Consider the following 115,343-nt stretch of genomic DNA (forward strand, 5'->3'; position numbering starts at 1 on the left):
ACATCGTCCTCCCTTTTGTATTTTATTACTTCATTTGTTCGCGAACTTCTTCAGCAAAGTCTTCTTGTTTCTTTTCGATACCTTCGCCGACTTCGTAACGAGTAAAGGCAACTAACTTAGCACCCTTATCCTTCAAGAATTCGCCAACAGTCTTGCTGTCGTCCATGATGTAATCTTGTGACAAAACTGCGAATTGCTTATCAACTTGAGTATTGTCATCAATAAAGCGTTGCATCTTACCAGGAATGATTCTGTCCCAAATCTTTTCTGGCTTGCCTTCTTCTTTAAGTTCAGCCTTGATGTCTTCCTTAGCCTTAGCTAAAACATCATCAGTTAATTGCTTTTCTGAACCATAAACAAGATGTGGCAATGGCTTCTTATGAACTAAAGCATGACTTTCATTGTCTTGATCAATCTTGTGGTTCATCAAGGCTAATTGTTCAGTAATGAAATCATCATCTAATTCATCTGGTGAAATAACCTTAGGATTCATAGCAGCGATGTGCATAGCCAAGTGCTTAGCAGTAGCAGCATCTGCGCCCTCCAAAACAGTGATAACACCGATTTGGCCACCGTTGTGTTGGTAAGTACCAAATTCTTGGTCATCATTCTTTTTTTCTAAGGCAAAACGACGTAAAACAATCTTTTCACCAATAGTAGCAGTAGCATCTACAAATGCTTGTGACAAAGTGTTGCCATCAGCCATCTTTAGGTTATAAGCTTCTTCAACATTTGCAGGATCACCTTCTGCAATTGTCTTAGTAACATCTTTTACCAAGTTAACAAACTTAGCGTTTTGAGAAACGAAGTCAGTTTCTGAGTTAATTTCGGTCAAAGCTGCTACATTGCCAGCAACATAAATACCAGTCAACCCTTCAGCAGCAACACGGTCAGCCTTCTTTTCAGCCTTAGCCATGCCCTTGTCGTGAAGGTATTCAATTGCCTTGTCCATGTCACCGTCAACTTCTACCAATGCTTTCTTGGCGTCCATAACGCCGGCACCGGTACGTTCGCGTAATTCTTTAACTTGCTTTGCAGTAATTTGTGCCATTGAAAAGTCCTCCTAAATAGAACTAATAACAGTAAAAACTAGTCTTCTTTGTGTTCTTCAGCACCAACGACTTTGTCTTTACCGTCAGCGTCTTCCTTGAAGCCTACTTCAACGGAGTTCTTGTCGTCGTCTTGGCCTTGTTGACCTTCAACAATAGCATCTGCCATTGCACCGACGATCAAACGGATAGCACGAATAGCGTCGTCATTTGATGGAATGATTACATCAATTGGAGTTGGGTCAGTGTTGGTGTCAACCATAGCTACAACTGGGATACCCAAAATGTTAGCTTCGTGAACAGCGATCTTTTCCTTCTTAGGATCTACTACGAACAATACATCTGGGATTCTTGGCATATCTTCGATACCACCTAAGAATCTTTCAAGCTTGTTCATTTCCTTAGTCAAAAGTGCAGCTTCCTTCTTTGGAAGTACATCAAAGGTACCGTCTTGTGACATTTCCTTCAATTGCTTTAATCTCTTAACACGGCTTTGAATAGTAGTCCAGTTAGTTAAAGTACCACCTAACCAACGTTGGTTAACGTAGTATTGACCACAACGGGTTGCTTCTTCAGCAATCGAATCTTGAGCTTGCTTCTTAGTACCTACGAATAAGAATACGCCGCCTTCTTGAGCTACGCTCTTAACAAAGTTGTAGGCATCGTCTAACATCTTGATAGTCTTTTGCAAGTCAATGATATAGATACCATTTCTTTGAGTGAAAATGTAAGGAGCCATCTTTGGGTTCCAACGACGAGTTTGGTGACCGAAGTGGACACCAGCTTCAAGCAATTGCTTCATTGTAACAACTGACATATTATAATTCCTCCTGTGGTTTTAATCCTCTCAAGCGTTCAATTCGATATTCGACCACTACCTCTGGGCACCATAATATCGATCGCTCTTGATGTGTTTTATGCATGCCAACACAGCATACTTGAACATCATACTAAAGTTTTAGCGTCAATGCAAGGTTAATATTTAACATTATGCTCTTTTAAAAACTGTTCTTTCCAGTTTCTCGTATGATGCTTAAACCAATGCTCTCTTTTCAAAGCTAAACGCTTATCATCAAATTGCTCATGATAAATAATTTTAACTGGCCGGCGTGACTTTGTATACTTTGCGCCTTTGCCACTATTATGCATTTTTAGACGATGAGCTAAGTCATTGGTAAAACCACCATAAAAACTGCCATCATTGCATTTTAAAACATAAAAGAAATATTTGCCCGCATTATCATGCTTTTCGCGATTTTCTTTTGTTTCTAGCAATATTCTCTGCAAGGCTGGCTTATACTCTCCATTTTGATCATGAACTTCAATCGCATCTTTAATCACAGTTCCGTCTGTTGCCGTGTGCTTAACTGCTTCAACGATGATCAGGTTTGCATCTTCTCCGCGATGAGAGACAAAAGGCTGTACCATTTTAACACTCATATCATGCTTCATGCAGTAATAGCAGATTTCACCCAGACGCTCTGGTCTGTGCACCATGAACATCTTGCCCTTCATTTTCAGAAGACCGCTTGCAACTTCAATAATTTGTTCCAGATTGATCAAAATCTCATGGCGGGCAATTGCCTTTTTGCGATCAGGATTAACTTCATGTCCTTTTGGCACCTTAAAATATGGCGGATTGACGGTGACAACATCATAAGAATCTTTGCGTAAAAATTTAGGCGCATTCAATACATTATCTTGGTGAACGGTAATTCTGTTTTCCATTTTATTCAGTTCAATCGAGCGAACAGCCTGTGAATATGCTTCATCCTGAATCTCGATTGCATCATATTTTGCCCGATTAAAATAGGCCATATACATCGTTGCCGCGCAATTGCCAGAACATAAGTCTGCGACTTTATATCTATCATATATTGCATTTTTAGCCCAATAAGCTAGAAAAAGCGTATCCGATGAAAAGCTAAAAGCCGTTTTATCCTGAACAATTCTTAAATTTTCACTGTACATATAGTCGATGCGTTCGTTTTTGCCAAGTTTTACCATAAAAATTTTAACCTCTCGCTTTTTCTTGCTATAATATCTTACAACAAATTGGAGGAAATTTATGTTTTATCGTTTCGTTAGACCCATTGTTCGTTTCATCGTTTGGGTATTGAATGGTCACCTGCATGTTCATCATAAAGAACGGATTCCAAGTGGCAACTACATTTTGGTTGCGCCGCACCGCACTTGGTGGGAGCCAATCATGTTCGCACTAGCAGCCAGTCCTATGGAATTTATGTTTATGGCCAAAATTGAACTGTTTAAAAACCCAGTCCTGCGTTTTATCTTAAATCACGCACATGCTTTTCCTGTAGACCGTAAACATCCCGGACCATCAGTCCTCAAAATTCCGGTTAAGGGATTAAAAGCAGGCAAACTTTCATTAATCATTTTTCCATCAGGAACAAGACATTCTTCAGAACTTAAGAGCGGTGCATTAGTAATTGCCAAGCTTTCTAAAAAGCCATTGGTACCTGTCGTCTATCAAGGTCCGCTTACTTTTAAGGGTGTGCTTAAGAGAAAACCGATGGAAATCTGCTTTGGCGATCCAATCTACATCGATCGCAGAACTAAGATGACTCATGAAAATGAAGCCAAATATGATCAGATCATGCAGGATGCTTGGAATAAGCTAGACAAAGAACAAAATCCTGATTTCCATTATGTTGCTAAATAATTCCGTGGCCAGATTTTCGGCAAATTAACGATCGGATACATGCTGATGTGGTCATTGCCAATCCATGAACCAACAATTGTCATTAAAAATGAAATGATCAAAACGTCAAAAATAACCTTAACCATGATTTGAGAACTAAAACTGTCATCTTTATAAACCAGCTGATTCTTCAAGAAGGCAGCAGGCTTTTCAGCAATCAAAACAGAAGCAATAACTGCCAGCCAAATAAATGGCAAAATATGCAAAATTAAGATGTAGTTTTTGAAGTTAAAGCCGATTTCCATCATTGAAATAACCGACCCGAGAATGTTCACTGAAATGAGCGAAACGATCGCCATAAAAATTGCTTTCTCAGTTAAATTTCTTGGTAACTTCATGTAAAACTACATTAAAAAATTCCTCCTTAGATGCAAAAACAGCACGTCCAAATTAATGGACGTGCTGATTCACTTATACGCGCTTTTATTAAAATGTTACTAAACTGTTCTATCAAAAATTTAAAGCTAATGCCAGTCTTTTATTTTTCTGCAATCATCGCTAGGACTCTGGAACCAATTTCTAGGCCTAAATTATGCGATTGATCGCCCCAATTGCGTTCGTCATAATCATCAATCTTAGCTAAAAAGTCAGCTGTAAAAAGCAATTGGGCAAAGTCCACCTTTCTAAACTCCGCACATGCTGCTAGAGCTGAACATTCCATTTCGACTGTAGCCGCACCTAACTGCTTAAACTGAGCTACTTTCTTAGGCGTTTCTCTGAAAACAGTAGTCCAAGTAGTAATCTCATCAAATTTAAAATTCAGCTTGTGCACGCCTTTTTCAATCTTTTTAATAAAATCCAGTTGCAGATTAATTATATTGCCAGTCGCAGCATAATGGAAAGACGTGCCTTCGTCGCGAATTGCGCGAGTTGGAATAAGCAAAGTGTTTTCAGGCAAATCAACTAGTGCACCGGCATTGCCAAAAGCAAGAGCTTGCTTAACACCATATGAAATCAGCCAATCAAGCAGCTGCGTAGCAGCGGGCGCTCCTAAAGGAGCTTGACACAGGGTCAGCAGTTGACCATCAAGATTGATTTCATAAATTGACGGTTGAAAAGAAATGGTGTCAAAAGTTCCAAGTACTTTATGAGGCACTTCATCAAGAAAACGATCAATATTTTCTTTAGGAACAAAAGCATACAGCAGTCTTGAATGAAAGTGATATGGCAGTTGATCATGATCCGGTTCAAGTACCGCATGCTGATTAGCATCAAAGTCTAAAATAAAAGGTTCCTCTGACATAAGCTCACTCCTTTTTTAAAAACTATCTGCTTTTTTGACAAGCGTAATCGATCAAGACAGTTACTGCTAACAAAAGAATAGCGATAATCCATGATACTAGGCTGAAATTCCACCAGGTCAAAATAACGCCGGCAATGATAAGCATGATCAGGATGTCAAAGGCTATTTTTATTCCAAAATATTTTGCTCCTAAAAGCTGTTTTAGTTCAAAAAGGCAACTATTAAACATCCCTAACGCAATGATAGCAGTAACAAAAATTGCAGTTGTCAGGCTTGTCCTGCCTTTGCAGTAAATTATCCAAATTAAAACGACAATCGCTAGGAAAAGCACTGCTTGAACCAGCATTATTATTTTTCTTAAGGACGTTAATTCTTTTTTGGCAGCATACTGATTCAAAAAATAGTCAAAAAATTAAAATCAGAACCGGTAAAAACCAGTGCCCTCCTTGAATAGAAACCAAAGTTAACATTAAATAATTCTTTCTAGCTTTAGTTTTTATTCTACCGTATTATCACCTGAGACTGTCGCCATTTTTAGCAAACTGGCATTGCCGCTAATCTCAGCTTCTTTAGACTTTTTGCCGAAAATACGGTTATTGCCTGAAACAGTGGACAGATGACAGCGTCCTACTTGAATGTTTTTAACTAAGTTATCGCCGGAAACCGTTGACACTTCCAACTTGTCAGATACTCGGCTGTTTTCTAGTCTAAAATCGCCACTGGTTAGGCTAATTTCACCAGCTTTTGCTCTGACCTCATCAAGGTTGATATTGCCGGAAGTAACAGAAATATCGATTGTTCCCAGTTTCAAAGTTTTTCCATCCAAATTGCCGCTCATCGACTCCACTTGCAGATCATTGATTGCAAATTGTTTCATGCGCACATTTCCACTCATCATGTGCAGGTCAAACTGCTCCAATTCAGTTTCCTGGGGCAAAGTAATGGTTACCTCCCCATCATGACTGCTGTGAACTTCAATTTTGAAAAAGCCCTTCTCCCAACGCTTAATTTCTTTGTCACGGACGTCAGGTTCCTTAACGTTCATTACGCCGTCATCTTCGTCAATTTCCGGCTTTTTATATTCTGATCCATGATATTTAATTTCAAATTTATTACCTGCTTTTACTTCCAAATTTAAGCTTTTAAAATCGACTCTTAAGGCGTCAAAACTATCATTAGACAGCACTTGGTCGATAGTTTTGATATCGTCGTCATCCTTTTTAGCTTTTGTGAAAAACATAAGGCTTCACTCCTACATTCTTAAACAAATAATAGGTTACTTTTATTTTATTTTAATTTTACTCCCATTATTTTAATTTTCAACACATTTTCCTTTATAATTTAAAGACAAAAAATAAACATATTTGCTACAAAATTTATTTTAAATTTCGTATTTTATCATAAGTTTTATTCTATAATGCTAAGTAAATAAAAAAAGAGAGTAAAAAATGGCAAATTATTACGAAAAACCATATCAAGAATCAGAGAGCAGCATCCTACTCCCGCAGTATCACAAATCCTTAAAAATCTGTTTTTAAATCCTTTTAATTGGAGCGCACGCAGCACACGTAAAGAATTTTGGGTCAGCTATGCGGCAACTGCAATTCTAGACATTATCTTAACGATCATCGCGATCTTTACTGTCGCTCCTTTCAGCAGCTTTAACAATGGCTATTCATTCAGTTCGTCAAGTGCTTTGCTTTTCCTGATTTTGATTATTCTTTTTTTATTGGAATTTGGGTAAATTTAGGTTTGCTTGGATCTGCAGTAAGAAGATTGCATGAAACTAATCATTCAGGCTGGTGGCTTTGGCTTGATCTTATTCCGCTTGGTTGGCTGTTCATTTTATACTTTTTAATCTTGCCAACAGTTGAAGAACCAGTAAGATGGGGATCATATTTATATACTGAATAAAAAACGAAAGAGCATATTTAAGCTCTTTCGTTTTTTATTTATCTTCTTTATCAGTTAAAGTAAGACCGCTCTTGTCTGAAATCCAACTATAAATTGGCAAATCAATATGACCATTATCATCAATCTTGTCCATTACTTTTTCCATAAACAATTCCTGCCAATTTTGACTTAGTTTAACTCCAGAATGATTCAACTGAGGGATCAACCAGCCATTTGCCAATGACTGAACTGGATTCAAGCCAATTACCATTCCAATCATGTAATTAGAGAAGTCGAAGCTGCCTTCCACAACGATCCAGTTAGGATTTTTAACTAATTCTGGTTGAAGCTTAGTCAACATTTCTGGTGGAATCTTGCCCTCCGTAACCATCATTCTTCCTTTGATTGGACCGTGTTTTTGTTCAAAATCTTGCAAGACACCCTTCATAAATAATTTTTGTCCTAGTTCATCAAATTTACGTTGGTCTTTTAACATTAGATCTCCTTTATTTTTTCAAAACTCGTTTATCGCTCTTTGCCTAATTATCTTCCAATTATACAACCAACATAGAAAAATAATAAGCAAGCAACAAAAAACGTTGAATATTGCATTCAACGTTTTTTCATTTTAATCAAAATACTATTTTTCAAGCATGTAATTTCTAGTCATTGGCAAGTTCTTACCAGATGGGCCCTTAGTCAACAAATACTGAATAACATCAATATTGCCTGATTCAAATGAAGCAGCACAAGCATTCAAATACATGTCCCACATCCGAGTAAATCTTTCGCCCATCTTATCTTGAATTTGTTCACGAGCATTATTGAAGTTCTTGTCCCAAATTTCCAAAGTTCTTTGGTAGTGACGACGAAGAGTTTCCATATCAGCAATTTGCAAACCACTGCCAACAATGTCGCCGACAATCTCTTGCAAACCTGGAATATAACCACCTGGGAAGATGTACTTGTTAATCCAAGCGTTGGTGGCACCACCTTGTTGACGGGTGATTCCGTGAATCAGCGCAACACCATCTCGGTTCAAGTGCTTGTATACGTCGGCAAAGTATTCAGGTAAGTTTTCTGAACCTACGTGTTCGAACATCCCTACTGAAGTGATATAATCCCACTTTTGATCACCTAATTCACGGTAGTCTTCGAGTTTGACTTCAGCAACATCTTCTAAGCCATCATCATAAATACGTTTTTGAACCAGCTTGTATTGTTCTTCACTCAAAGTAACGCCGGTTACCTTCAAGCCATATTCTTTAGCTGCTGTGAGCATCAAAGTACCCCAGCCACAGCCAATATCAAGCAAGGTCTTGCCCTTTTCCGGATGAAGCTTGTTCAAAATATGGTGAACTTTTGCAATTTGTGCTTTTTCAAGATCGTCAGTATTGCCATCTTCAAAGTAAGCACATGAATAAGTCATGGTTGGATCAAGCCATAACTTGTAGAAGTCATTACCAATGTCATAGTGACTTTGAACATCCTCTTCACTTTGCTTTTCCGTATGCTTTGTTTTTGGAATAAACTTGCGGAATTTTGAAGAACGCATGAATGAATCAGCACTTTCATAAGCACCCATGATCAACTTTTGGATGTCACCATGAATTTCGATCTTCTTGTCCATGTAGCCTTCACCTAACGTAAGTGAAGCGTTTTTGGTAATTGCTGAAATTGGAATTTTTTCATTAAAGACAATCTCAATTTCTGGTGTGCCATTGCCGTATACTTCACTCTTACCATCCCAATAAGTGACTTTAACTGGGAACGGGAAGGATTTACTGAGCATCATCTTGTAAAAAGTTTTTTCTAACAATTAAGTTCCCTCCATAAATAAACCTTAGGGTTATTTTAACACTAAATAAAAAGAAACTCATGATTGACATGAGTTTCTTAGTATGGCTTACCAAATCGTTACGCGTTTATCCGGATCAAGCCACATTCCATCAGTTTTCTTAACATCGAAAGCTTCATAAAATTCATCCTGACATTGTGAAGGAATATTCACTCTGGTAGGTTGCGGTGCATGAACGTCGGTCGCAATTTCGGTCTTGATTGCTTCAGGACGCTGCTTTTGTGCCCAAGAACGAGCGTAATTCTCAAATAGTTCCTTCATGTTGCCGCCTTCTGCCTTATTAGCTTGGATTGCGCAAGTAAGGCCACCTAAATCAGCAATATTTTCTGAAACGATTTGCTTTCCGTTTAGCTTAGCAGGGCCATATTGCAAGCCGTCATAAATGTCAATTGCTGCCTGAGTCCGTTTATTGAATTCCCTGAAATCTGCGTCAGTCCACCAATTCTTCATATTGCCGAACTCATCGAATTTTGCCCCATTGTTGTCAAAAGCATGAGAAATTTCATGAGCAATCGTTGCACCGATCCCACCATAATTTTGACTACGGGACTGGTGCAAGTCATAAAACGGCTTCTGCAAAATTGCGGCTGGGAATGTAATATCGTTTCTCTGTGGGTCGTAACAAGCGTTGTTCAAGTTACCTGGCATTAGCCATACGGAACGATCAACCGGTTCAGTTAATTTGCTTAAACTGTACTTTTCAAGCGTTTTTCCCATTGCCTTTTCATTTTCATAAAGGCTCTTTTGGGGATCAACTTGCAGCAAATCATAAATTTTTTCAATCTTATCCGGATAGCCAATCTTAAAAACCAATGCACGAAGCTTGACGATAGCTTTCTTCTTAGTTTCATCAGACAGCCAATCGTTATCTTGAATTCGCTCTTCATAAACTTTGATCATCCGGTGAATCATATCGGTAACATCAGCCTTGGCTTTTTCACCAAAATACTTCTTGCCGTAGTAAATACCGATAACTTCATCGAAGCTTCCATTAGCCGTGTAATAAGCATGACGATCTTGCGGTGTCAATTCTCCTTGTCCACTCAAGGCTTGACTAAACGGAAATGCCGCTTCACGAAATTCTTGTGAAAGTGAACCAGCCGCACCATTGATAAACTTGGTGATCATCCAGCCTTTAATCTCTTCAAAATTATCAGCATTGATCAATTCTTCTACATGATCTAAAAATCTTGGCTCTAAAACAATTACACGATCTGGCAGCTGAGGGATAAGTTCTTCCAAAAATCCCTTCATATCAAATGATTTTAACTTAGCCAAAAAGTCGGACATTGAATATGGATTATATGCAGCTGGATAATCCGCCCACTCTTCAGTAGATTTAACAACTTTGGCAAGTTTAGCATCGAATTTTGAAGCCTGATCGACATAATTTTCAGCTTTTTCCTCATCAACTCCGGCCATTGTCAACAGTTTGATGGTTTGCTTCTTCAAAATTTCCAAAAGCTTTTTGGCATCATCTTGTTGATAGCTTGTTGTGTCTGGTAAAAAAGTGCCTGGACCACCAAATTCCAAAACATGAACCTTGGTGTTTTTCATATCGGCTTCCACGTCAAAGCCAAATGGCAATCCAGCAAATTCGTCAATTTTGACTGCTTCTTTGTTAAACTCAGCAAAATCTTTAAGTGCAATTAGTTTGTTTAAATCAGTCTTAATTGGTTCTGCCCCGTCTTGATCGCGTTTCTTAAAGTTCTTGGCAATCTGATACAGCTTAATTGCTTTGTCAAAATACTTAACGTCTGGCATTTTTTCTTTTCCAGAGGCAATTTGATCAAAATCATGCATCAATTTCTTTTCGATCTTCATATCGATATCAGTGTTAACACCAATTTCAGTTCGGTCGGCTGGAATCTTGGCATCTTTTTGCCACTTAGAATTTACCGCCAAATATAGATTGTCTTGCGGACGAGCTGAAATGTCGGGCTTAGTCAAATCACCGACACCGCCACGTATTTTTGCAATAGTTTTCATTCAAAACCTCCTATTTTTCCCTATGCGCACCATTTTGCAAATTGTACAAATTGTAGTAGTAGCCCTTTTTGGCTAACAGTTCTTCATGCGTACCTTTTTCAATGATACGACCTTTATCCAAAACAATAATTTGATCGGCATCTGCAATCGTCGACAAACGGTGAGCAATAGCCAAAGTAGTTCTGCCTTTACGCAGACGCTTAAGTCCTTCCTGAATCATTGTTTCCGTTTCAGTATCAACGTTAGCTGTCGCTTCGTCTAAAACCAAAACCTTTGGATCGGTGACCAAAGTACGAGCAAATGAAATCAGTTGCCGCTCGCCTTGACTTAATTCAGAGCCGCCTTCAATAACCTTAGCATGATACTTGCCCGGCATTTTTTCAATAAAACGGTCGGCTTGAACAGCCTTAGCAGCCTCTTTGATTTGTTCATCTGTGATCTTTTGATTGTACAAGCGAATATTAGAATTGATATCGCCATAGAACATAAATGGTTCTTGCAAAACAAGTCCAAGCTTTTTGCGCAGCTCTTCTTTAGGATATTTTTTAATATCCACGCCGTCGATTAAAATTTGTCCCTTATAAAATTCATAAAAGCGCATCATAACATTGATGATGGAACTTTTGCCTGAACCCGTATGACCGACGATTCCAAGCGTTTCTCCGGGATTGACGGTAAAGGTAATATCATGCAAAATCTCGTTTTTGCCATCATAAGAGAATGAAACGTGCTTGAATTCAATTTTTCCTTTTGCAATTGTTAAACCTTCCTGAGTCTGCTGCTGTGGTTCATATTGCGTATCATCAAGGATTCTGAAAATTCTTTTACCCGCAACAATCCCATCCTGGAACAGCGTCATTTGATCCATCATGGTTGAAATAGGGTTAAAGAATTGTGAAATATATTGTGAAAAAGCGTAAACAACACCGGCTGGCACGAAGGTATCGTGAAGCGGAAAGCCAAAGTACATTAATGATACAGCCAAAGCTAATGAATAAAGCATAGAAGTCAGAGGTGACAAAAGCAGTGAATTCATCCGGATCATGTTGAAACGGGTATTCATCAAGCCGCCATTTTCATCCTCGAACTCATTTGTCATTCTTTTTTCTTGCTTAAACTGCTGAATCAAAGATACGCCTTCAAGCGATTCATTCAGGTTCGTGTTGATGCGGCTCAATCGTTCACGATAATTGCGGTAGAGTTTGGAACTTTGATAAGCATAAAGCCAAATAATCAACAGCAAAATCGGCAAGAACACCAACATTAGGAAGCCAGCGGTTTTATTAGTTAAAAACATGGCCACTAAAGCTGAAACAACTGAGAAGAAGGAAATCACGACGCTTGACAGCACCGTCAAGAAGTTGCTCAAAGTCATCGTATCATTGGTAACCCGCGAAACAATTGAGCCTGCTGGCGTTTGATCAAAGTAACGCATCCCCAAACTATGAAGCTTGCGATAAAGTACCTTCCGAATTTGTTCCAGCGACTTTTCAGAACCTAAAGAAAAACAAAATTCATAAGCAAACTGCAAAAACGCTTTTAATAATGAACCTAAAGCATACAAGAATCCCGCAAATAAAATAATTTGCACGGTTTCAGTTTGTTTTAACAAAAAGTGATCCAAAAAGTATTGCAGACCAAATGGTAACGCCATATTGATGACACTAACCAAAAACGCACCGATAACAGCTACCAGCATTTCCCGTTTGAAAATCATAACGAATTTCATTAAACGTTTAAAAATAACGATCTGTTCTTTGACTGGGATGGCTTCTGACCAGACTGATTTGAACTCATCTTCATTATTCATGCTTTTCAACCACTTTTTCTTCTAATTCCTGTCTGCGCCACATCTCAGCATACCAGCCGTTATTAGCCAACAACTGGTCATGGGTTCCGCGTTCAACAATCTTTCCATCTTTTAAGACCAAAATCAGATCCGCGTTCATGACTGAAGTCAAACGGTGAGCTGCAATTAAAGTTGTCTTGCCGTTACGCTCCTTGCGCAATGCATGCAAAATCTCTGTTTCAGTTTTGGCATCAACCGCTGACAAGGCGTCATCCATGATCAAAATCTGGCTCTGTTTTAAAAGTGCCCGCGCGATCGACATTCTCTGTTTTTGTCCACCAGAGAGCGACACGCCGTTTTCACCAACTAAAGTGTTGTAAGAACGCGGCATTTGCAAAATGTCGTTATGCAGGTCGCTCTTTTTTGCTGCTTCAATAATTTGATTGTCTTCGGCATTCTTTTCTGCAAAAGCAATATTGTTTTGAATACTGGTAGAAAAGAGATAGTTATTTTGCGGTACGTAAGAAATCTGTCTGAGCAGAACGTTGAGCGGAATCTCACGAATATCGTGACCATTAAGCGTAATTTTGCCATCATAATTATCGAATTCACGCAACAGCAATTGAATAATCGTCGTCTTGCCGGAACCAACGCGGCCAACCAGTCCCAAAGTTTGACCGGTTTTCAGCGTAAACTTGATATTATGTAAAACTTCGACATCTTTTTCATCAGGATAAGCAAAAGATTTAACGTCATATTGCAAATCACCATGGATATCTTCTGCCGTCAATGAATCATCGGCCTTTTGGTCGGTAATGAGCGGCTTTTCTTTTAGCAATTTTTCAACACGATCATAGCTTGCGCTTCCCCGTTCAAGAATGTTGAACAAGTAGCCGATCGCAAACATCGGCCAGACCATATTGCTGATGTAGGCAATAAATGAAACTAGTTGCCCTACTGACAAAATTTTGTTTTTAACAAGCAACCCGCCATAAATGATCGTGATTGTATATGTTAAACCGATAATTATCGTACCTAATGGATCAAACAGCGAATCCCAAATAAAGACTCTGCGATTGATTTTAATAGTTTGATCGACCATTTTATCAAAAGCAGCCGTATCCTCTTTACCTTGATTGAACGTTTTCAAAACCTTAATCCCGGTGACTGACTCCTGAGTTTTATTATTTAATTTTGAAAAGGCAGCCTGAGACTGATCGAAAGCCGCATGCAAATGCTGACCTAATTTTTGCGCACCCCAGGCCAAGAACGGCAGTGGCAGCATAGCTACAATCGTCAAACGAAAGTCAACGAAAATAATCATGGCAATCATCGTCGACAAGCCCATCATCAGTGAATCGACCAAAGTCAAAACGCCATCGCCGGCAACGTTTTGGATCGCAGATACGTCGTTGGTCGCGTGGGCCATCAAATCACCAATTCGGTGACGCTGGTAAAATGTTCTGTCCATGATCATAAAATGGCGAAACAGTCTTGAGCGCATTTGCCGTTCCAGTTCTGCGGCACCACCCCAAATTTGCTTGCGCCAGAAATACCGCAGCAAGTACAAGACAACGGCCCCGGCCAAAACTGCTAAAACCAGGACGCCATATTGTTTCCAAGTAATATGACCTTTATCCAGCTGATCGGCCATCAAACCTAAAACTCTTGGCGGAACCAAGTTGGCAAAAGAAGTCAAGGCTAGAAAAATGATCCCTAAAATGTATCGTTTCTTCTCCTTTTTGAAGAACCAGCCCAATTTCTTAAAAACTCCCATTATTTCACCCTTTCTTAAACAAAAAGAAAAAGACAAAGGTAATCCTTCGTCCTTTGTAAACTTATTCTATAAAGATATATATTATTTACGTTGTTGATGCTTCATCATACTCATCACTTTTTTAACCTTTTTAGTAGAAGGCTTTTGTCCCATTTGTGACATCATTGCAACGATCATATCTTCATTGATTGGAGGATTATCTTGGAAATACTTCTTCATATAAGTTCTAGCACCGTAAAAACCACCAATTAATCCGATACCAAGAGCAACAATAATTAAAACAATTGCTAAACCTAAATTCATAATTTAAAAACCCTCCAATTAACTAACAGAATATATCTTACAAAAAAATAAGACTTTTTTAAAGCCTAATTTAATCTTTTCTCAAGCCCTTTTTTCTTTGGGCACGTTTTGCACGTTCAGAAGTTACTTCATTACCATCTTTATCTATAATAACCGTATCTTCCAATTGTTGTTTGAAACCAGCTCTAAAATTGGCTAAAAACTTTTTGTGAAGTTCTTTTCTTTCAGCTTCTTCTTCAGGTGTCAGACCTTCATTTTCTTTCTTGTGATAAAGCTCGTTGATTCGGTCTGTTACCTTTTTAATTTCATCTTTGTCCATGATTTAACACCTCTATATATAATGATAGTTTACCGTATTTGTGCAGATAAAAAAAGTAATAAATTTAAGAACATTCGTTTGTATATCGTTTTGTTTTTTGCTAAACTAATACTTAAAGAATATTAGACACAAATGGGGTTACATTATGACTAACAACCACGAATCAAAACAACTCGAAATTTTGCAATACATCTACGATACCGTTGAGGATCGCGGTTTTCCGCCAACTGTTCGTGAAATCTGCTCAGCAGTTAATTTATCTTCAACTTCAACGGTTCACGGCCATTTATCACGGCTTGAACGCAAAGGACTTTTAATTAAAGATGCAACTAAGCCCCGTGCAATCGAAATTACGAAAAAAGGACGCGAAGAACTAGGCATTAAGCCTAAAGAAATACCGGTTGTCGGTGTTGTTACTGCAGGGCAGCCAATTTTAGCAGTTGAAGATATTGATGATTATTTCCCACTTCCACCTGATTTAAAGGCAGACGCCGGCGATCTGTTCATGCTTAAGGTTCATGGTGAGAGTATGATCAACGCGGGAATTTTAAATGGTGATAATGTAATTGTCAGAAAGCAATCTTCTGCTTCTAATGGTGAAATTGTAGTCGCCATGACAGAAGATAACGAAGCAACGGTTAAGCGCTTTTACAAAGAAAAAGGCCATTACCGTTTGCAACCGGAAAATGATACAATGGCACCGATTATCTTATCTAAGGTCAGCATTTTAGGCAAGGTTGTTGGCCTTTACCGTAGCAATATTGATTAAATAAAGCAAGAGACTAGGAAGTTAGTTCCTAGTCTTTTTTATGCCAACATTTTGGTAAGTCTTTCTTCAAATTTTGGCAGCCATTTTAGTTGATAACCTGCCCGCGTAGGGTGAATCGGATCAGCCTTATAAAGCGCATCTTGTTTTTGAAAAGCAGGATCATGATACAAATCTAACAGTTCAAAATGATATTTCTTCTGCAGAGTTAAAGCACGATCGACCATTTTTTGATAAAGCGGATTATCAAAGGGAGGATTGGTATAAAGCAGTAACGGACAATGCCATTTTTTCTGTGCATTAGCAATGATAAATTCTAGTGCGCCAGTAATAGTCTTAGTATCAAAATTCTCATTCTCGACAATTTGTCCTAAAGGCTTATCCTTTGTCGCATCATTGGTCGACAATTGCAAAACGAACGCGTCTGGTCTATTAGCCGCTAAGAAGTTAGCGTAGAAGCGATTAATATATGAATCTGGATCATAATCGCTGCTGTTAGGATCTGTATTGCCACATAAAGTCGTACCATTTTCGGCATCTTTCACTGCCTGAATCCCATCCCTTTTCCAAAGATAATCAACAAATGATTCTCCTAATGCTCCATAGCCTAACGTCACAGATGAACCCAAAAACAGAACTTGTTTATCAAAAAGAGGTCCTTTAATGGTCTTCACATTGTTAACGCTGTATTTGCGGCTGTTGCCAGGCAGAGCAGCCAACTCGATATATTTGCGCTGACTCAAGGGATGCTTTTCAATGCTCTCTCTTAATTCCCAGACAGCAGGAGTAGATAAATCATTGTTTTGCTTAATCGAAATTAAAAAGGTTTCGTTGCTCATTTAATCTCCTTTCCTTAAAAACGGCATAACTGCCAGCCAGTCTCTAGCTATTTGCTCAGTCAACTTACGATTATAAAAAACACTGCGGAAAAATTGTATACCGCTTTTTTGACCAAACATAAGCATCTTTAGCATCATTTAGCTGCAATATCGGCGTATTTTTTATTATTTTGCCATGTTCTTCAGAGATCCTATGACCAGGGCCAAGCAGGCGCTCTAAAGCTGTATTGCCTACCGCTACAATCAAAGTTGGTTCAATTTCTTTGATCTCATAGTCTGAAAAAGGAGCATGAGCCAAAACTTCTTTTTTAGTAGGTTTGCGGTTGGGATATTTCACTACTTCCTTGTTTTCTCGTTTGCTAAAAACTTTTTTAACCGCATAAGGGCGGCTTCGAACGGCACTCGTAATATAAACATCCTCGCGCTTTAATCCGATTGAGGCAATAGATTTCATCAATTCCTTGCGGGAATCCCCATGAAACGGAATTTGTGAAGCGAGTTCTTCATGGCCTGGTGCTTCACCTACAATCATCAAAGCCGGATGTTTAGAACCTGCACCCGCATTAAGTCCTTCTAGTCGCAGGTCTTTTGAACGCTACTTAACCAGCTGTTTTAAACTTTCAGGATAATTCATCTTTCAGATAAGAGACAGCCTTTCTCAAAACGCCCATTTTGCCATGCTCAACCAGATATTTTTCTGCATCTGTTAAATTGACCCACAGGTAATTTTTAATTTCTTCTGTTTGAATTTTGACCGTTTGATCTTGCAAGTATTTTGCTAAATAGAAGGTAACCTCTTTCCAATGCTTATTGAACATTTGGTATTGAATTTTTTGCACAAAATTAAAATCAAACTTTGGCTTCAAATTAACTTCTTCATGAACTTCGCGTTTTGCTGCTTGCTTCGGCGTTTCATCGCCTTCCAAATGTCCTTTAGGAAAGCCCCAATTATCATTTTTAATACTTTGAACAATTAAAAATTGCAATTCGCCCTCATGCTTGCGGTAAATTACCGCTCCAGCAGAATGTTCCTTCAGCATTGATTATCAGTACTCCTTGTTTAATATGAACTCATTATAAAACAAAAGTGATTCCAGCATGCGTCAGAACCACTTAATAATTTCATTTATTTTTTAGATAAGAAATTGCTTCAACCAATATTTCGTATAAATGACGTTCAGCAGGTAAATATTTTTTTGATTCAGATAAGCTTACCCACTTTGAATTGAGAATCTCTTCTTTTTGATCAACTACTTTTTGTGCGGAAACAAACTCACTCAGAAAGAAGCCAACTTTTTTAATCGTATTTTCTTCGGTTTCATATTCGATTTCATGTCGAAAATCAAAATCAAACTTCGGATGCAAGCCAACTTCTTCAGCAACTTCACGTTTTGCCGCATCTTCTTCTGTTTCCCCAGGTTCCAAATGGCCCTTAGGAAATCCCCAAGTATGATGCAAGACGCTTTCAACGATTAAAAACTTTGGTTCTTGCTCTTCCAGGCGGTATATAACGCTGCCAGCTGAGTGCTCATGAATCATAAATTATTCCCCCTCATTGCGATGGGCCTATTATACCAATAAATATAAAAAAATCACTATCTTGCAAAGCAAAATAGTGATTATCGCGTTGTCAACTAGTCTACCTCTACCTAGTTTGACACGATCAAAAACAAGATCTAAAAGATCTCATTTTTCTTTTTAGTAATTTTAATATATCAATTGATTGCCTTGGTGTCAAACAATTTTCGAAATAAAAAAGCAGTTCCAATTGGAACTGCTTCTTTGATTGTAATTAACGACGAGCTTCAGCAATTCTTGCTGCCTTACCTTTACGGTCACGTAAGTAGTAAAGCTTAGCACGACGTACACGACCATGACGAACAACTTCGAGTTTTGCAACACGTGGGTCGTTCACTGGGAAGGTACGTTCAACACCAACACCTGAAGCAATCTTACGAACAGTGTAAGTTGCACCGATGCCAGTACCCTTCTTCTTAATTACAACACCTTCAAATAACTGAATACGTTCGTGAGTACCTTCAACAACACGTACGTGAACACGAACAGTGTCACCTGCACGGAATTCAGGAATATCGTCACGAATTTGTTCTTTAGTTAATTCTGCAATTAATGGATCCATAATATATTTTCTCCTTCTTCGGCATTCATATCACGCCTCGCGCCCAGCGGAATACCCATAACTTATTTAGTGACATTTGTCACGATCATTAGTTTAACAGATTAGGCCAGCTTAATCAAGTTCCGCCTTAATTTGAGCAAGCATTTTCTTTTCTTCGCTTGTAAATTTTCTTCCTTCAAGCATGTCAGGCCGATGAAGATATGTCGCCTTTAAAGCTTGATAATGACGCCACTCATCAATTTTTTGATGATTTCCGCTCATTAATACATCTGGCACCTTTTGCCCCTCATAATCAGCGGGACGCGTATACTGCGGATACTCTAACAAGCCATGAGAAAAACTCTCCTCAACCGGAGAAGCAGCATTGCCCAAAATTCCGGGAATAAGACGCACGGTGGCATCAATCATGCTCATCGTCGGCAATTCGCCACCAGTTAAAACATAGTCACCAATTGAGACTGTCTCATCAGCTAAATCATACACTCTTTGATCAAAGCCTTCATAGTGCCCGCAAATAAAGGTTAATTCATCTTCTTTGGCCCATTCTTGGGCCATTTTTTCATTAAAAGTTTTCCCTTGCGGCGCCGTGATAATAATTTTACCCGTCGAAGACAAAGAATTGAGTGCCTTTTTAATTGGCATGATTTGTAAAACCATCCCTGCTCCACCGCCATATGGCGTATCGTCTACATGGTGGTGAACGTCAGTCGTAAAATCGCGAAAGTTAACTAAATTTAGGTTCCACTTTTTGTCCTCTAATCCTCTGCCCAGCATTGAAGTTTGCAAAGGAGTAAACATATCAGGAAACAGCGTTAATACATTAATCTTCATCGTGTAAACCTTCCATCAGCTCTACATAAACCTTCTTTTGGTCAACATCTACCTTTTTCACAACGTCTTTAATATAAGGAATCCAGTATTCGTTGCCACTATCTTCCTGTACCAGCCAAACATCGTTAGCCCCAGGTGATTGAATATCTACGATCTTGCCTAAGAATTCGCCGTTTTGATTATCAATCACATCGCAATTTAAAATATCGCGGTAATAATAGACTCCTTCAGGAAGTTCCTGCTGATTTTCTTCACTAACAACCAGTATTTTTCCGCGTAATCTTTCCGCCTGATCAATGTCAGTTATTTCATTAAATTTTACCAGCCAAAATTGTTTGAATGGACGACCACTTTTCACGGTCAATTCCCGCTCATGATCATCCTTTAGGGCTAATTTTGAGCCCGAACTAAAACGTTGCTCAGGAAAATCTGTAATTAGTGCTACTTTGACTTCACCATCTAAGCCATGAGTCGTTAAAATTTTTGCTACGTTATAAAATTGCATACTTTTTCTCCAAAAACCAAGTATAAAAAAAGTTTGAAGCACGCAGCTCCAAACTTTCTTTTAAGTAATTATTTAATTACTTGTTGTACTTTGCATCGTGCAACTTTTGCATAAGACCTGCACCTGAAAGAAGTGATCTTACAGTATCTGAAGGTTGAGCACCTTTTTGAAGCCAAGCAAAAATCTTGTCTTCGTCAAGCTTCAATTCCTTTGGAGTTGAAACTGGGTTGTAGTAACCTACTTCTTCGATGAAACGACCATCACGTGGCATACGTGAGTCGGCAACAACGATTCTGTAAAATGGCTTTCTCTTGGCACCCATGCGGTGCATACGAATTTTAACTGACATAAATTAATTTCCTCCTAAAACTTAACGATTAATAATATACCATTAAAAAGAAGTGGTGTAAAGGGTTTTTACTTAACAGTTAATTTTTTAAGAATGAAATCTCTTCATCTTCTTCATCCGCTTGCGTTTGTTCTTCTTAAAGCTCTTATTCATCTTTCTCATAGCCATCTTGGCCATCGGTGAATTCATGCCTGGCAAGTTGCTTAAGCCCTTCATGTTGCCTTTAGTAATCTTAGACATCATGTCCCGTGCTTGTTTAAATTGTTTGATCATTCGGTTGACTTCAACTACTGGTCGACCTGATCCGGCAGCAATTCTGCGGCGACGACTTGGATTTAAAATGTCTGGGTCTTCCCGTTCCTCTTCTGTCATTGAATAAACAATTGCTTTGGTATGGGCAATTTGCTTATCATCAATGCTTAAATTCTTTAGTTGCGGATTGTTGGCCATACCCGGAATCATCTTCATGATTTGGTCAAGAGGTCCCATTTTTTGCACCTGTTCCAGTTGATCAATGAAGTCATTAAAGTCGAAGGTGTTTTCCTTCATCTTCATGGCTACTTTTTCGGCCTCTTTTTGGTCATAATCCTGCTGTGCTTTTTCAATCAGCGTCAGCATATCGCCCATGCCCAAAATTCTTGAAGCCATCCGGTCCGGGTGGAAGTCTTCCAAATCAGTTAACTTTTCACCTTGTCCAGTGTAAATAATTGGCTTGCCTGTTACGGCACGAATTGAAAGTGCAGCACCACCACGGGTATCACCATCAAGTTTAGTCAAGATAACGCCGGTCACATCAAGACGTTCATCGAAGCCTTTAGCAACATCAGTTGCGGCCTGACCGGTCATTGCATCTACAACCAGCAAAATATTGTCAGGCTGTGCGACTTTCTTAATTCGTTCAAGCTCTTCCATTAATGGCTCATCAATTTCAAGACGACCGGCCGTATCGATGATGACATAGTCGTTCTTGTTTTTATCAGCCTCTGCCAAACCATCTTGAACAATCTTAGCGACATCTTTTTCATCAGCCTCGCTATATACTGGCACCTTCAATTGGTCACCGATTTGCTTCAACTGGTCGACTGCGGCTGGACGATAAATATCGCCAGCAATTAACAATGGACGTGCCTTTTCTGTTTTTTGCAAATGATAGGCTAACTTGCCGACGGTAGTAGTCTTACCAGTACCTTGCAGGCCAACCATCATAATAATTGTTGGGATATGCTTTGACTTATTGAGGCCAACAGCTGTTTCCCCCATCATTTTGGTTAATTCTTCATTAACGATTTTGATTACTTGTTGGCCAGGGTTAAGACTTTCTTGAACTTCTTTGCCAAGGGCTTCTTTCTTAATTTTCTTGATAAAGTCTTTGACAACTTTGAAGTTTACATCGGCTTCAAGCAAAGCAAGTCGAATTTCACGGCTGGCTTTGTTAATGTCTTCTTCTGAAATTTTGCCTTTGCCCGTCAGGTTCTTTAATGCTTTTTGAATTCTTTCGCTTAAATTTTCAAAAGCCATTGGGTTATTCTCCCCTCATTTGATTTAATAATTTAGTTAATTCTTTCTTAGCGGTCGAATTATGATCATTATCGATTGCAAATAAAGCATCAGCAATGACGTCTTCAATTTGATTGTAGTCTTTTTGCATATGAAGTTTTGCCTCATAATTTTCAAGAGCTTTGCTTGAGCGACGCAAATTATCATATACAGCTTGTCTTGAAACACCGTGATTATCTGCAATTTCACCTAGAGATAGGTCATTATAGTAATAATCTTCAAAATAACTTTGCTGCCCGGCTGTTAATAACGAGCCGTAATAGGCATATAAATCGCCTAATTTTTCATTCTTTGTGAGTTCATCCATATAATTCACCGTCTAATAGTATAGCAAAAAAGCAGCCCTTTTAGAATTAAAAGAGAACCGGTTAAATCCGGTTCTCTTTATAGATAAAAGCAATTAATGCTTATAAGTTTTCATCCATGTGGAAAGTAAGCTTAGACATGTTGATTGATTGAATCATCATTTGACCCCAAAGCTTTTCGCTGTCCTTCTTAGTGTGAGCAACAGTAGCTTGGTTAGCTTTAGTAAGGTATTCAGTCAATTCTTCACCAGACTTGCCTTCAGCACCCTTGATAATTTCTTCAACGCGACCTCTGTAGTAACGGTTAAGTTCAGTTAAGTAATCAGTGTCAAGTTGAACAAATTGTGGGTAATGACTTTCAACAAGTGCAGCCAATGACTTGTAGTACCACCATGCATCGTTCATGTTGTAATCCATAGAAGTGTTGTTGTATGAAGGATCAGTATCACTCATGTTGGCAAAGAATGGAACAAATGGAGTGAATGTTGGTCCACCAATACATAACCACATAATTGCGGCACGATCTTCTGGAACATCGCTTCTAATTTGCAAAATATGAGCGTTTTGAGTTCTGTTCAAACCAATTGGACGGTAACGGTGCTTTTCTTCATCAGTACCCTTGCCAAATGGATCATAAGGTGTGTCTTGGTAGTGTGAACCAAGTGCGAATTGAATATCTTCACGAGTAATCTTCTTTTCTGCCTTACGGATAAATGGCAGATCTGGATCTTGCGGATCTTGTTCAATTGATGGGTTGAACAATTTTTGAATGTACCATTGACGGCTGGTGTTGTAGTGACGGTCTTGTTCAGTATATGTACCGAAGATATGGCGGAAATTCCAACCTTCATGATCAACATTTAAATGATGCTCTTCAACAAATTCTTGAATGCCTTCACTCCACATGAAATTGTCTGGATCGTCGAAGTTAACTTGTTCAATTGCAACTCTGTTGCCAGTAGCAGCATAGCAGTCATCAGGAATTCTTTGAGCTACCCAGTGGTGACCAGTAACAATTTCCATGTACCAGATTTCATCTTTATCACTGAATAAAACAGAGTTGCCGGCAGGTGAGCCATATTTTGCAATTAAGCTGCCTAAATATTTAACACCATCTCTAGCTGAATGAATGTATGGCAATACTGAAGTTTGCATACAATCTTCATCCAAACCATCCTTAACAAGTGGATCAAATGCTAAAGTTCTTTCATTGCCATAAGTTGATTCAGTACATGACATACATACGTTTTCTTGGTTAATACCAGATTCATCGTAATAGCCACGGTGCTTGTAATCAACGTTGGGTACAGCTGGCACACGTTGAGCATCTTCTGGCAAATCCATTTCAAATTTATTAAGCCATGACTTAATGTGACGGCCCTTTTCTCCATGAGCTGCAGGTTCAATGATAAATTTTTGTGGCGTAATTGGTCTAAAAGTATCATCGTTACGAGCAATCATGGTAGTGCAATCAACAGAGGCTTTTTTACCAACAAGAATGGTAGTACATGCACTAGGTTCTCTCATAATCAATTCTCCTTAATATAATAGTTTATTCTTTAACTTTAACACTATACAAGGCCATGGAAAAGACCAATTGCATAATTAGCCGCATCAAAATCAGCTAAATCTTCTGGCTTTTCACCCAAGCCTACTAACTTAACCGGCAGCTTCATTTCGTTTCTGATTGCCAAAACGACACCGCCTTTTGATGAACCATCTAGTTTAGTCAAAACAAGGCCTGTAAGCTTGGTTGTTTTATCAAAATCCTTTGCTTGAAGCAATGCATTTTGTCCCGTTGAGCCATCTAAGACAAGCAAAGTTTCAGTAGGTTGTTCTGGAGCCAGTTTCTTAATCGTTCGTTGAATCTTTTCTAGCTCGCTCATCAAGTTTTTCTTGTTTTGCAAACGACCAGCAGTATCAACCAACAAATAATCTGCTTGCCCATCGATTGCCTGCTTAGTTGCATCGTAGACTACAGAGGCCGGATCAGCTTTTTCTGCACCAGTCACTACTGGCACATCAACGCGTCTGCCCCATTCTTCGAGCTGTTCAACTGCACCAGCTCTAAAAGTATCAGCAGCAGCCAAAATAACCTTCTTGCCTTGATCCTTGAATCTTTTAGCCAATTTACCGATCGTTGTAGTTTTACCAGCACCGTTTACGCCCACAAATAGATAAATATTTGGCTTATGATCTGGATTATAGTTGAGCTTTTCATCATCAGCATTGCCGTTTTGATCATAAAGTTCTACTAATTTTTGAACAATAACCTCTTTCAGCTGGTCACGCGTCTTTGCCTTTTGCAGCTTGGCCTCATCACGCAATTCATCAGTCAGTTCTTCAGCTGTCTCGTAGCCAACATCTGATTCGATGAGCAGGTCTTCCAAATCATCGAAGAAATCTTCATCAACCGTTCTAAATTTTGCAAAAAAGGCATTCAGTTTTGCGCCAAAACCTTGATTGGTCTTCGCTAACCCTTTTTCATACAATTCCTGCTGCGTCTTTTCCGGTTCATCGTTTTCTTCCTCAACTTCTGGTTCAGTCTCAGACTCAGCTTGTTTCGGTTCAGTTGCAGCTTCTTCTTGTTCTAGTTCTTTTGGATGCTCAAATTTTTCTTCAGCTTCTTCAACTGACTTTACTTCAGGGTTAGTATCAGAAGGTTCAGTTGCTTGTTCGGCTTCTTGAGTTTCATCCTTTTTTTCTGGTTTTTGCTCTTGCTTTTCTCCTTCATCCTCTTTTTTGCCAAAAAGAGATTTCTTTATCTTATCAAATAAGCCCACTATTCTTTCACCTCATCTTTGATATCTTTTAATGATACAGAAACGACTTTGGAAACGCCAAGTTCTTGCATCACTACTCCGAATAATTGATCTGCCTGCTGCATTGTACCACGACGGTGGGTGATGACAATAAACTGCGTATGCATATCATATTTTTGCAAAAATTGAGCAAAACGAGCGACATTGGCATCGTCTAAAGCAGCTTCAACTTCATCCAGGACACAGAACGGTACTGGATTTACCTGCAGCATGGAAAAGAGCAAGGTAATAGCCGTCAATGCCCGTTCACCACCAGAAAGCAGACTTAAGCGTTGCAGCTTTTTACCAGGTGGCTGAGCAATAATTTCAATACCTGTTTCAAGCAAATTATCAGGTTCAGTTAATACTAAGCGTGCATTTCCTCCACCAAAGACAATTGGGAAAATCTTGGTAAAACTCGTTGAAATCTTGTTGAAGGTATCATTGAATCGTGATTGAACTTCTTGATCCAGTTCTGTCATTGATTGTTCCAAATCTGAACGAGCTGACAATAGGTCCTCTTGCTGTTCATTCAAAAAATCATACCGCTTCTTAACGTTCTCATATTCTTCGATCGAATCCAAATTAACCGGTCCAATATCGTCAAGCGCCATTTGGTGCAATTTAACATCATGCTTAAGTTGCGCACGGTTTTGCTCAGTATTTTCACCTTTTGCCTGAGCAATTGCCGCCTCATAAGTCAGTGAGTATTCTTCATTCAACGTGTCCAATTTTTGATTCATCAAAGAATTCAGCTTAGCAATTTTGACAGAAAAATCTTTTTGTTCAGTTGCCGCATCTTTACGCAAATCATAGTTTCGACTAGCCACTTGATCAAGCTGGTCAATCTGAGCATCAAATTGATCCAATTTGGCAGCCAAGTCGTTTAATTCCGCCTGCAAGTGATCACGTTTAGCAGCAATTTCTTCTTGTTCTTTTTGAAGCTGAGTTTTCTTTTGACTAGAAAGCTTTCGATTTTCAATTAGTGAATGCAATTTTTCGCTAATCGACGTTAACTGCTCTTGCTTTTGTTTTAAATCGAGGCTCTTTTCTTTATACTGACTTTGCAAATTTTCCAATTTATTTGAATAAACCGCAATTTGTGGATCCAGTTGACTTAACTGACTTTGAACTTTTTCATTTAATGCCGTAAAGTTTTTGATTCGATCCTGAATTTCGGCCATTTTTGCTTTTTCATCTTTGGCCTCTTTTGCTAAATCAGCCTGCTTCTGTTTAGCGATTGCGATTTTATCTTTAATTTCTTTAATTCGTGCATCCCGTTCGCGCACTCTTGAAACAAAAAGCTCATTAGCATCATTTAAACGTTTAACTTCTTTTTCCTGATTTTGAAAACTTAAAGCGACTTCGTTTAACTCTTGGTTTATCTGTTGGTATTCACTCTGAATCGTCTTCAATTCATCATTAGTTTGCTCTGTTTGTTCTAGCAATTTATTTAAATCTGCCTGATCAGAGTCAAAATTTTTCTGCAACTGCTGCAATTTCTTAGTTAAAGCATTAATCTCGGCAGTTGTCTGCAATGGTGAATTATTGCGCTGGTTTTTAACCCCACCTGTCATTGAACCACCTGGAGAAATAACATCCCCATCAAGAGTGACTACTCTATAACGTCCAATTCGATTGGAAATTGCTAATGCCGATTCGATCGTATCAACAATAATTACGCTGCCTAATAAGTAATTGATTGCCGGTGAAAGATCAACTTTACTATTACTAGTAACTAAATCGCTGGCAATCCCCTTAAAGCCAGAGAATGATTTTAGAGTTGTAACAGTGGAAGCAGGAATATGATACTGTCTTAAGCCATCCAAAGGAAGAAAGGTTGCCCGGCCAGCATGATTTTTCTTTAAAGTATTAATTGCATCTTTGGCCCGGCTGCGAGATTCAGTAACCAAGTCCTGGACTCCACCACCCAGAGCGGTGGTCATTGCTGCTTCAAGTTCTGTTGGAAACGAAATTAATTCTCCAATTGCACCCACTACGCCAGGATATTGGGACAAATGATTCAGCACATTACGCACGCCATAGTAATAGCCTTCATGCCGTTTTTGAATATTGCTTAAGGCTTCTTTGCGGGCATTTACTTTCTGCAGTTCATTGCGTTCACTAGCCACAATCTGTCGTAAAGCATCTTGCCGATTCTCTAAATCGTGAGCGTTAGTCGTTAGCTGCTCCAGACGATTCTTAGTCTGTTGGCGCTTTTTAGTCAGTTTTTGCCCTTCAATTCTTAAACGCTCAAGCTCATCTTGTGCCTTTTTCAATTGACCTTCGATGTTGTTATTATTGTAACTGCTGTCGTCATTGTCACGCTGAAGCTCGGTCTTTAAATAAACAAGTTGATTGTTAACTGAAGTTTGTTCTTGCAGCAGATCAATATAGTTATTACGCTGATCTTCCAGTTGCTTATTTAACTGATTAGGATCTTCTTTTAGTCTCTTAACTAATTGATCTCTTTGCTGCTGAAGTTTTTCCCGCTCAAGATGAATCTTTTTGGATTCTTGTCCTAAATTAGTCAAATCCATTTGTAAAGCAGCAATTGACTTTTTTAGATCTGCAATCTGATTTTGATATTCATTTTTAGTAGCTTCATTGAATTGCTTTGATTGCTCTGCAACCTGCAAATTAGTATTTAAATCAGACGCTTGTTGGGTAAAGTCGAGCAGCTTTTTTTGAATTTGATCGCGCTTATCTTGCAATTGCTTATATTCATTGCGCTTTTGCGTTACTGCTGCTTGAGATTCTTTTACTTCAGTATCAAGCTTGGTTAAAAGCACCTGATTCTTGTCGGCCGCCTGCTTGATTTTTTGCTTCTGCTGATTCAAATCTTGAACTTCAAAAGCAAGCAATGTCTTTAATTTTGAATCCAAGCCTGCCTTTTGAAACTTGTATTCTTTTGCAAGTGAGCTCTGTTCATGCAAAGGTTCAATTCTCTGTTCAAGTTCTTTTACCAAATCATTGATTCTAACCAAGTTTTGATTAGTCTTATCTAGCTGTGCATTAGCGATCTCTTTTTGCTTCTTAAAATGAAGCACGCCGGCAGCTTCTTCAAAAATATCTCGCCGATCTTCAGGACGCGAATTTAAGATTTGATCTACTCGTCCCTGAGAAATAATTGCCAAACTATTTTGTGAAATACCTGAATCCAGGAACAGTTCACGCACATCTTTTAAACGAACGCTTTGATTATTAATTAAATATTCGCTATCGCCAGAACGCAAAATCCTTCTTGTTACTGAAACTTTGTCGCTCTCAAAGTTTAACTGTCTATTCTTGTTGTCAAAAACAAGTGTTACTTCTGCACTGTTTAATGGTTTGCGAAACTCGCTTCCTGCAAAGATAACATCCTTCATGTTGTCCCCACGAAGTGTCTTTGCGCGAGATTCTCCCATCGCCCATCTAATTGCTTCAGTAATATTGCTCTTACCGGAACCGTTTGGACCTACAATTCCTGTAATTCCACTACCGAAATGAATAGTTGTTTTTTCTGCAAAGGATTTAAAACCATCAATAACTAATTCTGTTAATGGCACGCCCTCTACCTCCTATTCAAGTTCATCCAAAGCTTTTTTGGCAGCCTGCTGTTCAGCTGCCTTCTTATTATGTCCTTCACCTTGAGATTGAACATGATCATTGATTTTTAATTCAACAACAAAATGCGATGGCAATTGACTTTCACTCAAAGTAACGTATTCGATATTTACTGGACCATCTTTTTGCAATAATTCCTGCAAATCAGTCTTGTAGTCACGTGATGCATCGAATTCACCTTTATCGATTAAAGGATAAACCGTCAAATGAAGGAAATGCGTAACAGCCTTCATCCCTTGGTCAAGATAAAGTGCACCGTTGAAAGCCTCAAAGACATCTTCAAGCAAGGTTTTACGATGACGGGCTCCTGCCTTTTCTTCACCTTTGCCCAAGTTGATTTCATCTTGAAAACCACATTCGATCGCAAATTCTGAGAATCCTTCCGTTCGCACGATATTGGATCTCATTCTGGTTAATTCACCTTCATTTAAATTTGGATAATGACGGTAAAGATAATCTGAAACGGCTAATTCAAGAACCGCATCCCCTAAAAACTCTAGCTTTTCATAATCCCGAACGCCTTCTGGATGTTCATTAGCGTAAGAAGAATGGGTGAATGCTTCTTCTAATAACTTTTCATTGTGAAATTTAATACCATATTTTTCATTTAATTGTTTAAGAAATTTTGTGCTAACCATGATGTTTCTGCCCTTTCATACTAATTGATTATACCAGTTTTAAGAAGAGACAAAAATAGCCTGGATCAAAGTCCAGGCTATAAAAAAAGTATTTTGCAAAGTATTGCAAAATACTTTTTTAAAAACTTGCTTATTTAACGAAGGCAACATCGTTCCAGCCAAGAGTAGTACCATTCTTTTCTGAGTAACCAGTAAGTTTACTATTAACAGCAGTAATTGAGTAGGAGTTAGTAGTTGGTACAACGTAAGCTTCATTGAACATGTACTTTTGCCATTCGTACAATACCTTACGACGGTAGTTATCATTCATAGCTTTAGAGCTATCAATTTCGTTAATAAGTTGAGTATTACGCTTAGTTACGAAACGACTGTAGTTAAATGGAGCAGTCTCACCGTAGAGGTCAGCTTGAGATGGTTCAGCAGCTAATGACCAGCTACCTAAGAACATATCAACATCTGGGCTATCGTTTTCAATCTTGTCGTAGAATGAGTTAAATTCAATCAAACGACCAGTAGTAAGCTTTACATTCAAACCAATCTTCTTCCATTGTTGAATGTAGTTTTGAATGATAGCTTCTTGTTCTGAAGAACCACTCATAGCTGCTAAGTGAATAGTCAATGGCTTGCCGTTAGGTTGTACACGGTAAGTGCCCTTCTTCTTGTAACCAGCCTTGTTAAGAAGTTGGTTAGCTTTCTTCAAGTTGTAGTTGTAACCTTTTATACTGCTGTCGTAGTATTTACCAAATGATTTAGGAATCAAAGTATCAACTCTGAAGGTCAAGCCATCGGTGTACTTCTTTTCAACTTGGTCAATGTTCATTGCATAAGCAATAGCTTGACGCAAAGCCTTGTTATTCATCTTGGAGTTCTTGTTCATGACATTCTTGCCAGTCTTCTTGTCGTATTTACCAACCTTGAAGGCAAGGTAGTTGTATGACAAAGGAATAGTAGCAACAAAGTGGTAACCCTTGGTATTCTTAACTTGTGACCATTGAGTATTTGGAACATCGATGATATCAAACTTGTGTGATTTAATAGCTTGAGCAGCAGAGTCAGTTGAAATAACTGATTCGACAATCTTGCTGATGTGTGGCTTACCCTTCCAGTAGTACTTGTTTGGAACCCAAGTTACAGATTGACCACTAACAATCTTAGAAATCTTGTATGGGCCAAAGAACAAAGGACTCTTACGTACTTGATCTGAAGATTCAAGCTTGCTCATTGGAACATTCTTTAAGTAGTGATATGGAGCAGCTGACTTCCAGAAGTAACCGGAACCAATCATGTTCATACCTGGGTGCATTTGGTTAAAGTGAAGAATTACAGTATTACCATTTGCACCATTAGGCATTTCAATACCAGAAATAGTCTTAGCCTTGCCAGCACGGAAAGCTGCAATACCTTTAATGTCAGCAATTGAAGAAGTGTAACGAGCTGAACCACTCTTTGGTGAAGCCATGATTTCGTATGGATATTCAATATCCTTAGCTACAACATTCTTACCATCGGACCATTTAACACCCTTTTTAATTTTAATGGTGATAGTCTTAGCTTTATAGTTAAGCTTGAAAGTACATGCACCTTTATTATCGATGTTATAGTTCTTGTCTGAGTGGAACAAAGATTCATCACCGTACTGAGCAACTGTTGAGTCAATTGCATCATTTGATAAAGTGTCTTCAAAGATACCCTTAAATGGAGTATCAGTTTCAATAGCTACTTTTAATGTACCACCGTTCTTCTTTGGTTTAGTTGGTACAGCTTCTGGGAACTTTTCTTTAGCAGCATTTTGGTTACTTGCATTATTGCTCTTGTTGCCACAAGCAGATAATGCTAAAGCAGCACTGGCTACCAAACCGATTGAGCCTAAAAGTTTCATAATTTTCATTTGATATAACCTCCATATTTGGATCAAGTTGATAATTAAATAGTAGCATGGAATGAACGAAATGTTAAGCTAAAATTAAAATATTTTTTTATTTTTAATTAATTCTTAGGTTAGTTTTCTCTTTGACGAGCATCAGCAGCTTTACGTAAAGCAAGACCAACATAGTTAATACTCAATGAGATTACTAGCAAGAAGATAGCGGCTGGCAGCCAAAGCCATGGACGCGTAGTTACGTTAACTGGGTCGTTAGCATAACCAATCAGAGTACCAAGTGATGGTGTTGTTGTCGGCAAACCGTAACCGATGAAGGAAAGTCCGGTTTCAATACCAATGTTACCAGCAACCCCTAAAACAGCATCAATGATCACCATAGAACTAATATTGGGCAAGATTTCACGATACATAATTTTCCAATCGCTTGATCCCGATGTCTTGGAAGCCAAAACGTAATCTCTCTCTCTTTGAGCCAAGACAAAGCTTCTGTAATATCTAGCTTCTCCGGTCCAACCAAAGATTGAAATCATGGCTACTAAAGTAAAGGCGTTGTAGTTAGGAATAACACTAGCCAAAACAATTAAAATTGGGAATTGTGGCATGATCTGAATGAAATCAACAATTCTCATGACAATATTATCAATCACACCTCCATAATAACCTGACAGTAAACCGATAAACAAACCAACAATCAAAGAAATGATGGTAACTGATACACCAATCATGATTGAGTTACGACCACCCATGATAAGCAGTTTGAAAATATTACGTCCACCTTGGTCAGCACCGAAGATGTGACCATCAACGCCCCAGCTATCGTAAGAAGACATAATGTCAGTTGCAGTAATTTGACTCTTGTTTAAGAATAATGAACCAACAAAAGTGAACAACAAACAAGCAACAACAATAAAGAATGCGATTCTGGCAGAAGGAGTCCGCCAAATTTCCTGCCAAATGATCTTAAAACCAGATGGAGGAGTCTCTTTTTGAGCCTTTTTTTGCTTTTTATCTTTTAAAGATTTATTTTTAGCCATTTTTCTCCTCCTCTACTGAATTCTAATTCTAGGGTCAACAATACTCATGATGATATCGGACAACAAGTTACCAATCAAAGTTAAAATACCATAAATCAAAATTAAGGCAGTTAACGTCGTATAGTCACGTTGTTGGACTGAGTTCATAAACAGTTGTCCCATACCAGGATAACTGAAGATCGTTTCAATAATAACAGATCCACTCAGAAGTCCAGTAATGGTGTTACCAAAGAAGGCAGCGATCGGCAATAATGAGTTTCTTAAAATGTGCTTGTTGAAGACGACTTTTTCAGGAACACCTTTAGAACGGGCAGTTTTAACATAATCTTCAACTTTGTTGTCACTAATTCCGATCTTCAAATACTGAACAATACCAGTCGTTGAAATAATGGCAACCAAAACCGCTGGTAAAATCATGTGATAAATTCGACTTCCTAAAACACCCCAGAAACCCGAGGCACTCCCGGAAACTGAGCCTGAAATTGGGAACCAGCCAAGAACATAACCAAACAGCCATAAACCTAAAATATAAATTACGAAGCCTGGGATGGCAAAAGTAATGTAATTAAAGGCTGAAATAACTATATCTTTCCATTTACCTTCGTAACGACCAGCGGCAATACCCATTGGTACGGCAATAAGGTAAGTCAGGATAACTGTTAATAATGAAAGCCAGAAAGTATTAACGGCACGGTCAGCAATTAAAGAAGCTACAGGAACTTTCTGAATGTAACTCGTCCCAAGGTTACCGTGGAACAAATTGTTAACCCATCTGCCGTATTGAACCCATAATGGATCATACAAACCGGCTTCACGCTTTAAACGAATAATTTCCTTTGGGTCAGTGTTTGGATTAACCAAACCAGTGAAAGGATCCCCAGGCATCATCTTAGCCAATGCGAAAACGATAATACTCAAAACGATCAGTTGGGGGATCATGATTAATAAACGTCTTAAAACTGTCTTCCACATTTTTTAATTACTCTCCTTCAAATTAGCAACTTCTGAGGCAGGTTCAGCAACGTAGTGCGTTGGGGAAACCTTTTGTAATGGGAATACCCGTCCATCTTTGTCATACCATTTCTTCTGGTCGTTTTGATATTCAGCTTCAACGGCCAAACGGTGTTTCTTGTGTTCTTCACGGTGTTCAACATCTACTCTAGGAATAGCTGCTAATAACCGCTTGGTGTAAATGTGAACTGGATTATTATAAATGTCTTGTTTAGTACCGACTTCAACCAAACGACCACGGTTCATGATCGCAATGTTTTCGGACATATGGCGAATAACACCTAAGTCGTGAGAAATAAACAAATAAGCAATGTCATATTGTTGTTGAATGTGCTTCATGAAGTTCAAAACCTGAGCTTGAACTGACAAGTCAAGCGCAGAGGTTGGCTCGTCGGCAACAATCAACTTCGGATTCGTAGCAACGGCACGGGCAACGCCGATTCTTTGCCGCTGACCACCTGAGAATTCGTGTGGGAACTTATAAATTGCATCACCAGGCATTCCTACGATATCAAGCAGTTCCTGAACACGGTCACGTTCTTGATCAGTTGTTAAGTTTTCAAAGTTTCTGATCGGCTCAGCGATGATGTCTTCAATTCTCTTTCTTGGGTTCAAACTTGACATTGAATCCTGGAAGATCATTTGGACATCCTTGTTATAGTTAAGCCGGCGACGGTTGGAAGCTTTGGTAATGTCTTTACCTTTGTAAATAATTGAACCAGCCGTAACTTTTTCAACCCCAACAATTGCTTTACCAGTCGTCGATTTGCCTGAACCTGATTCACCAATCAAGCCGTAAGTTTCACCTTCATTAATGGTTAAGTTAATGCCATCAACGGCTCTTACATAATCGGTAATCCGATTCCAGAACCCCGACCGAACTGGGTAGTGAACTTTTAAATCCCTAATTTGAATAATTTCTTTTGACATAGATTACTCCCCACTTACTGTCTTTTCTTGATCTTTAGCATCTTCATCTTCGAAGTGGAATGTCTTCCAGCAGGTACATCTTACCCAGTGCCCTGGTTCTACTTCATGAACTTGTGGATTCTTTTCATGAGCACTTGCAGGAATCCAAGGAATTCTTGAAGCAAACCGGTCACCAGTTCTTGGCATGTTCTTTAATGAAGGAACAGTACCATGAATAACATGTAAATCAGCACGATCATCATCTGATTGCGGAATTGAGTTCAAGAGTGAACGCGTATATGGATGAAGTGGATGTTCAAAAATTGTTTTAACATCGGATTTTTCAACGATTTGACCAGCGTACATAACTGCAACTTCATCAGCAGTTTCTGCAACAACACCCAAGTCGTGCGTAATCAAAATAATTCCAGATTCAGATTGCTTTTGAATATCTTCAAGCAAGTCCAAAATTTGAGCCTGAATAGTAACATCCAAAGCAGTAGTTGGTTCATCTGCAATAATGATTTCTGGCTTACATGCAATTGCCATCGCAATAACTACACGCTGACGCAAACCACCTGATAATTCATGTGGGTACATTGTGTACATTTCTTCAGGTTTTGGCATTCCTACTTGATTAAACAATTCAATAACCCGTGCATGACGAGCTTTTTGATCCATATCAGTATGGTAGTAAAGTGTTTCAGCAACTTGGTCACCAACACGCATTAACGGATTCAAACTGGCTAATGGGTCCTGGAAGATAATACCGATCTTGTCACCACGAATTTTATTAAAAAGCTGCTCGTTCAAGCCAACCAAGTTTAATTCATTATAAAGAATGTCCCCGGTTACTCGTGTATTCTTATGGTCATACAAGCCAATAATACTTGAAGCAATTGTGCTTTTACCGCAGCCTGATTCACCAACAATGGCCAAAATTTCATTACGTTTTAAAGTTAAGTTGATATCGTCAGCCGCATCATAAAACTTACCTTGCAGACGGTATGCCGTGTGCAGGTGCTGAATATCTAATAAGAGATCGCTCTGCTTCTCCAAAGGTCATTCCTCCATCTCAATCGGTACTTTTATTAAAAGGTACTTAAATTCTTTGATTTATTCTTTAATTATAAACGCAAAGCCATTCTGATGCAAATCCAGAACGGCCTTTTTTTCAAAAAATATTTTCAAAATATTAAGCTTGATGCGCTTTTATGTAGGCTACAGCGTCACCCACAGTTTTAATTTTTTCTGCATCTTCATCAGGAATTTCAGAGCCAAATTCATCTTCAAGCTGCAAGATAAATTCAACCAAATCAATTGAGTCGGCGTCTAAATCTTCAGTAAAACTAGTATTTTTCGTGATCTTAGCCGGATCAATTTCAAAATTGTCGGTAATTAAGTCTTTAATCTTATTAAAAATTTCTTCTTCTGTCACTTTTAACACGCTTTCTAATTTTTTGCTTATTTTTTACAATTATTTTTGACTAAACTTTTCTTTAATTTCGCCAATTAAATTTTCATCTAATATCTTACCAATTTGCTTCAAAGTATAATAGATGGGACGCTCATTTGACCGACCATGCGTTTTGACTACTGGAGCGTTTACGCCCATCAAAACTGCTCCACCGTAGCGCGCCGTATCATATTTATTCTTTAAATCATAAACGGCATTTTTAATCATTAAAGCACCGAGCTTAGTGACTAAGCCATTATTTAGCAAACTATCCTTTAATGAATGAAGCAGAACGCTTGCCATGCCTTCAATACTCTTTAAAGCAATATTGCCGGAAAAGCCATCCATCGCGGCAACGTCCGTCTTGCCGGTCATTAATTCGTTGCCTTCAATATTGCCAATGAAGTTCAAATCACTATCCTGCAGCAACTTATAGGCCTCTTGGTGGACGCTATCGCCCTTATCGCTTTCAGCACCATTATTGAGCAAAGCAACGCGAGGATGTACAATGCCGCGAATTTTTTCAGCATAAAAAGCTGCCATTTCAGCCCATTGCAAAATATATTCAGGCTTAGTTTGGGCATTGGCACCAACATCGATTAAGTTATAGCCCTTATCAGAATTTTGTACTGGCAAGGTTGGCATAAGACCTGGACGAGCAATACCTTTAATTCGGCCAATGATAAAGATGCCGCAAGCTAAAAGCGCACCAGTGTTGCCCATTGAGAACAATGCATCAGCTTTTCCTTCTTTAACATATCTAGCAGCAACAACCATTGAAGAGTCTTTTTTGGTACGGATGGCCTTAACTGGTTCATCTTCATCGTTAATCATTTGACTAGTCGGCACAACTTCTAATTGATCATTAATTTGATCAGCTGGCAGAGTCTGCCGAATCTTTTCCTTATCACCAAATAAAATAAATTTAGTATCAGGCATTTCAGGTATAACTTTAATAATGGCATCAATAATCGCCTTAGGCGCATTCTCGCCGCCCATAGCATCGATTGCGATTCTCTTCATTAATTAATCACGTCTTTCCTAAACTCGATTTTGTTCTAAGTCTTTATAATGCAAAATTTCTTTTAATGTTTGATGATCCGCGGCCGTCAATTTTGGATCTGCTTGAACTAGCGCTTTAGCTTCTTTTTGCGCGACGACTAAAGTTTGGTAGTTATTAACAACATTGCCGACTCTAAATTCCGGCAAACCAGATTGAGCCTTGCCAAACAGATCTCCTTCGCCGCGCATTTTAAGGTCTTCTTCAGCTAGTTTAAAGCCATCATTAGTTGAAGCAATGATTTTCATTCTAGCTTTGCCAGAATCAGTCTTTGGATCTGCCACAAAAACGCAATAGCTCTGCGTCTGACCACGGCCAATTCGGCCTCTTAATTGGTGAAGCTGACTTAAGCCGAAACGATCGGCATTATAAATTACCATCATATTGGCATTAGCCACATCGACACCAACTTCAATGACACTAGTTGTAACAAGAATATCAATTTCACCCGCAGCAAAGTCAGCCATAATTTCATCTTTTTTCGGTCCTGGCATCTGGCCATGCAGTAAGACGACGTTTTGATCTGGAAAATCATGACTGAGCTTTTGGTGCAATTCTTCAGCATTTTTTAAATCCAAGGTCTCAGATTCAGAGATCAGCGGCGTTACTGCATAAATTTGAAAACCGGCCGCTAATTGCTCGCGCATCAAGCGATAAACGCTATCCATTTGACTGCTTGTTTGCCAACTAGAGATTATTGGTTTCCGCCCAGCTGGCAAGTGACGTATTTCGGAAACGGACATTTCCCCATAAACAGTTAGAGCAAGCGTGCGCGGAATTGGCGTTGCCGTCATTGCCAAAATATCAGGACATTCGCCTTTGTTAATCAAAGCTTGCCGCTGCCCAACGCCAAAGCGGTGCTGTTCATCGATAATGACTAACCCTAAATTCTTAAAAATGACGTTTTTCTGAATTAAGGCGTGAGTACCAATGACAACGTTAATTGTGCCATCAGTCAGTTCACGGTAAATTTCACGTCGCTCCAATGTTTTAGTGTTGCCCGTTAAAAGTGCAACTCTTACGCCTAATGGTCTGAGCAGCTGATCGATTTTATTAAAGTGCTGCGTTGCTAAAATTTCAGTCGGTACCATCAATGCTGCCTGATAACCAGCCGTAATTGCGGCAAAAATAGCATAAACAGCGACGACCGTTTTGCCTGAGCCAACATCCCCTTGCAAAAGACGCCGCATCTGACGTTTTTGAAACAGATCAGCATAGATTTCATTCACTGCCTGCTTTTGATCAGCCGACAACTCAAATGGTAAGGAAGCCGTTAACTTGGCAATTGCCTTTAAATCATACTTCTTGGCTTCACCGGTATTATGTTCGTTGCTTTGGCTGGTCAAAAGTGCCAGCTGCATCTGAAAAATAAAGAATTCACGGAAAATTGCACTACGTTTAGCAAGTTGTGCCTCATTACCATTCTTAGGATGGTGCATTTTACTGATAATTTCTTGATCGGTTAGCAAGCGATATTTTTCTCTTACTTTTGCAGGTATGATATCTTTAACCTGATCAAGATAATTATCAATTGCAAAATTAATCAGTCCTACCAATTTTTTCTGCTTAACATGCTTGTTAACAGGATAAATCGGCGCCATTCCACTATCATTTTCCTTTTCAGCAACAAACTTGAAAGCTGATAAAGACTGCCGAGCAACATTATATTTGCCATATACAGCAACTTCTTTGCCAATCTCGACCTTGTTTTTAAGCCATGGCTGGTTAAAAAAATTGACCATGACAATATCATGGTCAATCCTTAATTTGAAGCTTAGACGGCTCTTTTTGTAGCCAAAGCGGGTCAAAAAAGGCTCAGTTGCTACAATTCCCTTTAACAATACCTTCTGACCATCCATGATTTGATCAAGCGGTAAAGTCTGCAATTCGTCATAGCGAAAAGGAAAGTAAAATAGCAAATCATAAATGCTATAGATACCTAAGCTCCCTAAATTTGCTGCAGTCTTTGTTCCAACACCCTTTATATCTGTTACTGGAGCAAATAATGCATTTTCATTCATATTAATTATTCAGCTGAAATCAAGAAATTATAAACTGGTTGACCACCATCGTGAATTTCAAATTCAAGATCATCATGTTCGGCCTTCAAAGCTGATACTACTTTTTCAGCTTGTTCCTTGTTAGCATCACGACCGTACATAATTGTGATAATTTCAGTGTCGTCATCAAGCATCTTTTCGACCATTTCAGTAGTTGCCTTGATTAAATCGGCATTATCGATCTTAATGTCGCCATCAACGATACCTAAGTAATCATTCTTATGAATTTCTACACCATTAATAGTAGTATCACGGTTTGCTTGGGTTACTTCACCGGAAACAACTGTATCCAAATCTTCAGTCATTGCTTCAACATTATCATCAACTGAAGCATCAGGATCAAATGAAAGCATGGCAGTTAAACCTTGTGAAATCGTTTTAGTTGGAACAATGCCAACTGGAATATCGCTAACTTCTGCAGCTTGCTTAGCAGCCATAATAATATTGCCGTTGTTTGGCAGAACGATTGCTTTCTTAGCGCCGGATTTCTTAATGGCATCGATAATATCAGCTGTTGATGGATTCATTGTTTGTCCACCAGAGATAATTCGGTTAACGCCTTCACTTTCAAAGAGTTTGCGAATACCATTACCAGAAGCTACGGCAATAACAGCAAAGTCTACGCTTTCTTGCTTATCTTCATCGCCTTCAACAATGGTTTCATGTTGAATTCTCATGTTGTCAATCTTGATTTTGCCGAGTTGGCCGAATTGACTTCCATATTGGAAAACTTCACCTGGATGTTCAGTATGAACGTGAACCTTGGCAACGTCACCATCAGAAACAGCCAGCAAGGAATCACCAATACCTGATAAATGCTTTCTGAATTCGTCTAAGTCAAATGGCTTCTTATTAGGAACATCAGCAGTTAAATCAACCATGATTTCTGTACAATAGCCATTCTTGATATCTTGCGTAGCCAATTGACTTTGAACAGATTGATGGTGCATGGCGTTAATCATTTCGTCCATTTCACCTGCATCTGGTTGATATTGGTCGGCAAAGTTTTCGCCCAAAATTCCTTCAAGGAATCCTTCATAAATAAAGAGCAACCCTTGACCACCTGAATCGACAACGCCAACTTGTTTCAAAATTGGAAGCAAATCTGGTGTAGTCTTTAGTGCCTTTTTAGCACCTTCTACAACTGCCTTCATTACTTCTTCAACATCATCGGTATCGTTAGCCTTAGTGGCACCCTCTTCTGCTGCTACGCGAGCAACTGTCAAAATAGTACCTTCTACTGGCTTCATAACTGCTTTATAAGCGGTTGTAACACCATTGGTGAAAGCATTGGACAATTCTTGCGCATTAAGAGTTTTCATGCCTTGAGTAGCTTTATAGAAGCCTCTAAATAGTTGTGAAGTAATAACCCCACTGTTGCCACGAGCTCCCATCAGCATCCCTTTGGCTAAGCTTTCGGTTAAATCACTAACATTGGTACTTGGATTTTCGCTGACAGCTTTTGCTCCACTTGCAATAGTCAAATTCATGTTGGTACCCGTGTCACCATCTGGAACTGGGAATACGTTCAATGAGTTAACAAATTCCGCATTTTTACCCATTCGATGAGTGGCCACGCGAACCATATCTCTAAATTGTGTACTATCTATTTCTTTTAAAACCAAAATTCATAACCTCCGCTTGCGTTACTCGTCAAGTACCTTAACGCTTTGCACGATGACATTAACTGCTTTAGTGTCAAAACCAAGTTGATTCTTCAAATTATATTTAACACTATCTTGAACATTGCGACTAACTTCTGAAATCTTCAAGCCATAGCCAACAATAATGTAAACATCAACGGTGATTTCATTATCTTCTGACTTGACAACAACACCGCGTTTATAGTTAGCCCGATTAAGAATACCGTCAAAGCCGTCACGAATGGCGTTCTTTGAAGCCATTCCTACAACGCCGTAATTAGAGGTAGCTGCACCACCAACAACAGTTGCAATCACTCCGTTTGAAATATCAATCAAACCATCTTTTGTTTTGATCTTAACAGCCATTTTCTTCCTCCATCTTTATTATTGTCTTAATATACGTATTTATTTTATCATAGTAAAACGTTAAACGCTTAGTAAATCAATTTATTAAAAAATACTTTTGGAGTTGAATTGACGCTCACAATATGCTATCTTATTTAAGTATGAAAACACAGCTAAAGGAGGTTTAGCAAATGGCAAAAGATTTTGTAACAGGTAAGAAGACTACTTTTGGTAACAAACGTTCCCACTCAAAGAGATCAGCTCGTCGTGCATGGAAGCCAAACCTTCAAAGAGTTCGTATTCTTGTTGACGGTAAACCAAAGCGCGTTTGGGTTTCAACTAAGACTTTGAAGTCTGGTAAAGTAACTCGTGCCTAATAACCATTCAAGCCTATTGGATCAGTGATCTGATAAGCTTATTTTTTATTTTGAAGCAAATTAAAAAGAGATGCATTTTTATGCATCTCTTTTTTCATTAACGAGCAATATTGTGATGCTTGTCATCATCAGGAATTTCATTAGCCATTCTTTCATCAAGTGGAGTGTAAGCATAGGCATTGATCATTTCACTTAATTTGATTGGCAATCCCAAATCCTGGAAAACAACCCCCTCTTGCACTACCGTGCACTGCTGCAACATCCTTCTTTTTCTTTTTATCGAAAATGTGAACACGATTCTTGTGCATGTAATCTTCAACATTTCTCTTTGCACGGTCAAGACGAGCTTCGTAACGGTCATTTTCAAAACTTGCTACTTGCTTTTCAAAATCATTGTATTTCATAACCTAATAATACTTTCTTGAATTAGAAAATAGTAGTTAGCTATATTTTACACGTTCTCGTCATAAATGTTATGAAATCGATTAATATCTTTTGAAAAAATTACTGCAGCCATTCCAGAAGATAAATTTAGGTGAAACCGATTGTTTCCTTTTTTAAATTCGTTTGAGGCAAAAATGCGGGGATATGCTGTCGAAAATCCATGCAATTCATAGCGGGCATCCAAAATATTCAAATTTTCTGTTTTTTCTAAACAAGCGACGCCAAAATATGGGTACTCACCTTGCTGCTGAACAAGATGCTGACCATGATCCAGAAAGATAATTTTGTTCTGACAATCAACTAGAGAAATTTTTTCAGCATAACACCTGACTGCTGGGTTGAGCAGCATAAATAAATTGACCAAGAAATGATCAATGCGGCCTCCCGTTGCTCCTAAAATTGTCAACTGATCGACGTGATAATCAATAAAAGCCGCCCTGATCATCAATTCCGAATCTGTCCAATCTTTTATAGGATTTGAATAGCGAATATCATGTACGTTTGCTTCAATTTTTGATAATTCTTCGGGTTTTAAAGAGTCAAAATCACCGATTGCCAAATCTGGAACCAATCCCATCTCTTCCAGCAGTAAACTGCCCCGATCAACACCGATGAGCAAAGAGCCTACCTTTTTTTCTTTATTTAATCGCTTTTGAATATCAGCAGGCCATACATTTTCAGGGCCACCTAAAAGTGCGTATGCTCTCATGATAGACTTTGCGTTAATTTGGCAATCTGACTGGCAATATCGCCTTTTTCAAAAAGATAAGAGCCCGCTACAAAGACATTGGCACCAGCGTCCTTGGCAATTCTAGCAGTTTGCTGATTAATGCCACCATCGACTTCAATTGCAATATCCTTGCCCACCAATTCTCTTGCCTCTTTAATACGGGAAGCTGAATTTTCCAAAAACTTCTGTCCGCCAAAGCCAGGATGAACCGTCATTAACAAAAGCTGATCAATTTGATTCTTAAATTGTTCTACAACTGGAATTGGCGTATCAGGATTCAAAACTAAACCAGCCTTAACCCCATTTGATTTGAGATAATCCAGCCAATACTTCACTTCATTTGGCTGCATTGCTTCATAATGAAACTCAAGCAGATCTGCACCGGCCTTTACGAAAGCTGGAATCAAGACCTTTGGGTTATTACTCATCAAGTGAATTTCAGCTTCAGTAATCGGAAATTCAGTTTTAAAATCACTAACTAATTGCGGGCCAAAAGACAGATTCGGGACAAAATGACCATCCATGATATCAATATGAAAACGGGTAATCCCTGCATTCGTCGCTCTTTTGATTTCATCTTTTAGCGTTAAATTATTTGCATTCAGAATTGACGGTGCAATCAACATCTTATCTCCCATTACTTCAAATACTCTGGTATTCTTCCTTCTTCAATTTCATTTCTCATTGCCAAATAATCGTCATAACGGCTTTGAATGATCTCACTTTCGGCCAACAGACGTTTAACTTCGCATTTTGGCTCTTTTAAGTGCAGACAACCTCTGAATTTGCAATGAGCACTAGCCTTTTTAAATTCCAAAAAATAGTTTTTTAGTTGATCCAACTTAATAGGCGTTAAATCAATTGACGAAAAGCCAGGCGTATCAGCTAAAAAGCCTTTGCCCAGCTTAAACAATTGTACTTTTCTTGTCGTATGTTTTCCGCGATTTAAAACCATCGAAATTTGGCCTGTCTCTTGATTGGCATCCTTTTTTAATTTGTTAAGCAGCGTCGACTTACCTGCACCGGACTGACCGGCCAAAGTCCAAATTTGATCTTTGCCAATTTTTTGATTTAATTCTTTCGCCAAAGTTTCCGCATCAAAATAGACAGGATAGCCTATCTTTTGATAATAAGCTAAATCCTGTTTAATTTGCTCTAATTTTGCACTATTTTTTAATAAATCGGCCTTTGACAAATAGAGCGTAACCGCAACTTTTTGCCATGCAAAAAATGTCAGAAAACGATCTAAAAGCTGCAAGGAAAAATCTGGTTGAACAGCAGAAATAACCAGCAAGACGTGACTAACATTGGCAACTGCAGGGCGACCAATTCGATTCATTCTTGGAAAAATTTTCACCAAATAGCTGGTACCTTGATCATCTATTTGAATTTCAACGTGATCGCCTACTGCGGGCTTTTGCTTTTTTTGACGAAAAACGCCACGAGCACGTGTTCTAATAAGGCCCTCATCTGTTTCAACGTCGTAATAACCGGCAATTAGCCCAATTACAGTTCCTTTAGCTAATCGTGTCATTTAGTTACCTTTTCGTTCAAAATTGTTTTACCATCCCGAATTACTTTTAATTGGCCTGAACCATCTTTAAGTGAGAATGGTATTGAAAAGCTCATATCATGTTTAATGTAAAGATCACGATAAATATTGCCTAGCGAATGATCATCATCTTTAATATAAATCTGGACATGGTTGCCTTCGCTTTCTTGACTTTTGCTATCGCTTGGTTGCGGAGCAACATAGTCAACCGTGAAGTTCTTAGTAATATTTACGGTCTTTTCTTCACTTTCTTTGGCACCCTTTGATACTTTGATTGTGACTGTTGAACCACGTTCCACCTTAGTTCCAGCAGCAGGTTGCGTAGAAATAACCATGCCCTTATCAATAGTATCGGAGTATTCTTCATTTATTTGCAAGGTAAGACCATTATCCTTTGCATAATCCTGAGCACTTGTTAATGAATAGTTCTTTAAATTCTTAAGCGTAATCATCGTGCTCTTCGGCTTTTGCAGTTTTCCTTGAGAAACAAATAAAGTAATTGTTGTTTGTTTTGGCTTTACTTGAACTCCTGCAGCAACACTCTGTGAAATCACATTGCCACTGTCTACGTCAGAAGAGTATTGATTTTCTCGAATCACATCAAAGCCCAATTTTTCTAGTTTTTGTGCAGCCTTGTCGTAATCCATATTTACAACATTAGGTACTTTGACCATCCCTGCACCACTAGAAACAATTAAGTCGATGCTCTTGCCTTTAGCAACTGAATCACCTGCTGATGGAGTTGTTTCAATCACTTTACCAGCATCAATGCTGTCAGAATGTTGTCTCTTCACTGTTCCAACGCGTAGGCCAGCATTTTCAATTTTGATTTTTGCTTTGCCTTCAGCGACATTTGTCACATCAGGCACATAAATTTTTTGTTGAGCATTCTTGCCACTAAGTGCAAAAATCATGATAAAAATAATTAAAAAGGAGGCGATTCCAATAAAAATAAACCACCATTTGTGTTTTTTGACCGTTTGCAAAAAGCCAGGTTTTGTTTCTGCCTTTTGCTTTTGGTCATCGGTCTTTTTATCCTCATCCTGCTGTTTATCAATTTGAGGCTTAAAGCCAGGAAGGATAATCGTTTCATCATCGCTCATCCCATGATTAGGGACAAAGATTGGTTCGTCTTTACGACTGAAGTCTAAACTTGTATCAAGATCAGCTTTCATTTCTTGAGCAGATGCATAACGGTCGCGTGGATCTTTTGCAGTTGCTTTCAAGACAACATTTTCTAAGGCTTGCGGCACAGCGGGATTCTTTTTTCTGATTGATGGAATCGGTTCTTGTGCATGCTTTAACGCCACCGCAACCAGCGCATCACCATTAAACGGCACATGTCCGGTAATTAATTCATATAAAATAATTCCTAAGGAATAAATATCTGACTGCTTGGTAACCCATCCACCGCGCGTTTGCTCTGGAGACGTGTAATGAACTGATCCCATCACCGAATTGGTTTGAGTAACTGAACTTTGATTCAAAGCTACAGCAATTCCGAAGTCTGCGATTTTCACGTTGCCGCGTTTATCCATCAAGATATTTTGCGGCTTTAAATCACGGTGAATGATATTATGCTTGTGAGCCAAAGCAACTGCACTCAAAATCTGATCCATGATTCTAATAACTTCATGCAGATCCAGCGGGGAATTTTTTTGAATGTATTCTTTTAAATCAGGGCCGTCGACATATTCCATGACCATGTATGGCAAACCCTGATCATTGCCAACATCGAGAACAGATACAATATTTGGATGGCTTAATTCACTAGTGGCTAAAGCTTCACGTTGAAAACGTGCTTCAGTTTGTGGTTCTTTTTGCAAATCCAAACGCAAAACTTTAACGGCGACCTTGCGTTGCAAAATAATATCTTTGGCTAAATATACATTAGCCATTCCGCCTTCGCCAAGAGTATCGATGATCCGGTAACGTTCACCTAGCAAATAACCTTTATCGATCATTTGCTATCATCCTCCTTGTTGCAAACCAGACAGACAGTGATATTGTCACCACCGCCTAATCGATTTGCTTCATTGACTAATTTATTGCAGCGATCTTTAAGAGAAAGATCCCTAGTAGCCAAAATTTGCTGAATTTGAGGGTCACTCAACGAATTGGTCAAGCCATCCGTGCAAAGCAAAATTGTGTCGTTTTCATTCAGCTCAATCGTGTCAAATTCTGGATCAATCGTGCTGGATACGCCTAAAGCCTGAGTAATAATATTCTTTTGCGGATGATGCTTAGCTTGTTCCTTCGTAATTTGACCCATTTTAACGAGTTCGTTGACCAAGGAATGATCTTCGGTCAATTGAATAAACTTGCCATCAGCATAGCTGTATGCCCGTGAATCACCCAAGTGAGCGATTAAAGCACTATCAGCAAACGCAAAAGCCAAAACAATAGTAGTACCCATCCCATTTAAATCTGGAAAACGCTCAGCGGTCTTTAAAATCGTTTCATTTTCTGAATTTAATTGAACTTCAAGCCATTTATGGGCGATTGCGGGCGTAGTAAAATCAGTCATCTGAAAATTATGTCCCAAATGACTAACGGCCATCGTCGAGGCTACATCCCCACCTTGATGACCACCCATGCCATCGCAAACGATCGCTAAAGTAATATCACTTTTATTCTTAAAAACTCGTACAAAATCTTGATTGCTTTTTCGTATTCTACCAATACTTGAAGCATAAGCTGTCTGAATCAAAATCTAACCTCGTAATTTTAACTTAGCAATAAAGAAACCATCACTGCCATATTCATCAGGCAGAATTTTCAGCATTCCTGTTTTACTGCTAATTTTTTCTAACTTAAAAGGCTGTAACGCAAAATCAGGATGGGCTGCCAAGAACTTGCGTATTACATCCTCATCTTCTTCTTTAGAAATCGTGCAGGTTGAATAAATCAGCTCTCCGTCATTCTCAAGAAGACAACTTACATGATTAAGAATCGCCAACTGAATTTTGGCTAAACTAAATAAATCATTTTTACTCTTAGTGTACCTAATCTCAGGTTTGCGGCGCAATAACCCTAAACCTGAACAGGGTGCATCTACTAATATTTTAGCAAATTGCTGCTTAGAAAAGTAATCATCAGCCTTTCGTGCGTCAATTGCCACAGTTTTTACTTTATCGGCAACATTCATTCTTTTAGTATTCTGCTGCACTAAGCGCAATTTTTTATCATGGATATCTAAGGCAGTCACTTCGCCCGTTTGAAGGTGTTCCGCAATCTGTACTGTTTTTCCTCCTGGAGCGCTGCAAGCATCCAAAACTTTCTCATTGCCCTTAAAATCAAATGCGTCTACTACAAGACTAGCTGCTTCATCCTGGATGGTCAACTTTCCTTGTTTGAACAAAGAAGAAGATGCAATTCCACCATGAACCAGAATTGCAACATTAGCTGCTAATTTAGAAGGCGTTGGTTCATAGCCTGCCTGTTTTAAAGCAGCTACAGTTTTTTCTTCATCTTGCAGAATAGATAAGCGAACGCTATTTTTAGCCGTTTCATTATAGCTTGCTAGAATTTTCTCTGTTCGTGCTTCTCCCCAGAGTGAAATAAAATATTCAACAAGCCAGCGAGGGAAACTCTCCTTAACGCTCAAATAATTAACCAGGTCGTTTTTATCAGGAAGAATCGGTCCGCGACGTGTCAGAGAACGCAAAATTCCGTTGACTAGACGAAAACCGGATGAATGCTTTTTGCCAAATTGCTTCGCCAACTTATTAGCTTCATCCAGAACTGCACGATTTGGCACTTTATCCAAAAAAAGAATTTGGTATGCCGACATTAAAAGCAAAGGTTTTAAATATTTTTCTGTAATTTTGCTTTTAATCAAATCATGAAGCTGATATTCAAGATAGATTTTATATTGAATTGTTCCATAAACTATCTTAGTTGCAAGATTCTGATCAGCCACAGACAGATTGCTGTGTTTTAAATTATTGTTCAAACTAATATTTGAATACGAACCATTCTCTAAAACTCGAATTAAAGTTTCTAATGCGATAGCACGTGCACTCTTAGTCGTCGACAATTTTTTCTCCCGGAGCATACTTCTTTCCTTGACCGTTCAAGAAATTCTTAACTTCCATTTTCTTCTTGCCAGCTGGCTGCAATTCCAATAAATTCAAAACGGAATTATCAGCAAAACTAAGTGCAAACCGCTTTTTATTGTCAACAACGCAGCCTGCTTCTAAACTGCTGGAATCTTCTGCTACTTCAGCCTTCCAGACCTTTAATCTTTTTCCTTCGACCATCAAATAAGCACCAGGATCTGGATTAAGGGCACGAATAAGGTTGTTGGCCTCTGAAGCTGTCATTTCGGTAGTAATTTTTTCTTGCTCTTTCTTAATATTCGGTGAAAAAACTACTTTTTCAGGATCTTGTGGCGTCTTTACTACCGTACCATCAGCAATTTTTGGCAAAGTTTCCAGCAATAAATCGCGTCCTAAATAGGATAATTTTTCAAAAACAGTACCCGCATTATCATCAGGTTCAATCTTAAGAGCCTTTTGCGCATATATATCGCCGGCATCCATCTTTTTAACCATTTCCATGATTGTAATGCCTGTTTCTTTATCGCCATTTAATAGCGCATATTGAATTGGTGCACCACCGCGATATTTTGGCAATAAAGAGCCATGAACGTTAACAGCCGCAATCTTTACAGAATTCAAAAATTTCGTTGGTAAAAACTGACCATAAGCAGCCGTTACGATGAAGTCAGCATGCATGTCAATTAATTCTGCCATCTCTGGTGAGCCGGAGAGCTTAATTGGTTGATAAACAGGAATATCGTGAGCTTCAGCGGCAATTTTGGCTGGTGTCTTAGTAATCTTTTGCTTACGTCCTACCTTCTTATCAGGTTGAGTCACTACCGCTTTAATCTCATAGCCTTTATTAATTAACCCTTCTAACACAGGAACTGAAAATTGGGGTGTGCCCATGAAAATAATTGACTGCATTTGCATCCTCCTTAAATAATTCGTTCTGGTTCGTTATCAATATATACATTCAAACCATACTTTTTAACTTCTTGTGCGGAATCCTGAATATGGTGCAATATCGCATTAAGTTCTGTTTCTTTTTTATATTTTACCAGTATTTGATAATAATATTGATTTTTTAGACGAGAAATTGCGCTTGGTGTTGGTCCCAAGATAATTGTTTCTGGATGAAGTCGTCCTTGCAATTGACGTTTTATATTAAAAGCTTCTCTAGCCGCATTTTGCTCCTTTTTTGAAGCTACTGAAATTAAAACGGTATAGAAATATGGCGGATAATTTCCAGCATGACGCATGCGCATTTCATAAGTATAAAAACGTTCATAGTCCTGAGTTTGTGCAAGCTTGATTGCATAATGATCCGGATTATAGGTCTGAATAATTACTTCTCCTCTTTTCTCTGCTCGACCAGCACGCCCCGCTACTTGCGTCAATAATTCAAACGTCCTTTCCGAAGCATTATAGTCCGGCAGCCAAAGCCCTGTATCAGCATTGATGACGCCAACAAGAGTAACATTTGGAAAATCCAGTCCCTTTGCAATCATCTGTGTTCCCAACAAAATATCAGCTTCATGATCGCCAAAGGCATCCAAAATACGCTTATAACTACCCTTGCGTCTAGTGGTATCAACATCCATTCGCAAAATTCGCGCACCTGGCAACAATTCTGTCAATTCTTCCTGAACTTTTTGTGTGCCTGTTCCTAAAAAACGAATTTGTGAACTTTGACAGTTGGGGCAACGTTGCGGAATTTTTTCCGTATAGCCGCAGTAGTGGCACTGCATCATACCGGTATCTTTATGCATAGTCAAAGATAAATCACAATTAGGACATTTCATGACATAACCACATTCTCGGCAAAGCATGAAATTGGCAAAACCACGCCTGTTAAGCATAAGAATAATTTGCTCTTTGTTTTCTAATTTCTTTTTTATCGCGTCTACTAATTCAACCGATAAGTCAAACTGTCCTCCAGCAAATTCAACATGCTTTAGATCAATTAAATTAACTTCTGGCAGTTTCTTTTGATTTGCTCTTTTAGTCAGTCTAAGCAATTGATAGACGCCTTTTTGTGCTCGAGCACGACTATATAGAGATGGTGTCGCACTACCCAAAACTAAAGGACAATTATTGAACTGACTGCGATAAATAGCCACATCTCTAGCTTGATAGCGCGGATTTTTATCCTCTTGTTTATAAGTAGCCTCATGCTCTTCATCAATTACGATCAAACCGATATTTTTCAAAGGTGCAAAAACGGCACTTCTGGCACCAACAACGACTCTTACTTCACCACGCCGAATTTTGCGCCATTCATCATAAAATTCACCATTAGATAAACCACTATGCAAAACGGCAATTTTTTCGCCAAAACGCGTTTTAACCTGCCGCACCATCTGCGGGGTCAAAGAAATTTCCGGCACCAGCATCAATGCGTTTCTGCCTTTTGCTAAAGCCTTACTGATAGCATACAAATAAACTTCGGTTTTCCCGCTACCAGTAATACCTTCAAGCAAAAATTTTTTGGCCTCTTTTTTATCAATCGAGGAATAAATTTGCGCTAAAGCATTTTCCTGTTCATCGTTTAAAATGATTTTTTTGCTGCTTTTTTCATCAAAACCAGCCAATGGATTACGATAAACTTCAACGCTGCTTTTCTTAAGCCAGCCCTTTTTTACTGCTGCGTTAAGCGTTGCTGTTGAAATCGTTAATTTCTTTTCTAAAACAGACTGCTTTTTGGGATAATCTTCTGCATGTTGAAGCAAATCTTGAATTAGTTTTCTCTGATTAACAGCGTTTGAGCGCAAAGAATCGTAAATCTTTTGGTATTCTGCAGCTGCTAAAGTTAAAGAATACTGATTCTCCGTCTTTTTCTTTGCCCTATTTTCAACTACATATTCAATTTTTGCTTCATTATTCCGCAATAAATTACGCGCTAAAGCAATCTGTTTAACATCTGTCATCTCGTTTAAATCAACTGGATCGCCTTGAAAGAGCGGCAGTTTTTTTGCGTCAGCAGAAATTGGCGTCAAAAGTTTGCGGTAATTAGCCCGCATTACTCTCGGCAGCATTGCTTTTAAAATAGTAATTCGATACGAAAAGACTTTATTAGCCAATGCCGCTGATAAAGAAACAAGTTCTGGCGTCAATGGCGGCATCTCATCTACAACAAGAAGCAGATCCTTCAATTCGCCTTGATACTCGCTTTTTTCACTTAAGCCCACAACAAAGCCTTGCAACTTGCGGGGCCCAAAGGGTACAAACACGCGAGAACCAATTTCAACATCTTTTAGCTGATCTGGTACATGATATTCAAAAATGTGATCTGTCTGCTTTGCAGCTATATCTACAATTACTTGGGCTATCATTCTATCACCTTACAAAAAAAGACCCCCATCTTGAGATGGAGGTCAATTAATTAATCTTCAAGGTTTACTTCTGCATGAGCAGGATCAACTGTAACCTTGCCAGCTACGATTTCCTCAAGTGCCTTACCAACTGCCTTATCACATTTAAAACTCTTTAATGTTGGTGGATCACCAGCTTCAAGTTCATGTGCTCTCTTTGCAGCCAAAACTGATAAAGAGTAGCGTGAATCAACGCGTGAAAGCAACTTATCAATTGATGGGTATGTAATTCTCATGATTATTCCTCCTCGACCATTTTACGGTAGTCATCAATTACCCGCTTAACACTAACGTGTTCTGCATCCACGATTGCCTTGATGTGATCAACAGCATTAGCAACCGTATCATTGACAACAGCATAATCGTAATCTTGCATGACTAAAATTTCTTTTCGAGCCTCACGAATTCGACCCATAATTACATCTTCAGATTCTGTACCACGATGCTCTAGGCGCAGATGTAAAGTATGCAAATCCGGTGGCGTCAGAAAGATGAAAACACCGTCCGGCATCTTTTCACGAACCGTGCGAGCACCATTTACATCGGTTTCTATTAAAACATCTTTGCCTTCTGCCAGCATTTTCTTTACAGGACCAACAGGCGTTCCATAATGATGTCCAACGTATTCATTATATTCCAGAAGTTCGCCTTGGTTAATAGCTTCTTGAAAACGCTGCTCACTCACAAAGAAATAGTCTTTACCATCAACTTCGCCGGGGCGAGGCTTACGAGTAGTCATTGAAACGGAATATTCAAATGGAAATACTTTATTTTTAACAATTGCATTTTTAACAGTCCCTTTGCCTACTCCAGAAGGTCCAGAAAGAACAAGTAATAAACCTTTGTGTGCCATGCCAAACTCCCTTTTGCAAAACTTACTAAGTTTATGTTGCACTAAGAAGCTCTTATTTTCAAGTATTCCTTTCCAGTAAATTTTTTTACCCAAACACTTGTTTTTGAAAACAAGTGTTTGCATAATCACTTATGCAAACAGCAGTTCGGGTTTTTAGATAGAGTGAAAAATATGAATAACTTAGTTGCTAAAATAAAGAGCCCAATTAAACGAGCTTACCATTACTTATCTGAATACGACTTTGATCGCATGAGCATTGACGGACAAATCGCCGGCAAAATTTTGGCTTATCTCAGCTATGCTATTCTGCATCATGTATTTGTCATGATTACCTATTATGATGGTCATACCGATATCGGACAGATTAGTCGTCGCCTTTCAGCTGGTCGTTTTGTCTTTCTCTGCAGTGATAATAAGATCCTCAAAATTGTTGACCTAGATGATATTTTTCGAGTTGATTTAACATAAAAAAGGAATTTGGATTCTCTCCAAACTCCTATTTTTTATCTTCTTTAAATGATTTCATCAAATCAACAGCATTTTGCTTAGCCGCATCGGTTACATCACTGCCCGCCATCATTTGTGCAATGGCAGTGATGGTTTCTTCTTTAGTTAATGGACCAACTTGAGTAAAGGTAGCACCATCCTTTACCTGTTTAGCTACAAGATAGCGTTGATCGCCGGCAGCAGCAACTTGGGGTGAGTGTGTAATAGCAATAACCTGTTTTTTCTGACCAATTGAATGCATTTTGCGTCCAATAGCAGCTGATACTCGACCGGAAACCCCTGTATCGATTTCATCAAAGATCATCGTGCCAACTGGCTCAACCTGACTAAAAATAGCTTTTAGAGCCAAAATCAATCTTGATTGTTCACCGCCAGAAACGATTTTAACCAATGGCATCAGATCTTCACCTGGATTTGGCGCAATTAAGAAAACTACATCATCCGTTCCTTTAGCTGTAAAAGTATTGGTTTCATCAAAATTGACAGAAAACCGAGCCTTTTCCATGTATAAGTCAGCTAGTTCCTGTTTGATTTTAGCTTCCAAATTTTGTGCAACTTTTTCACGCATTTGATGCATTTCACGTGCCTGCTGACTCAGCTTTTCTTCAATTGCAGTGACCTTATTTTGAAGCTTTTCCTCATCCAGACCACCCGTTTCAAATTGACCCAACTCTTGGTCAACTTTTTGATAGAATTTGAAAACATCAGCCAAAGTAGGACCATATTTTTTCTTAAGTGAATTTAAAGTATCCAAGCGGTTAGTAACATATTGGAATCTTTCCTCATCAAAGTCCATGGCATCCATTAAATTTGATAGTTCGCTGCGCGCATCATTTAAGGCATAAACGCCATCATCAACCGTTTTGGCAAAATCCTTAAACTTATTGCCAAATTCTGTTAAATCAGTTGCCGCGTTTTGCGCATCCCCTAACAGCGTAGCAATTCCATGTTCGTCATCATCATAAAGCTGCATGAAGTAATTGGCCGTGTCAGCGATCTTTTGATAATTATTCAACTCGTTGAATTCTTCTTCGAGCTTCTCATCTTCTTTCGGATCTTCCAGATTAGCTGCTTCGAGCTCATCATGCTGGAACTGCAATATATCTTGCTTCTGGGCTAGTTCTTGTGCATCCTGCCGCAAATGCCGCAACTGACTGCTCAATTTTTGCCATTCATGAAAATTAGTTTGATACTGTGCTAATTTTTCATGAAATTCCTTAGAAGCATAATTATCGACAAGATCAATCTGACGATCTTGATCCATCAAAATTTGCTGATCATTTTGACCATGAATATCAACTAAATAGTTGCCGATTTCGCGTAAAACATTGATGGTCGTTAATTGACCGTTGATTCTGACTACATTGCGACCCTTAGCTGCCAATTCTCGACTAATTACCAATTGATCATCATCATGCGGCAAACCATACTGATCGCATAAAGCGGCTATTTTTTCTTTTTGATCATCTAATTCAAATAAGCCAGTAACAACAGCCTTTTTTTCGCCCGTACGAATCATTTCTTTTTGACCGCGGCCACCCATTAAAAGTGAAACTGCATCAATTAAGATTGATTTCCCGGCTCCTGTTTCTCCAATCAAAACAGTCATATGTTCTTGAAAGCGAACTTTCAAAGCTTTTATAATTGCAAAGTTTTTAATATCAAGTTCAACTAACATAAACTACCTCTATAATTCGTTTACAGCACGTTCAACCAACTCTGCTGGTGTACCTGACCAAAGATTTTGTCCACCGTTCTCCAACTGTTTCTGCAAATGAATTAAAAATTCAATATTGCCCTTTCCACCTTTAATAGGCGAATAGTCAACTCCTAAAACATTGAAGCCAATCTTCATCGCTTCGTCCATGGTATGCTGAATTACTTGCCGATGAACTTCGTGATCATGAACTATGCCATGTTTTCCCACATTCTCTGGGCCGGCTTCAAACTGCGGCTTAATCAGGCACACGGCATCACAATTATCTTTTAAAATTTGATACATCGGTGGCATGATTAAATCTAATGAAATGAAGGAAACATCTGTCATTGCAAAATCTGGCAATCCTTGATAAAAATCAGCGGGTTTGCTGTAGCGGAAGTTTTGCTTTTCCATTACTACTACTCGAGGATCATCACGCAGCTGCCAAGCCAGTTGATTGTAGCCAACATCTAAGGCATAGACCATCTTAGCCCCATTTTGCAGTGCAACATCCGTAAAACCGCCAGTAGAGGCACCAATATCCAAGCAAATTTTGTCTTGCAAGTCAATATTAAAAACCTTTAAAGCTTTTTCCAGCTTAAAACCGCCTCTTGATACGTATTTTTTGCCATCATCTTTGACATAAAATTTTTCACCATCAGAAAACTTGGTTCCGCTTTTATCAATTCGTTGATGATTGTGGTCAAAAACCAAGCCGGCCATAATTGCACGTTGTGCTTGACTGCGTGAATGAAAAATTCCTTGTTCTGCTAATAAAACATCTGCTCTTTTTTTTGCCATTTAAAGCACCTTTTGATACAGATCCAAAAAACCTGCTAATACTTCACCATTTAATCCATTTAAATCGTCTTTAGCTTGCTTGATCAAATCAGTCAATTCTTTGCGACTCTTATCGATGCCCAAAAGGGTCAAAGTATTATTCTTACCTTTTTCTTGATCCTTATGCGTTGCTTTTCCAGCTTCTTGACTACTTTCAACAACATCAACCAAATCATCATAAATTTGGTAAGAGCGGCCAAATACTTTGGCAAAATCAACCAATTTAACTTCTTCAATTTGACTGGCACCAACCAAAACAGCCGCCATTTTAACGCTGGCTTCGATTAGACAGCCAGTCTTTAGCCATTCCATGCGATTAATAAACTTAGCATCGCCAGCAACAGATTGGTTATTAGTTGAATCAATATCCAAATATTGTCCGCCAACCATTCCATTAGGGCCAACCGCCTGCGTAATGATCTGAACCAGTTCAGCCGATTTGCTGCCTTCAGCAATCCATTGAATCCCCATTGGCAGCAAGGCATCGCCAGCTAAAATTGACTCTGCTTCGCCCCATTTTTTATGGCTGGTTAATTTGCCGCGACGATAATCATCGTTATCCATTGCTGGCAAATCGTCATGAATTAAAGAATATGTATGAATTAGCTCAATACCACAAGCAATTCGAATTTCATCCTCTGTAATTTCTTTTCCCAATGTATTAAGAGTTGCTAAAAAAAGCAGTGGTCTAAGACGCTTGCCGCCTGCCATTACAGAGTAGGCCATAATTTGACTGATTTTTTGATCATCGACTTCATTGGCTAAATGCTTGTTCAAATATTCATTAATTACCGGAGTCCATTGTTTTTGAAAATATTTAAAAGCTGTCATTTTTATTCCTCGGGTGCTGATGCGTTTGTTGGATCCAATTTATGTTCCGTGCCGTCGCTATCAATTAATTTAGCAACAGTTTCTTCAGCCTGCGTTAACTTTTTATCAAGATCACGGCTGATTTTGACCCCTTCTTGGAATTGCTTTAATGCATCATCCAAAGGTACATTGCCATTTTCCAGATTGGTAACAATCTCTTGTAAGCTATTTAATTGTTCTTCAAAATTATTCTTTTTAGTTGCCATCTTTATCTCCTCTAATCGCTGTCACGATTGCTTCCGCTATTCCATCTTTAAAGTGCAATTTTAAATGATCATTGTTTCGAATTTGATCAACAGAACTAACGGTTTGACCACTTTCATTTGTTGTATAAGTAAAACCCCGTTCCAGCGTCTTCAATGGACTGTAATCATTTAATTGCTGCACCGTTTGCTTGAAAGCATCGCGTTTTAATAAAAGCTGCTTCTTCATATTGTCAATCAACCGTTTAGCCAAAAAAATACGTTGCTGCTGCATTTGAATGATTTGCTTATCAGGGCTATTGGACTGTAATCTTTGTGCGGCTAAATTAAATTGCTGCCGAGCACGTTCCAGCTTATTATTCATACTGTTTGCCAAGCGCTGCTTTAGCATATCAACAGTTTGAATTTGCTGATCATATAAACGCGTTGGCTCACGCATGATTACAGAATTATTGATGCGTTGCAAAATATCTCTTTTTTCTCGGATAATTGCTTGAACGCTAGCTAAAAGTCTACCCTGCAATTGATGAATATTGGCAATTTCATCAGTTAAATTAGGCGTTGCATACTCCGCAGCAGCAGTTGGCGTTGCGGCTCTCACATCGGCTACAAGATCACACAAAGTTGTATCGGTCTCATGCCCTACAGAAGAAATAACCGGCATCGGCATTGCATAAACCTGTCTAACGACTTTTTCTTCATTAAAAGGCCACAAATCTTCAAGCGAACCACCACCACGACCAATAATCATGACATCATAATCATCGGCATGCTGCAAAATCTGTTGCATAGCAACAACCAATGAATCAGCCGCCGTATCGCCTTGCACTTGAGCTGGGAATAAATCAATCTCGGCATGAGGGAAGCGCCGATTTGCCGTGACCATAATATCATGGATAACAGCACCCGAAGCACTGGTTACAACCGCAATTTTATCCGGAAAATGGGGCAACTGCTTTTTATGCTCTGGATTGAATAAACCTTCTTTTGCCAATTTTGCTTGGAGTTGCTTTAGCTGCTCGTATAAAGCGCCCAGACCAGCTGGCTCCATTGACTCGGCATAAAATTGATAAGAACCCTGCGGTCCATAAACACTTACATATCCAGTAACATAAACTTTCATTCCCTCTTCCGGTTTAAATTTAACCTTATCGAAGTAGGAACGAAACATGACCACATTGATCTTGGATTTTTCATCTTTTAATGAAAAATACTGGTGCGAATTGCGGCGATAACGAAAGTTAGATAATTCCCCTTGTAAAAAAACTTTATGCAAATAAGGATCATTCTTAAACTTTTGCGTAATATAGTAATTCAGATCCGTGACAGTTAGATATTTATTGTCTGCCATTTGCTCTCCTTGTCAATTTAACGACTTGTTCCATTAAATATTCTACAGTTAGCGGCCCTACGCCACCTGGTACCGGAGTAATCCAGCTTGCTTTGTCTTTTACTTCATCAAAAGCAACATCGCCTACCAAGTGACCATTGACGTGATTAATGCCAACATCGATGACAACTGCACCAGGTTTAATCATATCGGCAGTAATCAGATTAGCCTGGCCTGCCGCTGAGACAATGATATCTGCTTTTTGCGTGTATTCCTTTAAGTTTTGCGTGTGGTGATGAAGCAGAGACACAGTAGCATTTTTTTCAAGTGCTAGAGCAGCTAGCGGCTTGCCAACAATGTTAGACCGGCCGATTATCACCATATTTTTACCATCTAAATCAATCTGATAGTGCTCGAGTAGGCCAATAATTCCAGCAGCCGTAGCTGGTTCTACAAAGTGCGTTCCCTGCCACAAGCGGCCTGCACTAGCCGGCGTTAAGCCATCAACGTCCTTTTCTGGATCAATTCTGCTAAGCAGGTGATTCTCATCAATCTGATCAGGCACTGGCAATTGAACCATGATGCCATTAACTTTCGGATCCACATTTAACTGGTCAATTAACTTTATGACATCAGATTCTTGCTCATTTGCAGGCAACTGATATATTTTTTGCTCAATACCGATCTTTTTAGCGCGCCGCTTTTTAGTGCGGACGTAGATTTTGCTGGCTGAATCGTCCCCAATATTAATCACGCAAAAAAGAGGCTGAATTCCGTCAGCTTTTAATTTCTTAACCTTTTCTTTAAGTTTATCTGCCTTTAAGTTTGCAAATGCTTTGCCGTCAAGAATTTGTCCCATAAAGTCATTCCTTTTCTATAAAAATAGCCGGCATAAGCCGGCTATTGATATTATTTGACGAAGTTAGCCAAAATACCATTAATGAATGGTTTTGCATCTGGATCGGTGAAATCATCACACAAATTCAATGCTTCATTCACTGCTGCTTTTGGCTCAATCTCGGCGCTATCTTTGATTTCGTACAAAGCGATTTCAAGAATTGCAATAGTAATTGGATTAACACGCTCAATCCGCCAGCCCTTTTTCAGGTGTGCAGCAATTGCTTCTTTTAATTCATCGCGCTTTAACATTACGCCTTCAATTAAAGTTTTTGAATAGGCAGAAAGCTGCTCAAGATCAAGCATTTCCACGGTTTTTACTTCAACTTCTGCTGTGGTCAACTCAGGATCTTGGTTGGCCAAAAAGATTGCTTGCATTGCAACCTTACGACTTTCATGTTGATTCATTTACTCTTGATTGTCCTCCGGAAACAGTTCGGTCGTTGTGTTCTCAGGAGCCTTATTTTCGTCATCTTCTGGGAATACCAGACCAACAACGTGAATATTGATCTCTTTAAGTTCCAAATCCGTCATTTGGATCAATTGTTGCTTCAAATTCTTTTGTAATTTGATGGCAACTGAAGGAACATTTACGCCGGCCTCAAGGTAAACATAAACATCTGCACTCAACTTGCCAGCTTGATCAACGCTAACGCTGACGCCTTTTCCGCGGTCTTCACGGCCTAAAACATGCTTAATGCCTGATTTCAAGTTGCCACGCATGCCTACAATGCCATCAACTTTTTCAGCAGCAATTCCTAAAATGACTTCAAGTACACTAGGATCAATCTTAATTTGCTCACCATTTTCTTCGCCACTTAAGAGAATTTTTGAACTATCTGCCATTTTCTTACCTCAAAAAAACTACTTGTTAGCACGTGATACGTAAGTACCATCAGCAGTGTTGATAGTCAAAACGTCGCCTTCGTTAATAAAGAATGGAACGTTAACTACCAAACCAGTTTCCATAGTAGCTGGTTTACCACCACCTGATGAAGTATCACCCTTGATGTTAGGTTCAGTCTTAGCAACCTTCAAATCAACGGTGTTAGGCAATTGAATACCTAAAGTTTCACCATCGTGCATAATTACGTTAACAGTCATGTTTTCAAGCAAGTACTTGCTTTCATCTTGAATTTGTTCGTTTGGAATGGCTAATTGATCATAAGTAGTAGTATCCATAAATACATAGCTTGAGCCATCATTGTACAAATATTGCATAGACTTGGTTTGAATATCGGCTGTTTCAACCTTAGCAGTTGAACGGAAAGTATATTCCTGAACAGCGCCGGTTCTCAAGCTCTTAAGCTTTGAACGAACGAAAGCACTACCTTTACCTGGTTTTACGTGTTGGAATTCAACGATTCTCCATAAATCATTATTATATTGGATAGTTAAACCGTTCTTGAATTCGTTAACTGATATCATTGTCATAATAATTCCCTCATTTCTACATATATATGTTACCAATTTGCAAGCGATTTGGCTATCTTTTTAAAGAGAAAGGAGCTCATCTTTTGGCAAGTTGGATAAAGTTTCTGGATTTTGACCATTAATCAAAATGTCATCTTCGATTCTAACGCCGCCTTTTTCAGGCAAATAAATTCCTGGTTCAACCGTATGAACCATGTTGTTGACCAACTTTTGCTTGCCGAAAGGCAAAGCAGGTTGACACAATTCATGAATTTCTAGCCCAATTCCGTGACCAATCCCATGTCCAAAGTATTGACCATAACCTTGCTCAGTAATATAGTCACGTGCTGCTCTATCAACATCGCGACCAGTGTGACCAACAGTTGCAGCTTCGATTCCTCTTCTTTGAGCTTCATGAACGATTTGATAGATTTTTTCTAATTCGGGATCAACTTTGCCCAAGCAGACTGTCCGTGTAATGTCAGCAGCATAGCCATTGTAGAAACTGCCAAAGTCAATCACGATCATATCGCCATTTTCCATCTTTTTATCGCTTGCAACGCCGTGAGCCCAAGCAGATCGAACACCTGAAGCAACGATCGTATCAAAGTCAGGACCATCGCCGCCATTTTCTTTAAAGTAATAATCGAGTTTTGTGGCAACGGATCTTTCGGTAACGCCAGGCTTAATTAACGGCAAAATTTGTTTAAAACTAGTCATTGAGATTTCAATTGCTTTACGCAAAGTTGCAATCTCTAATTCATCTTTAACGTTGCGAACTCGTTCAACAAGTTGTTCTGAGAATTCAAAGGAAATATCCGGATTTTGTCGTTTTAGCTGATCAAAAACAGCAGCAGTCATGACGTCAGCTTCAACTAATACTTTACGGTAATTAGTTTTCTTCAATGCTTTCGTCAATTCGCCGGCAACATCACTGGATTGCTGCATAATGACATCCATTTGTCCAGGAGCTTGTGCTTTAATTTGATCTGCAAAACGCGAATCAGACAGAAGAATGCGTGAGCCATCCTTACCCAAAATCAATTCTGCTTCTTCACCGGTAAAATTGGTTAAGTAGCGATAATTTGCTTGATTGATGATAATCATCGCATCAGCATCTTTTTCTTTTATCAAATCAGTTACTTTACTAATTCTTTGATTGAGCAAGCTTAATAATTCTTCTTGTTTATCCATGTGTATTTCCTCTTTTCGCTAGTTGATTTAGTTTATTATACAAAAAAGACGCGAAGCAGGTTGCTTCTCGCCTTCGTTTTTTACTAAATTACTTAGCTTCTTCAGCTGGAATAACTGAAACTTGCTTCTTGAACTTGCCAAGACGTTCAAATTTAACAACACCGTTTACTAATGCAAATAAAGTGTCATCTCCACCTTGACCTACGTTCTTGCCTGGGTGAATCTTAGTACCACGTTGACGGTAAATAATTGAACCTGCGTGGATTTCTTGACCATCGCCGACCTTAGCGCCTAAACGACGACCAGCAGAGTTACGACCGTTGGCAGTAGAACCGCCACCCTTGTGGTGGGCAAATAATTTCAAACCTAAAATATTCATTATCTTTTCACCTCTGAAAATTAAGCTTCAATCTTTTCAACAGTAACCTTAGTGTAAGGTTGACGGTGACCGTACTTGCTGTGTGAGTGCTTCTTTGGCTTGTACTTGAAAGTTACAACTTTCTTTTCCTTACCTTGCTTTTCAACTTTAGCAGTAACCTTAGCACCCTTAACTAATGGAGCACCAACTTTAACATCCTTGCCATCAGCAACAAGAATAACTTCGTCAAAGGTAACTTCCTTACCTTCTTCTGCATCAAGCTTTTCTACAAATACACTATCGCCTTCAGCAACTTTGTATTGCTTACCACCGGTCTTAATAATTGCGTACATTTGTACACCTCCAAAAAAATACTTAGACTCGCCGAACTTAGGTGTCTTGTCTTCAAGAACTTCTAACCCAAGACGTGCGGTTGCAGATGTGGAGGTCTCCACAAATACAACTACTATATTCTACTACCAGACTGTTTATTCTGCAATAAAAAATTAAAAACCCCAGCGGTCTTCGCTGTAGCCACCGACAACATTGTAAATCGTCAGACCCTGGTATTCTTTTTGCAGCAGATCGCGAATTTCTTCAAGATGGTCATTACTCATTACCCGTACCTGGTATTTTTTGTCAAAACCAGTTTCGGTGTAATTCATCATCACTACTGTAACTACTTGAGAAAATGCAGCTAAGAAGGTATTCCAGCCATCAACGAAAATATTCATGAAAATAACGATCATATCAACCGCAAGCAAGCCAATTGCTGGGTCGATATAGAAGTATTTTTTAAAGATCATTGGAAAAACAGTCGTACCACCAGCTGCAACGTTAATTGGGACATAGAAAAAGTTAATCGAGATCGCAACAATTTCCAATCCGATTAGGAAAACTACCCAACGCATCCACTTGTGATTAGTTAATTTTTTGTCATACAGGCATCCTTTCTTTTAGTTAGCAATATAATTTTACATAAAAAAGCATGATTATGACAAGAAAATTACCCAAATATAAGAAATTATTTATCTTTTTCTTTATATTCAATTGTTTGGTTTCCCTCGTAGGCTGGAAGACCATTAGCGGCTCGATAAAGCGCACGTTCAAAAGACTGATATCCCTTGCTGGAGCTGACAGCAAACTTGACGCCATATTTGCTGGCAAATTCACGAATATTCCAAGTAGAATCATGAGCCGCAAATGCCGTAACCAAAATTACGATATCTAAATCCTTTATCTGATTTTCGATAACTTTTTTCTTTCCCTCAAAGGCATCAATTGGAATCGGAATCCCATTATAGCGCGAAACGATACTGTCCAAAATAGCTTCATTTTGATTGTCGCCAACTGCAATCCCTACTCGCTGGTAGTGCAGATCCAAGTCCAGCTTGGCAACTTGTTCGCTATTGCTGCTCTTCTTTTTCTCCTTTTTAGCAGGAGCTGAATGTTCAGGCTGATCTACTTGATAAATCCATCTGATCTGAACTGCATCTGCGGGATTCTTCTTCAAGCGGACATCCCCCGCATACCAGGCCAAATCAACAATTGAACCATCTTCAAGAGAAATATTGTCGCCCTGATAATAGCTTGAATCTATGGGAATTACGACTTCTTTGCCTCGAATTCTCAGCTTCTCACCATGAATATTGCGGGAAATTGCCAGGTGTCCTTGCCGACCCTGAACGACCGCATACTTAAAGTCCTCGATCTGATCATAATCACGTTTGCGCAGTTTTTGAAAACCAACAACGCGCAGTATTTCAGCTTCATAGTTGGGATTGGTTTTATCTTCCAGTGCCTCAACGATATCGCCGGTCTTCAAATTAAGCGGATGTACCTGAGATTCTTTAACCGTATAAACGGTTTGACCATTATCATTGATCAAATCTGCTCCCGATACCAGCCGAATAACGGTGTAGCGTTGTCCTTTGTGATAATCGCGCTTCGGCTTTTCTTTTGGTTTCATTGCCTCTTCAAAAACTTTGGCATTGACTGCTTCTTCTGTTTGAATCGAATGCTGAATAGCTTGATCCAATGCTCCAATTTCAGTGCCAAAATTTTTGCCCACTCCAGGAACAAAAGTTAATTTATGCAGAGCCGTCAGTGCTTGCTTTTTAGCGGCAGGATCGCCAGGTGTCTTAATCAGCTGTGTGATTCCCGTTAATAAACGTTTTATATCCTTATTTTGCTCATTTTGATCTGAAATGCTCGGCTTTTTTGTTTTGATAGGAGTCGACTCTTGACCATCATCTGCCATTTGAATAATAGCTTTGATTGCAGTTAAGCCATTTTTTAGACTTTGGTCATCTCCACTTGTTTTTTGCAGAATTCGCTTAAGATGATTGCGATAATCTAACAAATTCTTCACCTGCTTTCTTACTTGAACTATTTTATTATATCCTGCTTACTTTTAATAATTAAAATTTATTTGCTTATCAATACCAATAAAAAAAGACTTCTAGGATCGCTAGAAGTCAAATCGTTTAAGCACGCCATTCGCCGTTATTGCCATAAGAATGTTTGCCTAATTCATCGATAATCACATGAATATGTTCCTTCGGTGCACCGGTATCTTTATGGACGGCTTCGGTTACGTCCTTCATCAAATTAGTCAATTGCTCGTCGGTTCTGCCCTTAATTAATTCAATATGTACAAATGGCATTGTTTTCCTCCTTTATTTAATTTTGATAAGTAATATTCAAATAAAAATATACCAAGTTTAAAGCTTATATTTGCGGAAAACTTTCTCAAGCGGTAAGCCAATCACCGGGGTAAGCAAACCGGTAAAGCTGGCTTCAACGATTCCATTCATTCCCAAAGCTGCAACTAGCACTAAAAAAAGCGATTGACTGTTGCTGGTATTGCCGAGATACTTCATCAAACTAGCAGCATGATTCATAAAAAGCAGGCTGCTTAGGCCAATTACCAAAAAGGTATTGGTCAAAGAAGCAGTCACTCCGGCAACCAGGAAGCTTATTTTTTCGCCCTTCATCAGTTTGACGATTAAACCGGGAAGCCAACCGGCAATTATGCTTGGTACCAGTGAAATTATCGGATTTTGAAAGAGTATAAGACTTACCATATCGCCTGGTTGCGTGTAAGCAACAAACAAGCGAGTCAAGCCCCAGAAAATGCCGAAGCCAACTCCTGCTTTTGATCCCATTAGGCAGCTGTATAAGGCTACAGTCAATGGGATCGTCGTAATTGTCGGCAGAGCCGGTAAAAGTCGGATATAGCCAATATTTGGTACCAAAGTTTGCAATAATAAAATGGCAACAAAAATAGCGGTGATTGTTAAACGCGTTGTTTCTGTTTTTCTCATCTGTCCCTTTTCCTTGTTAAATAATTACTTATTTTACCTAAAAAATAATTTTTAGCAAAGCCCTTCTTCTTTCAAAAAGTTGAACCATTTAGCCTTCAAGTGCGAAAAATCAAAGCGCTTAGCCGACTGATAGGCACAAGCAGAATATTGCGTCATCAAATTTGGGTTGGTCAGCAGAGCCTTGATGGTTTGCTTTAAAACAACCTGATCATTCATCGGAACCAGCTTTCCGCTAATACCATCTTCGATTATTTCGGCTGGGCCATAATTAATATCATAAGAAACGGCAGGACAGCCGTGAGCCTGTGCTTCAAGAAGTGCCATGGCAAAGCCCTCATTTTTACTGGTTAACACTTCTAGCTGGGCTGAGTTATATACTTGATCCAAATTTTGTGCAAAGCCGCAAAAGTTAATATAAGAAGCTGCGTGATTTTCTGCGACTAAAGTTGTTAAGCGTTTATTTTCCGCTTCATCCGTATTGTTGCCGTAGATCGATAAAGCAATTTGCGGATATTTGATATGCAGATCTATCACGGCTTGAATCAGATGGCTCAATTGCTTAATGACATCAATTCAAGCTACGGCAATAATTTTCCCTGGTGTGCGAGAAGAAAATGGAATTTTGTCTTCGCTAGAGGTAAAGGTAACAGGGATGTCATATGAATGCGAAACCTGCAATACTTCCGCTGCATCTTTAGACTCACGTTTGGTTGAAGAAATTAAGCCGCGAATTTTGCCTGCTTTTGCTAGCTCGGTCACCGGTTTAAATACTGAATATACTTGATCATTCAAGTAGCCTGAGGGGGTTAAAGCTGAATGGAAAATGACGTAGCTGGGAACGATGTGCTTCATTTTTTCAAAAGCGGGCAGAACCTGCATACAGCGATCGCAGTAGAAGACTGCTTGCGCATTCCTTTCTGCTAAGCAGTCAAGGAAATAGGCCTGAAAGGAAGCTTCCTTTTCAAACCGCACTGTTTTAAAGCCCTTTTTCATTTCAATCAGCGTGAGCATCGGCTTGTTCTGGTTGCTTTGACAGAAATATTCACGGATAAGCGGATTGTTATTTTGATCCACGAATTCGCGCATTTTAAGCTGAGCCTTATCATCAAAGAATTCAGTATAATCCAAGTGATTATAGCGATAGAATTCCCGTTTAACTGTGAAGCCATATTGATCCAGATGATCGACGTAAAACGCGAGCCATAAAGGTGAGCTTGAATAACCGCGCGTTCGTTCAGATAAGCGTTATTTTCTTTTCTGATTAAACCAGGCTGATTAAAAATCTGGTCAAGGGCTTTTTCAGTATTTACTTGTTGAGTATCGGGCAGCTGTTGAAAATACTGAAAAATATTGATCACTCTGCCACTTGTTTTCAGTTTATTTCGACATTCCTGAATAAAGTCATTTTTTGCAACTCGACAATTTTGCAAGGCACGTCAAGGGCATCAAAGATCTGCATCCTCTTTACCTGTGCCAGTTCAATTGCTGACGTATTATAATCTTCTCGTGTTGAAATGAAATAATGCATATGTTTTCCCTCGAGACAAAAAAAGCAACGCCTCTCAGCGTTGCTATATTAATGATCTGGGTGAGATTCGAACCCACGACCCACAGTTTAGAAGACTGTTGCTCTATCCAGCTGAGCTACCAGACCATGTATGTTTGTATGTCCTCAACAGAACACAAACTATTATATGGAAATCTGCTTTAAAATTCAAGCCTTATTTTAAAAATTATCAGTTCATTCTAAAATAGAAATTAAGGAGGATTCTCAAAATGATCAAATTTTACGGCTATAAACGTTGTTCAACATCAAGAAAAGCACAAAAATGGTTTGACGACCATCACATTAAGTATGAATTTCAAGACCTGGTTGCTGTCCCGCCTAAAAAAGAAGACCTGATAAAATGGCTGACTGCCTACCAAAATCGCGGCTTACGCTACTTTTTCAACACCAGCGGTCAACATTACCGTGCTCAAAATCTAAAAGAAAAAATTCCAACGATGACCATCGCTCAAGCCGCCGAATTGATGGCAAACGACGGCAAATTAATCAAGCGTCCTCTAGTTGTTGATGAAAAGCACTTAACTTGTGGCTTTAAAGAAGATATTTACAAGGAAACTTGGCTTCAAAAATAGTAAACTAGACATAACAAATTTCACCACAATTAAAGGAGTTTTCTTATGAAATATAATCAATATGCTTACGTTCAAACGCAATATGAAGAACAAGTCAAAGAATTAACGGCGATCAACTTTTTGCCCAAGAATTTTCAAAACTGGTCCTTCAGCGATCTGCTTGCCAAATTAGTTAAGATGAGCATTGCTGAAGCAAAAAGCGACGAGGCCAAAGAAGCAAAGCTAAATGAATTCGCAGTCTCCGAAACGCAGACTTTCGCTGACTTTTTAAAGCAAAAGCCTGAAGAAATCGGCACCAATCAATTCTACAATGTTGCTTTGCAGCTGCTAGGATACCACGTTCATTACGACTACCAATTGTCCGATCCGACCGGTTTTATGCAAAAGCAAGCCTTGCCTATCGTTCAAGATATCGATTCTATTTCCAAGTTGGTGACTGCTTTTTATCGTTTGCTTAATACCCGTGCCAAAAACGGTCAGCTCCTTATCGATGTAATGGCTGGACGAGGCTACTTCACCCAATTCTGGGGACAAAACAAGTTCATGTACTTCAATGGCAAATCACTTTCTGTCTTTAATACTGACAAGGTTATCCGTGAAGTTGTCTATGTTGAAACTGATCTTGATACTGACCGCGATGGCAAAAGCGATTTGATTCAAGTAACAATCTTTCGTCCCAACGAGTCAAACGGCGGTTTGAAAGTACCAGCTTTATACACTGCTAGTCCATATTTTGGCGGCATTATTGAAAATGAAAAACGCAATCACAATGTCGACGAAAACTTGTCTGATGCAACTGAATGGCAAGATCCTAAATATGAAGCAACTCCAACAGTTGAAGCAAACAAGCCTGGCAGTGAAGATCATGTGGCAACCGAAGAAGCCGTTCACAAGTCTTCTTACCCACTGAACGAATACTTGCTGGCACGCGGATTTGCCAGTGTCTTTGCTGGTGGAATCGGCACGCGCGGCAGCGATGGCTTGCGTATTACTGGTGCACCTGAAGAAACTGAATCAGCTAAAGAAGTAATTGAATGGCTGCATGGCGACCGCATCGCCTATACTGATCGCACTAAAAAGCATGAAATCAAGGCTTCCTGGTGCAATGGCAATATCGGAATGACTGGCCGCTCTTACCTTGGTACTTTGCAAATTGCTGTTGCTACTACTGGTGTTGCTGGTCTTAAGACTGTTGTTTCCGAAGCTGCGATTTCATCCTGGTATGATTATTATCGTGAACATGGTTTAGTAATCGCTCCTGAAGCTTGCCAAGGCGAAGATTTGGACTTGTTGGCAGAAACATGTCAATCAAATTTGTGGGATGCCGGTTCATATTTAAAGATCAAGCCAAAATATGACGCAATGCAAAAGCATTTGCTGAGTCGTGAAGATCGCACTACTGGTCAATACTCAGACTTCTGGGAAGCTAGAAACTACCGCCACAACGCTGATGGCATTAAATGTTCATGGATCAGCGTCCATGGCTTAAATGACTGGAACGTTAAGCCAAAGAATGTTTACAAGATTTGGCAACTGGTTAAAAAGATGCCAATGAAACACCACTTGTTCTTGCATCAAGGTCCGCACTACAATATGAACAATTTCGTTTCGATCGATTTTACCGACCTAATGAACCTTTGGTTCTGTCATGAGCTTCTTGGCATCGAAAACAATGCCTACAAGCAATGGTCAACGGTCATGATTCAGGACAATCTTCATGCAGATACCTGGCATGAAGAAGATGACTGGTCTAATGAAATTGGTCAAGCAGCTACCTACTACCCAACTGATGATGGTGAGCTTCATAAAAACGGCAATGGCAAAGAGAAGAAGAGTTTTGTCGATGTGGGCGGTAAAGACTTCAAAGAAGCTAAAATTTCAGAAAGCGAATGGCAATACAAATTTATTTGTGGTGATGAAAAATGGGCTAAACGCAGCCTGCGTTTTGTGACAGATGAATTTATCCATCCAGTAACAATCGTTGGTCGACCAGAAGTTAAAATCAGAGTGAGTGGCTCATTGCCTAAAGGGCAGCTTTCAGTAGCTCTTGTTGAACTTGGCGATCGCAAACGTTTGACTCCTACGCCAAAGTTCTTAATGCGTGGTGGACAAGAACTCGGCTACCGCTTTGGTACAGATACGCTGCAAGAATTTGTTCCTGATAAATTAACGCATGCTAAATTGATTACCAAAGCTCATATGAACTTGCAAAATTACAAGGATATGAAGAAGCCAAGGAAGATTGAAGCTGGTCAATTTGTTGACCTTGATTTCAAGCTGCAGCCAACTTATTACCAACTTCCGATTGGCGCCAAAGTTGCTTTGATCATTTACTCTACAGACGAAGGAATGACCAAGCGACCACTTGAAGAAGAAACTTATACGGTTGATTTGGCCGGTACTGAGATTAAGTTTTATCAGAAATAACTAGAATTTTCTCTTTGGGTTTCTTTTAGAATAAAAGCAAAAAGTGTTAGTCATAAACTAACACTTTTTTTATTTCAAATATTTAATTATTAATCCAAACTTTCAGTCGCAAATGAACGATTTTCAAGTGCTGTCAAAAGCGCATCAGCAGTATCTAATGCCGTCAGCAATGGAATGTTTTGTTGAATTGCAGTTTGCCGAATGATGAAACCATCAGAATTCTTTTCCAAATCATGGCCCATCGTGTTGATCACCAAATCAATCTTCTCTTGCTTGAGTTCGCTCAAAATGTTGTTATCGCCATTTTCATGAACCTTAGAAACTAATTCCACATGCAAACCTTTGTCACGTAAGAATTCTGCCGTACCTTTGGTTGCGAAAATTCTATAGCCGATTCGAGCAAATCTCTTAGCAATAGGCAAAATAGCTTGTTTGTCACGATCTTCAATGGTTAAAAGCACGTTGCCATATTCAGGCAATTTCATTTTAGCTCCTGCAAAGGCCTTGAACAAAGCTTTCGCAAAGGTATGGTCAGAGCCCATAACTTCACCAGTAGATTTCATTTCAGGTCCAAGGTAAGAATCAATATCGGCTAATTTGCTGAAGCTGAAGACTGGGGCCTTAACACTGATCATTTCAGGCTCCGGTGCCAAACCATCTTTATAGCCTTGCTCGGTCAAATTTTCACCCATAATTACGCGTGAAGCAACTTGGGCCATTTCAATCCCCGTAATCTTGCTTAAGAATGGTACCGTTCTTGAAGCTCTTGGGTTAACTTCGATGACATAAACTTGACCGTCACGGACGATAAACTGAATATTCATAATACCGATACAGTTGAGTTTCAAAGCCAACTTTCTAGTGACATCGGTAATCTTTTCTTTCACTTCATCAGTAAAGGTTTGTGGTGGGTAAACGGCCATTGAGTCACCTGAGTGAACGCCGGCATGTTCAATATGTTCCATAATTCCTGGCAAAAGAACCGTCTTGCCGTCACAGATGGCATCAACATCACATTCGCGACCATCAAGATAATCGTCAACCAAAATTGGGTGGTCGGCTGCGATATCAACGTGGTCATGCAAGTATTCTTCAAGTTCGTCCTTGCTGTAGACAATTTCCATTGCCTTCCCACCTAAAACATAGGATGGACGAACCAAAACTGGGTAGCCTAAGCGATCTGCTGCTTCAAGTACGCCTTCATGCGTTGTTGCAGTAAGGCCTTTTGGTTGATTCAAATGAAGATCCTTAATGATTTCATCGAACAATTCACGGTCTTCAGCACGGTTAACATCTTTAACCTTGGTACCCAAAATCTTAATGCCGTGTTTTTCAAGACCGGCAGCCAAGTTTATTGAAGTTTGACCACCGAATTGAACAATTACGCCTCCTGGCTTTTCCAAGTCGCAAACGTTCAATACATCTTCAAGAGTTAATGGTTCAAAGTAAAGCTTATCAGAAATTGAGAAGTCAGTAGAAACCGTTTCGGGGTTAGAGTTAATAACAATTGCTTCATAGCCCATCTTTTGCAAAGCCTTAACACAGTGAACAGTGGCGTAATCAAATTCAACACCCTGACCAATTCTGATTGGGCCAGAACCAATAACCAAAACTGACTTTTTGCCTGTCTTATGACTTTCATTTTCACCATCATAAGTTGAGTAGAAATATGGCGTTTTTGATTCAAATTCGGCAGCACAGGTATCAACCATCTTATAAACCGGAATAATGCCATTTTCTTTCCGCAAATTTCTGACATCATCGACATCTTCATCCCATAAATTGGCAATTGTCTGATCAGAAAAGCCATACTTCTTAGCGGTTCTCAAAACTTCAACATCATCTTCATGATGTTCCAAGGTCTTTTCCATCTCGACCATATGCCTAACGATATCCAAGAAGTAGAAGTTGATCTTAGTTAGTTCGTGAACATCTTCAACACTGTAGCCTCTTCTGAATGCTTCAGCCAAGTAGAAAAGTCGATTATCTTGCGCCTTAACCAGCTTGGTTTCCAGCTGATCATCGCTTGCAGCATGTGCTTCAGGTGAATACAAGTCTTTTTCATCAATTTCAAGCGATCTGACTGCCTTTTGAAAGGCTTCTTCAGCAGTACGACCGATAGCCATTACTTCACCAGTGGCCTTCATTTGCGTACCCAATACACGATCTGCCTTTGGGAATTTATCAAATGGCCAGCGTGGAATCTTGCAGACAACATAGTCCAAAGCTGGTTCAAATTCTGCATAAGTAGTACCCGTAACTGGATTCTTGATTTCATCCAAAGTCATCCCAACAGCGATCTTAGCTGCCATCTTAGCAATTGGATAACCAGTTGCCTTTGAAGCCAAGGCTGAAGAACGAGAAACTCTTGGGTTAACTTCAATTACGTCGTAATTGAAACTGTTAGGATCCAAGGCAAGCTGAACGTTGCAGCCACCCTCGATCTTAAGCGCTCTGATTAAACGCAATGAACAGTCTCTGAGCATTTGGTATTCCTTATCAGATAAAGTTTGTGACGGTGAGAAGACAATTGAATCCCCCGTGTGAATACCAACCGGATCAAAGTTTTCCATACAGCAGACAATCATTGCATTATCGTGACTGTCGCGCATTACTTCGAACTCGACTTCTTTATAACCAGCAATTGATTGTTCAATCAAACATTCAGTAACTGGTGAAAGTTCCAACCCATTTTTACAAATACGAGCCAATTCTTCTCTATTCTTACAGATACCACCACCGGTACCACCCATCGTAAAGGCTGGACGAACGATAATCGGATAACCGATCTTATCGGCAAAATCCAAAGCTTCTTGAACATGGTGAACAGTCAATGATGGTGGAACTGGTTCGCCTAAACTCTTACACAATTCCTTGAACTTTTCACGATCTTCGGCTTGTTCAATTGAATCAAGCTTTGTTCCCAAAAGTTCAATATGCAACTCATCCAAGATGCCAGTTTTTGAAAGAGCCAAAGCCATGTTTAATCCAACTTGGCCACCAAGAGTTGGCAAAATTGCATCTGGATATTCTTGGCGAATAATTCTAGAAACAGATTCAACTGTCAGTGGTTCGATATAAACTTTATCGGCAATGGTTGTATCAGTCATGATTGTAGCTGGATTAGAGTTTACCAAAACTACTTCATAACCTTCTTCACGCAAGGCTAAACATGCCTGAGTACCTGAATAGTCAAATTCAGCGGCTTGACCAATAATGATTGGACCAGAACCGATCACCATAATTTTATGAATATCTTTTCTCTTAGGCATGACGCTTTTCTTCCTTTCTTTGATCAATCATTGACATAAAGTCATCAAACAATGAATCTTCATCGTGAGGACCAGGCGTGGCGTCTGGGTGGAATTGAACTGAAAATGCAGGATATTTCTTGTGACGCAATCCCTCAACTGTTCCATCGTTTACTTCAACGTGGGTAATCATCAAATTGTCTTTATCAACTGAATCAGCGGCTACTGCATAACCATGGTTTTGCGAAGTAAAACCAATATTGCCTGTTGCAATTTCTCTTACCGGATGGTTAAAACCACGGTGGCCGAATTTCATCTTGTATGTTTTAGCACCGTTAGCCAAGGCAAATACTTGGTGACCCATACAAATTCCCATCAGTGGAACATGCTTTTCTACTTTCCGAACCATCTTAGTGGCCTCAATCATTTCTTCTGGGTCACCAGGACCGTTAGATAAAAGCACGCCATCTGGATGAAGACCTAAAACCTGCTTAGCCGTTGCCGTATACGGTAAGACGATACAGTTGCAGTCGCGCTTAGCCAATTCTCTTAAAATACTGTGCTTGATTCCAAAATCAATTACCACAATATTGCGCTTAGAACCGGGAACAGGATATGGCGTTTTGGTTGAAACCCGACTGATAACGCCTTTGGTAACCTGCTTTTGCTTTAAGTCTGCTGTAATTTTTTCAGCATCATCTTTAGAAGCGGCGATCTTGCCGCGCAAAGTTCCGTGGACCCGCAGCTTTTTAACCAATTCTCGCGTATCAATTCCTTGAATGCCTGGAATATTCAAATGCTCCAAGAACTTCGGCAAAGTTGTTTGCATTCTCCAGTTGGTAGGATGCCGCGCAACTTGGTGACATATTACGCCTTTAATGCCAGGTTCAAGTGACTCATAGTCGGCTAAAGTAATACCGTAGTTGCCGATCAATGGATTAGTAAATACCAAAATTTGATCAGCATATGATTGATCGGTAATTGCTTCTTGATAGCCGGTCATCCCAGTTGTGAAAACAACTTCACCGACTGTTTCTGTATTAGCACCGAAACTTTCGCCTTCATAAATTGAGCCATCTTCTAAAATTAAGTATTTCTTACTCATTTTCTTCACCCCGCTCGTAAACTACCTTACCGCTGACGATTGTCATGACTGTTTGACCATAGACTTTTTCGCCGGTAAATGGTGAATTGACGCCTTTGGACAAGTAATCTTCTTCCTTGATTTCTGCTTCATGCTTTAAGTCAAAAATTGCAATATCAGCTTCAGCTCCAGCCTCCAAATGACCACAATTCTTGAGACCAAATTTATCAGCTGGCACATCGCTCATTAAACTTAGCAATTTTCCCAATTTAATAATGCCCGTCTTAACGTACTTAGTGTATAAAGTTGAAAATGCTGTTTCGCTGCCGGTGATGCCAAAAGCAGCGTTGCGGAAGCTACCTTCTTTTTCGCTTTTAGCATGTGGGGCATGATCAGTGGCAATAAAATCAATTGTACCATCCAGCAGACCACCTACTAAGGCTGCTTGATCCTCTTTGGATCGTAATGGCGGATTCATCTTAAAGTATGGGTTGTCGCTTGGAATATCGCTGTCCGTTAACAGCAAGTAGTGCGGTGCAACTTCACAAGTAACATTGATTCCGCGTGCTTTGGCAATGCGAACCAAATCAACGCTAGTTGCTGTTGAAACGTGGCAGATGTGATAGTGGCAGCCCGTTTTTTGTGCTAAAAGCAAATCACGCGCAATTTGCGTAGTTTCAGCCAATTCCGTAATTGGCGGCAAATTCAATTCTTTGGCTTTTTCGCCTTCATTAATGACGCCATTTTGATATAAAGCATTATCTTGGCAGTGACTTGCGATGATCAAATTGTTTTCTTTAGCCTTCTGCATTGCCAGATACATTGTCTGCGCGCTTTGAATGCCATGACCGTCATTGCTTAAGGCAAAAGCACCAGCTTGTTTTAAGGCAGAGTAGTCCGGAATTTCGTCACTGGTTTGATCAACCGTGACCGGTGCATACTGCAAAATATGCACAACGCCTTTTTTCTTATTTTCGGCGATCATCTTTTTGATCAGATCGGGAGTGTTAGGAACCGGTGTAACGTTTGGCATGGCCCCAACAGTAGTAAAACCGCCATGAGCAGCAGCTGAACTACCGGTATGAATATCTTCTTTATAGGTTTGACCAGGATCACGGTAATGAACGTGAACATCAACGAGACCTGGACTCACTAGTTTGCCTGAAGCATCGATTACATGGTCACCGGTTAAATCTTGCCCGATTGCTTTAACTTTGTTTTTTTCAATTAAAACATCTGCTTGAAGCAAACGGCCATTTTGATAAACCGTTCCGTTCTTGATTACTGTCGTCATTTATTCGAGTCCTCCTAACTTGCGGCCGCGAATTACCGCTTCAAGCATTGCCATTCTCATGAAGACGCCATTTTGCATTTGTCTGAAGAACATGCACTTAGGCGCTTCAACTAATTTGCCATCAAGCTCAACACCATGGTTGATTGGACCTGGGTGCATGATGATTGTGTCTGGTTTCAATTCGTCATAACGCTTTTGATTGATGCCATACTTTTCATGATAGCTTTCTGCACTGAAAGTCTTTTCGTTTGGATCACCAGCGTGGCGTTCATGTTGTACTCTAAGCAACATCATGACGTCCATTTCAGGGACCAATTCATCGATTGGCTTGAATTCACCGTACTTGTCATAAGCGTGGTCATACCAGTAATCTGGGCCTGAGAAGTAAACCTTGGCACCAAGTCTGGTCAAAAGTTCCATATTGCTTTTGGCAACTCTAGAATTAGTGATATCACCGACGATAGCAACCTTAAGTCCTTTAATATGGCCGAAATGTTCATGAATCGTCATCATATCAAGCATGCATTGAGATGGGTGCTGACCGCTGCCGTCACCTGCGTTAACAACGCCGATGTTCAAATGTTGATAGGATTTTGGATGAATCAAATCTTCATAGTATTCGTTTTGCGAGTGCCGAATGACTTCTAAGTTGACACCCAAAGCATTCATAATTAATGAAGTATCATATAGAGTTTCACCTTTATTAACTGATGAGTGAGCTGGATCAAAAGGAATAACCGTCAATCCCAGCTTTCTTTCAGCCATCTCAAAACTGGTATGCGTCCGACTTGAATCCTCAAAAAACATGTTCGTTACGTAAACTGGATTGGTTAAATTAGGAACCGCTCCACCCTGCTTAAAATATTCAGCCCGTTTAATTAAACTGGTAACTTCTTCTTGTTTAAGATTTTCAACACTGACAAAATTCTTTAAACTAACAAGATTTAAATTTTCCATTTTTCCACCTTTACCAAAACAAAAAGCCCGAAGTCAATTGACTCCAGGCTACAGTTTTTCGGTGTGCTAAAAAGACACAACTGTTCTGGCCCTCTCTGGAGTCAATTAAATGGTTGATTACTTTAAATTAAGATTATTTAGGTAGTGCTTTTAAGACTACTTCATCATTTTGATCAATTTCCTTAACGTGAACGGCAACTTGTTCATCTTCAGAAGTTGGAATATTTTTACCGACAAAATCCGCTCTAATCGGCAGCTCGCGATGACCACGGTCAACCAAAACTGCGACTGCAATTGAACTAGGACGACCTTTCGCCATCAAAGCATCCATCGCAGCCCGGATCGTGCGTCCGGTATAAATGACATCATCAATCAAGACAACATGCTTATCGTTGATTTGAACGCCAACTTGATCAGAATTAACTACCGGATCCTGCTTAAGAGAAGCATCATGCCGATCATCACGATATAAAGTAATATCAAGCTGACCAACAGGAACATCTACTCCTTCAAGCTTTTGAATGCGATCATGAATCCTTTGTGCCAAATAAATGCCCCGCGTTTTAATTCCGACAAGAACTAAATCCTCGGTTCCTTTATTGCGCTCAATTATTTCATAAGTAATTCTTGTTAAAGCACGCTTGATTGCGAGTTCATCCCAAATCTTTTTGGTCATATTTTCCTCCCTGAAAATGCCCATGAAAAAAGCTCCTAATCTAGTTAGACTAGGAGCTTCACTGATAAAGTTGCATTCAACTTTAAACGCGCCACTTTACTAGCCTCACGGGACTAATTTAAAAGGACATTGATTGACTTAAATATACTTGTACCAGCACATTTTGTCAATTATTTTTATAATTTTCTTTAATTAAACTCAACTTGGCCTACTAAATCATTGATATCGTCAACATGCAATTTTTTAAGCAAATCTGGCAATGCTTGCGCAATATGCGGACAAGCTAAAGCATCATGGAAATGCGCCGTACCCACTGCAACTGCACTGGCGCCAGCTAAGAAGAATTCAACCACATCCTCAGCAGTTTCAATGCCGCCCATCCCAATGATTGGCAAATCAACTGCTTGATGAACTTGAGCAATCATGCGAATAGCGATTGGCTTAATTGCATGACCAGAAAAACCACCCATATTGTGGCCTAAGACCGGTTTTCTGCTTTTAAGATCGATTTCCATCCCTAAAACAGTATTAATCATTGAAATACCATCTGCACCACCAGCTTGGGCGGCTTTTGCAATTTCAACAATATCCGTTACATTAGGCGTCAATTTCACATAGATTGGGATATTCACTACATCCTTAATTTTTTTGGTTAAATCTTCAATCACATCAGGGTGAACGCCAAAACTCATGCCGCCTCTTGCTACATTAGGGCAAGAAACGTTGATTTCCAAAGTATTGACTAAGCCAGAAGCAGATAATTTGCGTGCAACTTCGACATAGCCTGCTTCATCGTCGCCACCGACACTTGCCATGATTGGCAATTCTGGATATTTCTTTCTGAATTTGGTCAATTTGTCACTAATAACTGCATCTACTCCAGGATTGGTCAAACCAACTGAATTCAAAACGCCATCGTCCAAAACAGCAATTTGTGGCTGCGGATTTCCTGTTGTTGCTTGTGGAGTCGTGGTTTTGATGACCATTGCCCCTAATTTGTTCAAATCAAATTTATTAGCTGCAGGAACATCGCCAAAACCAAAAGTACCGCTGGCTGGCATCAATGGATTTTTTAAGGCTAGACCTGGCAAAGCAACATGAATATTCGTCATATTTTTCCTCCAAAAATGAATGCTCACTGTCATTCTTTTATTTCTGATAACTTTTCGAAGAAAAATTCTACACGGATTTTTTATTTTTTCAAATTAAATTTTCGGTTGTTTTTTATTTTGCTAGGTGGTAAACTCACTTCAAGCAAACTTTAAACGGTACAGAGAGACCGCAAGTTAACAAAATGACTTAAATTTACCTAGAACAAGTCTATACTTGTGCATTTTCTCTGTGCCAGTATAGGCTTTTTTCTATGTGGAGGAAAAATGGCAAAACCAGTATTCGTTGCTCTTGACGTTGACAGCAAAACTAAACTTGACAGCTTGCTTGCTTCCTTAGGCAAGCCGCAAGACACTACGATCAAAGTTGGAATGGAGTTGTTTTATCATGAAGGACCAGCAATTGTAAAAGAACTAGCTGACAAAGGCTATCACATTTTTCTTGATCTTAAACTGCACGATATTCCCAATACCGTCTATAGTGCCGCTAAACAATTAGCTCATTTAGGAATTGAATATACTACCGTTCATGCTTTAGGTGGCAGTCAAATGATCAAGGCTGCCAAAGATGGCTTAATAGAAGGGACGCCAGCTGGACGAAGCGTACCGAAACTGCTTGCCGTAACAGAATTGACCTCGATTTCAGACCAAGTTTTAACAAATGAACAGCACTGTGCACTGCCAATGAATGAACAAGTGCTCTCACTAGCAAGCATGGCTCAGAAAGCTGGTGCAGATGGCATCATTTGTTCACCGCTTGAAGTTAAGGAACTGCATCAAAAAATTACAGGGAATTTTCTCTTCGTCACGCCAGGAATCAGACCAAAAACCAGCGGCAGCGATGATCAAGCAAGAACCGCTACCCCGCAAGAAGCAAGAAAATTCGGTTCAAGCGCAATCGTAGTCGGACGACCGATTACCTTAGCTAGTGATCCACAAGCTGCCTATGAAGCTATTAAAAAGGAGTTTAATTAAAATGCATCAAGATCAAATTATTTCTGCCTTAATTGCAAATAAAATTATTACCATTTCGCCTGATAAGCCTTTTACCTATGCAAGTGGCATGCACTCGCCAATTTATACCGACTTGCGCTTGACGATCTCCTATCCAGATTTAAGAGACATGATTGCAAGCGACTTAGCAACCTTGATTAAAAAAGAATTTCCAGAAGCAACCATTATTGGCGGCGTAGCAACTGCAGGTATTCCTCACGCCGCATTAGTTGCCGAAAAATTGCATTTGCCAATGATTTACGTTCGTCCAAAGCCAAAAGATCACGGCAGAGGTCGTCAAATCGAGGGTCGTTTTAGCAAAGACGATCAAGTTGTCTTAATTGATGACTTGATTACAACTGGTGGTTCAGTTCTCAATGCTGTTCAGGCAACGCAAAAAGATGGCGGTCAAGTTTGCGGCGTTTCTTCAATTTTTACCTACTATCTGCCTGACGCAAAAGAAAATTTTGCCAAAGCAAATGTAAAATACGCACCACTTCTTTCTTATCCTGAACTGCTTAAAAAAGAAAAGAAATCCGGTCATATCAGTGCTGATCAATACGAAGTTTTGCGCCATTGGCATGAAGATCCATGGCATTGGAAGAATTAGAAGTTTAAAAAGACAGGGGCGGCCCTGTCTTTTTTTTATGCAAAAATGCTAGGATATAACTATATCAAATTTAGAAAGTGTAAGACATGGTTAAAAAAGCGCAAGAAATTTTACACAAACCACTCAATCCAGAATTAAGCAACATCATGGCGCGGGGATTGTGCGTCGGCGTTACGACCGGATTAATTGTTAGCATCTTTCGCTGGATTATCGATCAAACGATGGCACTATTAGATCACATTTATCCCCAAATGCTGCCAATAATGTTTTGCTTTTGCCCTACATTTTGCTGATGCTGCTAATCAGTTTTGTTCTTGGCGAAATTATTGGACCATATATCGGCAACCTCGTTGGTTCTGGCGTACCGCAAATCGAAGCCGTTTTCTTAAATGAAAACGAAATGCCATGGTGGTCAATTCTATGGCGCAAATTTATTGGCGGTTTGCTTGCAATCTGTCCCGGTTTAATGCTTGGGCGCGAAGGCCCATGTATCGAAATGGGTGCAATGGTTGGTCAGGGCTATGCTGAAGCAGTTTTTCAATCTGATTTGAAAGAAAAACGCCGTCTCCAGCAAAGCTGCGTTGCTGCTGGTTTGTCTGCTGCTTTTAGTGCACCGCTAGGCCGGTGTTTTTTTCTTAGTGGAAGAAATTACCTTCAAATTTAAAGCAGTAAATGTCATTTCCGCATTAATTGCAAGCTTCTCTGCTGATTTGGTTACCCTGCTTTTCTTTGGAACTAAACCTTGTTTATTTTTACCCGTTCATGGCAACTTGCCTTTAAACGCATATTGGACCTTGCCCTTAATTGGTATCGTGCTTGGATTTCTAGCATATGTATACCAATTCGTTATTTTGTCATTAAGACCGCTTTTTGCCAAAATCAAGTTCATCCCTAGAAAATATCAAAACATCATTCCACTTCTGCTCATTATTCCAATTGGGCTTTGGAATGCACGTCTGCTTGGCGGCTCGCATGTTTTGATCACTAGCTTGTTCAATCAAGAATTTGAAGCCAAATTTTCGACTGGTTCCTTAACTTTTATTTTGGTGCCGATTGTCATTTTCTTGGTTCGCTTTGCCTTCTCAATGCTGTCTTATGGCTCCTCCGTACCTGGCGGAATTTTCATGCCAATTCTGGTTCTGGGTGCATTATTAGGAGTAATTTTTGCTAATCTGTTAATTCACAATGGGATCATTACCAGCACTTATTATCCACATATCATCATCATTTCAATGGCGGCTTATTTCGGAGCAATTGAAAAAGCACCAATCACAGCAATTATTTTATTGACTGAAATGGTCGGTAGCATCCATCAGGTCTTGCCGATGGTGATCACGGTCTTTATCGCTTATTATGTTCTTGATTTATTAGGCGGTCGGCCGATTTACGAAGCCTTGCGCATTCAAATGAATTTTAAGCAAAAATAAAAAAAGCTGAGCAAAAGCTCAGCTTTTTTTATGCCAATTTGACGTCCATCATCACTTCTTTTTGAACAGTTTGGTAAACTGTTGAAACATGCAATACGTGATCAAGAAACTTTTCTTTTTCTTCATTGCTCATTGAGCTTTCAAATGAAATTCTAATTTTCATGGCTGCAACATCGCTTTTGCCATGGCCTAAGTCCTCTGTAATGGTCGTAGTTTTAACTTGAAAATCTTTTACATCCAGTTTATGGGACTTGATAATCATCGCAGCTGACATGGCAATGCAAGAATTAACCGCACCTGTTAAATATTCCACAGGATTAGGACCTGCGTTTTTCTCAACCGTATCACAAATAAATTTATAATTGCGAGCCTGATTGATCAATTGCCATTCTTGCTCGCCTACACGCGTATTAACTTGGTATTTGCTCATTGTTGTCTCCTTTTAATGTTGTTCAATCGCCTTGTTCAAACGTTGATGATAAAAAGCGTAAATCAGAATTGCCAATGGAATAATGATCAACTCTACTGGATAAAACCAGGTAATTGGTAAAAGACTGTCAACTATTCCACTCAAAATCGGACCAAAAGCCATGCCGATATCGAGGCCGAGATAAAATGTCGAACTAGCCAGCCCCTGTTCGCTGATCGGTGCCAGCAAAAGCGCTGTGGCCTGAAGCACTGAATAGATGACGCCATAGCCAACTGCCATTCCTGCAGCAGCTAGTGCCATTTGCCAGTTGTTGTCCATGACTGTTAATAAAAGCAAATAAAGCACGGTCGCAATTGTACTGATCCAAAACCAAATGCCAAAACGAACGGTATCAAAGAGATTTTTTAAACTGATTCTGATGACCAACAAAACTACGGCATAAATTAGGAAGTAGGATCCCACTGCTACGTTTAAGTGTTTTTGCTCGACATAAGTTACAATGTCCGCCTGCGTTGAAAAATATGGCAAGGCAAATAAAGTAGTTAGAATTGCGACTGGCAAAGCATTCATCTCAATAATTTTAAAGCCATGCTTTTTCTGCGTCTGGGGCTTAGTCTTTTTTCTTGGCAAAGCATGATCACCCACGAACTGAATCGCAATGATCATTAATAATGCTGAAACAGCCGCAATAATGATGGCCTCACGATAACCGATTTTTTGATAAAGATTGATCGAAATAGCTGGTGCTAATGCCATCGCTAACGCATTCATTAGGCCATAAAAGCCCATCGCTTCACCGACATGCTCTCTTGGAACCAGAAAAGCCAGCCAGGTTGTCATGCAAACGGTGCAAAGAACGTAGCCGGTCCCGTTGATTAAACGAAACAAAAGCAGCCATTGACTTGCTGGCGTTAGAATGTAGCCCACAATCCCAATGAAAATCAAAATGCCGCCGATTAGCGATAAGCGATATTTAGAAAAATGATCAGTTAAATTTCCCGCAATTGGTCGCAAAAACATCGCGGCAATACTCATAATGCCAACGATTAGACCTGCAAAAGCAGAATTAGCACCCAAATCTTTGGCATAGCCATTGATTAACGGATTGATAAACATCGTGCCAAACATGAAAAAGAACGAAGCTGCCATGACTAAAATGACATCTTTAGTATAAATTGATTTTTTCTGCGTCAAAATAAGTGCCTCTTTATCTCCGAACTAATTCAATTTTAGCACGAAAGAAAAAAATAGTTTGAATCAAGCGATTCAAACTATTTTTTGCATTACTCAAAATTCCAGCAAATTTTTCTTTGGTAATGTTCAAACGGCAAAAGCGTAATTTCGCTTAAGTCGGTACCTGATGCAGGTGGACATTGTGCTTCAAAAGTGATGCCATCATAAGCTCCATAGGCAGCAGTTAGGCCTTGATGATTAAAGTGGTTTGCCGTATAAATCACAACAGCCGGCGCATTAGTCGTCATTGTCATCGTATGCTTTTGTCCGCGTAAAACAACAGCCGGCTGATTGCCATTCAAAATAAACGGATGATCGAGGCCGTTACGCAGCTTGATTTGCTCATCATCAGAGTCCAAGGCCTCTTTGACCCTTTTACCTTTGGTAAAATCAAACGCAGTTCCTGCAACTTTTGCCATTCCGCTTGTTGGCAAACCATCAGCACCGACCGGCAAATAATAATCGGCATTCATTTGCAGGTTAAGCTCTTTGGCACTTTCACCTAAATTAAAGTATGTATGATTGGCTGGATTGAAAACCGTCAATTGATCACTGACGCAATTGATTTCATAGCGTAAATTATTTTCATTATCGAGTTCATAGACAACATGCAGCCTCAAATTGCCAAAAAAGCCGTTATGCCCATCAGGATCAAAATAAGTTAGATCTGCTCTAGCACTTTGCTCCGTAGCACTCAGCTTAAAATGCCATACTTCCATATCAGTTCCATGTCCACCATGGATATGATTTTTGCCATCATTTACCGGCAATTGCCAAATTTGTTGACCATGTCGCCATTGGCCTAAACGAAGACGGCCACAGATTCTGCCAACCGTCCCGCCTAAAAAGTTGCGTTCCTTTGAATAATCTTCTGGCTTAGCTAGCGATAAGATCATATCTTCACCGTTTAGCAAAACCTTTTCCAAGGTTGCGCCATAATTCAAAATTTTAACGCTCATATTATGATCATTGCTTAAGGTGATTTCGCACAAATCATGACCTGCCAAAACGCCATATTTATTAAAGCTTGTTTTCATTTTAATCAATATCCTCTTTTAATGCGTTAATGAACAATTCCCAGCCTTGCTCGCCATCTTCATCATTCTTAAAGACTCCGGCATCTTGCAAAACCCGTTCAAAGACATCCAATACGGCTTGTTGCATTACTTGGTCGACATTTCCAGCATCAATCTTGTGCTCTTCTTTAATTGCCTTGGCCCATGCTAAATGACTCTCTGCCATCTCATTGCTCTCGCCAAGCCAATACTTCTTAACCTCTTCCAGCTCTGCCTTTAGCCGCCCTGGCAAAATTGCACGCCCCATTACTTCGATCAAACCAATATTTTCTTTCTTAATATGCCAGAGATCTTGATGTGGGTGAAAAATTCCTAATGGATATTTATCAGTTGTATTGTTGTCCCGCAAAACGAGATCAAGTACGAATTTTTCTCCTTCTCGGTGCATGATCGGCGTTACTGTATGGTGCGGAGTTTTACCAACGAAAGCTTTTATTTGGCGCTTTTCATCGTCATAATGATCCCAAATTTTAATAATTTGCGTACCCAGATTAATTAATGCGGAAGTATTTTCGCTGCTGAGTCGCAAATCGCTCATCGGCCAATCGACAATACCAGCATCAACATCGGGATAAGAAGTAAATTCAACTTTTTGCTTAATTGCTGCCTTCATCATTGGAAAGACATGTCTTCCGCCTTGATAGTGCTCATGGGCCAGCATTGAACCGCCCACAATCGGCAGGTCAGCATTTGAACCAACGAAATATTCTGGAAGCTGCTTTTCAATATCTACCAGATTAATCAAAGTTTGTTCATTAATCTTCATTGGTTCATGCTTTTGATCAAGAAAAATGCAGTGCTCATTGAAATAAGCGTATGGCGAATATTGAAAGCCCCATGGCTTGCCCGCGATCGTCATGCGAATAATGCGCAAATTGGAACGAGCATTCTTGCCGTAGCCACCTAAGTAGCCTTCGTTTTCAAGACAAAGCGCACATTTTGGATACTTCTTGCCTGTGTCATGAGCGGCGGCTGCAATGGCCTTTGGATCTTTTTCAGGCTTGGACAAATTAATCGTAATTTCTAATTTGTGGCCATTTTTGCCAGTTCCGTCAAAGACAATATTTTTGGCAATAGCCTCTTTTTTTACGTAATTGTTTCTGACGCATAAGTCATAGAACCAGGAAGTTGCCTCTTTTGACGATTCCTGCATTTTTTGCCAGAAAAGATAATTTACTCTTGAAGGAACAGGTGTCATTAAATCATAGAGCTGATCGTTTAAAACTTCCCGTGAAGTTTGATCATCGGCAATCTTCTTATTTCTAACGGCTAAGTCAACCAATTGTTTTGCGGCTGGCAAGCTGTTGCTTGCATCTTCTTCATGATCGCCAACCAAAGCCCGGATTTTATTAATTAGATAAACACGATCAAGTGGCTCAAAACTACCTGCAGCTATTACTTCATCTGCAAATTTTTCAATAACTTTCATATTCTTTGTCCTTTTCTTACTTAAATCTTTTTAGTACCGTCAACAATTTCTGCATCGTAGAAACTAGCATCATAGCCAATCCGGTCGCGGTAAACTTTGCCAACATTCTTCTTAAAGGCATCGGCTTGGTCTTTCTTGACAATTGCAATTGCAGAGCCGCCAAAGCCGCCACCGATCATTCTTGCGCCAAGTACGCCAGGTTGCTTCCAAGCTGTTTCTGCTAAAGTATCAAGTTCTTTACCAGTTACTTCGTAGTCGTAATGAAGCGAAATGTGAGAAGCATTGATCAAACGACCAAGCTTAGCTAAGTCATTGTCTTCCATGGCCTTGGTGGCTCTTAAAGTTCTGCCGTTTTCACTGACAGCATGACGGGCACGTTTCAACTCAGTCTCATCATTAATCAGGTAGCTGTATTCATCAAAGGTGTGATCATCCAGTTCGCCCAAAGCCTTAATCTTCAACTTGGTTTGCAGCTTTTCCAAAGCGCCATGACATTCAGCAACCCGATCATTATAAGCGGAAGAAGCTAAAGTATGCTGTTTGTTAGTGGACATAATAATGATTTCATAATCGCCCAATTTAAGTGGCTTATATTCATATTCCATGGTGTTGCAATCAAGGAAAATAGCACTGTCTTTTTTGCCCATAATGCAGGCAAATTGATCCATAATTCCTGAGTTCAAACCAACAAATTCGTTTTCAGTCTTTTGACCCAATTTGGCTAAAGCAATGCGGTCAATATCTAAGTCGAATTCTTCTTTAAGAATGATTCCCATCAGCATTTCAATCGCAGCTGAAGATGAAAGACCCGAACCAGATGGCAAATTAGCTTTAACATAAAGATTAAAACCATGATTGATTTTTGCGCCATCTTTTCGTTGGCGCAGGTATGTCAACATCCCTTTAAAGTAGTTTGCCCAAAAGCGATCATCTTTTTCAACCGTTTCATCATCAAGGTCAAATTCAACTACTGGTCCATGGACATTGCCTGAATAAAGGGTAATTTTATTGTCCTTGCGTGGGCCATAGACGCCATAGATTCCTAAACTGATCGCAGCTGGAAAGACGTGACCGCCATTGTAATCGGTGTGTTCGCCGATCACATTGATTCTACCTGGTGAGAAAAAGATGTCTTGTCCTTTTTCACCAAATTTTTCTTGATAAGCTTTTAGTAATTCTTCTTTGTTCATTTTTGATACCTCATTTTATTTTTGCAATCGTTTTCATAAATTTAGTATAAAGCTTATTACTAAATTAGTAAATATTTTTACTGGCTAAAATAAAAAAGAGCTTTTGCTTACTCTTCTAATAAAAGCTCTTTCTGACAATCAAATTGGTATTCATCTCTAGGTGCAAATTAGGGCGATGCGGATCACGAATTCTGCCTAAAAGCATATCCAATGCCAATTTGCCCATTTCTGTTTGATCAATGTTATAAGTAGTTAACGGCGGCGACATGTATTGACTGACATCGTTATTGTTAATACTAATGATCGCAATATCTTGGGGCACTTTAACATCTGCTTCATTCAAAGCCTGCAATACTCCAACGCTCAAAGTATCTGACGAAACAATCAGTGCCTCTGGCAAATTATCCTTGCATTCCTGCAGCATTTTCCGACACAACCGATAGCCATTTTTGACGCTAACGATTCCTTGCGCAAAAACTTTTGCTTCTTTAATATTCTTCAAGCGCGCCGTCTCACGAAATCTGATTTCACGAATATCCCTTTGTGAAGCTCCATCTAAGTTAAAACTTTCAGCCCCAATAAAAGCAATTCTCTGGTAGCCTTTTTGAGTTAAACGATCAAGTGCATCTTCAACGGCAAGCCCTAAATTAGGCTGTACGGAATCAAATAATTGCGGAGCAGGATTAATATCAATGAACACGCCATTTGCCAAAACTTGGTGCAGATTTTGCAAGTCCTTTTCCGTAATTTCAGCCGTCCCTACGCCGAGAAAGCCTTGATACAAATCAGCTTTTGCAATTAAATCCTTGATGCTGGTAAAGGTTGTCAGCTCCAGCTTTCTCTCTTTAATTACATTCTCAAGTGCCTTTTTCAAATAAGCAAAATATTCATCTTGAATGTGTTCAGCGCCGTTAACCCGATAAAGCAAAGCAAGTGGCAGTTTGATCGGCGTTTTCTTTTCTTGCTGCCAATATCCCAGCTCATTTGCAACTTTTAGGATTTTATTTTTCGTCTCAGCGGTGACTGATAAAGTTTGGTCATTATTTAAGAGACGCGAGACCGTTGCTTGAGAATAGCCTGCTTTAGCAGCGATTGCTTTAATTGTTGTTGCCATAAAAATCACTCTTTTTTAGAAAATCTTCGATAATCCTATTATACAAAGAAAAGCGCCAAATGGTAAATATTTTATTAAAATAGTAAATGTGTTTATTTTTTGGCTAAACATGTGATATACTATAATCGATTTTTGAATTGAAAAAAGGAGTACGAAAATGCGTGTTTTAGTTATCGGTGGTGCAGGCTATATTGGCTCGCATGCCGTTAAGAAGTTGGTTGCTGAAGGAGACGATGTCGTCGTCCTTGATGCTTTATACACCGGCCACAGAAAAGCGGTTGACCCAAAGGCCAAGTTTTATCAAGGAGATATTGAAGATACCTTTTTGGTAAGCAAGATCTTGCGTGATGAAAAAATTGATGCTGTCATGCACTTTGCTGCTTACTCACTTGTTCCAGAATCAGTTAAAAGGCCGCTTAAGTATTACGACAACAATGTTAATGGCATGATTTCACTATTAAGGGCAATGAACGATGCTGGTACCAAATATTTGATTTTCTCATCCAGTGCTGCAACTTATGGGGTTCCTAAGAAGCTGCCTATCACTGAAGATACGCCGCTTGATCCAATCAACCCATATGGCGAAACCAAGATGATGATGGAGAAGATCATGGCTTGGGCTGATAAAGCTGACGGTATTAAGTACACTGCTCTTCGTTACTTCAACGTTGCTGGTGCAGCTGAAGATGGAACGATCGGTGAAGACCACGCCCCAGAAACTCACCTTATTCCAAATATTTTAAAGAGTGCAATTTCAGGCGATGGCAAGTTCACTATCTTTGGTGATGATTACAACACCAAGGACGGCACCAACGTCCGTGACTACGTTCAGGTTGAAGACTTAATCGATGCTCACATTTTGGCTCTTAAGCACTTAATGAAGACCAACAAGTCAGATGTCTTTAATTTGGGTACTGCTCATGGCTATTCCAACCTTGAAATTTTGGAATCTACTAAAAAAGTTACCGGCATCGACATTCCTTACACAATGGGTCCACGTCGTGGCGGCGATCCAGACAGCTTGGTTGCCGATTCAACCCAAAGCAAGAACTATTTTGGGCTGGTCACCAAAGCATGAAAACGTCGATGACGTCATCAGAACTGCTTGGAATTGGCATAAGAGTCACCCAAAGGGTTACGGAGACAAGTAAAAAATATTTCTGAAGTTAAATTATTTTGTTTAAAAAATCTAAATTAAATTCTCACGAAAAAAGCGCCTGGCAACTGCCAGACGCCTTTTTTATTCTAAAGTTATTCTTGGGTTAATTTACTGAAAGCCTCGTTGGTTTCGACAATTTCGCCCATTATCTTATTGATCCAATCATTAAGCTTATCATCATCATAAGCTGCCATGCCGCCTTCAGTATCAGCGATGTCAGCTACACCATCATTAAAGTCGGCCAATTCAATCATCAACTTTTCAGCAAATTCCTTGGTACTGCCAGAAAAGTTGTTGGCGAATTTCTTAGTATTCTCGTACTTTTCCCCAATTTCAGTGAAGATTTCAACATTTTTCTTAAAAACATCATCCAAATTCTTCATATCTTCTTGGTTAGGAACAGTAATTTCTTCACCCTTAGTCAATTGATCGTCAAGCCGCACGCCGATATCATTTAAAACCAGGTGTTCGTTGTACAAACGGCTCAATAATTTGATTCCGCTTGGATTGCGTGCTTCAAAGTTAACAGTAATTTCGTCTGCCATTATTATTTCCTCGTCTCTTAATAAATTTAGCTAATATAATTGTAATACAAAAAGCAGTGACTTCAAAAGCCACTGCCTTTTCTAATTATTGCTGAGATAATTTTTAATCACCTTAAAAACGCCATCTTCGGTATTAGCTGGAGCCAAATATTTAGCCGCGTCTTTTGCTTCCTGACTGCCATTTTTCATCGCGTAGGAATATTTGGCAAACTGCAGCATTTCAACGTCATTGCCGCCATCGCCAAAGGCCATTAAATCATCGCCGGTTAAGTACATCTTTTCAAGCAGCAGTTTCAGGCCCTCACCTTTATTGACGCCGTAAGCATTAACATCGACCGCGTTTTTAGCTGAAGCAAAGGCGGAAATCTTTTGCCCAAATTCTTGGTTATACGCAGCTTCAATTTCTTTAGCAATACTGCTATCAGGCACATGGAAAGTTACTTCCAAAATACCATTTTCCGGCAAGACAGACCAATCTGAAACTTCAATGCAGGAGCAGCCGGCAAAGTATTCCAAGAATTCTTTTACATTCTTGGGGGCATCCCTGTTAATGTAAGATTGTTTGGTATGGAAAACCAAAGTGGTTGCATCAGCATATCTTTGATTAACAAAATCAATCACACCGATTGCATCTTTTCTTGCCAATTGCTGAAGAGCCACTTCCTGATCATTCTCGATTAAACGCGCGCCATTAGAAGTCACAAAAGACAATTCTGAATAAAAGTCGGCGAAGTCTTTGCGCAAGCGGACATATGGTCTTCCAGATGAAATAATAAACTTAACTTGACGCTGATGCAGTTCGGTCAAAATTTCACGAAATTTCTCATGATCAAAGTCGTGTTTTTCATTTAAAAAGGTGCCATCCATATCGACAGCAATTGCTTTAAATGGTAGTCCCATAATTTACCCCAATCTCAAAATAGTTAACAACTTATTATAGCCTATTTTGGATCAAAATGAATTTAACTGGTAACCAGAGATTTCCAGAAGATATTTAATTTGTTCTGCTTTTTCAGATTGATGCTCCAGTCGAGCTTGATAATACTTGACCGTTAATTTTTGCAGCAAAATCAGCTTTGAATCAGACAATCGGTTCAAATAATTCAGTGCTTTTTCGAATTCGTCACGCTGATTATCCTGGTAATAAAACCGCGCATACCTGGCTTCGATATTGGCAAGCAAAGAGAGTTAATATTCGTCCCTTTCTTTTTGATAATTATAATCGTTAAAAATTGAGTTAATCAGCTCTGCCAATTCTTGAAAGGAATAGAGGGACATCGACATGAAGAAGATCCAGAGCGAATCTTGATCCCATTTTCCTAGCTGAAAAATAGTATGTTTGGGTTTGCGCTGATCATATTTGGAAATACGATATTGGGTATCGCCCAAATCTGTCAGGAGTAGTGAAATCACCTGCTTGTACTTTTGATTTGTAAAGTTCGGGTCATTCAAAATTGCTATCAGACTGGCCGCATCCCTTTCGAAATAAGCTGCTTCAATTATTTCTTGATAAGGAAGATTTTTTGGCTTTAACGCTTTTAATTCATCAACTTTTTCTTCATAAAAAGCCAATGTCAGCTGATCTTGAATGATTTGATCTTCGGTTCTTAATTCGGTTATCCCTGAGAAGAAATCGTATAAAGACGTGTGATGATCATTTAAAATATCTAGTAGATCATTGATTGTAATATCATGCTTTTCATGCTCAACCTTAGAATAAAAAGAAGTTGTCATAATATTATCAATCATTTCAGCTTGCGTCAGACCAAGGAGAATTCTGGTTCTCTTTAATTGTTGTGCTATTCTCATATCTATCTCTATTTCTTTTCCCTATTCGAAGTTTCAGATCAATAATATGTTCTTTTCTGTATAAAGTCCTAAAATATCTATATTTGAATAAAAAAGCATCGACTTTTTCTGTCGACGCCTCTTTAAGCTACTGTGTCCTTAATTAACGGGTAATACTTGCCCTTCTTCAAAATATGAATTATTTCATTTTTCGTTTCATCATCATGCTTAAATAGCGATTCATAATATGTTGCTAGCAAATCGCTAAAACCAATCTCTGGAGTGACTGGCAATTCTCTTAAAAACTTAATTGGGAGCCGCATGTAAGATTCATCCGCCTTCTCATGGTAGCAGCAATCAAGAAATTTACGGCAATCCAAGAAACAAATTGCAGCGTGAAGGGATTTGACGCCGGATGTTTTTTAAAGGCCGAGAAGGCTGATTTAACCAATTCATAGGAAGTTTCAATGTCCATCAAGACAACTCTTGACTTAAAAAGTAAAATGACATGTGGTCCCAGTCTTCGCCGACAATTAGTGACTTTACTTTTGCCTTCAATTCGGTAGAAATATGATCATTAGAATGAGTTACCCAGGCGTAGGCTAATTCTAATCTAAATTTAAGCCAGGATGGTAAATCATTATCTTTTTGATTTAATTTGGTTTCAATTTCCTTTAACTTGGCAAGGTTTTTAGTATTTTTAGCAAAAGTAATTTCTGATTCAATCTCATAATAGGAATTGTATTGATTTTTGCTTTGATTGCTGAGACGGCTGAAGAAACTAACTACATCAAAATGATGGGCAGTGAGCAACTTAATTAATAGGTCGGCGTCGATGCCACGCTTATCATTTTCTACTTTTGAATAAAATGATTGCGTTACGATTCCTCCGGCCATCTCTTTTTGTGTCATACCAGCATGCAGGCGGTAAGTTTTTAAAGTTTGCCCAATTGTCATAAATTATCCTTCAAAATCTAATCAAGATTATTATAGCGGATTTATGTATAAAAAAAAGAGTTGCACACTCACTTCATGTACAACTCTTTTTTCATTCAAGAATTATTTATCTTAAGTTCAATTTGCTTGCTGGAATCCAAAGGTTCTTACCTGCAATCTTGTAGTAAGTCTTGCCAGTAACTTGACCATTTGCATTGTTATTTTTATTAAAGAAAAAGCCGTCCATAAAGGACGACTTTAATCTAGAGGATATATAAGTAAGTTTTTCTTCTATTAATTAAGAATTAGTAACCCATGTAACGGTTTCTTTCCCAATCAGAAACTGATTGAGTGTATTTTGACCATTCAAGTTCTTTAGATTCAATGAAGCTCTTAGTTAAGTGTTCACCTAAGGCATCTTCTATCAACTTATCAGCCTTGAATGCCTTAATAGCATTGTGCAAAGTTGATGGTAATGGCTTGATGCCATGCTTAGCTCTTTCTTCTTCAGTCATTTCAAAGACGTTAGAAGTTACAGGCTTCATTGGCATCTTTTGTTCCTTGATTCCTTGCAAACCAGCAGTAAGGCAAGCTGCAAGAAGAAGATATGGGTTAGCAGTTGGGTCAGCTGAACGCATTTCCAAACGGGTGTTGATTTCTTCAGCATCTGGAATACGAACAAGTGGTGAACGGTTCTTAGTAGCCCATGAAATGTAAACAGGAGCCTCAAAACCAGGAATCAATCTCTTGTATGAGTTAACAGTTGGGTTGGCAACAGCAGTGATTGCGCGAGCATGTTCCAAAATACCATTCAAGAAGTATAAAGCAGTGTTTGAAAGGTGGTATTCGCCATCCTTGGAGTAGAATGCATTCTTGCCATCTTTAAAGAGTGACATGTTGGTGTGCATTCCGTTACCAGCTTCACCTTCAATTGGCTTAGCCATGAAGGTTGCGAACAAACCGTGCTTTCTAGCAACTTGTCTTACAACCATCTTGAAGGTTTGAACACGGTCAGCAGTAGTTAAAGCATCATCGAATCTGAAGTCGATTTCTTGTTGACCAGCACCTACTTCGTGGTGAGCAGCTTCAACTTCAAAGCCAATGCTTTCCAAAGTTTCAACAATATCACGACGGCATTCAGCACCTTCATCGCTTGAAGTCATATCAAAGTATGAAGCATGATCTGGAACTTGAGTAGTCCAGTTGCCATCTTCACCTAACTTAAACAAGTGGAATTCAGCTTCAAAACCAATATCGAAGTCTGAGAAGCCCATTTCGTGCATTTGCTTAAGAACACGCTTTAAGTTGTTTCTTGGGTCACCTTCAAATGGTTCACCATTAGTCTTGTGAACTGAGCAAGTTAAACGACCAATCTTGCTGCCAGTTTTATCAGTCCATGGCAATACCATCCAGCTTGAAAAGTCTGGGTACAAAACCATGTCGCTTTCTTCAATTCTTACGAAACCGTCAATTGAAGAACCATCAAAACGAATATTGTTAGTTAAGACTTCGTCCAGTTGGCTGATTGGCACTTCAACAGCCTTTAAAGTACCGTTAATATCAGTAAAGGATAATCTCAAAAAGTGAACGTTGTTTTCCTTTACGCTTTTTCTAATATCATCTGCAGTAACTGTTTTACTCATTTTTTCCACCTAAAAAATATAAAAAACTATCAATTTGTACAGTCCTATTATCGATTCCTTTTCTCGTATTAGAACTGTATAAAAGAATAGCAGACCAATTTTGAAATGTCAAATTGGTCTAATAGAAAATTTTGATCTTTATAAAAGCTTAATAAAATAAAAATGAGACTAACTAAATGTTAGTCTCATCGGCTTCGCTGACTCTCATTAATTATTAAAGAAAGTATCTTTAACAGCATTGATGACCGCAATTTTATCATGGGCATAGGTTAGACCACCTTGCATATATACGGCATAAGGCGGACGGACCGGACCATCGGCAGAAAACTCAATTGTTGAACCAGAAATGAAATTGCCGGCTGCCATAATAACTTTGTCTTCATAACCTGGCATGTGGTAAGCTTCCGGTTTTACAAAAGAATCGACAGGTGAATTCTTCTGAACCTCCTGAACGAATTGCTGCATCTTCTTTGGATCACCAAAAATAATGGTTTCAATTACGTCGCTGCGGGTTTCATTCCATTTTGGCGTAACCTCCATCCCCATTTTTTCAAACAAAGCAGCTGCGAAAATCATGCCTTTCTCCGCCATACCAGTGACATTAGGTGAAATAAAGAAGCCTTCATAAAAGTCATGCAAATTATCGAGCGTAGCTCCTTCATCCGTGCAGCCTGGTGCAGTCAATGCGATTTTGGTATTGGCAATCAAATCCTTTTTGCCGACAATATAGCCACCTGTTTTTGCGAGGCCACCACCAGCATTTTTAATCAAAGAACCAGCCATGAAATCAGCACCATATTCCGTTGGTTCATGCTTTTCAGAAAACTCGCCATAGCAGTTATCGATGAAAATCAAACTCTTTGGTGATACCTTTTTGACGAAAGCAATCATTTCTTTAATTTGGGCAACAGTGAAGGTCTTTCTTGTAGCGTAGCCACGTGAACGCTGAATAGCGACGATTTTAGGCTGATCGCGCGTTAAAATTTTTTCTGCTTGCTCATAATCAATCAGACCTTCCGAAGTAAGCGGAACGTAGGAAAACTTGACCCCACGTTCCATTAAAGTGCCCCGCTTTTTTGGCGTTAAACCAATTACTTCCTGCATGGTATCGTAAGGCATCCCGGTCAAATAAGTCAGCGTTTCACCGGCATTCAAGTTTCCATTCAATGCTGTAAACAAAGTATGAGTACCGGAAACAAATTGCGGACGGACAACAGCGTCTTCAGTTTGAAATACTTCGGCATAGATTCGATCCAGCTTGTCTCTGCCGGTATCATCATCGCCGTAACCCGTAGTCCCGTTTAAATCAGCCTCTGCTACTTCTTGATCCTGAAAAGCTTTAAGCACCTTGGCCTGGTTATAAACAATTTGCTCATCAATTTCTGCCAGCTTAGGCGTAATTTGTTTGTCAACTTCATTCACTAATTTTTGCAATTTTTCTGGTAGATCACACATTCAACCATTCCTCCACTTTTTTTAAAATCTTCTTATCACAATCGGGATCGTTTAAAGGATCGAACCACTGAACAGGCAATTTATTTCTAAAATACGTCAGCTGCCGCTTAGCGTAGCGCCGTGATGAAGTCTTCAACTGGTCAATGCATTCTTCAAGCGTTTGCTTATGCTCAAAATACGGGAAAAACTCCTTATAAGCAATGGCCTGCAATACTTGATATTCCTTATCCCGATGCTCATAAATAAATTTAGCTTCATCCAAAATCCCAGCATCCAGCATTTTATCTACACGGTGGTTGATGCGCGCGTAAATTTCGCTGCGATTAGAATTTAAGCCAATGATCAAATAGTCATATCGCGGCGGAATACTAGTCTGTTGTTCTGAAAACTTCTTGCCCGTTCGCTCGATAACCGTTAAGGCACGCAAAGTGCGTCTGGCATTTGCCACCGGAATTTTGGCTGCTGCCACTGGATCTTTTTGCTCCAGCAGCTGCCACAGCTTTTCCGGACCATTGCGAGCTAAATAATCTTCCCACTTTTTAGTTACGCTGCTTTCTTCCGCTGTTTTTTCACCCAGCTGCATCTTATTCAGCAACGCGTTGACATAAAAACCTGTGCCGCCAACGACCATTGGTAAACAATGCTGAGCAGCAATTTCGTCAATAGCTGCGGTTGCCTGATCAACAAAATCTTTAACCGAATAATCTTCAAAAACGGAACGAGTATCGACCAAATAGTGTTTAACTGCTGCTTGTTCATCTTCTGTTGCTTTGGCCGTACCAATTGCGACTTCTTGATATATCTGCATTGAATCGCCAGAGACGATTTGAGCGTTCAATTTTTTAGCCAATTTAATTGCCAGATCTGTTTTGCCAATTGCGGTTGGACCAACGATCGCCAATACCTTTTTCATATTTTCTCCTAATAGCAAAAAAGGCTTGAGAATCACTATCTCAAGTCTTTTGAATTAATATTTTGAACTCTTGGTTCTGCCATCCCATTGTTCAAAGCCATCTTTAAGCCAGTGAATTGATGAAAACTTCTTTTTCTTTAATAATCTAGCGGCACGCAAAGTGATCGACAATGAATCTGAATACAAATATACCGGTAAATCAGGACGAAGTTCTTCATATTGATACTTAAGCATGGTATAAGGCAAGTTGCGCGCACCATCAATATGCTTACGCTTAAAGGCTGCTTTTTCTCTTAAATCAACAATCTGTGCCTTACGCATCCCGGCCTTAAATTCATCATTATTTAACTCGCCACCGATGCTCTTAGCTTGAAACTTGTTCCAAGCCCAAACAATTACAAAGACTAAAATGATTGCGATTAAAATAACATCTAAAATAATTAAAAAATTCGACATCAGTTAAATCGTCCCTCTAAAAAATCTTATATATTTCATGATACCGCTAAAGCGCTTGCTTTGCTATAACTTTTTGCCTTTTGCATCTCGCTCTTTGCGTTCTTCATATTCATGTTCACGCTGCAGAATCGTTTTAACAATTAGATAGTCGTGCTGATCCAGCAAATTCGTATGGTAAATATTATCTAATTCAATGGTCATCAGTTCAATATCCCAAATTCGCTTGCCAACATGGACCAAAACGCCATATTTTTCAAGTAGCTGTTGAACATCGTATAAGTTTTTCATCATCAGAAAGAAATCACCATTCCTTGTCTAACTGTTAATACAATATAAATGATAGCAATAGCTGCAGCGATAACCCGCAACTTGGTATTGTAGCCTTTGCCTAAACGATCTCCGCTCATCATTGCCAGTAAAAATCCAGAAATCAAGCCACCGATATGACCGTAAATATCAATGTTTGGCAAGAAAATATCAATAATCAAGTTCAAAACAGCCAATACTAATGCTTGACGACCAACATAAGCTACTACTGGATTAGCACGGTGACGAATACCCAAAGCAATAACGGCACCAAATAAACCGAACAAAGCAGTTGAGGCACCAGCGCCGATGCTTTTATCGGAGCCAAAAGCTAGGCTTAACAAATTGCCGCCAACACCAGACAGCAAGTAGATCAACAAGAAGCGCCAATGACCCAGCATTGGTTCAATAATCAAGCCCATGTAGTAAATCATGACAATATTGGAAACCAAGTGCCAGATGCCAATATGCAAGAACTGAGCTGTAATAAGACGCCACCATTGATGACCTGCTACTACGGCATAATTGTTCATTGCACCTAATTTAACCAAGGTCGCGGTGTTTTCTGAGCCACCCATAAAAGTTTCGACTAAAAACATCGCAATACAAATAAATACCAAAACAAAGGTACAAAAAGCTGGTGGAATTTGTCGTTTTCTTACCATAATAGCCTCTTTTCTAAATTTTTAATCAGCAGTAATAATTTTTTCTACAGGAAGATCGTGATCCTCAATTGGCCAGGTCGCTGTCTTAAAGAGCATTTTAGAATTTGCTAAAGCAATTGTTCTTACTTCTGAATGGCTTGCGATAAAACGGTCATAATAACCGCCGCCAAAGCCCAAACGTTGCTTGCTATCCTCAGCAAATGCTAAACCAGGCACGAGAATTAAATCCAACTCATTGTTGATTTCAGCATCTGGATCAGAAACCTCTTCTACTCCGAAGGCTGACTTTTTTAATGGGCTACGATAAGTATAATGAACAAAATTCATTTTGTGCTCTGGACCAGGGACTACCTTGGCCAAATACACATCCTTACCCAGATCCCACAAGTGGGCAATAATCTTAGAAGTATCAATTTCTATTGGCAAGGAAGCCGTAATTCCAATCGTTTGCGCTTGATGAATTAAATCAACCTGGCTTAAATTCTTAAAAATCCTTTGATCTTCTTCTTTTTTCTTCGGGTTCGTTGCAAACTCGGTTAAAATTTGTTTTTGCTCTTCTCTTAATTCTTCTTTTTTCATTCTACTCCCCGGTGATAACAAAAAATAGCAGGTAAATAACCTGCTATTTTGGTTTAATTACTTAGTTTCACGGTGAAGTGTTACTCGTCTTTCAACTGGGCAATACTTCTTTAAGGATAAACGTTCCGGATGCTTACGCTTGTTCTTCTTAGATAAGTAACTTCTATCGCCACATTCGGTGCATTCCAAAATGATGTTATCTGCCATTTCTTTCACCACCTACAATTTTTTATTCTGACTGTATTAGAATAGCATTTTTTAGCCACTTTGACCAGTACTTTTTATTTGTTTGCAGCGAAGTAGTCTTTAACCATTGCTTTGGCAACTTGCAAAGTGTAAGTTCCTTCCATGTTTGGATCAAGTCCTGGGAAAATAACCGCAATCGCAAGTTTAGGATTCTTCGATGGTGCATAACCAACAAAAGTAGCATTAATCAATTCTGGTTGATTCTTCTTGTTTGGATGATCAGGGTCGTAGTAGAAGGTCTGAGCAGTACCAGTCTTACCAGAAATTGAAGGCTTAACATTCTTCAATGGGTGAGCAGTACCCCAGGCATTGGTACCATGAACAACTCTGTAGAAACCAGTTTGAATGATGTTCAGCTCCGCCTTGCTCCAAGGAATTTGCTGTTGGACAACCGGCTTCTTGTTGTAGTTGATATAGATCTTCTTACCATTGGAACTGGTTTTACCAATTCCTTGAACGATATATGGCTGCATCCGGTAGCCACCATTGGCAATCGTTGATACATATTGCACCATTTGAATTGGCGTATATGCATCATAGTTACCATAGGCCAAGTCAAGAAGTGAACCTGAAAGGATTCTGCCCTGACTGTCAAAACTCTGACCTTCAATTCCGGAAACTTCGCCAGGAAGGTCAACACCGGTCTTTTGGCCTAAGCCAAACATTGCAAAGTTCCTCCGCAAAACATTGAAGGCATCATTCGGCATTGAAATATAAGTCTTAGGTACATATTTTGCCTTTACCCACTTAAGTGCCAAGTGCATCATGTAAATGTTACTTGAAACTTCCAGAGCAGTTTCAGCATCCAAGGAGCTGAAAGTACCAACAGGATAAACGGATTTCTTCACAGGTGATCCTGGCAAATAAATTGGCGTATCAGAAAGGGTATTGCTTGTTGGCGTAATTACATTATTAAGCAAGCCGCCGGCAACCGTCGCACCCTTAACAGCAGAACCCATAACGAAGGACTGGTTGATTACGCCAAGGGCATTATCAGTAACTTTGTTTGTTTTTACGTTATGGCTTAATCCAGTAATTGCAAGAAGTGCCCCAGTTTTTGGATTCATCGCTACTGCATAAGCACCAGAAGAATATTTAGCAGCTCCAGCTGAAAGTGCGGAAGCATAAACCGTCTTCAAGGCTGCTTGAACTTGCTTCTGATACTTGGCATCAATCGACAGCATCAAGCTTGCTCCGGCTTGACCTTTATAAACCGTCTTGGTTTGCTGAATACCGCCATTACCTTTAGTTTCAACTTCAATTTGAGACTTGGTTCCTTTTAACAAAGGTTCATATTCTTTTTCAAGATATGAAGTACCTACCCGGTCGTTACGTGAGTAACCTTGCGCCAAGTAGTACTGCAAGTTGTCACTTGGCAATCCGGATTTTTCGGTAGAAACAGAACCAATAATACTTTGAATTGATGAGCCGTTTGGATATGAACGTTCCCAGTCGGTTCCGATACCAACACCAGGCAAATCTGAAAGGTGTTCACCCACTTGGGCCAATTCCTTATCAGTTAAGCCCTTATTCTTAATATAAATGGTTGATAAAGTGTAGGCACCAGAGATCTTGTTAAAGATCAAAGCTGCTGTTTTTTGCCGTTTGGTAAATTTGATCTTTTCTTTTTTAACTTCTTTAATCAAATTCTGGGTAAGTTCTGTTGAGGATACATTGTTGCCTTTTTCAGATTTTGGCAATTTTGCTTCGATTTTAGTAGAATTAGCAGTATCCGCAAGATAATATTCAGCCAATTGCTCTTGCGTTGGCTTTTCATCAGTAATGCTGATGTAAGCACTCAAGGCAGTGGAAATCTGATAGATCTGCTTGGAAGAAGTTGATGCACCCTTGGTATAGGTAATCGCGTTATTTGCTTTATTACCTACCAATACTCGGCCTTTGGAGTCATACATAACTCCACGAGGCACCTGATTGGAAACAACAGTTGAGTCATTCTGAGCTACTTCAGACTTAAAGCGCGATCCATAAGCCAATTGCAAATAGGCTAATTGACCAATCAAAAGCGCAAAAAGGATAAAAATAATCCCAAGAATGATTTTCATTCTGGTTGGGGTTGAGGCTTGTTTTTTAGAGCCTGTCCCACTATTTTTTCTAAAATAATCCACGTTGATCGTCCCTTACTAAAACTGCAATTATTTTAACAAAAAGTTCGCTGTAATTCTAATATTCTAATGGAGCTTAGATAAATTTTAAAATGTCATTCAAAAAATTTATAAATCATAAATCTGCAGGATACTTTTTCAGTTTTATTGTTCCCTGTCTAACCTTATTTATTTATTTCGCTGTTAATCATTATAACGTTTTAACAGTTGATCTTGGACAACAATATGTCGATTTGCTTGCCTTTTTGCGCAGCAATTTATTCACGCATCCCACTAAACTGATATACAGTTTTCAAAATGGGCTTGGCGGTTCGATGATCGCGACAGATGCCTATTACCTGCTTAGCCCTTTCAACCTTGTGCTGTTTCTTTTTCCTAAAAGCCAATTGCCAATTGCAATTTTAACTATCATTAGTTTAAAATTCGGTGCCAGCGGACTTGCCTCATTTTATTATTGGCATCGCGAAAAAGGCATCGGTTTCTTTTACAGCTTAGCGGCAAGCTGGGCATATGCGCTATCAGGCTACATGGTCGCCAACTACTTCAACTTGATGTGGCTGGATTCAGTAATTCTTTTGCCACTATTAATTGCAAGTATTGATCACGTATTGCGTGGGGGAAAAAACCATTTGGTTCTAATCACCTTTTTATTATGGTTCACCAACTTTTACACAGGCGTGATGACGCTATTCTTTGGCCTGCTCTATTTGCTTACCCAGATCTTTTGGTTAAAAAAATCAGAAAGACTATCACGTTTTTGGACATATCTCACACGAAGCATTGTCGCTTCGTTCTTAGCAGCTTTTGTCCTGTTTCCCAGCTTCTTTGAGCTGCTCGCAAACAAAGCTTCAACCAAGGTAAATTGGACCTTCTCCTGGCAATTCAACCCCGTTTTAGAACTTGGAAAATTAGCTGACGGCAGCTACAGCTTTCATGAAATGGAAAGCGGCATGCCTAATCTTTTCTATACCATGCCCTTTTTGTTAGCAACTATCCTCTACTTTTTGAGTCGCCGGTTCAGCTGGAAAAAGAAGCTTGCTAACGGATTGCTGCTGCTCTTCCTGCTGCTCTCATTATCATTTACGCCATTGGTCTTATTCTGGCATCTCGGACAGTTTCCAGTTTGGTATCCCGGTCGCTTCAGCTTTGTACTGATCTTCTTCTGCTTGAATTTGGCATTAGCTTATTTGCACACTGAACAAAATCCTAAATTGTGGCAGCGAATTACCGTTGGCGTAATCGCCATTTCCTTAGTGAGTTATTGGTACTTTGCACAAAACAGCTTTACCTTCTTTACCCAGACCAATCTGATCACATCAACGACCTTTATCGTGCTGGGCTTGCTATTCTTTTTCTTTATCTTTGCACAACACCATCTTGATAAGCCTTTTTTTGCAGCTGTCGTCGGAATTGAAGCCATTGCAAGTCTAATTTTGTCACTGAATAATCTTTCCTTTCAAAAAAATTCCGCTTATCAAAAATTTGCGCAAAATTCATTGCAAGCAAGTTCTTATTTGCAAAAAATTGATCCGACCCTCTATCGAACTGAGAAAACCTTCTCTCGTTCAGATGAGGATCCTTTTACAGCTAATTACAATGGACTGTCCAGCTTCAACTCCGTCACAGATCAACGGGTCTTAAAATTATTGGCAAACTTAGGCTTTTTGCATAACAGCAATTCTTACACCAATAACGGCGGCAGTTTGATTACCGACGATATCTTTGGCATTAAGTATTACATCCAACCCAACTATGCTAGCGACCATGTTTCTTCACAAGCCAAAATGGCTTTTGACAATGACAATCATCGGATTGATATTGATTCTTATGCCGTTAAAAAAGAGTTCAAGCAGCTACTGGTGTCAAAAAATTCAACCGCACTGCCCCTCATATTCATGGCGCCAGTGAATAACCAAAAGCTGACTTTCAACGGTGATGAACCTGCCTACAATCAACAAAAACTCCTTCAAAATATCATTGGCAAGAAGACAATTTTCTTCCAACAGATTCCATTCCCTAAGCCTACATTAAGCGGCTCAGTCTATTCCAAAATTTCACGGCAATATACTAAGAAAAAGAATGCGAAACAGAGCAAGATCACTTTCAGCATTCCGCTTAAAAATAATGACGCTTATTATCTGCAGCTGCCTTCAGGTTTAGACAACACGCAAATGTCGCTTTACGTGAATAATCAAGAAGTTGATTTAACTGTTCGTGATGAGCAAAGCCACCTCATTAGTTTGGCTCACAATCAAAAAGGAACGAAATTAATTGTAACGATGGTCATGAATCAAATGGATTTGGATCTGAGTCAAATTAAACTATTCGAATTGAACACTACAAAGCTAAATAATGCTATCAAAAAATTGAAGCTGAACGCACCAAGCGTTTATCAAAATGGTTTAAAGCTAACAACTTCAACTTTCACCAGCACTAAAAAGCAAAGACTGTTAACAACAATTCCTGCAAGCAAAAATTGGCTTGTTTTTGACAACGGCGAACGACTAAAAAGCAGTCAATTTGCTAGTGCCTTCATGCAGGTTGAATTAAATAAAGGCAAGCATCATCTGACATTTATCTATGTGCCATGGCTGCTTTTAGTTGGAATTTTATTGAGTATTTTGGCATTAATTTGCTTAAAATTGTTTTTCCACTAGACTAACCTTTACCTTTTGTAATAAAATGAATGCGTTAACATTTTAAATAGAAAGAAGAGTGAATTATGGCTCTCAAATACCAAATTGGTGTAGACGCTGGTGGTACCCACTCTACAGCTATCGCTTATGACATGGATGGTAAAGAACTTGGCCGTGCAGAAGGCGGCCCAGGCCAAATTAACGCTGACTACGAAGGTGGTATTAACAATATCGCCAATGTTGTTAATGATTTAATGAACAAGATTGATGGCGACTGCATGCGCGTTTTAGCCGGAATTGCTGGTTTATCAGTTGTTGGCAACGCTCCAGAAGTCGCAGCAACAATTTCATCAAAGATCAACAACTTGCCAACTCGTGCAATCACTGACTCACTTTTAGCCCTCTACAATGGACTTGAAGGTGATGATGGTGCCGTGGTTATTGCCGGTACCGGTTCAGTATTCAACGGTTTGCAAGATGGTCACTTGATCTCTGTCGGCGGTTACGGCAATATTTTAGGTGACGAAGGATCCGGTTATGCAATCGCAGTTGCAGCTATGAAGTCAGCCCTTCTCAGCTGGGATAAACGTGAAGACAACGCTTTAATTCCAATGTTCACTAAATTATTCGGTGTTGAACATATGGACGATTGCAACGCTAAATTCTACCGGATGTCTAACCCTGAAGTAGCCAGCATGGCTGTCCACGTTGCTAAGCTTGCTGACAGTGGTGACAAAGATGCAACCAGGGTTATTAAGGATCAGGCTCATTTATTAGCTCGCGATATTATCATCAGTCTTGATCGTTATGAAGATCCAAAGCCGATGAAAATCGCTTTAACCGGTTCAGTTTTGGCTAAGAACGAAATGATGCGTGGTTTGATTGAAGATGAAGTCAAGACCAAGTATCCTGACGCAACCTTCTCAGTTTCAAACGGTGAAAATGCTCGTGGCGTTATCTTCGACAAGAGTAAGGATTACCATTACTTCACCAACCACGAAGACAGATAATCAACAGAAATCAATAAGAAAACGGCTAGGACGTTTGTCCTAGCCGTTTTCTTTTATTCAAAATCATTATTTCTTAAGGCTTGCCAAATGTTCCTTAATCTTGTTGGCAGATTCGGTTAATTTGGTATGTTCTTCATCAGTAAGCTTCAATTGAATTAATTCTTCGATCCCATCACGACCAATAATTGCAGGATAGCCAATATAAGTCTTGAATTCTGGGTCATAAGTTGAAACTGGTGCAAACAATCTAGCATCTGAGAAGACTGCTTGAACCAATCTAACTGCACAAGTTGCAATCGCATATGAAGTATAGCCCTTGCCAAAAGCAACTTTGAATGAGTTCTTATTTGATTGGGCACTGATCTTATCTTGATCTTCTTCGCTGAATAATTGCGAAGCAATCTTATTGTTTACACGGACCGTTGACCAAGCAGTAAATTGTGAGGAACCATGTTCGCCCAAAACGAAGCCTTCAACATTTTTTGGATCTTGCCCCAACTTTTCACCAACAATTCTTTGCATTCTGGCAGTATCAAGAAAAGTACCTGTACCAAATACTCTATTCTTCTTCAAGCCAGTGGTTTCTTGCAAGATTTGAGAAACGGCATCACAAGGATTTGAAATATTAATAATAATACCTTTGAAGCCGGTCTTCTTAATCTTCTCACCAACTTCTTTGGCATTGGCTGCGTTCAAGTTAAATTCGCCAAAACGATCGCCAGTCTTAACGGAAGCATCAATATCACCAAAAGAGGTAACAATAATTTCGGCATCCTTCAAGCCATCCCAATCTTGCATTTTGACATCAACATAATAGTTGTTGCGTGCCAAAGTATCATGCAAGTCATTATATTCAGCTGAGGCCTTCTTTTCATTTTTGTCGATTAAAATTAATTCATCAGCAATTCCATGGGTAAAAAGAGTATAAGCTACAGTAGCACCAACGTGACCCATTCCGATAATTCCAATTTTTCTCATTTTAAAAACCTTTCTAGCAAAAAGGGACCAGGCTTTACTCCTGATTCCTTTTCATTAAGCTTCAACTTTGTTAATAACAACGTCAAATTTACCACCAGGAGTGGTAATTGATACTGTTTCGCCCTTCTTCTTGCCAATTAAAGCTTGGGCAATTGGTGAATCGTTAGAAATCTTGCCGTTAAGTGGATCTGATTCATCACTACCTACGATGGTGTAGGTTTCAGGATCGTCTTCACCAACTTCAGTATAAGTAACAGTCTTACCAACAGCTACTTCATTAGGATCAACAGAATCTGCATCAACAACTTGTGCATATTTAAGCATTTCTTCTACTTGTGCAATTCTGTCTTCTACGTGACTTTGCTCATCTTTTGCGGCATCATATTCTGAGTTTTCAGACAAGTCACCGTAAGAACGAGCAACCTTTATTCTTTTAATAACTTCTGGACGTTTTACTAATTTTAAGTCTCTTAATTCTGCTTCAAGCTTTTCTTTACCTTCAGCAGTCATTGGAAATGATTTTTCTGCCATTGAACATATACTCCTTATTTTGAAGAAATAAATCTTTTATGCATTGATCAATGATATTAATTTATCCCCATAAAGTCAACCTTTAACGTATCTTAACTTCAAGGTCATTCATTAAAGCTTCGGTAATCTTGTTCATTGCCTTAGTAACAACTTCATCTGTCAAAGTATCGTGTTCATTTAAGAATGTCAAATTGTAAGCTAAACTCTTCTTGCCTGGCTCAATATGACTTCCTTCATAAACATCAATTACTTTAAGGTTCTTCAAGTACTTGCCGGCATTAGCAAGAATGACATTTTCAATTTCGCTATTGGTTACATCCTTCTTGACCAAAATTGAAAGATCACGTTCAATTGCTGGGAACTTAGGTGCTGGCTTAGAAGTCATGCCCTTATTTAAAGTTGCATCAATGGCATCAAGGTCTAATTCATAGCCATAAAGTTCGCTACCTCTTAAAGCCTTATCAGCCATCGTTACAGCATGAGCAATCATACCGATCATCCCAATATATTGACCATCAAGGTAAATTGCAGCCGTTCTGGTTGGGTGCATGCCGTTAATTTCTGCAGCCTTGTACTCAATCTTGTTTTCATCAAGGCCAATTGCTTCAAACAAGTCCTCTAATTGACCCTTTACATAGAAGAAATCAACCTTTTCATTCTTGTGTTGCCAGTTGTCTTCAAAAATACTGCCAGAATACAAAGTTGCAAGGTGTTCATGTTCATTGAAAGTATCATTGTCATGATCATAAACACGACCTTGTTCAAAGAAGTGCAAGTCATTTTCCTTACGAGCAAAGTTGTAGCTAGCAGCATCTACCAAACCAGTCATCAGGTTTTGTCTCATTGCTGAACGAGCTGAGTTTAATGGCATTTCAACTTCAGCTAATGGCTTAGGATTCATAGTGAAACGAACTGCTTTTTCTGGTGAAGTCAAAGAGTAAGAAATAGCTTCCATCAAGCCTTGACCTTCAACCACTTTCTTTACGCGACGCAACTTAGTTTCGGCCTCAGAATATCCACCATGTGTTTCAGCTAATAAAGGTTGCGTTGACTTCAAATTATCATAACCATAAATTCGGCCAACTTCTTCAACCAAATCAGCTGGAATAGCAATATCCCATCTTCTATTAGGAACAGTGACAGTTAATTGATCACCATCAACTTGAGTTTCAAAGCAAAGACGATCAAGAATTTTAACCATTTCATCGCTTGATAATTCAGTACCAAGAACATTATTAATATAAGAAACAGTGGTCTTGACTACTGCCGGCTTTCTTGTTTGGTCAGTAGCTTTGATTTCACCAGCGTTAACAGTTGCGCTAGCATCATTTCTAAGAAGAAGAGCTGCTATGTCGATTGCTTTTTGGGTATTATCCCAGTTGATGCCCTTTTCAAAACGACTTGAAGCTTCAGTTCTGTTAGCATGACGAAGAGCTGCTTTTCGAACCAAAGTTCCATCAAAGACGGCTGATTCCAAAATAACATCAGTAGTATCATTTTCTACTTCTGAATTCTTGCCGCCCATGACGCCAGCCATCATAACTGGTTTGTCACCGTCGGTAATAATAATATCGTTTGGATCAAGTTCAATCTCTTTGTCATTGAGCAAAGTCAGCTTTTCTCCCTTTTCGGCTTTTCTGACAACCAATTTGCCACTCTTGAATGTCTTAGCATCATAAGCATGCATTGGTTGACCAGTCAAAAGCATAACGTAATTAGTAACATCAACGACATTGTTGATTGGACGAATGCCGGCATTCCAAAGACGTCTTTGCATCCATAATGGTGAATCGCCAATTTTAACGCCAGAAACTTTTCTTAAGTAATACTTAGGGGCAAGCTTTTCGTCAACTTCAGCATCCAATTCTGATGTCCAATCTGGGCCATCTTCTTTTAACACGACATTTTCAATTTGAGGCTTTTCATTGACAATTGCCCCAACTTCGTAGGCTGCACCTTCCATTGATAAAGTATCAGCACGATTAGGCGTAATATCAAAGTCTAAAATGTAGTCGTCCATGCCAAGTGCTTGATAAACATCATCGCCTGGCTTAACTTCAGCATCTTCAGGGAAGACATAAATACCGTTAACGTATTTCCCAGGAACAGTGCTGTCACTGAAGCCAATTTCTTGCAAAGCACAGAGCATTCCGTAGCTTTCCATGCCCCGGATTTTGCCCTTCTTGATCTTTTCATTGCCAGCAATTCTGGCGCCATGAAGAGCAACAATTACATTTTCACCTGCGGCAACGTTTGGAGCACCACAAACGATTTGCAATGGCTCATCTTCACCGACATCAACGTGAGTTAAATGAAGGTGGGTGCCTTCAACAGCCTTACAATCTAAAACGTGACCAACAACGATCTTTTTCAGGCCTTCTTGAGGGTGATTAACAGAAGCAATTTCAACGCCTGTTCTAGTAATTTTTTCTGCTAAATCCTTTGGATCTTGATCTAAATTAAGAAAATCTTGTAACCAATTGTATGAAACTAGCATTAGTCTTCCTCCTTACGGAATTGTTCCAAGAAACGTTTATCATTGGTGTAGAAATCACGAATATCATCAATGCCGTATTTCAAAATAGCAAAACGATCAAGACCAACACCAAAGGCAAAACCACCATAAACAATTGAATCAACGCCAGCATTTTCCAAAACGTTAGGTTGAACCATACCAGCACCTAGAACTTCGATCCAACCAGTATATTTACAAATTTGGCATCCCTTACCATTACAATTGAAGCAAGAAACATCCATTTCAACTGAAGGTTCAGTGAATGGAAAGTAGCTTGGGCGAAGACGAGTTTCACGATCCTGACCAAAGACATGCTTAGCGATCATTTCAAGCGTGCCCTTTAAGTCACTCATAGTGACATGCTTATCAACAACCAAACCTTCCATTTGCATGAATTGGTGTGAGTGCATTGCGTCGTCATCGTCACGACGGTAAACCTTACCAGGTCCTACCATCTTTAACGGACCCTTTGAAAAATCATGCTTTTCAAGGACACGGGCTTGGTCACCCGAAGTCTGTGACCGAAGCAAGTTTTCGTCATCAATATAGAAAGTAGCTTGCATGTCACGAGCTGGGTGATCTTTTGGCAAATTCATCATTTCAAAACAGTAGTGGTCAGTTTCAATTTCTGGACCTTGAACAACGGTGTAGCCCATTCCGATGAAATATTTTTCAAGATCATCCAAAATAATGTTGATTGGGTGCTTTGACCCCACATGGCTTCTTCTGCCTGGAAGGGTAACGTCTACGCGTTCATCTTCCATCTTTTTAGCAATAAATGCTGCTAAAAGAGACTTCTTCGAATCATCTAATTGCTTGTTGAACAAATCACGTAGTTCATTTACTCTTTGACCAACTTCGCGCCGATCTTCTGGCGCCACTTCTCTTAATGAGTGTAAAATTTTGGTCAATTCACCCTTACGGCCAACCAATTGCACCCGTACTTCATCAAGCTTCTTTTCATCAGAGGCTTTTTTGATTTCCTCGAGTCCCTTTTCACGGAGCTCTTTTAACTTATCAAATAAGTCCATTTAATTTTTCCTTTCGAATAAAAAAGTAATTTTTCCTTTCGAATAAAAAAGCTTCATCCCTCAAAAGGGACGAAGCTTCGCGGTACCACCCTAGTTTAGACATAGAAGATTATGCCTACACTTTTGCTTTCGATAACGGTGAAATACCGGAATTGATTAGATCCTACTCGCAAGATGAAATTCACAACTTAAACTTCAGCCTTTCTTTCAGCTAATAAAAAGGCCTCTCTAATCAAGTTCTTATTGCTACTAGTCTTGTTCTCAGTAATTAATTATTAGGATAATTCATTAAGTTTTAATTTGCAAGCCTTTAAGTCCATTTATCTGCCCAAGTGTGAACTGAATCAAACACTGGCTTCAAAGCTTCTCCCTTAGCTGTTAAGCCATAAGAAATAATACCAGTGTCCTTATCGACAGTTCTTTTAACGATGCCATCCTTTTCAAGCTCCTTGAGTCTTTCAACCAAAATTCTGTCTGAACAAGCAGTTACGCAACGAGCCAAATCCTTAAAACGCATCATTTTTGTGTCGCATAGTGAACTAATAATCAAGCCATTCCACTTTTTGCCAATAATTTCAAAAGCATGGATAAAATGCTGGCATAATTCGTAATCAGCGGGGTTTTTACAGCCACAATCTTTGATGCTCTTTTCTTTTACTCCTTGAGCCATAAGTAATACCTCCTGCAAATATAATTGTTATTTTTAGCTTTGATTTTATTATAAATAAGCTACTTACTAAAAACAAGCAAAGTGTCTTACGCAAAATGATAAATCATAATACCGGCAGCAACGGCCGCATTGAGTGATTCGGCTTGACCAAAAATTGGAATATACAGTTTAGTATCGCTTAAGTTGGCAATAAAATCACTTACTCCATGAGCCTCGTTGCCAATAACTAGACCAAGTTGTGCTACTTTTTCAAAATCAGGCAATTTTTTTGCAGTTTTATCCAGCATGCTGGCATAAACTGGAATATCGCTAGCCTCCAATTGGGTAATGACATCAGTCAAATCTTTAATGATGATATCGATATGAAATTGACTTCCCTGCATTGCGCGCTGAGTTTTAGGATTATATAAATCAACACTCTCTGGTGACAAAACAACCCCATTAAAGCCAGCCGCATCTGCAGTTCTAATAATCGTACCCACATTGCCAGGATCAGCTAAATTATCAAGCAAAACCCATTTGCCATAATTAAAAGAGAAATCTTTTGGTTGAGCAATTTTTAACACAGCGAAAATTTCTTGCGAATTCTTGGTTGAACTCAAATGCCGCGCAATTGCTTTATTAATCAAGATAACGTTTTTAGCGTCTAAACTAACCCCAGCTTCTTCCGCCTTATTTAGTGCTTCATCGGTACCAAGCAGATAAATAAATTTGCGGTTGGCCTTTAATGTTTCTTCAAACAAATGGAAGCCTTCAATTAAGTAAAGACCGGTTTCTTCACGATATTTCTTTTTATTGAGTTTTTCTAATTCTTTGACAAGCTTATTGTTTACTGAACTGATTTGTTTCATGTTTGTCCTCTTTTCTATCTCCCTATTTTAAATGACATTTATTAAAATTAACATGTTAGAATTAAAGATAGTTGATTTTATAAAGGGGATATTATCATATGGAAACTTGGAAATTAGTTGTCTCCGGTCTCGTTCAAGGCGTAGGCTTTCGCTGGAGTGTTCTAAACTATGCTCAAAGCTTAGGAATCAATGGGACTGTTAAAAATAATGCTGATTCCACTGTCACGATCATTCTGCAAGCTGACAAGCAAACAGTCAATTCATTTATTCAAAATTTGCCCAAACATATCTCACCTTTTGCCAAAATCGAAAATATTCAGGCAGAAGAGCTGCCGGGCGTGGAAAAGATGCATGACTTTCATGTATTATATTAAGGTCAGAAAGAAAACAAATCAGGTGAATTGAATGAAAAAATATCGTAAATATTTAGGTCTCTTAGTTTTGGTCTTATTAGTAGCCGTGATCGTCACCGGCTGTTCCTCTGGCGGGAACCCGCAAAAAGGCATTCCGCCACATGGTGGAATTTATGGCTGGGTCTACACATGGATTGGAATTCCACTGCAAAACGTAATGCTTAAAACGGCTAATGCAATCAAAGGTGCGAATGGCGCAGGCTGGGCCATTGTCATTATTACCTTAGTCGTAAGAACAATCCTTTTGCCATTAATGCTAGTCCAACAAAAGAAGAGCGTCACCCAGCAAGAAAAGATGGCTCGCTTGCAGCCACAAATGAAGCTGATTCAAGAAGGCATGAAACACAAGCCGATGACTCCTGAGCAGCAAATGCAGTTATCCAAATGGCAGCGTGAATTATACCAAAAGAATAACGTTTCTTTAACTGGTGGAATCGGCTGTCTGCCATTATTGATTCAAATGCCAATCATGATGGGAATTTACTCAGCCGTTGCTTATTCATCAGTTTTGAGAGAAGCTTCATTCTTTGGAATTTCCTTGAACAGCAAGTCTCTTGTTTTAGCAATTATTGCGACTGTTTTTGCAGTTATTCAAGGCTACATTTCATTAATCGGCATCCCTAAGGAACAAAAGAAGACAATGCAGTCTATGATGTTCATGAACCCAATTATGACCTTGTTCTTCAGTTTATCCTTCTCTGGTGCTTTGGCTTTGTACTGGGCAGCCGGCAACTTTGTAACAATTATTCAACAGATACTGGTAACATTTGTTATTACGCCACGCGAAAAGAAACGCGTTGCAGCTGAAATTAAAGATCATCCTATTCAAACCGTCGTTACTAAGAAGGACATTGATGATCTCTTTAATGGTGCTGCAACAGATGCTTCTAGCGAAACAAGAGAATTGCATCAGGATTTGCGTAAACGCAATCAAGGCAAACAACAAAAACGTAAATAAAGATCATTGAATACGAAAAAAGACAGGATTTAAAATCCTGTCTTTTTTTATAAGATTCCTTCCGGCTTTTTTGGCTCTTCAGTCTTTTCTTTTTCCGCTTCAATCTTTTTAAGCTTGTCTAATTTTTGTGGAGTTAGAATTGGAAAGGCGATCTTAAATTGACTTCCTTGACCTTCGACTGATTCAACGCTAATCTTGCCATTATAGCTTTCTACAAGCTTCTGAGCGATCGTAAGACCTAAGCCATTGCCACCCTTTTCACGCGTTCTAGCCTTATCAACTCGATAGAAGCGGTTAAAGATCTTGCTTTGATCATCCTTTGAAATTCCTTCACCGAAGTCCTGAACAACAATTCGAACATTATTCTGAGTTACACCGGCCGAAACATTAATCTGCTTGCGATCGGTTGAATATTTTATGCCATTATCAATCAAAATAACCAAAATTTGTTCTAAATGGCCGTGATACATTTGAATATACGTATTTGCAGGCAAATCGTCTACATCCAGCTGCAAATTAAAGTCCTGGTGGACTAGAGCCAAATCATCAACTACACGACTTAGGACCTCATTTACGTTTGTATAAGCATTAGGATATTGAACATCGATTTGTTCAGCCCTTGTCAAATCAAGCATTTCCTGAATCAAATGCTTCATTCGATCTGCCTCTTGCAGGGATGCTTTGATAGATTCATCCAGAATTTCCGGATCATCTTTTCCCCAACGCTCCAACATATTCAAATGTCCCTCAATAACGGCAACCGGAGTCCGCAATTCATGCGAAACATCACTGACAAACTGCTTTTGTTGATCAATATAGCGCTGCATTCGGTCAAGCATTTTATTGAATGATTTAACCAAATCTTCCAGTTCATCATTTCGATTCAAGTCTTTTATTCTGACATCACTGTTTGGATCATCATTAACTTTTTGTGCAACACCAACCATTTCTTTAATCGGCTTAACAACATCGCGCACAATGAAGAAAGCAATCCCACTAAACAAGACAATTGCCACTAATGAAATAATAATCATACGGTGCAGCAAATTGTTCATTAAGTGATTGTAATAAGTCATTTTGTTCGAAACAACAATATAGCCTGTTACTTTACCAGTCTTAGTAGAGACAATTTTTTGAGAAGTAATTAAGGTTGACTTATTGTTTCTTCGTATAACTTTTTGCCAGGAGCTGCCCTTAAATTTGTGCAATTTCGGCGTATCTTCACCATTTGCGAAGACAACTTCATTATGAAGATTGTACACAGCAACACTAATATCTGGATTGGAAATCGAAGAAATCAGTGCATCACTGAAAGCACTAGAATTTGAGGAAGAATCATGATTAATCGTTGGTCCACCGTTTAAAATTCTTTGCGTGCTGGGTGAAAGTGCGGGAATAACATTTGAAATCTGCAGTTCTTTCGGAATAGAAACCAGCGATGAGTTCAAAGTGGCAACCACTCTGTTGGAAACTGATTCCTGCTGCTTCATTGACTGCTGGTTGACAGTCGAATAAATTACCATTGAAAAAATAAGAAAAGAGACCATGATCGTCAATGAAACGATACTTACCCATCTAACAATAAGCGATGAGTGTTGGGTCTCTTTTATTTTCTTATTTCTCTTCTTATTCTTTGTCATCATCTTCATCTCTTACCATATAACCCGTGCCACGCACAGTTTTAATGTAAGAAGGGCGACCTGGGACATCAATCTTGTTACGCAAGTAACGAACGTATACTTCAACAACGTTGGTTTCAATATTTGATTCTGGACCCCAAATCTTATTAAGAAGTTCGTCACGACTAACAACATTGTTTTTGTTGTGAATCAAAGTCATTAACAAGTTGTATTCACGTTTTGTAAGATCAATTGCCTTGCCATCGCCGCGGTGAACAATTCTGTTGGCTGTTTCAATTGTTAAATCTTTAAATTTTACAGTTTGCTGCTTGGCTACAGTTACGTTTTGAGCTTCTTTCTCAATCTTTACACGGCGTAAAACAGCACGTAATCGAGCTAATAATTCCTCAATTGCGAATGGTTTAACAATATAATCGTCTGCACCGTGGTCCAAGCCAGAAACACGGTCGATAACTGAATCTCTAGCAGTCATCATAATAATAGGAGTAGTCTTAGATTGACGAACCCGACGTGCTATTTCCAAGCCGTTTAAATCCGGCAACATTAAGTCGAGCAGAATAGCGTCAAAATTTTCATTTAAAGCTCGATCCAAGCCTTTACGACCATTATTTTCAACGACCGTTTCATAGTTCTCGTGTTGTAATTCCAATTGTACAAAACGAGCTAAATTTTTTTCATCTTCAATAATCAGAATTTTTGCCATGATTTTACTCAGTTCCTGTCCATAATTAACTTTACTTAACAAAACTGTTAATAAAGGTTTCATAATTAAAGGATACTTTAAAAAACATCCAAAAACAAGAAAAAAAGCAACCAATCTTAAAAAATAATTGATTACTCTAACAAATATTTATTTCTTATTTTTATTTTGATCATCAAATAAGCCCTTTAATTTTGCAAAAGCAGGATTAATTTGATTCTTTTTCCCTTCATCAAAGGCCTTTTCGGAAACAACTTCCCAACCCTTGCCCTCTGGATAAATGTGCTCGTCTTTTTCTTTCTCTGTTAAAATAGTGGTAGGAATATTTAACAAAATATTATCTTCGACAGCAGTTTGCAAGTCGATCGTATCATTGTTTATCGTGACAATTGGATCCGGATTTTCATCCAGCTCATCCTTAGTTGGCTTATCTTGGCTGTAGTTCTCTGTAAAAGAAAACTCTTCATGATCATCTACAGGTGCTAGACTTCTGCTAGATGGAACCACTAAATCCGCACTGACTTTAAAATTTCCAGTGACGTATGGCTCATCATAAAACAAGTCGCCACTGACTTTGATATTTTTTGCTTGATACAAGAGTTTTTGACTGCGCTTCAAAAATTCTGGACGAACTTCAACTTCACACTCGATATGAACCATTGGCGCAGCATTGTTTTTAACTTTTGAAAAATTAATTGAGAGCATTTTATACCTCGATTGGACGTTGACCAAAGTTCTGATCAACATGCATTATTTGTTCAAATAACCGATCCACTCGCACCTGCAGTTTGAGTGAGCCATTTTTAGAATTGCGTTTATCAACTTTGGATACAATATTCAAATTTTCTTTGCGAATATCCTTTAAGTAGCGCCGTCCTAGCTTGCTGAATCCCAAAAGGGTCAAGCTTTCATCATTAAAGCTATCAATCATATCATCTTGCGTTACATTCAAAAGCGTATATAGACACAGACGACGCAAGCGAGAATATGTATAGCGCTTAGATTTTATTCGCCGCAAAAATTCAGTAAATTCCCTAGCCAGATGAATTTCTGCCTTCATCTTGTATTCTAGGCCTTCACTCATCTGATAAATACTTTGCAATTCAGAAATAGAAGATGATTCGATGCGATATTTTAAAAATGGAAACATTAAGTTCCAGTTTGGATATACTTTCTGTTTAGCAAGTTCAATTGCTTCTGCCTTGGGCAGCCAAGTCTTTAACTGACTTTTATCCTCATCGTGCAGAAGCAAGTTGCGAATCGCACTTGCGCTTTGAACAACGCCATTTCTTTGCAAAATATCATCGTGATTAACCCCAATCCGATTAATTGGATGCAGCTGCATTGGAGAGTCCAAATTATGATTGGCAACGGCATAAGCTAACCCAAGAATTGCGTTTGGAGCATTAACCTCGTAGCCTACTTCACGAGCAACCATTTGATTATATTGCGTAGAATAGGTTTGACT

General features: G+C 39.2%; 115 protein-coding genes, 1 tRNA gene, 3 pseudogenes and 2 other annotated features (1 of these 121 running past the window's edge). Of the genes and pseudogenes, 15 read left to right on the top strand and 104 right to left on the bottom strand.

The features are described 5' to 3' along the window. Window positions 1-25: 25 nt before the first annotated feature. The 3 genes from tsf to HMPREF0493_RS01450 form a co-directional block, all read right to left on the bottom strand. Complete coding sequence (gene tsf, locus HMPREF0493_RS01440; protein ID WP_006351471.1) at window positions 26-1,051, bottom strand: translation elongation factor Ts; 1,026 nt, start codon at window positions 1,049-1,051, stop codon at window positions 26-28. A gap of 38 nt (window positions 1,052-1,089) precedes the next feature. After that, window positions 1,090-1,866 (bottom strand): 30S ribosomal protein S2, encoded by a 777-nt coding sequence (gene rpsB, locus HMPREF0493_RS01445; RefSeq protein ID WP_006351472.1) that lies wholly within the window; start codon window positions 1,864-1,866, stop codon window positions 1,090-1,092. A 158-nt stretch (window positions 1,867-2,024) separates the two neighbouring features. After that, on the bottom strand, window positions 2,025-3,056 hold the full coding sequence (locus tag HMPREF0493_RS01450; protein WP_006351473.1) for a GIY-YIG nuclease family protein: 1,032 nt from the start codon (window positions 3,054-3,056) through the stop codon (window positions 2,025-2,027). 61 nt (window positions 3,057-3,117) lie between these two features. Between HMPREF0493_RS01450 and HMPREF0493_RS01455 the strand changes: the two genes are divergently transcribed. Beyond that, window positions 3,118-3,732, top strand: a complete 615-nt coding sequence (locus HMPREF0493_RS01455; protein WP_006351474.1) for a lysophospholipid acyltransferase family protein — start codon at window positions 3,118-3,120, stop codon at window positions 3,730-3,732. Here the strand turns inward: HMPREF0493_RS01455 and HMPREF0493_RS01460 are convergent. The 4 genes from HMPREF0493_RS01460 to HMPREF0493_RS01475 form a co-directional block, all read right to left on the bottom strand. Further along, window positions 3,717-4,109 carry a hypothetical protein gene (locus tag HMPREF0493_RS01460; protein ID WP_006351475.1) on the bottom strand — a complete coding sequence of 131 codons (393 nt, stop codon included), beginning with the start codon at window positions 4,107-4,109 and terminating at the stop codon, window positions 3,717-3,719. The two genes, HMPREF0493_RS01455 and HMPREF0493_RS01460, sit on opposite strands and share 16 nt — an antisense overlap. A gap of 140 nt (window positions 4,110-4,249) precedes the next feature. Beyond that, window positions 4,250-5,014, bottom strand: a complete 765-nt coding sequence (locus HMPREF0493_RS01465) for a nucleoside phosphorylase (protein ID WP_006351476.1) — start codon at window positions 5,012-5,014, stop codon at window positions 4,250-4,252. Between the two features lie 22 nt (window positions 5,015-5,036). Continuing rightward, complete coding sequence (locus HMPREF0493_RS01470; RefSeq protein ID WP_040456866.1) at window positions 5,037-5,360, bottom strand: hypothetical protein; 324 nt, start codon at window positions 5,358-5,360, stop codon at window positions 5,037-5,039. A gap of 150 nt (window positions 5,361-5,510) precedes the next feature. Continuing rightward, entirely contained in the window at window positions 5,511-6,254 is a 744-nt protein-coding gene (locus HMPREF0493_RS01475; RefSeq protein WP_006351478.1) for a DUF4097 family beta strand repeat-containing protein, read from the bottom strand. Between the two features lie 512 nt (window positions 6,255-6,766). On the opposite strand from HMPREF0493_RS01475, the gene HMPREF0493_RS08930 reads away from it, so the two are divergent. Continuing rightward, entirely contained in the window at window positions 6,767-6,928 is a 162-nt protein-coding gene (locus HMPREF0493_RS08930) for a DUF805 domain-containing protein (protein WP_006351479.1), read from the top strand. 34 nt (window positions 6,929-6,962) lie between these two features. On the opposite strand, the gene HMPREF0493_RS01480 is transcribed toward HMPREF0493_RS08930, so the two are convergent. The 7 genes from HMPREF0493_RS01480 to HMPREF0493_RS01510 all read right to left on the bottom strand — a co-directional run bounded on the left by HMPREF0493_RS01480 (window position 6,963) and on the right by HMPREF0493_RS01510 (window position 14,942). Continuing rightward, a complete protein-coding gene (locus tag HMPREF0493_RS01480) occupies window positions 6,963-7,403 on the bottom strand; it encodes a hypothetical protein (protein ID WP_006351480.1) in 441 nt (146 codons plus the stop codon). Window positions 7,404-7,547: 144 nt separating this feature from the next. Beyond that, window positions 7,548-8,726 (bottom strand): SAM-dependent methyltransferase, encoded by a 1,179-nt coding sequence (locus HMPREF0493_RS01485; RefSeq protein ID WP_006351481.1) that lies wholly within the window; start codon window positions 8,724-8,726, stop codon window positions 7,548-7,550. An 87-nt stretch (window positions 8,727-8,813) separates the two neighbouring features. Then, window positions 8,814-10,754, bottom strand: coding sequence for a M13 family metallopeptidase (locus tag HMPREF0493_RS01490; RefSeq protein WP_006351482.1), 1,941 nt, complete (start codon window positions 10,752-10,754; stop codon window positions 8,814-8,816). 10 nt (window positions 10,755-10,764) lie between these two features. Then, window positions 10,765-12,564, bottom strand: coding sequence for an ABC transporter ATP-binding protein (locus HMPREF0493_RS01495; protein WP_006351483.1), 1,800 nt, complete (start codon window positions 12,562-12,564; stop codon window positions 10,765-10,767). Continuing rightward, window positions 12,557-14,320 carry an ABC transporter ATP-binding protein gene (locus HMPREF0493_RS01500; protein WP_006351484.1) on the bottom strand — a complete coding sequence of 588 codons (1,764 nt, stop codon included), beginning with the start codon at window positions 14,318-14,320 and terminating at the stop codon, window positions 12,557-12,559. The genes HMPREF0493_RS01495 and HMPREF0493_RS01500 overlap by 8 nt, the downstream gene beginning before the upstream one ends. 81 nt (window positions 14,321-14,401) lie before the next feature. Next, window positions 14,402-14,623: a YneF family protein gene (locus HMPREF0493_RS01505; protein WP_006351485.1), complete on the bottom strand. Its 222-nt coding sequence runs from the start codon at window positions 14,621-14,623 to the stop codon at window positions 14,402-14,404. Between the two features lie 70 nt (window positions 14,624-14,693). Beyond that, window positions 14,694-14,942 (bottom strand): DUF896 domain-containing protein, encoded by a 249-nt coding sequence (locus HMPREF0493_RS01510; RefSeq protein ID WP_006351486.1) that lies wholly within the window; start codon window positions 14,940-14,942, stop codon window positions 14,694-14,696. A 145-nt stretch (window positions 14,943-15,087) separates the two neighbouring features. Between HMPREF0493_RS01510 and lexA the strand changes: the two genes are divergently transcribed. Continuing rightward, entirely contained in the window at window positions 15,088-15,711 is a 624-nt protein-coding gene (gene lexA / locus HMPREF0493_RS01515) for a transcriptional repressor LexA (RefSeq protein ID WP_006351487.1), read from the top strand. A 38-nt stretch (window positions 15,712-15,749) separates the two neighbouring features. Here the strand turns inward: lexA and HMPREF0493_RS01520 are convergent, their stop codons facing one another. The 24 genes and pseudogenes from HMPREF0493_RS01520 to HMPREF0493_RS01635 all read right to left on the bottom strand — a co-directional run bounded on the left by HMPREF0493_RS01520 (window position 15,750) and on the right by HMPREF0493_RS01635 (window position 40,700). Beyond that, entirely contained in the window at window positions 15,750-16,547 is a 798-nt protein-coding gene (locus tag HMPREF0493_RS01520) for an SGNH/GDSL hydrolase family protein (RefSeq protein WP_006351488.1), read from the bottom strand. Continuing rightward, window positions 16,548-17,130 (bottom strand): annotated as a pseudogene (locus tag HMPREF0493_RS01525) (uracil-DNA glycosylase). Between the two features lie 37 nt (window positions 17,131-17,167). Then, complete coding sequence (locus tag HMPREF0493_RS01530; RefSeq protein WP_006351490.1) at window positions 17,168-17,587, bottom strand: bis(5'-nucleosyl)-tetraphosphatase; 420 nt, start codon at window positions 17,585-17,587, stop codon at window positions 17,168-17,170. A gap of 82 nt (window positions 17,588-17,669) precedes the next feature. Next, window positions 17,670-18,086 carry a bis(5'-nucleosyl)-tetraphosphatase gene (locus HMPREF0493_RS01535; protein ID WP_006351491.1) on the bottom strand — a complete coding sequence of 139 codons (417 nt, stop codon included), beginning with the start codon at window positions 18,084-18,086 and terminating at the stop codon, window positions 17,670-17,672. A gap of 253 nt (window positions 18,087-18,339) precedes the next feature. Next, entirely contained in the window at window positions 18,340-18,687 is a 348-nt protein-coding gene (gene rplS / locus HMPREF0493_RS01540; RefSeq protein WP_006351492.1) for a 50S ribosomal protein L19, read from the bottom strand. A 111-nt stretch (window positions 18,688-18,798) separates the two neighbouring features. Further along, window positions 18,799-19,518 (bottom strand): tRNA (guanosine(37)-N1)-methyltransferase TrmD, encoded by a 720-nt coding sequence (trmD, locus tag HMPREF0493_RS01545; RefSeq protein ID WP_006351493.1) that lies wholly within the window; start codon window positions 19,516-19,518, stop codon window positions 18,799-18,801. Beyond that, window positions 19,508-20,023 carry a ribosome maturation factor RimM gene (gene rimM, locus HMPREF0493_RS01550; protein ID WP_040456869.1) on the bottom strand — a complete coding sequence of 172 codons (516 nt, stop codon included), beginning with the start codon at window positions 20,021-20,023 and terminating at the stop codon, window positions 19,508-19,510. The genes trmD and rimM overlap by 11 nt, the downstream gene beginning before the upstream one ends. A 76-nt stretch (window positions 20,024-20,099) precedes the next feature. Then, the gene (gene rpsP / locus HMPREF0493_RS01555) at window positions 20,100-20,372 is read right to left on the bottom strand and encodes a 30S ribosomal protein S16 (RefSeq protein ID WP_006351495.1); all 273 of its coding nucleotides are present in this window, start codon (window positions 20,370-20,372) and stop codon (window positions 20,100-20,102) included. A gap of 87 nt (window positions 20,373-20,459) precedes the next feature. Then, on the bottom strand, window positions 20,460-21,890 hold the full coding sequence (gene ffh, locus HMPREF0493_RS01560) for a signal recognition particle protein (protein ID WP_006351496.1): 1,431 nt from the start codon (window positions 21,888-21,890) through the stop codon (window positions 20,460-20,462). Between the two features lie 4 nt (window positions 21,891-21,894). Further along, window positions 21,895-22,236 (bottom strand): YlxM family DNA-binding protein, encoded by a 342-nt coding sequence (ylxM, locus tag HMPREF0493_RS01565; protein ID WP_006351497.1) that lies wholly within the window; start codon window positions 22,234-22,236, stop codon window positions 21,895-21,897. A gap of 100 nt (window positions 22,237-22,336) precedes the next feature. Continuing rightward, entirely contained in the window at window positions 22,337-23,761 is a 1,425-nt protein-coding gene (locus HMPREF0493_RS01570; RefSeq protein WP_006351498.1) for a C69 family dipeptidase, read from the bottom strand. A 44-nt stretch (window positions 23,762-23,805) separates the two neighbouring features. Further along, complete coding sequence (ftsY, locus tag HMPREF0493_RS01575) at window positions 23,806-25,017, bottom strand: signal recognition particle-docking protein FtsY (RefSeq protein ID WP_006351499.1); 1,212 nt, start codon at window positions 25,015-25,017, stop codon at window positions 23,806-23,808. Continuing rightward, the gene (gene smc / locus HMPREF0493_RS01580; RefSeq protein WP_006351500.1) at window positions 25,017-28,583 is read right to left on the bottom strand and encodes a chromosome segregation protein SMC; all 3,567 of its coding nucleotides are present in this window, start codon (window positions 28,581-28,583) and stop codon (window positions 25,017-25,019) included. The genes ftsY and smc overlap by 1 nt, the downstream gene beginning before the upstream one ends. Before the next feature lie 12 nt (window positions 28,584-28,595). Then, a complete protein-coding gene (gene rnc, locus HMPREF0493_RS01585; protein ID WP_006351501.1) occupies window positions 28,596-29,279 on the bottom strand; it encodes a ribonuclease III in 684 nt (227 codons plus the stop codon). A 130-nt stretch (window positions 29,280-29,409) separates the two neighbouring features. Further along, a complete protein-coding gene (locus HMPREF0493_RS01590; RefSeq protein WP_006351502.1) occupies window positions 29,410-31,167 on the bottom strand; it encodes an oligopeptide ABC transporter substrate-binding protein in 1,758 nt (585 codons plus the stop codon). Window positions 31,168-31,277: 110 nt separating this feature from the next. Continuing rightward, on the bottom strand, window positions 31,278-32,195 hold the full coding sequence (locus HMPREF0493_RS01595) for an ABC transporter permease (protein ID WP_006351503.1): 918 nt from the start codon (window positions 32,193-32,195) through the stop codon (window positions 31,278-31,280). Between the two features lie 12 nt (window positions 32,196-32,207). Continuing rightward, window positions 32,208-33,167 carry an oligopeptide ABC transporter permease gene (gene opp4B, locus HMPREF0493_RS01600; protein ID WP_006351504.1) on the bottom strand — a complete coding sequence of 320 codons (960 nt, stop codon included), beginning with the start codon at window positions 33,165-33,167 and terminating at the stop codon, window positions 32,208-32,210. A gap of 3 nt (window positions 33,168-33,170) precedes the next feature. Next, complete coding sequence (locus HMPREF0493_RS01605; RefSeq protein ID WP_006351505.1) at window positions 33,171-34,136, bottom strand: ATP-binding cassette domain-containing protein; 966 nt, start codon at window positions 34,134-34,136, stop codon at window positions 33,171-33,173. Window positions 34,137-34,139: 3 nt separating this feature from the next. Beyond that, window positions 34,140-35,174, bottom strand: a complete 1,035-nt coding sequence (locus tag HMPREF0493_RS01610; protein WP_006351506.1) for an ABC transporter ATP-binding protein — start codon at window positions 35,172-35,174, stop codon at window positions 34,140-34,142. Window positions 35,175-35,310: 136 nt separating this feature from the next. After that, a complete protein-coding gene (gene acpP, locus HMPREF0493_RS01615; RefSeq protein ID WP_040456874.1) occupies window positions 35,311-35,553 on the bottom strand; it encodes an acyl carrier protein in 243 nt (80 codons plus the stop codon). Window positions 35,554-35,592: 39 nt separating this feature from the next. Beyond that, on the bottom strand, window positions 35,593-36,594 hold the full coding sequence (gene plsX, locus HMPREF0493_RS01620; protein WP_006351508.1) for a phosphate acyltransferase PlsX: 1,002 nt from the start codon (window positions 36,592-36,594) through the stop codon (window positions 35,593-35,595). An 18-nt stretch (window positions 36,595-36,612) separates the two neighbouring features. Next, window positions 36,613-38,652: an ATP-dependent DNA helicase RecG gene (recG, locus tag HMPREF0493_RS01625; protein WP_006351509.1), complete on the bottom strand. Its 2,040-nt coding sequence runs from the start codon at window positions 38,650-38,652 to the stop codon at window positions 36,613-36,615. A gap of 5 nt (window positions 38,653-38,657) precedes the next feature. Beyond that, window positions 38,658-40,316 carry a DAK2 domain-containing protein gene (locus HMPREF0493_RS01630; protein ID WP_006351510.1) on the bottom strand — a complete coding sequence of 553 codons (1,659 nt, stop codon included), beginning with the start codon at window positions 40,314-40,316 and terminating at the stop codon, window positions 38,658-38,660. Between the two features lie 21 nt (window positions 40,317-40,337). Beyond that, window positions 40,338-40,700 carry an Asp23/Gls24 family envelope stress response protein gene (locus HMPREF0493_RS01635; protein WP_006351511.1) on the bottom strand — a complete coding sequence of 121 codons (363 nt, stop codon included), beginning with the start codon at window positions 40,698-40,700 and terminating at the stop codon, window positions 40,338-40,340. A 170-nt stretch (window positions 40,701-40,870) separates the two neighbouring features. On the opposite strand from HMPREF0493_RS01635, the gene rpmB reads away from it, so the two are divergent. After that, window positions 40,871-41,056 (top strand): 50S ribosomal protein L28, encoded by a 186-nt coding sequence (rpmB, locus tag HMPREF0493_RS01640; protein WP_006351512.1) that lies wholly within the window; start codon window positions 40,871-40,873, stop codon window positions 41,054-41,056. A 188-nt stretch (window positions 41,057-41,244) separates the two neighbouring features. Here rpmB and HMPREF0493_RS01645 read toward each other — a convergent pair whose 3' ends face one another. From HMPREF0493_RS01645 to gmk, 11 genes are read right to left on the bottom strand one after another with little or no spacing between them, the layout of a single operon-like run. Beyond that, window positions 41,245-41,460: a hypothetical protein gene (locus tag HMPREF0493_RS01645; RefSeq protein WP_006351513.1), complete on the bottom strand. Its 216-nt coding sequence runs from the start codon at window positions 41,458-41,460 to the stop codon at window positions 41,245-41,247. Window positions 41,461-41,507: 47 nt separating this feature from the next. Then, window positions 41,508-42,209 (bottom strand): thiamine diphosphokinase, encoded by a 702-nt coding sequence (locus tag HMPREF0493_RS01650; RefSeq protein ID WP_006351514.1) that lies wholly within the window; start codon window positions 42,207-42,209, stop codon window positions 41,508-41,510. After that, complete coding sequence (gene rpe, locus HMPREF0493_RS01655; protein ID WP_040456941.1) at window positions 42,206-42,856, bottom strand: ribulose-phosphate 3-epimerase; 651 nt, start codon at window positions 42,854-42,856, stop codon at window positions 42,206-42,208. Before rpe ends, HMPREF0493_RS01650 begins: the two co-directional genes overlap by 4 nt. A gap of 11 nt (window positions 42,857-42,867) precedes the next feature. Next, a complete protein-coding gene (gene rsgA / locus HMPREF0493_RS01660) occupies window positions 42,868-43,764 on the bottom strand; it encodes a ribosome small subunit-dependent GTPase A (RefSeq protein WP_006351516.1) in 897 nt (298 codons plus the stop codon). Continuing rightward, window positions 43,761-45,746, bottom strand: a complete 1,986-nt coding sequence (pknB, locus tag HMPREF0493_RS01665) for a Stk1 family PASTA domain-containing Ser/Thr kinase (protein ID WP_006351517.1) — start codon at window positions 45,744-45,746, stop codon at window positions 43,761-43,763. Before pknB ends, rsgA begins: the two co-directional genes overlap by 4 nt. Further along, window positions 45,743-46,492, bottom strand: a complete 750-nt coding sequence (locus tag HMPREF0493_RS01670) for a Stp1/IreP family PP2C-type Ser/Thr phosphatase (protein ID WP_006351518.1) — start codon at window positions 46,490-46,492, stop codon at window positions 45,743-45,745. Before HMPREF0493_RS01670 ends, pknB begins: the two co-directional genes overlap by 4 nt. A gap of 3 nt (window positions 46,493-46,495) precedes the next feature. Further along, a complete protein-coding gene (gene rsmB / locus HMPREF0493_RS01675) occupies window positions 46,496-47,839 on the bottom strand; it encodes a 16S rRNA (cytosine(967)-C(5))-methyltransferase RsmB (protein ID WP_006351519.1) in 1,344 nt (447 codons plus the stop codon). After that, the gene (gene fmt / locus HMPREF0493_RS01680) at window positions 47,808-48,752 is read right to left on the bottom strand and encodes a methionyl-tRNA formyltransferase (RefSeq protein ID WP_040456879.1); all 945 of its coding nucleotides are present in this window, start codon (window positions 48,750-48,752) and stop codon (window positions 47,808-47,810) included. The genes rsmB and fmt overlap by 32 nt, the downstream gene beginning before the upstream one ends. A gap of 11 nt (window positions 48,753-48,763) precedes the next feature. After that, window positions 48,764-51,160: a primosomal protein N' gene (priA, locus tag HMPREF0493_RS01685; RefSeq protein WP_006351521.1), complete on the bottom strand. Its 2,397-nt coding sequence runs from the start codon at window positions 51,158-51,160 to the stop codon at window positions 48,764-48,766. Window positions 51,161-51,210: 50 nt separating this feature from the next. Then, the gene (rpoZ, locus tag HMPREF0493_RS01690) at window positions 51,211-51,435 is read right to left on the bottom strand and encodes a DNA-directed RNA polymerase subunit omega (RefSeq protein ID WP_006351522.1); all 225 of its coding nucleotides are present in this window, start codon (window positions 51,433-51,435) and stop codon (window positions 51,211-51,213) included. Between the two features lie 2 nt (window positions 51,436-51,437). Further along, window positions 51,438-52,052: a guanylate kinase gene (gene gmk, locus HMPREF0493_RS01695; protein WP_006351523.1), complete on the bottom strand. Its 615-nt coding sequence runs from the start codon at window positions 52,050-52,052 to the stop codon at window positions 51,438-51,440. A gap of 171 nt (window positions 52,053-52,223) precedes the next feature. Between gmk and HMPREF0493_RS01700 the strand changes: the two genes are divergently transcribed. After that, window positions 52,224-52,520, top strand: coding sequence for a hypothetical protein (locus tag HMPREF0493_RS01700; RefSeq protein WP_006351524.1), 297 nt, complete (start codon window positions 52,224-52,226; stop codon window positions 52,518-52,520). 28 nt (window positions 52,521-52,548) lie between these two features. On the opposite strand, the gene recN is transcribed toward HMPREF0493_RS01700, so the two are convergent. The 19 genes from recN to HMPREF0493_RS01790 form a co-directional block, all read right to left on the bottom strand. Then, window positions 52,549-54,237, bottom strand: coding sequence for a DNA repair protein RecN (recN, locus tag HMPREF0493_RS01705; RefSeq protein WP_006351525.1), 1,689 nt, complete (start codon window positions 54,235-54,237; stop codon window positions 52,549-52,551). Between the two features lie 9 nt (window positions 54,238-54,246). Beyond that, on the bottom strand, window positions 54,247-55,059 hold the full coding sequence (locus HMPREF0493_RS01710; protein ID WP_006351526.1) for a TlyA family RNA methyltransferase: 813 nt from the start codon (window positions 55,057-55,059) through the stop codon (window positions 54,247-54,249). After that, window positions 55,060-55,929 carry a polyprenyl synthetase family protein gene (locus tag HMPREF0493_RS01715; RefSeq protein WP_006351527.1) on the bottom strand — a complete coding sequence of 290 codons (870 nt, stop codon included), beginning with the start codon at window positions 55,927-55,929 and terminating at the stop codon, window positions 55,060-55,062. Window positions 55,930-55,931: 2 nt separating this feature from the next. Then, window positions 55,932-56,174, bottom strand: coding sequence for an exodeoxyribonuclease VII small subunit (locus tag HMPREF0493_RS01720; protein WP_006351528.1), 243 nt, complete (start codon window positions 56,172-56,174; stop codon window positions 55,932-55,934). Then, window positions 56,164-57,522 carry an exodeoxyribonuclease VII large subunit gene (gene xseA / locus HMPREF0493_RS01725; protein WP_006351529.1) on the bottom strand — a complete coding sequence of 453 codons (1,359 nt, stop codon included), beginning with the start codon at window positions 57,520-57,522 and terminating at the stop codon, window positions 56,164-56,166. The genes HMPREF0493_RS01720 and xseA overlap by 11 nt, the downstream gene beginning before the upstream one ends. Beyond that, entirely contained in the window at window positions 57,509-58,360 is an 852-nt protein-coding gene (locus tag HMPREF0493_RS01730) for a bifunctional methylenetetrahydrofolate dehydrogenase/methenyltetrahydrofolate cyclohydrolase (RefSeq protein ID WP_006351530.1), read from the bottom strand. Before HMPREF0493_RS01730 ends, xseA begins: the two co-directional genes overlap by 14 nt. A 50-nt stretch (window positions 58,361-58,410) precedes the next feature. Next, complete coding sequence (gene nusB / locus HMPREF0493_RS01735; RefSeq protein ID WP_006351531.1) at window positions 58,411-58,806, bottom strand: transcription antitermination factor NusB; 396 nt, start codon at window positions 58,804-58,806, stop codon at window positions 58,411-58,413. Next, complete coding sequence (locus HMPREF0493_RS01740; protein ID WP_006351532.1) at window positions 58,807-59,244, bottom strand: Asp23/Gls24 family envelope stress response protein; 438 nt, start codon at window positions 59,242-59,244, stop codon at window positions 58,807-58,809. An 18-nt stretch (window positions 59,245-59,262) separates the two neighbouring features. After that, window positions 59,263-59,832: an elongation factor P gene (gene efp, locus HMPREF0493_RS01745; protein WP_006351533.1), complete on the bottom strand. Its 570-nt coding sequence runs from the start codon at window positions 59,830-59,832 to the stop codon at window positions 59,263-59,265. A gap of 60 nt (window positions 59,833-59,892) precedes the next feature. Further along, window positions 59,893-61,005: an aminopeptidase P family protein gene (locus HMPREF0493_RS01750; protein ID WP_006351534.1), complete on the bottom strand. Its 1,113-nt coding sequence runs from the start codon at window positions 61,003-61,005 to the stop codon at window positions 59,893-59,895. 88 nt (window positions 61,006-61,093) lie between these two features. Continuing rightward, entirely contained in the window at window positions 61,094-61,384 is a 291-nt protein-coding gene (gene rpmA / locus HMPREF0493_RS01755; protein WP_006351535.1) for a 50S ribosomal protein L27, read from the bottom strand. Window positions 61,385-61,404: 20 nt separating this feature from the next. After that, a complete protein-coding gene (gene rplU, locus HMPREF0493_RS01760) occupies window positions 61,405-61,716 on the bottom strand; it encodes a 50S ribosomal protein L21 (RefSeq protein WP_006351536.1) in 312 nt (103 codons plus the stop codon). Between the two features lie 14 nt (window positions 61,717-61,730). Further along, window positions 61,731-61,808, bottom strand: a sequence feature (ribosomal protein L21 leader region). Window positions 61,809-61,869: 61 nt separating this feature from the next. Next, complete coding sequence (locus tag HMPREF0493_RS01765; RefSeq protein WP_006351537.1) at window positions 61,870-62,274, bottom strand: YitT family protein; 405 nt, start codon at window positions 62,272-62,274, stop codon at window positions 61,870-61,872. Between the two features lie 113 nt (window positions 62,275-62,387). Then, window positions 62,388-63,725, bottom strand: coding sequence for a DUF2325 domain-containing protein (locus tag HMPREF0493_RS01770; protein WP_040456884.1), 1,338 nt, complete (start codon window positions 63,723-63,725; stop codon window positions 62,388-62,390). Between the two features lie 124 nt (window positions 63,726-63,849). Continuing rightward, a complete protein-coding gene (locus HMPREF0493_RS01775; RefSeq protein ID WP_006351539.1) occupies window positions 63,850-64,029 on the bottom strand; it encodes a 2-hydroxymuconate tautomerase in 180 nt (59 codons plus the stop codon). 57 nt (window positions 64,030-64,086) lie between these two features. Next, window positions 64,087-64,689 carry an ECF transporter S component gene (locus HMPREF0493_RS01780; protein ID WP_006351540.1) on the bottom strand — a complete coding sequence of 201 codons (603 nt, stop codon included), beginning with the start codon at window positions 64,687-64,689 and terminating at the stop codon, window positions 64,087-64,089. Window positions 64,690-64,740: 51 nt separating this feature from the next. Beyond that, window positions 64,741-65,244: a glycosyltransferase gene (locus HMPREF0493_RS08015; protein WP_050776629.1), complete on the bottom strand. Its 504-nt coding sequence runs from the start codon at window positions 65,242-65,244 to the stop codon at window positions 64,741-64,743. A gap of 18 nt (window positions 65,245-65,262) precedes the next feature. Continuing rightward, the gene (locus HMPREF0493_RS08020; RefSeq protein ID WP_006351542.1) at window positions 65,263-65,817 is read right to left on the bottom strand and encodes a glycosyltransferase family protein; all 555 of its coding nucleotides are present in this window, start codon (window positions 65,815-65,817) and stop codon (window positions 65,263-65,265) included. A gap of 452 nt (window positions 65,818-66,269) precedes the next feature. Further along, window positions 66,270-66,343, bottom strand: a tRNA-Arg gene (locus tag HMPREF0493_RS01790). A gap of 122 nt (window positions 66,344-66,465) precedes the next feature. Here HMPREF0493_RS01790 and HMPREF0493_RS01795 point away from each other — a divergent pair. Further along, entirely contained in the window at window positions 66,466-66,828 is a 363-nt protein-coding gene (locus HMPREF0493_RS01795) for an arsenate reductase family protein (RefSeq protein WP_006351544.1), read from the top strand. A 45-nt stretch (window positions 66,829-66,873) separates the two neighbouring features. After that, window positions 66,874-69,255, top strand: coding sequence for a Xaa-Pro dipeptidyl-peptidase (locus HMPREF0493_RS01800; RefSeq protein WP_006351545.1), 2,382 nt, complete (start codon window positions 66,874-66,876; stop codon window positions 69,253-69,255). Between the two features lie 89 nt (window positions 69,256-69,344). Here the strand turns inward: HMPREF0493_RS01800 and carB are convergent, their stop codons facing one another. From carB to HMPREF0493_RS01830, 6 genes are all read right to left on the bottom strand, one after another. Continuing rightward, entirely contained in the window at window positions 69,345-72,527 is a 3,183-nt protein-coding gene (gene carB / locus HMPREF0493_RS01805; protein WP_006351546.1) for a carbamoyl-phosphate synthase large subunit, read from the bottom strand. Continuing rightward, window positions 72,520-73,611: a carbamoyl phosphate synthase small subunit gene (locus tag HMPREF0493_RS01810; RefSeq protein ID WP_006351547.1), complete on the bottom strand. Its 1,092-nt coding sequence runs from the start codon at window positions 73,609-73,611 to the stop codon at window positions 72,520-72,522. The genes carB and HMPREF0493_RS01810 overlap by 8 nt, the downstream gene beginning before the upstream one ends. After that, entirely contained in the window at window positions 73,604-74,884 is a 1,281-nt protein-coding gene (locus tag HMPREF0493_RS01815; protein ID WP_006351548.1) for a dihydroorotase, read from the bottom strand. The genes HMPREF0493_RS01810 and HMPREF0493_RS01815 overlap by 8 nt, the downstream gene beginning before the upstream one ends. Continuing rightward, window positions 74,885-75,841, bottom strand: a complete 957-nt coding sequence (locus tag HMPREF0493_RS01820; protein ID WP_006351549.1) for an aspartate carbamoyltransferase catalytic subunit — start codon at window positions 75,839-75,841, stop codon at window positions 74,885-74,887. 133 nt (window positions 75,842-75,974) lie between these two features. After that, window positions 75,975-76,517 (bottom strand): bifunctional pyr operon transcriptional regulator/uracil phosphoribosyltransferase PyrR, encoded by a 543-nt coding sequence (gene pyrR, locus HMPREF0493_RS01825; RefSeq protein WP_040456888.1) that lies wholly within the window; start codon window positions 76,515-76,517, stop codon window positions 75,975-75,977. A 188-nt stretch (window positions 76,518-76,705) separates the two neighbouring features. Beyond that, entirely contained in the window at window positions 76,706-77,629 is a 924-nt protein-coding gene (locus HMPREF0493_RS01830) for a dihydroorotate dehydrogenase (RefSeq protein ID WP_040456889.1), read from the bottom strand. Window positions 77,630-77,893: 264 nt separating this feature from the next. Here HMPREF0493_RS01830 and pyrF point away from each other — a divergent pair, with 264 nt between their 5' ends. From pyrF to HMPREF0493_RS08740, 3 genes and pseudogenes are all read left to right on the top strand, one after another. Continuing rightward, entirely contained in the window at window positions 77,894-78,601 is a 708-nt protein-coding gene (gene pyrF / locus HMPREF0493_RS01835) for an orotidine-5'-phosphate decarboxylase (protein WP_006351552.1), read from the top strand. Window position 78,602: 1 nt separating this feature from the next. Next, window positions 78,603-79,229 (top strand): orotate phosphoribosyltransferase, encoded by a 627-nt coding sequence (gene pyrE / locus HMPREF0493_RS01840; protein ID WP_040456891.1) that lies wholly within the window; start codon window positions 78,603-78,605, stop codon window positions 79,227-79,229. Between the two features lie 86 nt (window positions 79,230-79,315). Further along, window positions 79,316-80,656, top strand: a pseudogene (locus HMPREF0493_RS08740) (ClC family H(+)/Cl(-) exchange transporter). A 28-nt stretch (window positions 80,657-80,684) separates the two neighbouring features. On the opposite strand, the gene HMPREF0493_RS01855 reads toward HMPREF0493_RS08740, so the two are convergent. The 6 genes from HMPREF0493_RS01855 to HMPREF0493_RS01880 all read right to left on the bottom strand — a co-directional run bounded on the left by HMPREF0493_RS01855 (window position 80,685) and on the right by HMPREF0493_RS01880 (window position 87,128). After that, window positions 80,685-81,086 (bottom strand): OsmC family protein, encoded by a 402-nt coding sequence (locus HMPREF0493_RS01855; RefSeq protein ID WP_006351556.1) that lies wholly within the window; start codon window positions 81,084-81,086, stop codon window positions 80,685-80,687. 12 nt (window positions 81,087-81,098) lie between these two features. Continuing rightward, window positions 81,099-82,280 carry an MFS transporter gene (locus tag HMPREF0493_RS01860; protein ID WP_006351557.1) on the bottom strand — a complete coding sequence of 394 codons (1,182 nt, stop codon included), beginning with the start codon at window positions 82,278-82,280 and terminating at the stop codon, window positions 81,099-81,101. Between the two features lie 89 nt (window positions 82,281-82,369). After that, window positions 82,370-83,356 carry an aldose epimerase family protein gene (locus tag HMPREF0493_RS01865; protein WP_040456894.1) on the bottom strand — a complete coding sequence of 329 codons (987 nt, stop codon included), beginning with the start codon at window positions 83,354-83,356 and terminating at the stop codon, window positions 82,370-82,372. Window position 83,357: 1 nt separating this feature from the next. Beyond that, complete coding sequence (locus HMPREF0493_RS01870) at window positions 83,358-84,824, bottom strand: UDP-glucose--hexose-1-phosphate uridylyltransferase (protein WP_006351559.1); 1,467 nt, start codon at window positions 84,822-84,824, stop codon at window positions 83,358-83,360. A 20-nt stretch (window positions 84,825-84,844) separates the two neighbouring features. Beyond that, a complete protein-coding gene (locus HMPREF0493_RS01875; RefSeq protein ID WP_006351560.1) occupies window positions 84,845-86,014 on the bottom strand; it encodes a galactokinase in 1,170 nt (389 codons plus the stop codon). 115 nt (window positions 86,015-86,129) lie between these two features. Further along, complete coding sequence (locus HMPREF0493_RS01880; RefSeq protein WP_006351561.1) at window positions 86,130-87,128, bottom strand: LacI family DNA-binding transcriptional regulator; 999 nt, start codon at window positions 87,126-87,128, stop codon at window positions 86,130-86,132. A gap of 157 nt (window positions 87,129-87,285) precedes the next feature. On the opposite strand from HMPREF0493_RS01880, the pseudogene galE reads away from it, so the two are divergent. Then, window positions 87,286-88,279 (top strand): annotated as a pseudogene (gene galE, locus HMPREF0493_RS01885) (UDP-glucose 4-epimerase GalE). Window positions 88,280-88,379: 100 nt separating this feature from the next. On the opposite strand, the gene HMPREF0493_RS01890 reads toward galE, so the two are convergent. The 14 genes from HMPREF0493_RS01890 to HMPREF0493_RS01960 all read right to left on the bottom strand — a co-directional run bounded on the left by HMPREF0493_RS01890 (window position 88,380) and on the right by HMPREF0493_RS01960 (window position 99,945). After that, a complete protein-coding gene (locus HMPREF0493_RS01890) occupies window positions 88,380-88,832 on the bottom strand; it encodes a hypothetical protein (protein WP_006351563.1) in 453 nt (150 codons plus the stop codon). A gap of 81 nt (window positions 88,833-88,913) precedes the next feature. Next, window positions 88,914-89,732, bottom strand: a complete 819-nt coding sequence (locus tag HMPREF0493_RS01895; RefSeq protein ID WP_006351564.1) for a Cof-type HAD-IIB family hydrolase — start codon at window positions 89,730-89,732, stop codon at window positions 88,914-88,916. Window positions 89,733-90,020: 288 nt separating this feature from the next. Further along, a complete protein-coding gene (locus HMPREF0493_RS01905; protein ID WP_006351566.1) occupies window positions 90,021-90,641 on the bottom strand; it encodes a helix-turn-helix domain-containing protein in 621 nt (206 codons plus the stop codon). A 122-nt stretch (window positions 90,642-90,763) separates the two neighbouring features. Continuing rightward, entirely contained in the window at window positions 90,764-90,943 is a 180-nt protein-coding gene (locus HMPREF0493_RS08935) for a hypothetical protein (RefSeq protein ID WP_006351567.1), read from the bottom strand. A 151-nt stretch (window positions 90,944-91,094) separates the two neighbouring features. After that, a complete protein-coding gene (locus tag HMPREF0493_RS08940; protein ID WP_006351568.1) occupies window positions 91,095-91,577 on the bottom strand; it encodes a helix-turn-helix domain-containing protein in 483 nt (160 codons plus the stop codon). A gap of 284 nt (window positions 91,578-91,861) precedes the next feature. Continuing rightward, the gene (locus HMPREF0493_RS01920; protein WP_006351570.1) at window positions 91,862-93,199 is read right to left on the bottom strand and encodes a glutamine synthetase family protein; all 1,338 of its coding nucleotides are present in this window, start codon (window positions 93,197-93,199) and stop codon (window positions 91,862-91,864) included. A gap of 207 nt (window positions 93,200-93,406) precedes the next feature. After that, entirely contained in the window at window positions 93,407-94,654 is a 1,248-nt protein-coding gene (locus tag HMPREF0493_RS01925; protein WP_006351571.1) for a methionine gamma-lyase family protein, read from the bottom strand. Beyond that, window positions 94,647-95,567, bottom strand: coding sequence for a tRNA (adenosine(37)-N6)-dimethylallyltransferase MiaA (miaA, locus tag HMPREF0493_RS01930; RefSeq protein ID WP_040456897.1), 921 nt, complete (start codon window positions 95,565-95,567; stop codon window positions 94,647-94,649). The genes HMPREF0493_RS01925 and miaA overlap by 8 nt, the downstream gene beginning before the upstream one ends. A 54-nt stretch (window positions 95,568-95,621) precedes the next feature. Continuing rightward, window positions 95,622-96,023, bottom strand: coding sequence for a rhodanese-like domain-containing protein (locus HMPREF0493_RS01935; protein WP_006351573.1), 402 nt, complete (start codon window positions 96,021-96,023; stop codon window positions 95,622-95,624). A gap of 63 nt (window positions 96,024-96,086) precedes the next feature. Next, window positions 96,087-96,311, bottom strand: a complete 225-nt coding sequence (locus HMPREF0493_RS01940) for a YqgQ family protein (protein WP_040456949.1) — start codon at window positions 96,309-96,311, stop codon at window positions 96,087-96,089. A gap of 2 nt (window positions 96,312-96,313) precedes the next feature. Then, the gene (locus HMPREF0493_RS01945) at window positions 96,314-96,994 is read right to left on the bottom strand and encodes a rhomboid family intramembrane serine protease (RefSeq protein WP_006351575.1); all 681 of its coding nucleotides are present in this window, start codon (window positions 96,992-96,994) and stop codon (window positions 96,314-96,316) included. 21 nt (window positions 96,995-97,015) lie between these two features. Continuing rightward, the gene (locus HMPREF0493_RS01950) at window positions 97,016-97,573 is read right to left on the bottom strand and encodes a 5-formyltetrahydrofolate cyclo-ligase (RefSeq protein ID WP_006351576.1); all 558 of its coding nucleotides are present in this window, start codon (window positions 97,571-97,573) and stop codon (window positions 97,016-97,018) included. Between the two features lie 57 nt (window positions 97,574-97,630). After that, window positions 97,631-97,780 (bottom strand): 50S ribosomal protein L33, encoded by a 150-nt coding sequence (gene rpmG / locus HMPREF0493_RS01955; RefSeq protein WP_006351577.1) that lies wholly within the window; start codon window positions 97,778-97,780, stop codon window positions 97,631-97,633. A 74-nt stretch (window positions 97,781-97,854) separates the two neighbouring features. Then, the gene (locus HMPREF0493_RS01960) at window positions 97,855-99,945 is read right to left on the bottom strand and encodes a peptidoglycan D,D-transpeptidase FtsI family protein (RefSeq protein ID WP_006351578.1); all 2,091 of its coding nucleotides are present in this window, start codon (window positions 99,943-99,945) and stop codon (window positions 97,855-97,857) included. An 89-nt stretch (window positions 99,946-100,034) separates the two neighbouring features. Between HMPREF0493_RS01960 and HMPREF0493_RS01965 the strand changes: the two genes are divergently transcribed. Both HMPREF0493_RS01965 and HMPREF0493_RS01970 read left to right on the top strand, forming a co-directional pair. Then, window positions 100,035-102,599, top strand: coding sequence for a YfhO family protein (locus HMPREF0493_RS01965; RefSeq protein ID WP_006351579.1), 2,565 nt, complete (start codon window positions 100,035-100,037; stop codon window positions 102,597-102,599). A 65-nt stretch (window positions 102,600-102,664) separates the two neighbouring features. Beyond that, complete coding sequence (locus HMPREF0493_RS01970; RefSeq protein ID WP_006351580.1) at window positions 102,665-103,588, top strand: N-acetylglucosamine kinase; 924 nt, start codon at window positions 102,665-102,667, stop codon at window positions 103,586-103,588. A gap of 66 nt (window positions 103,589-103,654) precedes the next feature. Here the strand turns inward: HMPREF0493_RS01970 and HMPREF0493_RS01975 are convergent, their stop codons facing one another. The 6 genes from HMPREF0493_RS01975 to HMPREF0493_RS02000 all read right to left on the bottom strand — a co-directional run bounded on the left by HMPREF0493_RS01975 (window position 103,655) and on the right by HMPREF0493_RS02000 (window position 110,164). Beyond that, entirely contained in the window at window positions 103,655-104,566 is a 912-nt protein-coding gene (locus HMPREF0493_RS01975; protein ID WP_006351581.1) for an L-lactate dehydrogenase, read from the bottom strand. Window positions 104,567-104,620: 54 nt separating this feature from the next. After that, window positions 104,621-105,097: a transcription elongation factor GreA gene (gene greA, locus HMPREF0493_RS01980; RefSeq protein ID WP_006351582.1), complete on the bottom strand. Its 477-nt coding sequence runs from the start codon at window positions 105,095-105,097 to the stop codon at window positions 104,621-104,623. Window positions 105,098-105,179: 82 nt separating this feature from the next. Next, entirely contained in the window at window positions 105,180-107,594 is a 2,415-nt protein-coding gene (gene pheT / locus HMPREF0493_RS01985) for a phenylalanine--tRNA ligase subunit beta (protein WP_006351583.1), read from the bottom strand. Further along, window positions 107,594-108,643: a phenylalanine--tRNA ligase subunit alpha gene (gene pheS / locus HMPREF0493_RS01990; protein WP_006351584.1), complete on the bottom strand. Its 1,050-nt coding sequence runs from the start codon at window positions 108,641-108,643 to the stop codon at window positions 107,594-107,596. Before pheS ends, pheT begins: the two co-directional genes overlap by 1 nt. A 62-nt stretch (window positions 108,644-108,705) precedes the next feature. Beyond that, window positions 108,706-108,915: a binding site (T-box leader), on the bottom strand. Window positions 108,916-108,953: 38 nt separating this feature from the next. Next, window positions 108,954-109,313 (bottom strand): winged helix-turn-helix transcriptional regulator, encoded by a 360-nt coding sequence (locus HMPREF0493_RS01995; protein ID WP_006351585.1) that lies wholly within the window; start codon window positions 109,311-109,313, stop codon window positions 108,954-108,956. An 86-nt stretch (window positions 109,314-109,399) separates the two neighbouring features. Then, window positions 109,400-110,164: a TrmH family RNA methyltransferase gene (locus HMPREF0493_RS02000; RefSeq protein ID WP_006351586.1), complete on the bottom strand. Its 765-nt coding sequence runs from the start codon at window positions 110,162-110,164 to the stop codon at window positions 109,400-109,402. Window positions 110,165-110,262: 98 nt separating this feature from the next. Here HMPREF0493_RS02000 and HMPREF0493_RS02005 point away from each other — a divergent pair, with 98 nt between their 5' ends. Together HMPREF0493_RS02005 and yidC are read left to right on the top strand one after the other, a co-directional pair. Then, the gene (locus HMPREF0493_RS02005; RefSeq protein ID WP_006351587.1) at window positions 110,263-110,538 is read left to right on the top strand and encodes an acylphosphatase; all 276 of its coding nucleotides are present in this window, start codon (window positions 110,263-110,265) and stop codon (window positions 110,536-110,538) included. Between the two features lie 31 nt (window positions 110,539-110,569). Further along, complete coding sequence (gene yidC, locus HMPREF0493_RS02010) at window positions 110,570-111,535, top strand: membrane protein insertase YidC (RefSeq protein WP_006351588.1); 966 nt, start codon at window positions 110,570-110,572, stop codon at window positions 111,533-111,535. Between the two features lie 47 nt (window positions 111,536-111,582). On the opposite strand, the gene HMPREF0493_RS02015 is transcribed toward yidC, so the two are convergent. The 4 genes from HMPREF0493_RS02015 to HMPREF0493_RS02030 form a co-directional block, all read right to left on the bottom strand. After that, on the bottom strand, window positions 111,583-113,184 hold the full coding sequence (locus HMPREF0493_RS02015; protein ID WP_006351589.1) for a HAMP domain-containing sensor histidine kinase: 1,602 nt from the start codon (window positions 113,182-113,184) through the stop codon (window positions 111,583-111,585). Further along, window positions 113,162-113,878: a response regulator transcription factor gene (locus HMPREF0493_RS02020; RefSeq protein ID WP_040456953.1), complete on the bottom strand. Its 717-nt coding sequence runs from the start codon at window positions 113,876-113,878 to the stop codon at window positions 113,162-113,164. Before HMPREF0493_RS02020 ends, HMPREF0493_RS02015 begins: the two co-directional genes overlap by 23 nt. Before the next feature lie 147 nt (window positions 113,879-114,025). Beyond that, window positions 114,026-114,580, bottom strand: coding sequence for a YceD family protein (locus HMPREF0493_RS02025; protein ID WP_006351591.1), 555 nt, complete (start codon window positions 114,578-114,580; stop codon window positions 114,026-114,028). A 1-nt stretch (window position 114,581) separates the two neighbouring features. Next, window positions 114,582-115,343, bottom strand: partial view of a nucleotidyltransferase gene (locus HMPREF0493_RS02030; RefSeq protein WP_006351592.1) — the 3' portion only. The gene runs 387 nt beyond the window's last position; only the last 762 of its 1,149 coding nucleotides appear in the window; its start codon lies beyond the right edge, outside the window; its stop codon occupies window positions 114,582-114,584.

This window comes from Lactobacillus amylolyticus DSM 11664, assembly GCF_000178475.1.
Lineage (GTDB): Bacteria > Bacillota > Bacilli > Lactobacillales > Lactobacillaceae > Lactobacillus > Lactobacillus amylolyticus.

Excerpts from the sequence above, each read along its gene's own strand:
- tsf (WP_006351471.1), bottom strand. The coding sequence starts at position 1,051 with ATGGCACAAATTACTGCAAAGCAAGTTAAAGAATTACGCGAACGTACC.
- rpsB (WP_006351472.1), bottom strand. The coding sequence starts at position 1,866 with ATGTCAGTTGTTACAATGAAGCAATTGCTTGAAGCTGGTGTCCACTTC.
- HMPREF0493_RS01450 (WP_006351473.1), bottom strand. The coding sequence starts at position 3,056 with ATGGTAAAACTTGGCAAAAACGAACGCATCGACTATATGTACAGTGAA.
- HMPREF0493_RS01455 (WP_006351474.1), top strand. The coding sequence starts at position 3,118 with ATGTTTTATCGTTTCGTTAGACCCATTGTTCGTTTCATCGTTTGGGTA.
- HMPREF0493_RS01460 (WP_006351475.1), bottom strand. The coding sequence starts at position 4,109 with ATGAAGTTACCAAGAAATTTAACTGAGAAAGCAATTTTTATGGCGATC.
- HMPREF0493_RS01465 (WP_006351476.1), bottom strand. The coding sequence starts at position 5,014 with ATGTCAGAGGAACCTTTTATTTTAGACTTTGATGCTAATCAGCATGCG.
- HMPREF0493_RS01470 (WP_040456866.1), bottom strand. The coding sequence starts at position 5,360 with ATGCTGGTTCAAGCAGTGCTTTTCCTAGCGATTGTCGTTTTAATTTGG.
- HMPREF0493_RS01475 (WP_006351478.1), bottom strand. The coding sequence starts at position 6,254 with ATGTTTTTCACAAAAGCTAAAAAGGATGACGACGATATCAAAACTATC.
- HMPREF0493_RS01480 (WP_006351480.1), bottom strand. The coding sequence starts at position 7,403 with ATGTTAAAAGACCAACGTAAATTTGATGAACTAGGACAAAAATTATTT.
- HMPREF0493_RS01490 (WP_006351482.1), bottom strand. The coding sequence starts at position 10,754 with ATGAAAACTATTGCAAAAATACGTGGCGGTGTCGGTGATTTGACTAAG.
- HMPREF0493_RS01495 (WP_006351483.1), bottom strand. The coding sequence starts at position 12,564 with ATGAATAATGAAGATGAGTTCAAATCAGTCTGGTCAGAAGCCATCCCA.
- HMPREF0493_RS01500 (WP_006351484.1), bottom strand. The coding sequence starts at position 14,320 with ATGGGAGTTTTTAAGAAATTGGGCTGGTTCTTCAAAAAGGAGAAGAAA.
- HMPREF0493_RS01505 (WP_006351485.1), bottom strand. The coding sequence starts at position 14,623 with ATGAATTTAGGTTTAGCAATTGTTTTAATTATTGTTGCTCTTGGTATC.
- HMPREF0493_RS01510 (WP_006351486.1), bottom strand. The coding sequence starts at position 14,942 with ATGGACAAAGATGAAATTAAAAAGGTAACAGACCGAATCAACGAGCTT.
- lexA (WP_006351487.1), top strand. The coding sequence starts at position 15,088 with ATGACTAACAACCACGAATCAAAACAACTCGAAATTTTGCAATACATC.
- HMPREF0493_RS01520 (WP_006351488.1), bottom strand. The coding sequence starts at position 16,547 with ATGAGCAACGAAACCTTTTTAATTTCGATTAAGCAAAACAATGATTTA.
- HMPREF0493_RS01530 (WP_006351490.1), bottom strand. The coding sequence starts at position 17,587 with ATGCTGAAGGAACATTCTGCTGGAGCGGTAATTTACCGCAAGCATGAG.
- HMPREF0493_RS01535 (WP_006351491.1), bottom strand. The coding sequence starts at position 18,086 with ATGATTCATGAGCACTCAGCTGGCAGCGTTATATACCGCCTGGAAGAG.
- rplS (WP_006351492.1), bottom strand. The coding sequence starts at position 18,687 with ATGGATCCATTAATTGCAGAATTAACTAAAGAACAAATTCGTGACGAT.
- trmD (WP_006351493.1), bottom strand. The coding sequence starts at position 19,518 with ATGAAGATTAATGTATTAACGCTGTTTCCTGATATGTTTACTCCTTTG.
- rimM (WP_040456869.1), bottom strand. The coding sequence starts at position 20,023 with ATGCAATTTTATAACGTAGCAAAAATTTTAACGACTCATGGCTTAGAT.
- rpsP (WP_006351495.1), bottom strand. The coding sequence starts at position 20,372 with ATGTCAGTTAAAATTCGTATGCACCGCATGGGTGCCAAGAGAAAGCCA.
- ffh (WP_006351496.1), bottom strand. The coding sequence starts at position 21,890 with ATGGCTTTTGAAAATTTAAGCGAAAGAATTCAAAAAGCATTAAAGAAC.
- ylxM (WP_006351497.1), bottom strand. The coding sequence starts at position 22,236 with ATGGATGAACTCACAAAGAATGAAAAATTAGGCGATTTATATGCCTAT.
- HMPREF0493_RS01570 (WP_006351498.1), bottom strand. The coding sequence starts at position 23,761 with ATGAGAGAACCTAGTGCATGTACTACCATTCTTGTTGGTAAAAAAGCC.
- rnc (WP_006351501.1), bottom strand. The coding sequence starts at position 29,279 with ATGGTTAGCACAAAATTTCTTAAACAATTAAATGAAAAATATGGTATT.
- HMPREF0493_RS01590 (WP_006351502.1), bottom strand. The coding sequence starts at position 31,167 with ATGAAAATTATGAAACTTTTAGGCTCAATCGGTTTGGTAGCCAGTGCT.
- HMPREF0493_RS01595 (WP_006351503.1), bottom strand. The coding sequence starts at position 32,195 with ATGGCTAAAAATAAATCTTTAAAAGATAAAAAGCAAAAAAAGGCTCAA.
- opp4B (WP_006351504.1), bottom strand. The coding sequence starts at position 33,167 with ATGTGGAAGACAGTTTTAAGACGTTTATTAATCATGATCCCCCAACTG.
- HMPREF0493_RS01605 (WP_006351505.1), bottom strand. The coding sequence starts at position 34,136 with ATGTCAAAAGAAATTATTCAAATTAGGGATTTAAAAGTTCACTACCCA.
- plsX (WP_006351508.1), bottom strand. The coding sequence starts at position 36,594 with ATGAAGAGAATCGCAATCGATGCTATGGGCGGCGAGAATGCGCCTAAG.
- recG (WP_006351509.1), bottom strand. The coding sequence starts at position 38,652 with ATGAATGAAAATGCATTATTTGCTCCAGTAACAGATATAAAGGGTGTT.
- HMPREF0493_RS01635 (WP_006351511.1), bottom strand. The coding sequence starts at position 40,700 with ATGGCTGTTAAGATCAAAACAAAAGATGGTTTGATTGATATTTCAAAC.
- rpmB (WP_006351512.1), top strand. The coding sequence starts at position 40,871 with ATGGCAAAAGATTTTGTAACAGGTAAGAAGACTACTTTTGGTAACAAA.
- HMPREF0493_RS01645 (WP_006351513.1), bottom strand. The coding sequence starts at position 41,460 with ATGAAATACAATGATTTTGAAAAGCAAGTAGCAAGTTTTGAAAATGAC.
- HMPREF0493_RS01650 (WP_006351514.1), bottom strand. The coding sequence starts at position 42,209 with ATGAGAGCATACGCACTTTTAGGTGGCCCTGAAAATGTATGGCCTGCT.
- rpe (WP_040456941.1), bottom strand. The coding sequence starts at position 42,856 with ATGTTGATTGCACCGTCAATTCTGAATGCAAATAATTTAACGCTAAAA.
- rsgA (WP_006351516.1), bottom strand. The coding sequence starts at position 43,764 with ATGACACGATTAGCTAAAGGAACTGTAATTGGGCTAATTGCCGGTTAT.
- pknB (WP_006351517.1), bottom strand. The coding sequence starts at position 45,746 with ATGATCGATAAAGGTTATTTGCTAGGTGAACGTTACCGGATCATCGAT.
- rsmB (WP_006351519.1), bottom strand. The coding sequence starts at position 47,839 with ATGCTCCGGGAGAAAAAATTGTCGACGACTAAGAGTGCACGTGCTATC.
- fmt (WP_040456879.1), bottom strand. The coding sequence starts at position 48,752 with ATGCAGTCAATTATTTTCATGGGCACACCCCAATTTTCAGTTCCTGTG.
- priA (WP_006351521.1), bottom strand. The coding sequence starts at position 51,160 with ATGATAGCCCAAGTAATTGTAGATATAGCTGCAAAGCAGACAGATCAC.
- rpoZ (WP_006351522.1), bottom strand. The coding sequence starts at position 51,435 with ATGAGAATTACATACCCATCAATTGATAAGTTGCTTTCACGCGTTGAT.
- gmk (WP_006351523.1), bottom strand. The coding sequence starts at position 52,052 with ATGGCACACAAAGGTTTATTACTTGTTCTTTCTGGACCTTCTGGAGTA.
- HMPREF0493_RS01700 (WP_006351524.1), top strand. The coding sequence starts at position 52,224 with ATGAATAACTTAGTTGCTAAAATAAAGAGCCCAATTAAACGAGCTTAC.
- recN (WP_006351525.1), bottom strand. The coding sequence starts at position 54,237 with ATGTTAGTTGAACTTGATATTAAAAACTTTGCAATTATAAAAGCTTTG.
- HMPREF0493_RS01710 (WP_006351526.1), bottom strand. The coding sequence starts at position 55,059 with ATGGCAAAAAAAAGAGCAGATGTTTTATTAGCAGAACAAGGAATTTTT.
- HMPREF0493_RS01715 (WP_006351527.1), bottom strand. The coding sequence starts at position 55,929 with ATGACAGCTTTTAAATATTTTCAAAAACAATGGACTCCGGTAATTAAT.
- HMPREF0493_RS01720 (WP_006351528.1), bottom strand. The coding sequence starts at position 56,174 with ATGGCAACTAAAAAGAATAATTTTGAAGAACAATTAAATAGCTTACAA.
- xseA (WP_006351529.1), bottom strand. The coding sequence starts at position 57,522 with ATGGCAGACAATAAATATCTAACTGTCACGGATCTGAATTACTATATT.
- HMPREF0493_RS01730 (WP_006351530.1), bottom strand. The coding sequence starts at position 58,360 with ATGGGACAAATTCTTGACGGCAAAGCATTTGCAAACTTAAAGGCAGAT.
- nusB (WP_006351531.1), bottom strand. The coding sequence starts at position 58,806 with ATGAATCAACATGAAAGTCGTAAGGTTGCAATGCAAGCAATCTTTTTG.
- HMPREF0493_RS01740 (WP_006351532.1), bottom strand. The coding sequence starts at position 59,244 with ATGGCAGATAGTTCAAAAATTCTCTTAAGTGGCGAAGAAAATGGTGAG.
- efp (WP_006351533.1), bottom strand. The coding sequence starts at position 59,832 with ATGACAATGATATCAGTTAACGAATTCAAGAACGGTTTAACTATCCAA.
- HMPREF0493_RS01750 (WP_006351534.1), bottom strand. The coding sequence starts at position 61,005 with ATGGATAAACAAGAAGAATTATTAAGCTTGCTCAATCAAAGAATTAGT.
- rpmA (WP_006351535.1), bottom strand. The coding sequence starts at position 61,384 with ATGAATATTTTAGGTTTGAAATTATTTGCCCACCACAAGGGTGGCGGT.
- rplU (WP_006351536.1), bottom strand. The coding sequence starts at position 61,716 with ATGTACGCAATTATTAAGACCGGTGGTAAGCAATACAAAGTTGCTGAA.
- HMPREF0493_RS01765 (WP_006351537.1), bottom strand. The coding sequence starts at position 62,274 with ATGCGTTGGGTAGTTTTCCTAATCGGATTGGAAATTGTTGCGATCTCG.
- HMPREF0493_RS01775 (WP_006351539.1), bottom strand. The coding sequence starts at position 64,029 with ATGCCATTTGTACATATTGAATTAATTAAGGGCAGAACCGACGAGCAA.
- HMPREF0493_RS01780 (WP_006351540.1), bottom strand. The coding sequence starts at position 64,689 with ATGAGAAAAACAGAAACAACGCGTTTAACAATCACCGCTATTTTTGTT.
- HMPREF0493_RS01795 (WP_006351544.1), top strand. The coding sequence starts at position 66,466 with ATGATCAAATTTTACGGCTATAAACGTTGTTCAACATCAAGAAAAGCA.
- HMPREF0493_RS01800 (WP_006351545.1), top strand. The coding sequence starts at position 66,874 with ATGAAATATAATCAATATGCTTACGTTCAAACGCAATATGAAGAACAA.
- carB (WP_006351546.1), bottom strand. The coding sequence starts at position 72,527 with ATGCCTAAGAGAAAAGATATTCATAAAATTATGGTGATCGGTTCTGGT.
- HMPREF0493_RS01810 (WP_006351547.1), bottom strand. The coding sequence starts at position 73,611 with ATGAGTAAGAAATACTTAATTTTAGAAGATGGCTCAATTTATGAAGGC.
- HMPREF0493_RS01815 (WP_006351548.1), bottom strand. The coding sequence starts at position 74,884 with ATGACGACAGTAATCAAGAACGGAACGGTTTATCAAAATGGCCGTTTG.
- HMPREF0493_RS01820 (WP_006351549.1), bottom strand. The coding sequence starts at position 75,841 with ATGGAAAATTTAAATCTTGTTAGTTTAAAGAATTTTGTCAGTGTTGAA.
- pyrR (WP_040456888.1), bottom strand. The coding sequence starts at position 76,517 with ATGACCAAAAAGATTTGGGATGAACTCGCAATCAAGCGTGCTTTAACA.
- HMPREF0493_RS01830 (WP_040456889.1), bottom strand. The coding sequence starts at position 77,629 with ATGACGAATATTCATGTTGCTTTGCCAGGTCTAGCCTTAAAAAATCCA.
- pyrF (WP_006351552.1), top strand. The coding sequence starts at position 77,894 with ATGGCAAAACCAGTATTCGTTGCTCTTGACGTTGACAGCAAAACTAAA.
- pyrE (WP_040456891.1), top strand. The coding sequence starts at position 78,603 with ATGCATCAAGATCAAATTATTTCTGCCTTAATTGCAAATAAAATTATT.
- HMPREF0493_RS01855 (WP_006351556.1), bottom strand. The coding sequence starts at position 81,086 with ATGAGCAAATACCAAGTTAATACGCGTGTAGGCGAGCAAGAATGGCAA.
- HMPREF0493_RS01865 (WP_040456894.1), bottom strand. The coding sequence starts at position 83,356 with ATGAAAACAAGCTTTAATAAATATGGCGTTTTGGCAGGTCATGATTTG.
- HMPREF0493_RS01870 (WP_006351559.1), bottom strand. The coding sequence starts at position 84,824 with ATGAAAGTTATTGAAAAATTTGCAGATGAAGTAATAGCTGCAGGTAGT.
- HMPREF0493_RS01875 (WP_006351560.1), bottom strand. The coding sequence starts at position 86,014 with ATGAACAAAGAAGAATTACTAAAAGCTTATCAAGAAAAATTTGGTGAA.
- HMPREF0493_RS01880 (WP_006351561.1), bottom strand. The coding sequence starts at position 87,128 with ATGGCAACAACAATTAAAGCAATCGCTGCTAAAGCAGGCTATTCTCAA.
- HMPREF0493_RS01890 (WP_006351563.1), bottom strand. The coding sequence starts at position 88,832 with ATGGCAGACGAAATTACTGTTAACTTTGAAGCACGCAATCCAAGCGGA.
- HMPREF0493_RS01895 (WP_006351564.1), bottom strand. The coding sequence starts at position 89,732 with ATGGGACTACCATTTAAAGCAATTGCTGTCGATATGGATGGCACCTTT.
- HMPREF0493_RS01905 (WP_006351566.1), bottom strand. The coding sequence starts at position 90,641 with ATGAGAATAGCACAACAATTAAAGAGAACCAGAATTCTCCTTGGTCTG.
- HMPREF0493_RS08935 (WP_006351567.1), bottom strand. The coding sequence starts at position 90,943 with ATGCGGCTCCCAATTAAGTTTTTAAGAGAATTGCCAGTCACTCCAGAG.
- HMPREF0493_RS08940 (WP_006351568.1), bottom strand. The coding sequence starts at position 91,577 with ATGACAATTGGGCAAACTTTAAAAACTTACCGCCTGCATGCTGGTATG.
- HMPREF0493_RS01920 (WP_006351570.1), bottom strand. The coding sequence starts at position 93,199 with ATGAGTAAAACAGTTACTGCAGATGATATTAGAAAAAGCGTAAAGGAA.
- HMPREF0493_RS01925 (WP_006351571.1), bottom strand. The coding sequence starts at position 94,654 with ATGTGTGATCTACCAGAAAAATTGCAAAAATTAGTGAATGAAGTTGAC.
- miaA (WP_040456897.1), bottom strand. The coding sequence starts at position 95,567 with ATGAAAAAGGTATTGGCGATCGTTGGTCCAACCGCAATTGGCAAAACA.
- HMPREF0493_RS01935 (WP_006351573.1), bottom strand. The coding sequence starts at position 96,023 with ATGTCGAATTTTTTAATTATTTTAGATGTTATTTTAATCGCAATCATT.
- HMPREF0493_RS01940 (WP_040456949.1), bottom strand. The coding sequence starts at position 96,311 with ATGAAAAACTTATACGATGTTCAACAGCTACTTGAAAAATATGGCGTT.
- HMPREF0493_RS01945 (WP_006351575.1), bottom strand. The coding sequence starts at position 96,994 with ATGGTAAGAAAACGACAAATTCCACCAGCTTTTTGTACCTTTGTTTTG.
- HMPREF0493_RS01950 (WP_006351576.1), bottom strand. The coding sequence starts at position 97,573 with ATGAAAAAAGAAGAATTAAGAGAAGAGCAAAAACAAATTTTAACCGAG.
- rpmG (WP_006351577.1), bottom strand. The coding sequence starts at position 97,780 with ATGGCAGATAACATCATTTTGGAATGCACCGAATGTGGCGATAGAAGT.
- HMPREF0493_RS01965 (WP_006351579.1), top strand. The coding sequence starts at position 100,035 with ATGTCATTCAAAAAATTTATAAATCATAAATCTGCAGGATACTTTTTC.
- HMPREF0493_RS01970 (WP_006351580.1), top strand. The coding sequence starts at position 102,665 with ATGGCTCTCAAATACCAAATTGGTGTAGACGCTGGTGGTACCCACTCT.
- HMPREF0493_RS01975 (WP_006351581.1), bottom strand. The coding sequence starts at position 104,566 with ATGAGAAAAATTGGAATTATCGGAATGGGTCACGTTGGTGCTACTGTA.
- greA (WP_006351582.1), bottom strand. The coding sequence starts at position 105,097 with ATGGCAGAAAAATCATTTCCAATGACTGCTGAAGGTAAAGAAAAGCTT.
- pheT (WP_006351583.1), bottom strand. The coding sequence starts at position 107,594 with ATGCTAGTTTCATACAATTGGTTACAAGATTTTCTTAATTTAGATCAA.
- pheS (WP_006351584.1), bottom strand. The coding sequence starts at position 108,643 with ATGGACTTATTTGATAAGTTAAAAGAGCTCCGTGAAAAGGGACTCGAG.
- HMPREF0493_RS01995 (WP_006351585.1), bottom strand. The coding sequence starts at position 109,313 with ATGGCTCAAGGAGTAAAAGAAAAGAGCATCAAAGATTGTGGCTGTAAA.
- HMPREF0493_RS02000 (WP_006351586.1), bottom strand. The coding sequence starts at position 110,164 with ATGAAACAAATCAGTTCAGTAAACAATAAGCTTGTCAAAGAATTAGAA.
- HMPREF0493_RS02005 (WP_006351587.1), top strand. The coding sequence starts at position 110,263 with ATGGAAACTTGGAAATTAGTTGTCTCCGGTCTCGTTCAAGGCGTAGGC.
- yidC (WP_006351588.1), top strand. The coding sequence starts at position 110,570 with ATGAAAAAATATCGTAAATATTTAGGTCTCTTAGTTTTGGTCTTATTA.
- HMPREF0493_RS02015 (WP_006351589.1), bottom strand. The coding sequence starts at position 113,184 with ATGAAGATGATGACAAAGAATAAGAAGAGAAATAAGAAAATAAAAGAG.
- HMPREF0493_RS02020 (WP_040456953.1), bottom strand. The coding sequence starts at position 113,878 with ATGGCAAAAATTCTGATTATTGAAGATGAAAAAAATTTAGCTCGTTTT.
- HMPREF0493_RS02025 (WP_006351591.1), bottom strand. The coding sequence starts at position 114,580 with ATGCTCTCAATTAATTTTTCAAAAGTTAAAAACAATGCTGCGCCAATG.